Source organism: Arthrobacter sp. zg-Y1171, from assembly GCF_025244845.1.
Classification (GTDB): domain Bacteria; phylum Actinomycetota; class Actinomycetes; order Actinomycetales; family Micrococcaceae; genus Arthrobacter_B.
This window is the reverse complement of the sequence record NZ_CP104264.1, coordinates 2,389,372-2,504,714: the sequence shown is the minus strand read 5'-3', so window position 1 is coordinate 2,504,714 and position 115,343 is coordinate 2,389,372. Positions and strand designations below refer to the sequence as shown.

Here is a 115,343-nt window from a genome sequence, read left to right as displayed (position 1 = left end):
TCGTCCTGCAGTTCGCTGGCCACTTCGATCCGGCGTTTGCCGCTCATCTCATGCAGGGCGTCGGCAAAGTCGGCGGCCTTGAGGTCGTCGTTCTGGGCGACGAAGGACGTGGCGGCCTGCGGGCCGGTGGCGTCCCAGTGGGCAATGTCCTTCCAGTCAAGGATCATCTGTTCTCCGCGCCGGCGCAGGGACCGCAGCCGGGAGGCCGAGCCGCCGCGGCGGACGAAGAGGTTGGAGACGTACCAGTCGCCGGCGCGGTTCTGCTCAATGGCGATGTCTTCGATGGTGGCTTCGCCGCTGCCGTCGCGCATCTGTACCCGGCGGTCGAAGAGTTCCGCGACCACCAGCATCTCTGCTCCGCGCTGTTCGAAGCGGCGCAGGTTGACCAGGCCGGTGCAGATGATCTGCCCGGGGTCCATGGACGTGATGCGGGTGAGGGGGACGAACACCCGTTTCTTGCCGGGAACCTCCACCACGATGCCCACGGCCTGGGGCGGGAGGCCCGGCCCGCGGTCCAGCACGACCGCATCGCGCAGCCGGCCGAGACGGTCACCCAGCGGGTCGAAGACGTCAAGGCCGAGCAGGCGCGCAATAAAGACTCGGGTTGGATTTGTACTCACCTTATAAGGCTACTTTGTGCCCGCCGGTAACGCGGTATCACGGGGGGCGAGGGAGGTGAGTCCGTTCACTGCGAGCGATACGTTCACCGTCCGGGGCAGGTATGCGCGAGAATGGAGCAATGTCGAACCTATTTGGTGCCACCCCTCCGCGTGATGCGGGCCGCAGCTTGCCCAAGGGTGAAACGGTGGGCCGCTACACGGCCTACCTCGACGCCCAGAAGGCCGTGGATTACCTTGCCGACAGCAAGTTCCCGGTCCAGCTGGTCTCGATTGTCGGCAACGAGCTCAAGTCCGTTGAACGGGTGACCGGCCGGCTGACCTACCCCCGGGTGGCGCTCTCCAGTGCAGCCACCGGTGCCTGGTTCGGCCTCTTTGTCGGGCTGGCACTGATGCTGTTCGGGGGCAGCGCCGCAGCGATCTCCATCCTTCCGTCCATGGCCCTCGGTGCCGTCTTCTGGGTCCTCTTCGGGGTTCTGGCCTACGCCCTGCAGCGCGGGCGCAGGGACTTCACCTCCACCAGCCAGGTGATTGCCACCAGCTACGACGTTATTGTTGCCCCCGAGGCGGCCAATGACGCACGGCAACTGCTGCACCGGCTGCCGATGGTCGGCCAGGCAGGCCACCCGCAGGCACCCGCTGCCCGGCGCCATGAGCCGATGCGTCCGCCCGCAGGCGGACCGCAGGCACCGGAACGGCCCTCCGGCTGGGCCAACCCGTACGGCCAGCCCGCTCCGGACTCCGATCCCGCAGGGCAGGCCCCGGCCGATGCCGGCAGCCAGGCACCCGCAGGGGCAGGCCCGGCGGCTAAACCCGCGACTCCGCGGGGCCAGTTCCCGGACCTTCCGGACGGCCGCCCGCAGTACGGTGTCCGCCGTCCGGCGCAGCCTGCCGCACCCGAACAGACCGCACCGCAGCCTTCCGCTCCGGAACAGGCCGCAGTGCAGCCTTCCGCTCCGCAGCCGGCCGCACCCGGGCAGGATCCGGGTTCTCCGCAGGGTTCAGACCAGCCGGAGCAGCCCCGCCACTAGGTCCCTCGCTTCATCGCATGAGGCCCGCACCCCCAGGGTGCGGGCCTTTTTCGTACCTTCGCTTCGGATTGGGTATGGCCCATCGGTTTGTCGGGTACCCTGCGCTGCGCGGCGCAGGGAACCGGACAAACCGAAGCGGTCCGGACAAACCGCAGGGATCGCGACGAATCGCAGTCTCCGGTCCGGGGAAGCTGCCGGACAGCATCCCCCGGTACGCAAAAAGGTCCGCATCCCTTTCGGGGATGCGGACCTTTTGCCTAGAGGTGAAACCGGAGGTTACTCGGCAGCGTAGATGCCGGCCATCCAGTCCTCGACGTCGTCCGGGTTACGCGGCAGCGCGTCGCTGAGGTTCACGGGACCGTCGGCGGTGATGAGGACGTCGTCCTCAAGCCGTACGCCGATGCCGCGGTATTCCTCGGGCACCGAGAGGTCGGTGTCCTTGAAGTAGAGGCCCGGTTCGATGGTGAAGACCATGCCCTCGGTGATGGTGCCGTCCAGGTACAGCTCGGCCCGGGCCTGGGCGCAGTCGTGAACGTCCATTCCGAGGTGGTGGCTGACGCCGTGGGGCATCCACCGGCGGTGCTGCTGGCCTTCGGGGGACAGCGCTTCCTCGAGCGGCACCGGCAGCAGGCCCCAGCTGTCCAGGCGTTCGGCCAGGACCTTGACGGCTGCAGCGTGGACGTCGCGGAACTTGGCGCCCGGCTTGGCGGCCTCGAAGCCGGCGTCGGCGGCGTCGAGTACTGCCTGGTACACCCGGCGCTGGACCTCGGTGTAGGTTCCGTTGACGGGCAGGGTGCGGGTGATGTCGGCGGTGTAAAGGCTTTCGGCCTCCACGCCGCCGTCGAGCAGCAGCAGATCGCCGGCGTGGACGGCGCCGTTGTTGCGGATCCAGTGCAGGACCGTGGCGTTGTTGCCGGAGGCGGCAATGGTGTCGTAGCCAAGGTCATTGCCCTCTTCGCGTGCCCGGGCAAAGAACGCGCCTTCGACGACGCGTTCGCCGCGCGGGTGGGAGATGGCGCGGGGGAGTTCCTTGACCACTTCGGTGAAGCCGTTGACCGTGGCGGCCACAGCGGCCTTCATCTGCTCGATCTCCCATTCGTCCTTGACCAGGCGGAGTTCGGACAGGGCTTCGGTCAGTTCGCCGTCGAGGGCGTCCAATGCGCTGAGGTCGGCGTTTTCCGGGTCCAGGGCGGTGTTGTAGCGGACGGTATCCACCAGCGCATCGACCATTTCATCGACACTGCGCAGCAGCCGTACCGAGATGCCGCCGAACTGCGGGTCTCCGACGTTGTTGGTGATGGCGGTCTCTGCCTCGTTGAGGTGCCGGGTGGGCAGGCCGATCAGTGCGCTGATCTCCGCCAGGCCGAGCCGGTCACCGATCCAGAAGGAGCCGTAGCGTGCGTTGGAGTAGAACTCGTCACTGTCCGTGCCGGCGAGCGGGCGGAAATACAGTACGGCGGTGTGGTTGCCGCCGTCGTCTCCCGCACCGGGTTCGGTGGGCTCCATCACGAGCACGGCATCCGGTTCGCGGTCCACGCCGAGGCCGGTCAGGTGCGCAAAGCCGGAGTGCGGACGGAAACGGTAATCCGTGTCGTTCGAGCGGACCTTCAGCGGGCCGGCCGGGATAACCAGCCGTTCCCCGGGGAAGCGCTCGGAAAGGGCGCGGCGGCGGCGCGCGGCGAAGGGTGCCACGGCGTCGGGTTCGGGAAGTTCGCCGGATTCCGCGGCCCAGCCGGAGGACATGAACTTCTTGAAGGCTTCGGAGGAGGGCCGCTGGGACCGGTTGTTGACCCGGTCTTCGAGCGGCTGGCCTTCGGAGGGCTCGGGCAGGGATGTCGTCGAATTCGCTTCAGTAGTCACCACTCCATCGTCTCACTGCGGCCGGGAGGGGCAAAACACCCAGGGATACCCGACCTTTCCGGTGCGGGCGGACCGGCAGGGAACCTGCCGTCCGGAGGCGTAGATTGAAAGCGTGAGAATTGACCTGCACACCCATTCCTGCGTCTCCGACGGCACCGAGCAGCCGGCAGATGTTATCGCCTCCGCTGCGAAGGCCGGGCTGGATGCCATTGCGCTGACCGATCACGATACGACGGCGGGCTGGGCCGAGGCCGCCGCTGCCGCCCAGGAGCGCGGCATCACTTTTGTGCCGGGTATGGAGGTGTCCTGCCGCAGCAGCGAGGGGATCAGCGTCCATGTGCTGTCCTATCTGCATGATCCGGCCCATCCGGGACTGCTTGAGGAGATCGCCCGGTCCCGCGCAGCCCGGGTCACCCGGGCCGAACTGATGGTGCAGCGGCTGGCGGAGGATTTCCCCATTGACTGGGACTCGGTGCAGGCGCAGGTGGCGCCGGGAGCAACCATCGGACGGCCCCACATTGCCGATGCACTGGTAGCCGCGGGCGTGGTCCCGAACCGGTCGGCGGCCTTCAGCGGCATCCTGACCGCGCGGTCGCCGTACTTCGTGGCGCATTACGCGCCGGATCCGGCACGGGCAGTGGCACTGGTCCGGCAGGCCGGCGGAGTCCCCGTCTTCGCGCACCCGGTGGCGTCCTCCCGCGGCCGGGTGGTGGGAGAGGAGACCTTCGCCGAAATGATCGACGCCGGGCTGCTGGGCGTGGAGGTCAACCACCGGGACAATCCAGACCAGGGCAGGGAATGGCTGCGCAGGCTGGCGAAGGACAATGACCTGCTCGTCACCGGCTCCAGCGACTACCACGGGACCGGGAAACCGAACCTCCTGGGTGAGTTCACCACGGAGCCGGCGGTACTGGAACGGATAGCCGCGCTCGGGACCGGCACCGCCGTCGTCGGCCCGTTGCCGCGGTAGTCAGCGCAGGCACGCCGCCGTGCCGGCAAAGCGGACGACGGCGCGGCGCGGACCTTAGGGGCCGGCGGCAGGAAGCGGTGAACCCGTTTCGGCGGAGACCACGGTGGCCGCCGAACCAAGCCGCCGGGCCATGACGTCGATCGCCTGCGGATTGGCGTCTACGCACACGAACTTCCGGCCCAGCTTGGCCGCAACGGCGCCGAGCGTTCCGGACCCGGCGAAGAAATCCAGGACCCAGTCGCCCTCCCGGCTGCTGGCCGCGACGGCACGCCGAAGCAGGCCCTCGGGTTTCTGGGTGGGATAACCGGTCTTCTCGCGGCCGGTGGGGGAAACGATGGTGTGCCACCAGACATCGGTGGGCAGCTTGCCCAGTGCCACCTTTTCGGGCGTCACCAGGCCCGGGGCCATGTACGGTTCCCGGTCCACCTCGGCGTTGTCGAAGTGGTACGAATCCGGGTTCTTTACATAGACCAGGATGTTGTCATGCTTGGCCGGCCACCGGTTCTTCGCCCGGCCGCCGTAGTCGTAGGCCCAGATGATTTCGTTCAGGAAGCAGTCCCGGCCGAACAAGGCGTCCAGCATGACCTTCGCGTAGTGCACCTCTCGGTAATCGAGGTGCACGTACAGGGTGCCGTCGTCGGCCAGCAGGCGCCAGGCCTGCGCGAGCCGGGGTTCCAGGAACGCCCAGTAATCCTCGAAGGCGTCGTCGTAGCTGGAGAGCAGGCCCTTGACCGTGCTGTAGCTGCGGCCCTTGAAACCGATCCGGTCGCCGCTGCCGTCGGCGCTGCGGACCATGGTGGTCTGCTGCCGGCGCTGGGACCGCCCGGTGTTGAAGGGCGGGTCCACGTAAATCATGGTGAAGGAGCCGTCCGGCAGGGTCGGGAGGAACTCCGCGTTATCCGCGTGTACCACCAGCGACCCGCCGTCGGGCGTCCATACAGGGTTGCTCATGCAGGCCTACGTCGGCGCTATTCGGCGGCCGGGCCGGTCTTGGGAACAACCTCGCCGTTGCGGCGGCGGGTCCGGCTGCGGCGCGGGCGGTCCGAGGCTGCACCGTCCGCCGCAGGTGCCGCGGTCCGGGTTTCAGCCGGGCGGGTTTCAGCCGGGCGGGACTCCGCGGTCCGTGCCTCGCCGGAGCGGGCGCTGCTGCGCCGCGATCCGTCGCGTGACCCGTCGCGTGTTCCGCCGCGGGGGTTGCCGCCGCGGGATCCGGCATCCCGGCCGGAACCGGAACGGCTGCCTTCACGGCTCGAGGAGTTGCTGCGGCCGCCGGATTTACCGGTCTCGCCCAGGTCCTCGATCTTTTCGGCATCAATGCCCGCATGGGTGCGCTTGTTGCGCGGCAGGCGTCCCTTGGTGCCTTCGGGGATATCCAGGTCGGTGTACAGGTGCGGGGAGGAGGAATAGGTTTCCACCGGTTCCGCCTGGTCCAGGCCCAGGGCCTTGTTGATCAGGCCCCAACGGGGCACATCGTCCCAGTCCACGAACGTCACTGCGGTGCCCTTGTGCCCGGCGCGGCCGGTGCGGCCAACGCGGTGCAGGTAGGTCTTCTCGTCCTCGGGGCACTGGTAGTTGATCACGTGGGTGACGTCGTCGACGTCGATGCCGCGCGCGGCGACGTCGGTGGCCACCAGCACGTCCACCTTTTCATTGCGGAAAGCGCGCATGGCCTGCTCACGGGCGCCCTGGCCCAGGTCACCGTGCATGGCGGCGACGGCGAAGCCGCGGTCCACGAGTTCCTCGGACAGCTTGGCGGCCGTGCGCTTGGTCTTGGTGAAGATGATGGTGCGGCCGCGGCCGCGTGCCTGCAGGATGCGGGCAACCACTTCGGCTTTGTCCAGGTTGTGCGCCCGGTAGACCACCTGGCGGATGTCCTTCTTGGTCAGGCCCTCGTCGTCGGGATCCGCAGCCCGGATGTGGGTGGGCTTGGTCATGTAGCGGCGGGCCATGGACACGACGGCGCCGGGCATGGTGGCCGAGAACAACAGGGTCTGGCGCACGGCGGGCGTGGCAGCCATCAGCGTTTCGACGTCGGGCAGGAAGCCGAGGTCCAGCATCTCGTCGGCCTCGTCAAGTACCACCAGCCGCACGTTCTTCAGCGAGAGGTGCTTCTTGTTGTAGAGGTCGATCAGGCGGCCCGGGGTGCCGACCACGATTTCGACGCCGGCGGCCAGGGCCTCCGTCTGCGGCTCGTAGGCACGGCCGCCGTAGATGGTGACGATGCGGGCGCCGCGCCGGCGGGCGGCGGTGGTGAGGTCGCCCGCCACCTGGACTGCCAGTTCACGGGTGGGGACCACGATCAGGGCCTGCGGTGCGCCGGGGACGGCGAGTTCGGCGTAGCCCTTGTCTTCCGGGCCCACCACACGCTGCAGTGCCGGGATGCCGAAGCCGAGGGTCTTGCCGGTGCCGGTCTTGGCCTGGCCGATGATGTCGTGGCCGCTGAGCGCAACGGGCAGGGTCATCGACTGGATGGGGAAGGGGTGCGTGATGCCGGCGTCGGCGAGGGATTCGACGATGTCCGACCGGACACCGAAATCTGCGAACGTCAGTTCGGGGATTTCCGCGGCGTCGGCCTTGACGGCCAGGGTGTCCGCAACGGTCAGTGCTTCGGTGCTGTCATCGGCAGTGAGATGACGATCGTCATCAACCTGGGAAAGTTCAGTGTTCAATTAAATACCGTTCAGTTTAGGCAGCGCGGGGGCGCCAGGCTCGACGAGTGGCTGTTACAGCCCATTACGGAGCGGATGGCACGCACGCGGTGCGTCCAGCGGAAGCCGATCGCGGGCTAACAACTGCGGGCCGCCTGTGCTCCATTGGCCACGGCGGCGGCCGATAATTCAAGATCGCGTAGGGTTTGCGGGTCTGGTCAATACAGCAACAAAATGACACTTCTTATGCCACTTCTCATGACAATTCATACGACAGACGACCGGGCATCCAGTTTCTACCTTTCCAGTCTACCTGCCAGCCGCTGATCGCCGCGCATCCGGGGACCCGGCGCGGTTACGGCGCGGTCCCGGGCCGCGCCTGCAGGTACGCTGGCGGGTATGACTAACGGGCACCATTCGGATCATCCGGCCGCTCCCGGGGCGGCCCCGCAGCACTTCGGCGAGACGTATCAGCGGTTCCTCACGGATCTTTTCGGGGCTATCGCCTACGGCGAGCTGTCGGCGTTTGAACGGATGTCTTCCGATGCCCGGTTTTCCCCCACACTGCATGACCGTGCCACGCTCGGACGCCTGGCGGTGCATGAATACGCGCATTTCGAGTTGATCTGTGCCCGGCTCAGCGCCATGGGAGCGGACCCCGAAGAGGCCATGCGCCCCTTCCAACCCTCCGTGGACGCGTTCCACGACCGCACCCGGCCGGCGGACTGGTACGAGTCGCTGATGAAGTTCTACGTCACGGACGCCATTTCCGACGATTTCTACTCCGCGGTGGCGTCCCGGCTGGATGCCGAAACGAACAGCCTGTTCCAGGGCCTCAAGGCTACGGAGCAGCCCGGCGAAATCCTGCTCGGCAGGCTGCGGGAGGCCCTCGCGGACGACCCGCGGCTGGCCTCGAGGCTGGCACTCTGGGGCCGCCGGCTGGTCGGCGAAGCCCTGACCCAGGCCCAGCGGGTCCTGATTGAACGGGCCTTCCTGGGCGGGCTGTTCGACGACGGCGGCCAGGACGCCGTCGACGCCGAAATCAAGTCGCTCACGGCGCAGCTGACGCGAAACCACTCAAAGCGGATGAACCTCCTCGGCCTGACGGCTTAGCCCTGCGGTACGCTTCCCCCGTACGGATACGCTGGCTGCGGCCGGAAACGGGCTGCAGGGGGAACCTAGTGCGGGGGAAAGCAACACGGAAGTGGGTGCGGGGTGCCCTGGCCGTCGTCGTTTTCGCGGTCCTGTTTCTGGCCGTGGCAGCGGCTGCCCGGCCGGACCCCGGAGCCGGCGGGACGGGGCCGGCGCTTCCGTCGGGTGACGCTGCCTCTGCTGAAGCCTTGCCTAAGCCGGCGGTGAGCGGACCTGCGGAGAGCGAAACGGCTCCCACCACGGCTCCGGCTGCCGGATCATTGGTTTACATGCCCCAGACCGGCCGGATGATGTCCGTAGTTCCGGGAGTGGAGGACTCTGCCCTGGTGATCGGTGACTCGCAGGCCGGGCCGGATACCTGGGTGGGGCAGGGGCTGGAACAGGCCGGGTACCCTGCCATCATCAGGGGTTCAGGCGGAACCGGGTACGTCCAGGGGAACAGCACAGTGGCCGGATATGCCCGGGCGCTGGAGGCCCAACAGTGGCTGCTCCCGTGGGGTACGCCGCGTTTGATCGTGCTTCAGGGCGGCGGTAATGACACCGCCCATCCAGCCGCAGATATCCGTGCGGAAGCGCTCCGGCTAATCCGCGACCTGCGGCAAAGCTACCCGTCCGTCCGGATTGTCATGGTGGGGGTCATCGGTGACGGCACGGGACCACGCAGCGAGGTGGACCGGGTGCTCGCCGCCGTGGCCGCCGAACAGGGAATTGGTTTCCTTACCCCGGGGGACTGGTGGGCGCGGTATGGACTGAACGGCACACTGCGGCCGGACGGAAGGCACCTGAGCCCGGAAGGACACCGGGTGGCGGCCCGCGTGTTCGCAAGCGAACTGGCCCGGATGGTGCCGCCTGCCGTCCCGCAGGCGCGGCCCTATTATGCCGTGCCGTAATCCCCGTAATCCCCGTCGCCGTACCCGCGAACGGACCACGTGGGACACGAAGAAAGGGCGGTGCGATAGCACCGCCCTTTCTTCGTTTTGTTGCAGGTCCAGCAGATCCGTTGCCGGTTCCCGGTCCAAGGGGACCTACAGGCGCAGGATGCGCTCCGTCTCCTCTGTGTCCGCCTTGGCGCGGCTGCGTCCGATCGGTACGGCCGCCACGAGCGGCGCCAGGATCGACACCGCCACCGGGATGGCCCAGCCGATCCAGTCCGCTTCGAAAGCGGTAACTCCGGCCGCGCGCAGTACCAGCCATGTGATGAGCGCAGCACATACGGAAATGCCCGGGAGCAGCAGCGCGCCGTAGAAGGCGCGGCGGCGGTCCGCAGCCCAGACCGCGAAGCCCGCGGCAACGGCGGTCAGCGTGACCAGGACCAGGCTAAGCATGGAAGCGGCGGGTTAGAGGGCGCCGAAACCGACGCGGCGGACTTCCTCGGCACCGATCTCGACGTAGCCGATGGATGCACCGGGAACCACGATCAGCCGGCCCTTGATGTCCTTGAGCCGGAGCAGGGCGCCGTTGGCGAGGGACTGCTCCACTGCGTCGGCGACCTCATCAGCGCTCTGGCTGGATTCGAAGACAATTTCGCGGGCTACATTCTGAATGCCGATTTTTACTTCCACCGTGGTGCCTCCTGATTAACGATTTAAGAACTGATCGAAATCTACTCTAGATCTCCTTGGGGAACCGGCTGATTCCGCGCCAAGCTAAACGGTAAACCAGCTCGCTTGCCGCATCGATGTCCAGGCCGCCGTCGGTTTCCAGCCAGTATCGGGCGCTCACCTGCGCCATTCCGGCCAGGGCGCGGCCGAGCAGGGTGGCCTCGAGGTGGGAAAGCTTGGTGTCTTCGGCAATGACGCCGGCAATGCTGTTGGCGAAGCGGGCATTGAATTCCTCAATACGGGCGCTGACCTCGGCGTCATTGGTGAGGTCGGATTCGAAAACCATCCGGTGCCCCTGGCTGTCCTGCGCCACGAAACGGAAATAGGCCCGCATGGTTTCCCGCACCCGAAGCTTATTATCCGTGGTGGAGGTCAAGGCGGTGCGCAGAAACTCCGTCAGCGTGTTCAGGTGGTTGTCCAGCAGGGCCATGTACAGCTCGCGCTTGCCGGGGAAGTGCTGGTAGAGCACGGGTTTGCTGACGTGCGCCGCTTCGGCGATCTCGTCCATGGCCGCACCGTGGAAGCCGTTACTGACAAACACTTCCTGCGCTGCGCTTAGCAGCTGCCGGCGGCGTTCCTCCCGGGGGAGTCGAACCGGTTTGCCGGCTGCCTGGTTACTCACTGGTGGACCTCTCAACAGTTCCGGAGCCCTTAGCTGCACGGACAATGACCCTTAGTTTACCCGCGGGTATTCGAAGCGACAGGTCCCACCGCCATACCTGTGGCTTAGATTGGACTTCATGACCTTAGCAAGTGCATCCGCCCCTGTCGGGGAACTACCTGCTTTGGTGGCGCCCGGCGCGGACCTCACCCGCGACGAAACCGAACGCTACTCGCGCCACCTCATCATCCCCGGGTTCGGGCCCACGGCACAGCGCCGGCTGAAGAACGCGAGGGTGCTGGTGGTGGGGGCCGGCGGGCTGGGCTCCCCGGCGCTGCTCTATCTGGCTGCGGCGGGCGTGGGCACGCTCGGCATTGTCGACGACGACGTCGTGGATGTCTCCAACCTGCAGCGCCAGGTCATCCACGGCGTATCCGACGTCGGCACCCCCAAGGCGGAGTCCGCGGCCCGCTCCGTGGCGGAGCTGAATCCGCTGGTCCAGGTGGTCCTGCACCGCGAGCGGCTGGACAACTCCAATGTCCTGGCGATCTTTTCCGGTTATGACCTGATTGTGGACGGCACGGACAATTTCGCCACCCGCTACCTGATCAACGACGCCGCGGAAATCCTGGGCAAGCCGTACGTGTGGGGGTCGATCCTCCGCTACGACGGGCAGGTCAGCGTGTTCTGGGGCAAATACGGTCCCACGTACCGCGACCTGTTCCCGCAGGCGCCGCCGGCCGGTTCCGTTCCTTCCTGCGCGGAAGGGGGCGTGCTCGGGGTGCTCTGTGCGCAGATCGGCTCGGTCATGGTCAATGAGGCCATCAAGCTGATCACCGGAACGGGCCGGACCCTGCTGGGCCGGGTCCTGGTCTTCAACGCCCTGGAGATGAGCTGGCGCGAGCTGAAGGTCCGGCGGGACCCGGAGGCCCTGCCCGTGACGGCGCTCAGTGATTACCAGGCATTCTGCGGCCTTGCGCCGGCGGAGCCTGCACCCGCCGGGGCGGAAGTGGACGTGGCCGTGCTGCGGGACCTGCTGGCAGAACGCTCGGCCGGGTTCCGGGACTTCGAACTGCTGGACGTCCGGGAGCCGGGGGAACATGACATTGTCCGCATCGACGGCGCCCGGCTGGCGCCGCGGGGTGCCGTGCTGGCGGGGGAGTTCCGGCCGGAGCCGGGACGGCCGGTATACGTGCACTGCAAGTCAGGGGCGCGGTCCGCCGAGGTCGCGGCCTACCTGCGCCGCGTCGGCTATCCGGAGGTCTACAACGTCACCGGCGGCATCCTGGAGTGGGTACGCCGGGTGGAACCGGAGAAGCCGGTCTACTGAGGATCCCTACGCGGACTTCGACTCGGCGTCGTCATCCGAGCCGGCGGCGCCGTCGTCGGCAGGGGAACCGGCACGCTTGGCGGGCGCCGCGTCGTCGCTGCGCTCCACCGTGATCCCGTACAGGGCCTCAAGGCCCCGGATGTAGTCCTCCTGCTGGCCGCTTGCGGCCAGTTCCCGGGCGCGGACGGTGGGAACGTGGAGCAGCTGCTTGACCATGCGGCGCATGGCGAACTCCACTTCCTGTGCCGCTCCGGTGCACCCGTGCTGGGCGCGGACCTTCTCCAGCTCCGATTCCAGCACGTCCAGGGTGTGCCGGCGCAGGGCGACGATGGCTGAGTCCATTTCGCGGCTGAGCTGCTGCTTCGCAAAGTTCTTCGCGGCATCGGCGACGATGGTGCTCGCCTGCTTCAGCGATTCGGCCTGCTCGGCCGGTGCGGCCAGCCGGACGGACTCCAGGGTGATCAGCTCGACGCCGTCGATCTCGCGGACGGCCGGATCGAAGTCATGTGTCAGGGCAAGGTCAATGATGATCAGCGGCTTGCCGGCCGCTGCACGGACGCGGCGGACATCTTCGGCGCTGACCTGGCTGTCGCTGCCGCTGCAGCCGATGACGACGTCGGCCCGGGTCAGTGCCTCGGGCAGGGACGAACGGGTCAGGGGCTTCCCGCCGCGGGAGGCGGCGAAGGACTCTGCGCGGTTGGAGGAGGAGTAGACACTGATGTCGGTGCAGCCCCGCTCCTTGAGCAGGGCCATGGTGGCGCCGGCGTAGGCACCGGTGCCGAACACGACCACCGACTTCCGGGACCAGTCGCGGTCCTCGGACAGGTCCGTGGCCAGGCCCAGGGCAACCGAAACAATGGAAAGCCCCCGTTTACCGAGGGCTGTAAGGGCGCCGACGTCCTTGGCGGTGCGGGAAGCGGTCTGGAATAGGCGGGTGAGGCCGCCGCTGGCGGTTCCGCTCTCCTGGGCTTCAATCAGTGCCCGGCGCACCTGGCCGGCGATTTCGCGTTCGCCGACGACGGCGGAATCCAGGCCCGCGCCGACGGCAAACAGGTGCTGGGGAACGGACTCGCCGGTGTTCGTGGCAAAGGAGCGGGAGACCAGGTCTTCGCTCATGCCGGAGTGCCGGCTGATTTCTGCAACAACGGCGGAACGGGCGGCTTCAATGTCCGCTTCCGAACCGGTTTCGCAATACACCTCCAGCCGGTTGCAGGTAGCGAGGACAACGGAGCCGGAGACGGCGGTTCCGGAATCGACCAGCGAAGACGAGACCTCGGATGCGCCGGCGCTCAGCCGGGCGACAGTCTCCAGGTCTACGTCGGTGTGCGTAGCAATGAGGGAAAGTAGAACCACAGTAGGTCAATACTAGCCACGCCCGGGAGGATACCTTCAATCGCACTGCCGGAATTGGCCCCTCACGGGTGTGAGAAGCGCCACTGCGGCCGCCGGAAGGGGCCCGGTTATGGCTTGTCCCCGATTTTGGGGAGAATCAAGGTATGACTCTTAGCGCCACGCACCCGCTGCTGGACGGCCGGACGGCCGATTCCCCCCTGATCACCGCGTACCGCGGCGGAACCCCCGCCCGCCGCCCGGTGTGGTTTATGCGTCAGGCCGGCAGGTCCCTGCCCGAGTACCTGAAAGCCAGGCAGGGGATCGGCATGCTGGAATCCTGCCTCCGGCCCGAGCTGGCGGCGGAGATCACCCTGCAGCCGGTGCGCCGGCACGACGTGGATGCGGGCATCTTCTTTTCCGACATCGTTATTCCGCTGAAACTGGCCGGCGTGGACGTAGACATCGTTCCCGGCGTCGGACCGGTGCTGGGCAGTCCGGTGCGTACCGCCGCCGACGTCGCCGCCCTGCCGCGGCTGACCGAAGAGGCCCTGGAACCGATCCGGGAAGCCGTGCGGCTGACGGTTGCCGAGCTTGGTTCCAAGCCGTTGATCGGATTCGCCGGCGCGCCGTTCACCCTGGCCGCCTACATGGTCGAGGGCAAGCCGTCCCGCGACCACCTCGGCCCGCGCACCATGATGCACGCTGATCCCGATGCCTGGCAGGCGCTGACCGCCTGGGCCGCCGACGCGTCCGGAATGTTCCTGCGCGCGCAGCTGGAAGCAGGCGCCAGCGCCGGCCAGCTCTTCGACTCCTGGGCCGGTTCCCTTGGTTTGGCCGACTACGTCAAGCACGTAGCGCCTGCCTCCTCCCGTGCCTTGGACCATGTGCGCGGCCTCGGCGCCCCGCTGGTGCATTTCGGCACCGGCACGTCCGAGCTGCTGGTGGCCATGCGCGACGTCGGCGTGGACGTTGTCGGCGTGGATTACCGGCTGCCGCTGGACGAAGCCAACCGCCGCCTCGGCGGCACGACGCCGCTGCAGGGCAATATTGACCCGGCACTGCTGAGCGCCCCGTGGGACATCCTCGAAGCACACGTCCGCGAGGTCCTTGCTGCAGGCGCGGACGCTCCCGGCCACGTGGTCAACCTGGGCCACGGCGTGCCGCCGGAAACCGACGCCGGCGTCCTGACGCGGGTGGTCGAACTGATCCATTCTGTGGAGCCGTAGGCATGCCCCACCGTTTCCTCACCAAGCCGGAAAAAGCCGCAAAGGCGGAATCCGCAGGCGGCCCGGTCCCGAGCGGTCCCACGGCCGTTGTTATAGGCGGCGGCATTTCCGGCCTCATCGCAGCCCGGGACCTGCAGCGCGCAGGCGTCCAGGTGACCGTGGTGGAGGCCTCGGACCGGTTCGGCGGCTGCGTCGGCCGGCACGAGGTGGCCGGCGTGCAGCTGGACAGCGGCGCGGAATCCTTCGCCACGCGGTCACCGGCCGTTCCGGACCTGGTGGGGGAACTTGGCCTGGCAGACGCGGTGGTCCTGCCCAATCCGGCCGGGTCATGGCTGCAGCTGGCCGCCCAGGACCTGCCGTCGGGAGCACAGCAGATGCCGAGCAGCGGCCTGCTCGGTATTCCCGCAGACCCCCGCCATCCTGACATTGTCCGTGCCCTGGGCCGCGCGGGAGCCGCCCGGGCAGCCATGGACAAGGTCCTGCCGGTGGGTAACCTGAGCCGCCGCCCGTCCATGAGCCTGGGGGAAGTGGTGCGGGCCCGAATGGGTGAAGCAGTGCTTCGCAGGCTCGTCACTCCGGTGGTCGGCGGCGTCTATTCCTCCGACCCCGACGTGCTCGACGTCGACTCCGTGGCACCGGGCCTGCGCTCTGCGATCTCCCGGCACGGCTCCCTGGGGGCGGCGGTCGGCGCGATGCGCGCGGCGGCCCCTGCCGGTTCGGCCGTGGCCGGACTCGACGGCGGAATGGGCCGGCTGACCGAAGCGCTGGTCGCCGATCTGGAAACCTCCGGTGCCCGCCTGCGCTCCGGCATCCGCGCCGAATCCCTTGCCAGGGGTGCCGAAGGGTGGCGGATCCACTGCAGCGGCGGGCCGGAACTGGCAGCCGACGCCGTGGTGGTGGCGGCCGAAGGCCCGGCAGCTGTTGACCTCCTGGCCACCGCGCTGCCCGAGGTGGCGGCCTATCGTCCGCAGCCGGGACCGGGGGTTGCCCTGGTAACCCTGGTGGTGGACCTGCCGGAACTGGACGCCATGCCGCGCGGCACCGGCGTCCTGGTGTCCAGGGAAGTGGACGGCATCGATGCGAAGGCAATGACCCACGCCACCGCCAAATGGCAGTGGCTCGCCGATTCCACCGGCCCGGGCACGCATGTGCTGCGCCTTTCCTACGGGCGGGCGCTCTCGCCGGAGGACCCCGCAGCGGAACCCTCGCACGTGGCCCGCGCCGACGACGACCTCTTCCGCCAGGCCGTGGCCGACGCGTCCGGTCTGCTGCAGGTGCGCATCAAGGCCGACGACGTCGTCGGGTGGGACGTGGTCCGGTGGGTGGGCGCACTGCCCTCCGCCGCCGTAGGGCATAAGGACCGGGTGGACGCCGTCCGCGCGGCGGTGGCCGAATCGCCCGGACTGGAAGCGGTGGGAGCCTGGCTGGCCGGAACCGGACTGGCCGCGGTCACCGCCGACACCCGCACCCGAATGGCAGCGCTCGCCAACGCACTGCTGTGATCTTCCGCACTTTCTACACTTTGTAGAAGTGCGGTGTTTCGACTTACCTATACGCAAAGGGCAGACTGTTAAACATGAGTGAGACGATGGACCGCAGCGCCGCCGGAACGGCCGGCAACGACGAACAGTTCTTTACCCTCTGGACCGTTTTCAAGCGGTCCTCCATGCCGAAAGCGCCGGTCTCGAACGGTGCAGTTGATGCCTTCGAGGCCCTGACCAAGGACCTGGCAGCCAGCAACGTCACGCTCCGCGGCCTGTACGACGTCTCCGCCATGCGCGTGGATGCCGACGTGATGGTGTGGCTGCACGGCAGCGCGCCGGAAGCGCTGCAGGCGGCCCTGCGGCAGATCCGCCGGTCCGAGCTGTTTGCCGGCACCGAGATCGCCTGGTCCGCCATGGGCGTGCACCGCGACGCGGAGTTCTCCAAGAACCACTGGCCGTCCTTCGCCCGGGGCATCGATCCCGAGACCTGGATCTGCGTTTACCCGTTTGTCCGCTCCTACGAGTGGTACCAGCTGCCCGCCGAGGAACGCGGCAAGATGCTGCGCGACCACGGCATGCTCGGCCGCGAATTCCCCCAGGTCCTGGCCAACACCGTGGCCTCCTTCGCCCTGGGCGACTGGGAATGGATCCTGGGCCTTGAAGCCCCCAACCTGGTGGACCTCGTCGACATGATGCGCCACCTGCGCGCCACCGAGGCCCGCAACCACGTCCGTGAAGAAGTCCCGTTCTATACCGGCCGGCGTATTCCGGCCGCCGAAGTTGCCGAGGTACTCAAATGACATCCGCTGTTTCCAACGAGCCTGCCTTCGACCCCTTTGAGGGCGTCGACGAAAACGGCCGCATGGCCCCGAAGCATTACGACGCCATCCTGCTGGCCTCCTTCGGCGGTCCGGAAGGCCAGGAAGATGTCATTCCCTTCCTGCGCAACGTCACCGCCGGCCGCGGCATCCCCGACGAGCGGCTGGAGGAAGTGGCCACCCACTACCGCGCCAACGGCGGCATCAGCCCCATCAATGAGCAGAACCGTGCGCTGAAGGCTGCCCTGGAAGCAGAGCTGGCACGCCGCGGCGTCGAACTCCCCGTCCTCTGGGGCAACCGGAACTGGGCTCCCTACATCAAGGACGTCCTGCAGGAGGCCTACGACGCCGGCCACCGCCGCATCCTCATGGTCACCACCAGCGTCTACTCCTCGTACTCGAGCTGCCGCCAGTACCGCGAAGACCTGGGCATGAACCTGTTGAAGACCGGCCTGGACAAGAAGCTGCACGTGGACAAGGTCCGCCAGTACTTTGACCACCCGGGCTTCGTGGAACCCTTCATCGAAGGCGTCCGCGGGTCCGTGGCGAAGGTCCGCGAGCAGCTTGCGGCCCAGGGCGTGGAAAACGGGAAGATCGAGATCCTCTTCTCCACCCACTCCATCCCCACCGCCGACGCCGAAGCCTCCGGCCCGCGCGACCGGGAGTTCGAAGAAGGCAGCGCCTACGTTGCCCAGCACCTGGCCAACGCCCGCGCCATCATGGACCGGATCCCCGAAGCCGCGGGCCTGGACTGGCAGCTGGTCTACCAGTCCCGCTCCGGCGCCCCGCACATCCCCTGGCTGGAACCGGACATCAACGACGCGATTGCCGAACTGCCCGCCAAGGGCGTCAACGGCGTGGTGATTGTTCCGCTGGGCTTCGTCAGCGACCACATGGAAGTCCTCTGGGACCTCGATACCGAGGCCATGGCTACCTGCCGGGAACTGGGCCTGGCGGCTGACCGCACCCCGACCCCGGGCATCCACGAGACCTTCGTGTCCGGCCTGGTGGACCTGCTGCAGGAACGCACCCTGGAAAACAACATCGCCATCCGCCCCGCCCTGACCGAACTCGGTCCGTGGTACGACGTCTGCCGCCCCGGCTGCTGCGCGAACCTGCGCGGCGAAAAGCCGACCATTGCAGGCGCCGATTCCACAGTGGGCGTCCAGTAGTGGCGCACTCGCCCGTCCTGATCGGCACCCGCGGCAGCGCCCTGGCCGTCACCCAAACCACCACCGTGGCCGAGGCACTGTCCGGGCTCGGCGGCTTCGACGTCGAACTGGTCCGCGTGCGCACCGAGGGCGACATCAACCGTGCCGCCCTGTCGCAGATCGGCGGCACCGGCGTGTTCGTTGCCGCGCTGCGCGAGTCACTGCTGCGCGGAGACTGCGATGTTGCCGTGCACTCGCTCAAGGATCTGCCCACCTCCCCGGCGGACGGCCTTGCCCTGGGCGCCATTCCGGAACGGGTGGATGTCCGCGACGTGCTGTGTGCCCGTGACGGACTGACCCTGGCACAGCTTCCCGCCGGTGCGAAGATCGGCACCGGTTCCCCGCGCCGGGCAGCCCAGCTGCGGGCCGCCCGCCCGGACATCGAGATCGTGGACATCCGCGGCAACGTGGATACCCGCCTCGGCCGGGTTGCCGGCCTGGTCGAAGGCGCCCCCGGCGACCTCGACGCCGTGGTGCTGGCGGCCGCCGGCCTGGCCCGGCTGGGCCGCCTGAACATGGTTACCGAGTTCATTGATCCCGCCGTGATGCTTCCCGCCCCCGGGCAGGGAGCGCTGGCCGTGGAATGCCGTGCGGACGACGCCGTTGAAGGGCAGCTCGCGACGGCACTTGCCGCGTACGACCACCGCGAAAGCCGCCTTGCGGTGGCAGCCGAACGGGCCATGCTCGGCAGGCTTGAAGCAGGGTGCACGGCTCCGGTCGGTGCGCTGGCCAGTGTCGCAGCCGAAGGCATCACGCTCGAAGCCGTGGTCTGCAGCGACGACGGTACCCGGCTGATGCGCCGCACCGGCGTTGCCGGGCAGCTCACCGAAGACGCCGCCCGCGCCTTGGGCGTGCAGGTTGCCGAGGAGCTGCTTGCGGCCGGCGCCGCGCAGCTCACGGACCTGCCTGCCAGCTGATGCCCCGCTTCCGGAGCTGCTGAGATGGCGGCCAGACACAACGGTCCGGACCTCGCCGGACTGAACGTTGTCCTACCACGCACCCCGGACCGGGCTTCGGCCATGGTCCGGGAACTGCAGGACTGCGGGGCGTCGGTGACGCTGATGCCCCTGATCGATTTCCAGTTCCCCGCGGACACCGCACTGCTGGACCGCGCACTGAATTCGTTGAAGGCCGGACGGTTCGCCTGGGTGGTCTTCACCAGTGTCACCACCGTTCGGGCCGTGACCCGCCGGTGTGCAGCGCTGGGCGTCTGCCCCGAGGCCCTGGTGCCCGCCGATACCCGGATCGCGGCAGTCGGTGCCGGAACGCGGCAGGCCCTGGAAGAAGTCGGCTTCGATATCGATTTCCTGCCGGACACTGACCAGTCCGCCCGCGGCCTGGCCGCATCCTGGCCGGATCCCTCCGGGTCGGATCCGGAGGGCGGCGACCTGCGGGTGCTGCTGCCGCAGGCCGATATTGCCGACCCGTCCCTGCATGAGGCACTGACCGCCCTGGGCTGGGAGGTCCGCGCCGTCACCGCGTACTGCACGGTGGACTACCCGGCCACCGGCGTGCGCTTCACCCCGGCGGTGACCGGGGGAGGACTGCTGGACCCCGAGTCCTTCGCCGCGTCGGCACCGGCCGGACGCCGCGCCGTCGTCCTCACCTCCCCGAGCATCGCCCGACGGTTCGTCCGGCGCTGTGTGCCGGTACCGGCCGGAACGCTGCTGGTGGCCATCGGCGACAGCACGGCTGCGCGGATGCGTGAACTGGGTGCGGCGCCGGCTGCCGTGGCGAAGCAGCCAACGCCGGCGGGAATAGCCCACGCACTCTCCGTTGCTATGTCTACGGGTCCTACTCCCTAGTTCCCCATCATTACCGGAAGGCAGAACCATCCCCATGAGCTTCCCCCAGCACCGTCCCCGCCGCCTCCGCACCACCCCCGCCATGCGGCGGCTGACCGCCGAATTCCGGCTGGATCCGGCTGAACTGATCCTTCCGGTCTTCGTCCGTGAGGGCATCACCGAGCCCAACCCGCTCACCTCCATGCCCGGCGTCGTCCAGCACACCATGGACAGCCTGAAGAAGGCTGCTTCGGAAGCGGCAGGGCTGGGCATCGGCGGCATCATGCTGTTCGGCATCCCCGCCGAGCGTGACGCCGTCGGCAGCGCGGGCACCGATCCCAACGGCATCCTCAACCGCGGCATCGCGGCCGTCCGCGGGGAAGTCGGCGACGACCTCGTCATCATGAGCGATGTCTGCCTGGACGAATTCACCGATCACGGACACTGCGGCGTGCTGGACGAACACGGTGTCGTGGACAATGACGCCACGCTGGAAATCTACGGCCGGATGGCGGTGGAGCAGGCCCGCGCCGGCGCGCACGTGCTGGGCCCGTCGGGCATGATGGACGGACAGATCGCCGTCATCCGCCACGCCCTGGATACCGCCGGTTTCACCGACGTCTCCCTGTTCGCCTACGCCGCGAAGTACGCCTCCGCGTTCTACGGTCCCTTCCGCGAAGCCGTGGACTCCCAGCTGAAGGGTGACCGCCGGACCTACCAGATGGACGCCTCGAACCGCCGCGAGGCCCTCCTCGAAGTGGAGCTGGACCTCGAAGAAGGCGCCGATATGGTGATGGTCAAGCCGGCCATGAGCTATCTCGACGTGCTGGCCGACGTGGCCGCCATGTCCCCGGTGCCGGTGGGCGCTTACCAGATCTCCGGCGAGTACGCGATGATTGAAGCTGCCGCCGCCAACGGCTGGATTGACCGCCGCCGGGCCATCGAAGAGTCCGTGCTGGGCATCAAGCGGGCCGGCGCCAACATGATTCTCACCTACTGGGCCACCGATCTGGCGGCCTGGCTGAAGGAAAGCAAGTAATGTCCTCACCTGTCTCCTCGTCCGAAGAACTCTTTGACCGCGCCCGGGCCCTGATGCCCGGAGGCGTGAACTCCCCGGTCCGGGCCTTCGGCTCCGTGGGCGGCACGCCGCGCTTCATGGTCTCTGCCAAGGGCCCGTACATCACCGATTCCGAGGGCCGCGAATACGTGGACCTGGTCTGCTCCTGGGGGCCGGCGCTGGTGGGCCACTCCCACCCGGACGTCCTGGCCGCCGTCCACGCAGCCGTGGACAACGGACTGTCCTTCGGTGCGTCCACCCCGGCCGAAGCCGAGCTGGCGCAGCTGGTCATGGACCGGGTGCCCGGCGTGAAGCGCCTGCGCATGGTGTCCACCGGCACCGAAGCCACCATGACCGCCATCCGGCTGGCCCGCGGCTACACCGGCCGGAACCTGGTCATCAAGTTCGCCGGCTGCTACCACGGCCACCTCGACGGGCTGCTCGCCTCCGCCGGCTCCGGCCTGGCCACCCTGGCGCTGCCCGGATCGGCGGGCGTCACCGAAGCGACCGCCGCGGAAACCCTGGTACTGCCGTACAACGACGTGTCCGCCGTCGAAAAGGCGTTCGCCGAGCACGGCGCCAACATTGCCGCCGTGATCACCGAAGCCGCCCCGGCGAACATGGGCGTGGTCACTCCGGACGAGGGCTTCAACGCCGCCCTGTCCCGGATCACGGCCGAGCACGGCGCGCTGCTGATCCTCGACGAGGTACTCACCGGGTTCCGCACCGGACCGGCCGGCTACTGGGGCCTGACCGGCGGCGCAGCCGACGCAACGGAACCGTGGACGCCGGACCTGTTCACCTTCGGCAAGGTGATCGGCGGCGGCATGCCCGTGGCAGCCCTGGGCGGCCGGGCAGACGTGATGGATTACCTCGCCCCGCTGGGCCCGGTCTACCAGGCCGGCACCCTCTCGGGTAACCCGATTGCGATGGCGGCCGGCGTCGCCACGCTGAAGGCCGCCACCGCCGAGGTCTACGCCAACGTTGACGCCCGTTCCGCGGAGCTCTCCGCCGCAGTGTCCGCCGAACTGGACAAGGCCGGCGTGGACCACAGCATCCAGCGCGCCGGAAGCCTCTTCAGCGTCGCCTTCGGCACGTCCGCCACCGGCGTGCACAACTACGAGCAGGCGCAGGCGCAGGAGGCCTTCCGGTATCGGCCGTTCTTCCACTCGATGCTCGACGCCGGCGTGTACCTGCCGCCGTCGGTGTTCGAGGCCTGGTTCCTGTCCGGTGCCCACGACGACGCCGCGATGAACCGGATCTACGCAGCGCTGCCGGCTGCCGCCCAGGCCGCGGCTGCGGCGCAGCCGTAAGGCCGGCCCGGCTTTTAGGGCAGTAAAAAACCCCGCACCTCCCCTTGAAACGGGAAGTGCGGGGTTTTTGTCGTCCTGCCCTAGAAAGCGGCAGTCACGTCGCCGTTCGGCCAGGTCTCTTCAATGAAGGCCTTGGTTTCGGGGGAGTGGAGCAGTTCCTCGAGCTTGTCGATCCGTGCGTCCTTGTTGCCGGTCTTCCAGACCAGGAAGTTGGCGTACGGGTTGTCCTCGGCGGATTCCACCAGCAGGGCGTCGTCGGTGTTCAGCCCGGCTTCGAGGATGTAGTTGCCGTTGATGATGGCGAGGTCCACGGTGGGATCCCCCAGGTCGTTGACCAGCAGCTCAGGGTTGTTTTCCTGGAAGTCCAGGTTCTTGAAGTTCTGTTCCTCCGTGAGGGTCAGCACCGAGGAGTCGTCGGCGATGTCCTTCACGAGGTCGGCCTCCTCAAGCATCTTCAGGGCACGGGCCTGGTTGGAGGGGTCATTGGTGACCATCACCCGGGCGCCGTCCTTGATGGAGGAGACGTCGTCGTGCTTATCGGAGAACGCGGCGTACGGCTCCACATGGATGCCTGCGCCGTGCTCGAAGTCGTAGCCCTGCTTTTCCATCTGGGATTCCAGGTAGGGCAGGTGCTGGTAGAAGTTGACGTCGCTGTCGCCGTCGTTCAGGGAGATGTTCGGCGTGACGTAGTCGTCAAACTCCTGGATCTCGATTTCCAGCCCGGTGCCCTCGGCGAGGTTGTCACGGACAAACTCGAGGATCCGGGCGTGCGGGGTGGGGCTGGCGCCCACGGTCAGGGTTACCGGGTTTGCGGGGTCAAGGCTGTCCACGGCGCTGGAGGCGGAATCGGATCCACCGCAAGCCGTCAGCGCCAGGGCCGTAGCCACACCGGTGGCAACGAGGGTAAGTGCTTTACGCATCGAGTGCGTTCCTTTCACGTGACCCGGGAAGCGGAACTCCGCTGTCCGGGGAAGGTGCAGCTAGCGGCTACTGGCTGCAGATCCGGCAGCGCCGGGGCAGGGCCCCGTACTGCCGAAGACGGAGACTAGACAGAGGTCTTGTCGAATTCGCGGTCCGTGCCGGTCCGGGGAACGGCGGCGGCGTCGGTGACCGCAGTGGCCGGACGGCTGCGCCGGCCGGTGCCCGCGGCGGACCGGTGGTCCACCCGGCGGGAAACGAAATCGCCGGCAAGCTGGATGATCTGTACGAGGGCCACGATGATGATGATCGTGACCACCATGACCTGCGTGTCAAAGCGCTGGACGCCGTAGTTGTAGGCCAGCCGGCCGAGACCGCCGCCGCCGACAATGCCGGCCATGGCGGAGTAGCCCACGAGGGTCACCAGCGTGGTGGTCAGGGCAGCGACGAGGCCGGGCAGGGCCTCGCGCAGCAGCACCTTGGTGACCACCTGCATCTTGGTTGATCCCATCACCAGGGCGGCATCGATCTTGCCGCCGGTGACGTCGCGGAGCGCGTTTTCCACCAGCCGTGCGAAGAACGGGATGGTCGCGATGCTCAGCGAAACGGAGGCGGCCACGGGCCCGATTGAGGTCCCGGTGATGAGGCGTGCCAGCGGAATCAGGGTGACCATGAGGATGGCGAAGGGTACAGACCGGGTGATGTTGACGATGATGTCGCTGACAATCCGGTTGACGACCTTCATCGGGAGCAGGCCCCCGGGCGCACTGACGTGCAGGAACACGCCCAGCGGCAGGCCGATCAGCAGGGTGAAGAAGCCGGAGATGCCGACCATCTGGAGGGTTTCAAGCACGGCTTCGGGCAGTGCCTTGGTGATTCCGGGGTTGTCGAAGAGTCCGGTCAGGAAGTTCATGCTGCCACCTCCACGGTGACGCCCTGCAGGGCGAGGTATTCATGGACGGCGGCCATGTCGGTGTGCGTGTCCAACTGGATGCGCAGCCGTCCGAAGCGGGTGCCGGCCAGCAGCTCGACGCTGCCGGCAAGGACGTTTACATCGGTGTCAAACCGGCGGGTGAGCGCGGAAAGCACCGGGTCCGACGTGGTCTGGCCGGTGAAGAGCAGTTCCAGGACCGGGCCGCCGGGCGACGGCGGCGTTACGGGCAGCGGGATCAGCTGTTTGGCCAGGCGGCCGCGCAGGTCGGAGGCAACCTCGCGCAGCGGGCCGTGTTCCACCACCCGTCCTGCCTCGAGCAGGGATACCGAATCGCAGATCCGCTTCACCACATTCATCTCGTGCGTGATGATCAGGACCGTCAGGTCCAGGCGGCGGGTGAGATCGGAGATCAGGTCCAGGATGTCGTCCGTGGTGCTGGGGTCCAGGGCCGAGGTCGGCTCATCGCACAGGAGCACATCGGGATCGGAGGCCAGTGCCCGGGCGATGCCCACGCGCTGCTTCTGTCCGCCGGAAAGCTGGGCGGGGTACGCTCCGGCGCTGCCTTCGAGGCCAACGAGGGCCAGCAGTTCCTTCACCCGGGCGTCGATGACGCTCTTCTTCGTGCCCACCAGCTCCAGCGGGTGGGCGATGTTGGCGGCGGCGGTGCGGGAGTCCATGAGGTTCGCGTGCTGGAACACCATGCCGATCCGGCGGCGGGCCGCGCGGATCTCGGAGTCCTTCACAGCGGTCAGCTCACGGCCGTCGATGGTGACCGAGCCCGACGTCGGCCGGTCCAGCAGGGTCAGGCAGCGGACCAGGGTGGACTTTCCGGCACCGGAGTGGCCGATGATCCCGTGGATCGAACCCTTGGGCACGCTCAGGCTCACGCCGTCCAGTGCAGTGACCATGCGGTCGCCCTGCCGGTAGACCTTGCGAAGGTCGGTAACTGTGATCATTCGTCCTCGTCATATGCGTTCAATGGCCGGACCGGAGCATGGGGAAGGGGGCACGGTTCTGTGCCGTGCCCAAATGCCGGCTGTGCGGAGGGTGCCTGCCAATCTCGTGGCGCGAGACGGTACGCGCGCGTAGGAACGCGGGTACGCCTGGGGCGCCATCAGCGCCAAACACAGTAACCAGTATCGCATGGTGGCCGCCGCGCTCCGGCCAAAGTGACGGCCCGTGAAGGAGCCGGGACGGCGGCCGCGGAGGGGTCAGGCCGGGTCGAGGACGGACCCGGGCGCGTGGTCCGGTGCGGCACGGAACGGCCAGCTGCCGTCGATCACGGCTTCCGGCTCCCGGCGCCGCAGGTATTCCTGGAAGCTGGCAGCCTGGCCTGCCGCCCAGCCGATCTGGGACTCGTGCAAGGTGCGCGCATCGCACTGCAGCTCCGGATACTTCGCGGCCATGACTGCCGCCACGGACAGGGTGGCGGCGACGTCGGCCGCTGAGGTGTGTGCGTTCTCGAACCCCACGCCGTAGTGCTCGGCCATGGCGGTGAGGGTGCGCTTGCCGCGGCGGAACCGGTCCACCTGCTTGTCCAGGATGTACGGATCGATAACGGGAACCGGATGGGGAGCCGTGAGGCCGAAGCGCTCGCATTCGCGGGCCAGGACCGTGAAGTCGTAGCAGGCGTTGAAAGCCAGGACGGGAATGCCGGCTGCGAACATGCCGGCCAGCACCTCGGCCACCTCGGCCGTGACGGCGGCAGGGTTCCCGCCCTCCGCCCGGGCGCGTTCATTGGTGATGCCGTGGATGGCTGCCGCCTCGGCGGGGATCGGGATCTCGGGGCAGGCCAGCCACTCGTGGTGCTGCAGGGTTTCGCCCCGGCCGTTGACCAGGATGATGGATGCGGTGACGATCCGCGCGGTCTGCGGGTCCCGGCCCGTGGTCTCCAGGTCGAAGGCCGCCCGGGGAAGTTCATACCAGCTGTTCATGCCTCAAACCTATCGGGGAGCGGTGACATTCCCGGGATTGGCGGCGGCGCCGCCGGCATCGGTACCCTACTGGATATGCGCAGGGACTACGCCGACGCGGTGCTGGCTGTGGCCGATCTCATACCGCCCGGGCGCGTGCTCTCCTATGGCGACATAGCCGAACTGCTCGACGCCGGCGGCCCGCGCCAGGTAGGCGCGGTAATGTCCGCACGCGGCTCCGAGGTGTGCTGGTGGCGGGTCCTGCGGTCCTCGGGACAACCCCCGCGCTGCCATGAAGGGCGCGCCTGGGAACACTACCGGCTCGAGGGCACCCCGGTGCGCGGGACGGCGGACGACGACGGCGCGGGCTACCGGGTGCGGATCGAAGCCGCCCGCTGGCAGCCCGACGAGGCGGAATGGGACCGTTTGGACCGCCTGCGGACCGGTCTGCAGAACACCCAGCGGGCCGCCCCGGAGGTGCCGGACTCCACCGGCCGGCAACCACCGGCGGCACCGATATCAGGAATGTCGGAGGGACATGATGAAGTGGAACCATGAGCGTTGAACTCCAACTCGTCGGTCCGGCTGCAAGCGCATTGTCAGCGCCCCGGCTCAGCGCAGACCAGCAGGCCGTGGTGGACCTGCCAACGGGCAGCGGCCCCGTGCTCGTCCTCGGAGCGCCGGGAACCGGCAAGTCCACCGTCCTGGTGGAAGCCGCCGTCGCACGGATTGAACGCGACGGGCTTGATCCTTCCCATCTGCTGATGCTCGCCCCCTCACGGCTTGCCGCTGCGGGCCTGCGGGATGCGCTCTCGGCACGGCTGCAGGGAACCCTGAGCACCGCGCCCGCCCGCACCTGGGCCTCCTACGCCTTCGACCTGATCCGGCGCGCCAAGACCGAAGGCCGCCTGCCCTACATCACGCGGGCTCCGAAGCTGCTCTCCGGCGCCGAACAGGACGTCATCATCAAGGAACTGCTGGCAGGGCACGGACAGCAGGGGGTGCCGGAACTGCCCTGGCCGGACAGCCTGGACCTTGCCCTGGGGACCCGCGGTTTCCGACAGGAAATCCGCCAGCTCTTCGACCGCGTCATTGAATACGGCATCTCCGCCGAGGAGCTGCGCGAGCTGGGTGAGCGGCACGGCCGTCCGGACTGGGTGGCCGCCGCGGAACTCTACGCCGAGTACCGGGACGTCCTGGACCTGCGCATGCCGGAGTCCTTTGATCCGGCAGGCATCATCACGTCAGCCCTCAACATCCTGCACTCGGATCCGGAATTCCTGGCCGCCGAGCGGGAACGCCAGCAGCTGGTGCTGGTGGATGACCTGCAGGAAGCCAACCCGGCCATCCACAGCCTCTACGCGCTGCTCGCCGGCACCGGGGACTCCATCGCCGCCGCCTGCCCCGACACCGTGGTGCAGGGCTTCCGCGGCGCCCGCCCGGATCTGGTGGGCCAGCTGGGCAGGCATTTTGACGGCCGCCTCCAGACCCGCGTCCTGACCACCTCGCACCGGCTGACCGGTTCGCTGGCGGGAGCCTGGACCCGGACGGCCTCACGGATTTCCGTGGTCGGCCAGCTGCCGTCCTACCGCACCGCCGTGGCCGATGCCCGGTTCATCGGGAAAGCGCCGGCACATGTTCCAGCCGACGGCGGAACCCCCGACGACGCACCGGGTCCCGACGCTCCGGAAGCCGATGCCGCTCCGCTGGCGGGTACTGCCGAGGCCCATGTAGTGGACACCCCCATGCATGAGCAGCGCTACGTGGCGCAGCGGATCCTGGAAGCCCAGCTGCTGCAGGGCCGTTCGCTCGAGGACATCGCCGTCATTGTCCGGACCGGTGCCCAATTGGCTGCCCTCCAGCGCTACCTCACCGGCCAGGGGATCGAAGTCAAGGTCCCCGTCGCCGAGCGGGCGGTCCGCGATGAAGCCGCCGTCCGCCCGCTGCTGGACGCGTTCGCCGTCGTACTGGATCCGGACCTGCTGACCCCTGAGCTGGTGGTGTCCCTGCTGACTTCGCGCATCGGCGGCGCCAGCACGCTGGAACTGCGCCGGCTGCGGCAGGCACTGCGCCGGGAAGAACGCAGCGCCGGCGGCGGACGGACCAGTGACGTATTGCTGGTGGAGTCGCTGCTTGACCCGGAATCGGAATCCGGCCGGGCCCTTGCGGGCCTGAGCTGGGATGCCCGCCCGGCCGCCCAGCGCATCTCAGCCATGCTGGCCGCGGGCCGGGCAGCAGTCCAGGAGCCGGGAGCCACGGCGGAGACCGTCCTGTGGGCGTTGTGGTCCGTTTCCGGCTGGTCCAAACGCTGGGCGGAAACCGCGCTGTCCGGAGGCCCGGGTGCCTCCCGCGCGGACCGGGACCTGGACGCGATCATGGCACTGTTCCAGACCGCTGAACGCTATGTCGACCAGCTGCCAGGCTCCACCCCGGCCCAGTTCCTGGACTACCTCACCAGTTCAGAGCTGCCCATGGATACGTTGGCCGCCCGTGCCCAGCGCCGCGAAGCAGTGGAACTGCTCACCCCGGCCAGTGCTGCGGGCCGGGAATGGCCGATGGTGATAGTCGCCGGCATCCAGCAGGATGTGTGGCCCAACCTGCGCCTGCGCGGTGAACTGCTGGGTAGCGGCGAGCTGGTGGCAGCGGTCGAGCACGGCGACAATTTCCGGGCACACCGCAGCCCGTTGACACTGATGCAGTCCATCCGATTTGACGAACTGCGCAGCTTCTCCACCGCCATTTCGCGTGCCCGCGAAGTACTGATCTGCACGGCCGTCTCGTCCGAAGACGAGCAGCCCTCGTCCTTCCTTGACCTCGTGGCGCCGCTGGAACCGGGGGCGGAAAAACGGCAGCGCACCGAAGTCCTGCGCCCCCACACCCTGCGCTCGCTGGTGGCCGAACTGCGCCGTTACGCGCAGCAGCCCGCGGAAGATCCGGAAGCAGCCGCCGAAGCCGTCCATCATCTGGGGACCATGCTGAACCACCCCGTTCCGGTCCCGGGAGCCCACCCGGAGCAGTGGTGGGGGCTCGCCCCGCTGTCCAGCACTGCGCCCATCCTGCCCCCGGACGCGCGGATCCCGGTGTCACCCTCCAAGGTCGACGCCGTGCTGAAGTCACCCCTGAGCTGGTTCGTCTCCGCTGCGGGCGGCGAGCAGGCCACCGACTTCGCCCGTTCACTGGGCACGCTGGTGCATTCCATTGCCCAGGACATGCCCGACGCCGCCGGCAGCGAGTACGTGCAGGAGCTGCAGAAACGCTGGCCGTCCCTGGGCATGAAGGACAACTGGGAAGGCCAGATGGACTACCAGCGGGCCGAAACCATGGTCCGCAAGCTCGCCGAGTACGTCATCACCATGCGCCGCAGCGGCCGGGCCCTCGTCGCGGTCGAAAAGGACTTCGAGGTGGAACTGCCGGTGGAGATCGACGGCGCCGTCCGCACCGCCCTGCTGCGCGGGCAGATCGACCGGCTGGAAGCCGACGAGCACGGCCGGCTGTTCATCGTGGATTTGAAGACCGGCAAATCGGCCCCGAAGAAGGACGACCTGCAGGGCCACCCGCAGCTGGCCGCCTACCAGGAGGCGGTGCGCGAAGGCGCGCTGCCGGACGCCCCTCCGGTGCCCGGCGGAGCCGCCCTGGTGCAGCTGGGCACCACGAACAAGGGCGTTTCCGTCCAGGAACAGCCGCCGCTGGATCCCGATGACACCACGGCGCGGGACATGGTCCGCAATGCGGCGGCGCTGATGTCCGCCGCGTTCTTCGAGACCGTCCACGACCCGGGCCGCAGCGGTTTTGGCGGCAACGGCTGCCGGCTGCCCGAAATCTGTCCCATCTGTGCTGAAGGAAAGCAGGTCACCGAGTGAGCGTGCCCGTAACGGTGCCGGGGGAACTGCCGGAAGCGGCGCCCGTCCCGAAGTACTCCGCCCGGGAGCTGGCGGAACTGCTGCACACCGACCCCAACAAGCCGGTGGAGTACCCCACCGATGACCAGGCCGGGATCATCGAAGGTCCCCTCGAACCCCTGCTGGTCATTGCCGGTGCCGGGTCGGGCAAAACCAAGACCATGGCGGACCGGGTGGTCTGGCTTGTGGCTAACGAGCTGGTCCGGCCCGAAGAGATCCTCGGGGTCACCTTCACCCGCAAGGCGGCCGGGGAGCTGGCCTCACGCATCCGGGCGCGCCTGAACCTGCTCTATCACCAGCTCGACGCCGGGCCGGGCGGTGCCGCGGATCCGGACACCGCCGGCGGCGGCGAGGAACGGATGGAGCCCAGTGTTTCCACCTACCATTCCTACGCGAACGGGATCGTGAACGATTACGGCCTGCGGATCGGCGTCGAACGTGATTCAGTCATGCTCGGCGGCGCGCAGTCCTGGCAGCTGGCCAACGAAGTGGTGGAAGCCTATTCCGGTGAGTACGAACACTTCACCGCAGCCAAATCCACCCTGGTCGGGGCGGTGCTGCAGATGGCCGGCGAATGCTCCGAACACCTGCGCACCCCTGCCGAGGTCCGTGTCGAGCTCGAAGCCCACGTGGCCGCGGTCGCGGCGCTGCCCTACCAGTTCGGCAAGCCGAAGGAACCCACCCAGGCAGCCAGGAAGCTGATCAACCGCCTCCGCACGCGCATCTCCGTGACCGAACTGGTGGAAGCGTACCGGCAGGCCAAGGCGGAACGCCGGCAGCTGGACTTCGGCGACCTCGTGGAACTGGCCGCCCGGATTGCCGCCACCATCCCCGAAGCCGTGGAAATGGAGCGCGCCAAGTTCAAGGTGGTGCTGCTGGACGAGTTCCAGGACACCTCCCACGCGCAGATGGTGCTTTTCTCCAACCTGTTCGGCGACGGCCGCTCCGTCACCGCCGTAGGGGATCCGCATCAGTCCATTTACGGGTTCCGCGGGGCCTCGGCCGGCCAGCTGGGCACCTTCCGGGAGAAGTTCCCGCTGTTCACCGATAACGGCCGGGAACTGGCGCCGCTGGCGAACCTGTCCGTCGCCTGGCGGAACTCCACCTCGGTGCTGGCGGCTGCCAACACCGTCTCCACCCCGCTCAACGGGGTTGCCCCGTGGCTTAAGCACCAGCGCCTGCCGCACGTACCCGAGCTGCAGGCCAAGCCCAACGCCCCCGTAGGCGAGGTGTATCTGGGCCGCTACCTCTGCGATGTCTCGGTGGAGCCGGGCAAGGGCACGCCGGAACGGATCCTGGGGGAAGCCGAGGCCGTAGCCGAGCAGGTGGCGTTCCACCGCAGCCGCAAAGCGGAGCTCGGCGGGCACGATGACCGCGGGAAGGAACTGACGCCCACGGTGGCGGTGCTGTGCCGGGGGCGGAAGCAGTTCGAACCGATCCGCAAGGAACTGGAGCAGCGGGGGATTCCGGTGCAGATTGTCGGGCTGGGCGGACTGCTGTCCACCCCGGAAGTGGTTGACCTGCTCGCTGTCCTGCGGGTCCTGGGTGACCCGGGGCGTTCCGATTCGATGCTGCGGATCCTGGCCGGAGCCCGGTGGCGGATTGGACCGGCGGACCTCATGGCACTGGCTGACTGGTCCCGGCACCTGGTCCGCGTCCGTGAACGGGCCGTGCGGGTTGCCGACGCTGCGGATATCCACGGCCCGGACGAAGGTCCGGACCTTGTAGTGGAGGCGGACTTGGTGGAGGCCGGCAGCCTGGTGGAAGCCGTGGACTCGCTGCCGCGTCCCGGCTGGGTGTCCAACGCCGGAAGGTCCCTCTCCGAAGAGGGTCTGAATCGCCTGACCCGGCTGCGGAACGAGCTCCGGGACCTGCGCGGTTTTGTCGGCGAGGACCTGACCACGCTGATCGGGGAAGTGGAACGCCGGATCCTGCTTGACATCGAGGTCGCCGCCAAGCCCGGCGTGACCCTGCACGAGTCCCGGCGGAACCTGGACGCCTTCATCGACGCCGCAGCCACCTTCAGCTCGTCCGCCGAACGGGTGGATCTGGCCGCGTTCCTGGCGTGGCTGGAAGCGGCCAACACCGAGGAAAACGGCCTGCCCGTGACGCCGCTTGAGCCGAGCCGGGAAGCGGTCCAGCTCCTCACGGTCCATGCGTCCAAGGGCCTGGAATGGGACATCGTGGTGGTTCCGGGCCTGAACGAAACCTCGTTCCCCAATGACAAGGATTCGCGCTGGAGCAGCGGTGACGCCGCGATCCCGTGGACGCTGCGCGGTGACAGCCTGGACCTGCCGCAGTGGGACTGGGAACAGGTGGACCAGAAGTCCTGGCTGGAAAGCGAGAAGCTCTTCAGCGAAGATGCCAAGGGCCATGCCGAACGCGAGGAACGCCGGCTGGCCTACGTGGCGTTCACCCGCGCCAAGTCCGTGCTGATCTGCACCTCCTCCGCCTGGGGCGGGGGGCGGTCAAAGGCGTTGGGAGTGTCGCGCTACCTGCAGGACCTCTACGACCTGGAGCAGTCCGGAGCCCCGGGCTACCGGCTCCTGCACTGGGTCGCCACCGAAGATGAGGGGACAGAAAACCCGGCCAACGCCGAGGCGGAACGGGCGGTATGGCCGGTTGACCCGCTGGGACCGCGCCGGCAGGCGATGCAGGCCGCCGCAGAGGCCGTGCTGGAATCGGCCGGAAGCCGGGCGGCAAAGCCCCGGAACCTGAACGGGGCCGTGGGGGAGGGCCCGGGAGAAGAACGTCAGTCCGGGCAGGATTCCGGGCCTGCTGATACCGCCGCTGCGTCGCTGATCGGGCGCTGGAGCCGCGAAACGGAACTGGTGCTGGCGCGGCACCGTCCGCCGAACGAGGTGGTGCAGGTGGAACTTCCCGCCCACATTTCGGCGTCCATGCTGGTGGACCTGAAGGACAACCCGGCGGAGGTTACCCGGCAGCTCCGCCGTCCGGTGCCGAGGCAACCGGGCATGGCCGCCCGCAAGGGCACGGCCTTCCACGCCTGGGTCGAGGAATTCTTCGGTACCAGCGGCATGCTGGACATCGACGAATACCCCGGGGCTGCCGACGCCTATGTGGATGAGGCCTATCAGCTGGAGGACATGATTGCCACGTTCGAGGCCTCGGACTGGGCGCAGCGGACGCCGGCCTTCATTGAGGTGCCGGTGGAGACCAAGGTGGACACCGTCGTCGTCCGCGGCCGGATCGACGCCGTGTTCCAGGACGCGGACGGCACGTGGGACCTCATCGACTGGAAAACCGGCGCTCCGCCGTCGTCGCAGAAGCTCGATGTGCGCTCCGTACAGCTCGCCGTGTACCGGCTGGCCTGGGCACGGCTCAAGGGGGTTCCGCTGGAGCAGGTACGGGCTGCCTTCTACTATGTGGCCGCCGATAAGCTGGTGCGGCCGTACAACCTGGCGGGCGAAGACGAACTCGAGGAGATCATCCGGGAGGCAGCAAAAACCCCGTCCGCCGGATACTGATTCGGCGGACGGGGTTCGGGCGGTGGGACCGGTCGGGGAGGGTCAGGGAACGGCTCGCCGAAGCGTGGCGTAGGACGTGAGGGCAAGCAGCGCGCCGGCAGCCAGCAGCCAGCCGGCCAGGGAAAGCGGCGTCAGCTGCACTATCCAGGCGCCGACGGAGGGCCAGGCCTCCCGCCAGGTGATCAAGGCGATGACTCCCAGCAGGACGGCGCCGGCGCCCACCAGTGCTGCCGTGAGTCCAATCGTCCGCCAGCGCTTGTAGATGGTCGAACTCCAGAAGCCCAGGAGGAACAGCAGGATGGTGACCGCGAAATAGAAGAGGATCTGGGTGTACCAGGCGCCCTCGGCAATCCACGGGATGGCGAAGATGGCGCCCTTCATGCCCCAGCCGTCGGTTGCCTGCTCCACCAGGCCCAGTACCCAGTACAGGACCGCGAGAGCCAGGGCGACCAGGGAGAACAGGCCGATGGTGCCGATGTAGAAGGCTCGGCGGCTGACGCTGAGGGCCTGCGAGAAGGGGAAGAGCAGGGTCATGGCCTGGATGCCCAAGGCAAAGAAGTACCACATCACGGCCTGCCCGGAGCCCGAAATGACGTTCGATGCGTCGTCGGGGATCATCGCGAAGATGGCCAGCGAAATCAGCGTGGAGGCAACCAGGATAATCAGCGGGATCCACAGGTAGATCCATTTATTGGTCAGCTGCATTCGCGCCACGGCTACTGCACGGTTCATTGGAACGCCTCCAGGCTGTCTGTTGCCGCAGTGCCGGACGGCTTCTCTACGCCATCGGCCTGCAGGGTCTTGCGGACAATGAGTTGCTGCAGGGATACCGGGGTCAGCTGCAACCCAAGCTCTGCGGCTTCACGGCGCCCGGCGTCGTCCAGCCGATGCTCTACGGTCACCGAGGCAAGGGACCCCAGGGCTTCGCGGTGCAGCACCGGGTACCCGGTGATGAAGGCCTCGACGACGTCCGCAGTGCCGGTGATGGTTACGGCGCTGCCCCTGATGTTCTCTGCGTCGTCATTCAGGACAATCCTGCCGTTGTCGATCACGATCACGTGCTCCAGGAGCAGGGCGACCTCGTCGATCAGATGCGAGGAAAGCACGATGGTGCGGGGATGCTCTGCGAAGTCTTCAACCAACCGGTCGTAGAAAATCTGCCGGGCCACGGCGTCCAGCCCCAGGTAGGGCTCATCAAAGAAGGTGATTTCCGCCCGCGATGCCAGTCCGAGAACCACTCCGACGGCGGAAAGCTGGCCGCGGGATAGCTTTTTCAACCGGCGCTTGACCGGCAGGTGGAATTCCTCCGCGAGCGAGGCGGCGAACCCGGCATCCCAGTTCGGATACAGGAGCCCGGCGGATGCGAAGGCGTTGGCCGCGGTGAAATCGTCCGGGTACTTCTGCGATTCGCGGACGAAGCACAGCCGCCGCAGCACCCGGTCATTTTCGAAGGGGTGTTCTCCGAAGACCCGTACCTCGCCGGAAGACTCAAAGCCCTGGGCCGTGAGGATGGACATCAAGGTGGTCTTGCCCGCTCCGTTGCGTCCGAGCAGCCCGTAAATGCGGCCGCCGGAGATATCCAGGTCGACGTTGTCGAGCGCTAGCTGGTCCCGGTAACGGCGCGTAAGGTTCCGGGTTTCTATCACGTTCGTGGTGCCGGCAGTCATGGCGCCATGCTCCCTTCGGTGTCGACGGCGCTGCGCTGAATCAATCCGGCGAGCTGGGTGCCGTCAATACCCAGCTTCCGCGCTTCGATTGTCAACGGACGGACGTACTGCTCATAAAACTGTTCCCGCCGCTTTTTGAGGACGGCTTCCCTGGCTCCGGGCGCCACGAACATACCGATGCCCCTGCGCTTATAGAGGATTCCCTCATCCACAAGGAGGTTGATGCCCTTGGCCGCCGTCGCCGGGTTGATCCGGTAAAAGGCCGCGAACTCATTGGTGGAAGGCACCTGGCTCTCCTCCTTGAGGGTTTCGTCAAGGATGTCGCCTTCGACGCGTTCGGCGATCTGCTGGAAGATCGGCCTGCTGTCATCTATCAAAGCGGCTCCTGTGGTTTCGCCCCGGGGACGCACGTCCCTGGTTCGCTACTTACTTGGTTCATTACTGATGTAACTAACCTAGGGCAGGAACCGAGACATTGCAATAGCTCTTAAAAGAAAAAGGTGCCCCGCCGGAATTCGGCGGGGCACCCGAGCGTAGGCGTGCTGGGCTACTTCTCCGGGACCGGGGTCAGCGGGAGGGCCGTTGTTTCGGTCCCCGGCTGGCTCGTGTCGGACTGTCCATCGCGGGATGCGGCGTCCCCGGAAGCGTTGTCCGCCTCGGATGCAGCACCGGTTTCCGGATCGTTTCCGGAGCCGGTGTCCACACCGGAAGCTGCGGCTTCATCCGCTGCGGCTTCCCCTGGTGTTCCTTCGTCGGGGGCTACGGTTCCCCGCACACTCTCATCAGGTTCCGGGCGGTCCGTTGCCGTTGCCATTGCGGTTTCGGTGCCGTTTTCCGTGTCCGACCCTGTGCCGGTATCGACCACGCGGTTGACACTGCCGGTGTCCGGGGCGGAGTCGTTTGCGCCTGACGCCGCGGGTGCCGCGTCCGGAGCAATGGGGACAACGGTAACCTTGGCGGCAGCCGGCCGGGCGGCCGCCGCGGCAGCGGCGTCGGCTTCCGCTGCCCGGGCGTCGGCAGCGCGGGCCTGGCTGTCCCGCCGGTCCGACGCTTCCTGGGCCAGTACGTCTTCTTCGAGGGTGCCGAGCATCTCCACGGCTTCGTCGACCATGGTGGAGTTCTCTGCGGCGACGCCGCGCACCAGCCACTGCGCGAGGGCGAATTCCGCAGACAAAGCTGCCCGGCGGATCAGGTGCGGATCCTCGGGATCGTTGCTGGCTTCCAAATAGGCAGCGTGCACGGTCTCCGTGAACCGGGGATCGTTGGCCGCGATCAACCACGCAAAATCATCTGCCGGGTCGCCCACCCGGAGGTCGGTCCAGCCGGTGACCGCACTGACCCGTTCGCCGGTCAGCAGGATGTTGTCTTCATGCAGGTCGCCGTGGACCACGGTGGGCTTGAAACGCCACAGCGAGACGTCTTCCAGCGCGTGCTCCCAGCGCCGCAGCAGTACAGCGGGGATCTTGCCGGTGGTGGCCGCCTGGTCCAGCTCGTTCAGGCGCCGCTGCCGGAACTCGTTGGCGCTGTAACTCGGCAGGTCCGCGGAGGTGACCAGTTCCCGGGGAATGGCGTGGATCGCGGCCATGGCCCGGCCGATCTCCATGGCGACCGAACTCCCGGCCGTCACCAGGGCATCAATGCTCCGGAGGGCGCCCGGCAGGTGGGAATAGACAAAAGTGCATAGCTCGCCTTGGCGGACGGTGCCGGCAACATACGGCAGCGCGAACGGCAATTCGGCCCTCACCGCCGGGACAAATGTGCGCAGGACCAGCAGCTCGGTCTCCAGGCGCATACTGGCCTCGAGGTGTTTGGGGGACCGGACGCGCCACCTGCGCCCGGCGTCGTCAAGCAGCAGCGCCGCGTCAAAATCCGCAGCGTCGTCCGGGGAACCGGCAACGCCGGTAGGGGTCAGCCCTGGGACGGCAGCGCTGGCCATTGCAGCCAATTCCATGGGGGTCCGTTTCACATCTTCAACCGTAGGGGCAGATGTGGTCCGAATAACCATTGGCGGGCGGCGAGTCGCCCAAACCGTGAGGAAAACCTCAGACCGGGGACGGTGCCCGGGGCCAACTACAGTTTGGGGGGAGGGAGTCAGTACGGTAGGTGGTATGAGTATCCCGGCACCGGCAGCAGAAGCAACTCCCTTGGGTTTATTACCGCTGGCGCGCACGGCCGTGGATCGGGGCTCCGAGCGCCGCGTGGCACCGGATCTCTTCGAAACAATCCGTGCCGACGGCGGAACCCGGGTCATGTACCTGGCAACAGGCCGGACCCTCGTCCGCGACGGCGCCCTGGTGCTCTTTGAACCGCCTGCGGCGGGCTTTGGCGACGTTCCCGTCTATCTGGGCCGGACCCTCGAAGATGCGCAGGTGCCGCTGGGGACCGACGTCGTGCTGGTGACCCTGCCCGAGCCGGATGAAGCGCTCGCCGTGGAAGGCGCCGCCTGGGTGAGCCTGCGTGAAGCCGCAACCCATCTGGGTGCCCTGGACGCAGGACTGTTCGTCGAGGCAGCTTCCATCGCCAACTGGCATTCCGTGCACACCCACTGCCCGCGCTGCGGTGCGCGGACTGTTCCGGAGCAGGGAGGCTGGGTCCGCCGCTGTCCCGAGGACGGCAGCTCCCACTTCCCGCGCACAGACCCCGCGATCATCGTTGCCGTTATCGACGAGCAGGACCGCATCCTGCTTGGTTCGGCCGCTGCCTGGGCGGGGAACCGGTATTCCACCCTCGCCGGTTTCGTTGAGCCCGGGGAATCGCTGGAGGCCGCCGTCATCCGCGAGGTGGCTGAAGAGTCCAACGTGGTTGTCCACAGCCCGCAATACCTCGGTTCGCAGCCGTGGCCGTTCCCGTGTTCACTGATGCTGGGCTTCACCGCCCGCGCGGAGCACGCGGAAGCGAAGGCCGACGGCGTCGAAATGTCCGATGTCCGCTGGTTCAGCCGGACGGAACTCACCGATGCCGTGGCCAGCGGCGAAATCACCATTGCAGGCCCCATTTCCATCGCCCGGAACCTGATCGAGCGCTGGTACGGCGGCACCATTACCGAACCGGAGGCCAACACCCGCGCATGAGCAGTGAATCACCAGAAGCACGAATCCTTGCAGGGCTCGACGACGAGCAACGGGCAGTAGCCACCACCCTTACCGGTCCCCTCTGCGTCCTGGCGGGTGCCGGAACCGGTAAGACCCGTGCCATCACGCACCGGATGGCCTACGGCGTGGCCACCGGCGTCTACAAGCCGCAGCAGGTGCTGGCGGTTACCTTCACGGCGCGGGCCGCAGCGGAAATGCGCACCAGGCTCCGGGACCTCGGGGCCGGCGGCGTCCAGGCACGGACATTCCACGCTGCCGCGCTGAAGCAGCTGCAGTATTTCTGGCCGCATACCGTCGGCGGAGCGATGCCCGGCCTGCTGGATCACAAGGCCCAGATCATCGCGGAAGCCGCCCGGCGCCTGAGGTTGTCCACCGACCGGGCCGCCATCCGCGACGTTGCCGCGGAAATCGAATGGGCGAAAGTTTCCATGCTTACCCCGGACAGCTACGTGCGGGCCGCCGGGGACCGGGAACCCCCGGCAGGGTTTGACCTGACGGCCATTTCGCGGATCTTCCAGTCCTACGAGGACGTAAAAGTGGACCGCAACATCATCGACTTCGAAGACGTCCTGCTGATCATGGTGGGGATCCTCCAGGAAGACGAGCGGGTGGCGGCCATGGTGCGGGACCAGTACCGGCACTTCGTGGTGGACGAGTACCAGGACGTTTCACCGCTGCAGCAGCGGCTCCTGGACCTGTGGCTGGGCGCCCGCAACGAACTGTGCGTGGTGGGCGATTCCAGCCAGACCATCTACTCCTTCACCGGCGCCACCCCGCGGCACCTGCTGGACTTCACCAAGCGGTTCCCCGGCGCCGACGTCGTCAAGCTGGTCCGCGATTACCGTTCCACGCCGCAGGTGGTCGGCCTGGCGAACCGGATCCTCGCGGCCCGCACAGCCGAGGGGGAGCGGAACCGGACGGCACCGGCCTGGCCGACGCCGCTGGAGCTGGTGGCGCAGCGGCCGGCCGGCCCGGAGCCGACGTTTACCGAATGCGCCGACGACGAAGCGGAAGCCGCGCACGTGGCTTCCTCCATCAAGGCACTGATTGAACAGGGGGTCCAGGCCAGCGAGATCGCCGTCCTCTTCCGTACCAACGGACAGTCGCAGGCCTATGAGCAGGCGCTGGCGTCAGCCGGTATCGGCTACCAGCTGCGTGGCGGCGAGCGGTTCTTCGCCCGCCGCGAAGTCCGCGACGCGGTGCTGCAGCTCCGTGCGGCGTCCCGATCCGTGGGCAACGAGCCCGTGCCCCAGATGGTGCGGGACATTCTGGCTTCCCTGGGCTACACGTCCGAGGCGCCGACAGGCGGCGGCGCCACGCGGGAGCGGTGGGAATCCCTGGCGGCGCTCGTGGCGCTCGCCGAAGAGCTGCAGGTCACCCGGACCCGTGACCCGGACAGCATCTTCACCATGCAGGACTTCGTGGCGGAACTGGAGGAACGCGCCGCGGCACAGCACGCACCCCGGGTCCAGGGGGTAACCCTGGCGTCCCTGCACTCGGCTAAGGGCCTGGAGTGGGATGCGGTGTTCCTGGTTGGACTGAGCGAAGGCTTGATGCCCATTTCCTTTGCCGATACCCCGGAGGCCGTCGACGAGGAACGGCGGCTGCTTTACGTGGGTATTACCCGTGCGCGGGAACACCTGGCGCTGTCCTGGTCCACGGCCCGGACACCGGGCGGGCGTGCCAACCGGAAACCGTCACGTTTCCTGGATGGACTGCGTCCCCGTACGGAGCGGGACGCCGGACGGACGGCAGGACCGGCGAAGCAGACCCGGCGCAAGGTCACCGGGCCGGCGAAGTGCCGCAGCTGCGGTGCCCTGCTGAACACCGGCGCCGAACGCAAGGTCGGGCGCTGCGGGGACTGCCCGGTGACCTATGAGGAAGCTACCTTCGACGCGCTGCGGGAATGGCGCCGCGAGGCGGCCGCCGAAGCAGGTATTCCGGCCTTTGTGGTGTTCACCGACGCCACTCTGGTCGCCATCGCGGAAGACCGGCCGCCGTCACTGAACCGGCTGGCCACCCTGCCCGGCGTCGGTCCGTCGAAATTGGAGCGCTACGGCGAAGCGGTACTGAAGGTACTCGCGGAAAGCGCCGGAGCCTAGCTGCCGGACCTGGCCGCCGGACCTGGCTGCCGGACCTGGCCGCCGGACCTGGCTGCCGGACCTGGCCGCCGGGCCTTGGGCGCCGGCTACGCCACCCGGTTGCTGCGTTGCAGACGGCAGCCGCAGGCGGGGTGGTAGTCCAGTTTCCGCAGCTGCGGGTAACCGTCGGATGTCCGCAGCCTCAGGACCGCGGAGAACACAGCCGGTTGATTGATTCCATCCAGGAAGACCAGCGCCGCCATGGCCGCCGCTCCGGCGGCCAGGACCGAGCCGGCAAGTTCCTCGCCCGAGGGACCAGACGAGTCGGGCGTGCCCGCACGCTCCTGCCCGGGGGCTTTATCCTTGTCCGCAGTCAGGGCTTCCAATGCGGCGTACCACCCCGGATCGGTGTCTGCCCGGTGCCGGTCCAGGCATTCCAGGCAGGGTGTGACGCCCGGAACCACCAACGGGCCGATATCCCATCCGCCTTCCTGGGCGGTCAGTACCAGTCGGGGAACACCCTCGTCACCGTCCGGCAGATCCGACTGCCGTCCCGGCCGTCCGGGACCGGCCCCGACCGCGCGGAGAGTTACCGCCAGATCCACTGCGGGCGGGACCTGGCGGCTTCCGCCCGGCGCCATCGCCAGCACCTGAAGGGTGGGGTCGATCCGGAACAGGTGCCGTTTGACGGCGGCTGCCCGGTTCATTCCGATATCGGTCATGGCATAGGCCGGGCCGACATCTGCCGGGCACACCACCCCGGGGTCGGTGAGCAGCAGGGTGCCAATGCCTGCGGAGGCAAGCGTGCGTGCCACCAGGGCTCCCGTGCGGCCCAGTCCATCCACGGAGACGGCCGCACCGGCCCGCCGCCGGATCGATTCCTCGCCGTTGACGCGATAGGCGGACGAAAGACGCTGTGCGTCCGGGAGGAGGCGTTCCGAGCGCAGGGAGGGAATGGGATCCGCGGTTCCCTCCTGCGGTACCAGCAACGGTCCCAGGACCTGCAGGAGCGACGCTGCCCGGTCCGGCGGGAGGGACAGTCCTGCTGCGGTGGCCGCTTCAGCACCGTCCGGAACGCCTTGACGCAGTGCCGCCAGAAAAGCGACGTCGGCGTCCTGGAGGTTGCGCAGCAGCAGGGATCCTGAGCCGATCCCCAGTTGCCGGGCGCCCGGTGAAACTTCCAGCACATGAATTCCAGGATTGATCCGCATGGCCTGCTCCCGTAGTCCGGTTCTTCCTGCGTGTTGCCAGCCTTGCCCGCCCTTGCCCGCCGGGCTGCCGGCACTGTCCGAACAGCCGGGCTGCTGACCATGCTGGCACGGCGTTCGCAGCCGTTCCGGGTTATCCACAGGCTGCAGGGCCCCCGGCGACGGCGGCTAGGCTTGGAATATGCCTTCCCCGCACCGGACCGCCGACGTTTCCATCCCGGCCACCACCAGCACCGGAATACCGATCCAGGTCCGCCGGTCCGCCCGGCGGAAGCGGACGGTCAACGCCGTCTTCCGTGACGGGGTGGCGCTGATTTCCATCCCCGCGCATTTTTCCACAGCGCAGGAGGCGGAATGGGTACGGCGGATGGTGGCGCGGCTGGAAGAGCGCTCGGCCGGTGTGCCGGATCCGGAAACCAGTGAGAGCGAGCTGATGCTGCGCGCCGCGGAACTATCCCGGACCTACCTCTCCGGCCGTGCCCGCCCGCAGTCCGTCCGCTGGGTAAGCAACCAGAACTCGCGCTGGGGATCGGCCACGCCCGGCAGGGGAACCATCCGGCTTTCCGACAAGCTGCAGGGCATGCCCGAATGGGTCATCGACTACGTGCTGCTTCATGAACTCGCCCACTTGCTGGTGCCCTCGCACGGCCCGGCGTTCTGGCGCCTGCTGGAAAGCTATCCGCAGACGGAGACCGCCAAGGCCTTTCTCTCCGGAGCAGCGTTCGCCAGCGCCCGCGGCCTGAAGGGCGAGATGGGGGAGGACTAACCGGTCCTTAAACGCAGCTGCTCCAGAGGCTGTTGCCTCTGGAGCAGCTGCGGGTGCTGCCGGTCAGCTAGCTGGCGCCGGGCTTTCCGTCGTCGCCGTCAGTCTTGTCCGGGCCGCCGCCCAAACCCTCGTCGGTGTTTTCGGCGGCCGGCGTATCCGTCGCAGTTTCCCCGGAACCCTTTTCTTCAGAGCCTGATTCGTCGGCCGGCGTGTCGAAGCCGCCGTCGAGGAGGCGCTTCAGTGCGGCATCAACGTCGGAGTCGGCCGCTTCGAGAAGTTCACGCCGCCGGCTGAAGCCCTGGGGATCGTCGAGGTCCTCCGAGGTCGGCAGGAGATCCGGGTGCTGCCAGATGGCATCGCGGCCCTCAATGCCGCGTTCCTCCGTGAGATGCGCCCAGAGTGCAGCGGCATCGCGCAGCCGCCGCGGCCGCAGCTCCAGGCCCACCAGGGAAGCGAACGTGTGCTCAGCGGGACCACCGCTGGCACGGCGCCGGCGGATCATTTCCCGAAGGGCCCCCGCCGAGGGCAGGTTCGCCGTGGCAGCGGCCGTGACCTCGTCCACCCAGCCCTCCACCAGGGCCAGGGCGGTCTCCAGCCGTTCAAGGGCGGCATCCTGGGCCGGTGTGCGCTGGGGCTGGAACACTCCGCCGGACAAGGCGGCCTGGATGGACTCGGGATTGGCGGGGTCGATCTCCCGGGCGGCTTCCTCGATCTTGGACATATCGATGTGGATGCCGCGGGCGTAGCTTTCGATGGTGCCGAAGAGGTGGGACGCCAGCCACGGAGCCTGTGCGAAGAGACGGGCATGAGCTGCTTCCCGAACGGCAAGGTACAGGCGGATTTCCGCTTCAGGGATATCCAGGCCTTCGCCGAAGGCTGCAACGTTGGCGGGCAGCAGTGCCATGGTTCCGGCCGCGAGGGGCAGGCCGATGTCGGTGGAGCTCACCACTTCCTTGGACAGTGCCCCCACGGCCTGGCCGAGCTGGATGCCGAACATTGCTCCGCCCATGTTGGCGAGCATGGAGGACGCCCCGCCCATCATGGACTTCATCTCTTCGGGCATCTGCGTGGTGATGGCATTGGACAGGGCTTCCGAAATGCTCACCGCCACCGGTTCCGTCAGGCGGCGCCAGGAATCCATCGTGGCTTCAACCCACTCCGCCCGCGACCAGGCGCGGCCCAGGCTGCCGGTGGACGCGAAATCGGTGGCCGGATCCAGCCAGAGTTCAGCCAGGTGCAGCGCCTCGTCAACCTCGCGGGCCGCCGTCGGGCCCGTGGAAGGGTCGCTGCCGGTTGCCGCCACCCGCCGGGCGTTGTCCTTGGCCAGCTGCCAGTTCACCGGACCGTCCGAAGAAGCGCTGAACATGGCCTGGACCTGCTGGAAAATCATGGCCATGGCGTTGGGGTCCGAGGGCAGCCCGGCCGCCTTTGCCAGCTCGGTAGGATCCATGCCGCCCGCGCCGCCGGCGCCGAACAGGCGCGCGAGCATTTCGGACAGCGGATCCTGCGGGTTGTCCCCGCGGTCGGATGGATTGGAACTCATGGGATACCACCGGTCCTGTGAAAGAAGATAAAGCGGAAAGATACTGCGGAAGATTAATACTGCGGAAGATAGTGTGCGATGCCCGGCACCTGCCGACCATATTCCCCTTACGCTACCCGCAGGGTCCAAGCCCTGTCCCGCACAGGCCGTTTTCGTTCGCTGTAGGCAAAGCCTGCCCTGCACGCCACGGCCGGGGGCCGGGCGTAGGCTTGCAGGGTTGGCAGCCCGACCGCGGGCGCCGGATCTGTACACGAGCACAGCAAAACGAGCACAACAAAACAAGCACAGCACACGAGCGCAGGAAAAGGTTGGTCAGTTGCGCCCCTCTCATGACGACAGCAGGACTGCGGCGCAGGGCCGGCCAGGTAATCCCGTGCCCGGGGAGCCTCCGGTCCCGGCCCCGCAGCCGGACGGCAGCTACTCCGTCTATCCGTACCAGGGCCTGGGTGCGGGCCGCCCCGCGCCCGCGAAACGCTCCGCCCGTTCCCGGGCGATGATTGCTTCCGGTGCGCTTGCCGCCGTCCTCGGTGCCGCCGGACTGCTGCTGCCCGCCCAGTACGTGGTGGAGTCCCCGGGACCTACGTTCAATACGCTGGGCAGCGCCGGCGACGCGGAAATCATCGAGATCGAGGGGCGCCCGAGCTATCCCACGGAGGGCGAGCTGGACCTGACCACCGTCTACGTTTCCGGCGGTCCGAGCACGAACATCAGCATCTTCCAGGCCGTGGGCGGCTGGGCGAACAATAACGACGTCGTCTATCCCACCGAATTCCTCTACGCCCCGGGAACCACCAGCGACGAGGTGGATGAGGAAAACGCCGCCGCCATGACGTCGTCCCAGGAATCCGCCGTCGCCGCAGCCCTGAACCAGCTGGATATCGGCTATACGCAGGAACTTACCGTGGCAGCCGTGGTTGAGGGGTCACCGGCCGAAGGCGTGCTGGAGGCCGGAGACACCGTGGTTGCAGTGGGGGACACCCGAATCGACGGCATCGAGAGCCTGCGCGCCGTCCTGAACGACGGCGGCGGCTCGCCTGCGGAAATCACGGTACGCCGCGACGGGGACGAAGTAACCGAATCCGTGACCCCGCGGCAATCCGATACCGGTACCTATCAGCTCGGCATCGAACTGGCGACCTCCTTCGAGTTCCCTTTCGATGTCAACATCGGGGCAGGAATGGAACGCGTAGGCGGTCCGTCCGCGGGGATGATGTTCGCCCTGGGGATCGTGGACCGGCTCACCCCGGAACCGTTGACCGGCGGCAGGCATTTCGCCGGAACCGGGACCATCGATGCGGCTGGGAACGTGGGCCCTATCGGCGGGATCCGGCAGAAACTGATCGGTGCGTCCGACGCCGGGGCCGAGTATTTCCTGGCCCCCGCGGACAACTGCGGCGAGGTCGTCGGCCATATTCCGGCAGGCCTGGACGTGGTGCGGGTTTCCACCCTGGACGAGGCCATCCAGGCGGTCGAAAAGCTCGCCGCCGGCGGGAGTGCGGCGGATCTGCCGCAGTGCACCCCCTAGTAGTAGGCGGCCCGCCCTAGTTACGATCGGGACAAGGTTGTTTGCGGCACCGGATCTAAGTGGCAGCCACAGAGCAATCCAAGGCAGAATGATTTACGGACGGCTTCCGGGGTAACCGGTGGGGAAACAGGGCTGGAAACACGACCCGAAAGCATTCCCGCCGGTGCATCCCGGCCAGGCCGCGAGCCGACGCACCGAACGATGAGGTAACTGTGACTTCCGGACCAAACGGCCCATTTTCCCGACCCGGTACGGCCACGGCCGTCGGCAGGCGACGGCGGCGCAGCCCGCTGATCGCAACGCTGATCGTCGTTGCCATCCTGGTCATTGGCTTCGTGTACTTTTCCCAGGTCTACGCGAATGTCCTGTGGTACAACCAGCTGGGGTATCTGGAAGTCTTCGTCAAGGAGAACCTGACCCGCATCTCCATGTTCCTTGCGGCCTTCCTCGTGATGGCCGCCGGAGTGTTCACCAGTATCCGGGTGGCCTACACGTCGCGGCCGATCTATGCGCCGGACAGTGCACTCCAGGACAACCTCAACCGGTACCAGGCCCAGCTTGAGCCCATCCGCAAGCTGCTGATGATTGGTATTCCGATCGTTGTCGGCGGCTTCGCCGGCACGGCCGCCATGTCCATGTGGCAGCAGGCCCTGCTCTTCTTCAACCGGCGCGATTTCGGAAAGACAGATCCGCAGTTCAACATGGACTACAGCTTCTATCTGAACACGCTGCCCTTCATCGGGTTCCTGGTGGGCTTCCTGATCAGCGTCGTCGTTATTGCCGGTATTGCCGGCCTGATGACCCACTACCTTTACGGCGGCATCCGGCTGGAGGAAAAGGGTGTGTTCGTCAGCCGCCCGGCCCGTCTGCACCTGGCCATCATCGCGGCAGCCTTCCTCATCCTGCAGGGCATCAACTTCTGGCTCGACCGCTACGACACCCTGCTGAGCACCTCGGGAACCTGGACCGGCGCCCTCTACACCGACGTCGAGGCCGTCATCCCGACCAAGGCCATCCTGGCCGTTGCCTCGGTCATCGTTGCCGTCCTGTTCATCCTCTCCGCCGTCATCGGCCGCTGGCGCCTGCCGATTATCGGCACCGCCATGCTGATCATCACGGCCATCGTGGCCGGCGGCGTCTACCCGTGGATTGTCCAGCGCTATCAGGTGCAGCCTTCGGAGCTGAGCCTTGAGCGCGAATACATCCAGCGCAACATCGACCTCACGCGGGAGGCCTACGGCCTGAGCGACACCGAGGTCATCCCGTACGACGCCACGGTGAACGCCAACGCCGGAGCCCTTGAACAGGACGCCGGCACCACGGCCAACATCCGCCTCCTGGACCCGAATGTCGTCTCCGACGCGTTCGGCCAGCTGCAGCAGTTCCGCCAGTACTACCAGTTCCCCCAGACCCTGAACGTGGACCGCTACGAGATCGACGGCGAGGTCCAGGACACGGTCATCGCCGTCCGCGAACTGAACGTCGGCGGCGTGCCCGCAGGCTGGGTCAACGAACACATCCTCTACACCCACGGCTACGGCGTGGTGGCAGCGCGCGGTTCAACGGTCGGGGCGGACGGCAAGCCCAGCTTCATGGAGTCCGGCATTCCCTCCACCGGCGTGCTCACCGACGGCGGCGAGTACGAGCCGCGGATCTACTTCGGCGAAAACTCTCCGCAGTATTCGGTGGTCGGCGCCCCGGAGGGCACCCCGCCGGTGGAAATCGACCGCCCGCAGACGGGTAACTCGGAAGAGGAATCGCAGACCACCTTCAGCGGCGAGGGCGGCCCGAGCGTCGGGAACTTCTTCAACCAGCTGGTCTACGCGATCAAGTTCCAGTCCACCGAGCTGCTGCTCGCGGACGCCATCAACGAGGAATCCCAGATCCTGTATGACCGCGACCCCCGCGACCGGGTGGAAAAGGTTGCCCCGTACCTGACCGTGGACAGCAACGCGTACCCCGCTGTCATTGACGGCCGGGTGAAGTGGATCGTGGACGGCTACACCACGAGCAAGTACTTCCCCTACTCCACGCAGCAGGAGCTGCAGGATGCCACCACGGACTCGTTGACTCCGGGAGCTGCGGCACTGCCGCAGGAACAGGTGAACTACATCCGGAACGCGGTGAAGGCCACGGTTGATGCCTACGACGGTTCCGTCGAGTTGTACGCCTGGGACGATGAGGATCCGCTGCTGAAGTCCTGGCAGAGCGTCTTCCCCTCCACCCTGAAAAAGTACAGCGACATGTCCGCTGACCTGATGGCGCACGTGCGTTACCCGGAAGACCAGTTCAAGGTCCAGCGTGAACTGCTGGGCAAGTACCACGTCACCGATCCGGATTCGTTCTACAAGAACGACGACGCCTGGAGCGTTCCGGCCGATCCCACGGGCGGCAACGGCAGCGTCAAGCAGCCTCCGTACTACCTGTCGCTGCAGATGCCGGGACAGGATGAAGCGACCTTCTCGCTGACCACGCCGTTCATTCCGTTCGTGAGCGAAGGCGGCGACCCCCGCAACGTGCTTTACGGTTTCCTCTCCGCCGAGGCAGACGCCGGCACCGGGGAAGCGGGTGTCAGGAGCGAGGACTACGGCAAGCTTCGCCTGCTCGCCCTGCCTACGGATACGGCTGTTCCCGGGCCGGGCCAGGCGCAGAATACGTTCAACTCCGATCCGACCGTCTCCAACGCGTTGAACCTCCTGCGCCAGGGTGCTTCGGAAGTCATCAACGGCAACCTGCTGACCTTGCCGGTAGGCGACGGCATCCTGTACGTGCAGCCCGTGTACGTACAGTCCTCGGGTGAGGCCTCGTATCCGACCCTGCAGCGGGTGCTGGTGAACTTCGGCGAGAAGGTGGGCTTCGCACCCACCCTGGAAGAAGCCCTGGACCAGATCTTCGGCGGAGACTCCGGAGCGTCCACGGGAGATGCCGGCAACGTCGGGGCTACGCCTCCGACAGCGGAAGGCGGCGGCGACGTGACCGCCCAGTCCGAACTGGCTACGGCGCTTTCCGATGCCGGGCAGGCCATCCAGGACGGCCAGGCTGCCCTTGGCCGCGGCGACTTTGCCGCCTACGGCGAGTCCCAGGCCCGGCTCCAGGACGCCATTACCCGGGCTACCGCAGCCCAGGAGCGGATGGAGGGTGCTGCCGGTGACGCCACCGAGGCGCCTGCCGACGGCGCCACTGCTCCGGCGGAAGACAGCGACGGCGGCAACTAGCGACGGCGGCAACTAGCGGACGGCGGCGGGGCACCCGGGGTGCCCCGCCGCCGTCTCGCGGGCCGGGGCCCCGGCCCTGCAGCGATGGGCCGGGGTTCCGGTTTGCGTCAGTGTCCTGCGGCGGGTAGAGTTAGATATCACGCCGCGGGGTGGAGCAGTTCGGTAGCTCGCTGGGCTCATAACCCAGAGGTCGCAAGTTCAAATCTTGCCCCCGCAACAAAAGAAAGTCCCTCGAGGATCCGCAAGGAACCTCGGGGGACTTTTGTTTTGCCCGCCGATGGACCCACTAAACTTCCCACATGGGCGATACCCCGGCGGAACGGGACCCGGACCGCGGTGAGACCCCGCTGCAGAAGCAGGACCGGAACTGGACGGACCTGCTGCAGGAGCTGCGGGTGCTCCAGACCGGCATCCAGATCCTGACCGGCTTCCTGCTGACGCTGCCGTTCCAGCAGCGCTTCACCGAACTGAACCCGGTCCAGGTGGGCATCTACCTGTGCCTGGTGGTGCTTTCGGTGCTCGTCACCGCGCTCCTGCTGTCCACGGTGGTGCTGCACCGCGCCTTCTTCCAGCGGCGGATCAAGGGGAACCTGGTGGACAGTGCGGACCTGCTGCTGCGCCTTACCCTGGTACTGGTGGGCCTGATCCTGGTCGGGACCATTGGCCTGGTGTTCGACCTCGTACTCTCCGGTTCAGCCGGTGCCATAGCCGCGGCATCGGTGGCGGTTGTCGTGGCCCTGCTGTGGCTGCTCCTGCCTCTTCTCCTGAGGCGGCAGGCCCTGCGCCGGCGCACGGCCCGGCAACACCGGCCCCGGCGGGAACGCACCAGACGGACGAAGGGCGGGCGCCGGTAGCGGCACCCGCCCTTCGGCAGTACTGGAAGCAGCTGTGGCTAGTCCTCGATGGCGGACTGCGTTGTGCCGGACGACTTCAGGGCCGCCAGGCGGGCTTCGACCTCGGTCTGCTCGCCGAGATCCTCCAGCGACTCGAACTGCGAATCAAGGCTGGAGGACGCCAGCTCGTTGGCGCCGCGGACGCGGGCTTCCTCGCGGCGGATCTTTTCCTCGAAGCGGCCCACCTCGGAGGTCGAGTCCATGACATCGATGCTCTTCATGGCCTCATGCATCTGCGTCTGAGCGGAGGCGTTGCGGGCGCGGGCAATCAGTTCGTCGCGCTTGCTGGTGAGCTGGTCCAGCTTGCCCTTCATCTGGTTCAGGCCGGTCTTGAGGCGTTCAACGATCTCTTCCTGGGAAGCAATGGTCGGCTGTGCGCCCTTGGCTTCGTTTTCGGAGGCGATCTGGCGCTGAAGGGCCACCTTGGCAAGGTTGTCGAACTTCTCGGCGTCGGCGGTGTTCCCGGCCGCGCGGAACTCATCGGCCTTGCGGGAGGCAGCCAGCGCCTTGTTGCCCCAGTTCTGGGCGTTCTGGATGTCCTCGTTGTAGTCGTCCTGGAGCATCCGAAGGTTCCCGATGGTCTGCGCGACGGCGCTCTCGGCCTCAGCGATGTTGTTACTGTAATCCCGCACCATCTGGTCGAGCATCTTCTGCGGATCCTCGGCCTGGTCGAGGATGGCATTGATGTTGGCCTTGGCCAATTGAGTGATACGTCCGAAAATCGACTGCTTAACCACGGTGTCTGCCTTTCAATCTGCTGTGTTCGGAAAAAGCCCGCCTCCGCCATGGAGCGTTACGGGTACATCTTGGTGCACTTTTGCGTCTTTGGTCCGTGTGGGCTAGAAGTTTCCGCCGGATGAGCCGAACCCGCCGCCTCCGCCGAACCCGCCGCCCCCGCCGAAACCACCGCCTCCGAAACCACCGAACCCGCCGCCGCCCCATCCGCCGCCGTGCGAGCCGCCGCGCAGGATGGAATCAATGAGGATACCTCCGAGGATGGCGCCGCCCAGCCCGTTTCCGCCGCCTCCTCCGCCGCCGAATCCGCCGCCGCCGAAACCTCCGCCGAAACCGTCCACGTCCTGCTGCGCCATTTCCGCGGCCTGGGCCGCCAGCGCATTGGCTTGCTGGGCGTAGGCGAGGGCGCTCACCGGATCCGAGGACTGCATTGCCACGGCCTGCTGCAGATTGCGCTCAGCCTCGGCCAACCGGGTCCGGGCCTCGCTGCCGACGCCGCCGCGGCGTGCCCGGATGTAGTCCGAGGTGCCCGAAATCTGCGCCTGCGCGGCCATCATGGCATGCTGCAGGGAATCCCGTGCCCGGCGCTCCTGCTCCTGGCGGTCACGGATGCCTTCCAACGCCGCATCGAGCTGGTTGTTGGCCGTTTCCAGCCGGCGCAGCAGGTCCACCGGGTCAATGGGACCGGCCTGCGTGGCCTGGTTCACGGCATCGAGGGCGGCACGGACTCCGGCTGCCGGACCGGCGAGACCGGGAGTGGTACCGCCGGCGGCAATAGCGCCGGCCTGTGCCAGGTCCTGGTTGGCGTCGGCAACTGCGCGCTGGAGCTCCTGGCGTGCGGCGTCAAGTTCCTGGCTCCGCTTGTCGATCGCGTCCAGCAGCACGTCGGCCTGGTGGACGGATTCTTCGGCCGCTCGGACGGAAACCACTGCCGAAGAGGTATCCCCTTCAGCCAGCTTTTCATTCGCCGTCGCGGCGGCATTGGACACGAATGCCAGGCGTTCATGGGCCTGGTCGATGTTGTCGCTGATCTGGCTGACGGCGGAGGCGGCGTAGCGGGACCGCAGCGAATCGAGTGTCGCCGCCGAGGTGCTTAGGCGCGAGGCGGTCTGGTCCGCAGCTGCCTGTGCCGCAGCCAAGGCGGCGGGGGCGTTCTTCTCCAGTTCCCGGAGGGAATCGAACTCTTCCTTGTGTGCCTGCAGCGACTCGTTCACTGCCTCGCACCGGCGGATGATTTCCTTCAGCCAGGTACGTTGCTGCTGCTCGGTATCCGGAATGTGGTCGTCGAGCTGCTGCTGCAGCTTGAAGGACTCGCCCATGTGGGCGCGTGCTGCGGCCAGGTCCTCGGAGAAGGTCGTGACCGCGCCCTCGCCGTAGGCGGCCATGGCGAATCCAAGTTCCTGCTCGCTGGACTTGATCGCGTCGTCGGCAGCCACGAGCAGGCTGCCGGCGCGCTTGCGCAGGTCCGGCACGCTCATGGTGTCCAGCGGATCCACCGGGGCAGCGGGGCCCTGCTGCTGCACGGGCGCAGCAGCGGCGGACTTGCGGCGGCGGCTGCGGATCAGCAGGGCGGTCCCCAGTCCGCCGGCGACGACGACGCCGCCCACCAGCAGGGGCGCCACGTCGGCGCCGCCGGATTCCTCCGCGGCGGCAACCTCTCCGTCTCCGCCGCGGGCAATGTCTTCCAGTGACTCCGCAGCGTTCACTGCGCTGTTGGCCCACTGGGCGGAGGAAATGTCCTGGGAGCCCAGCAGGGGGTCGGTCGCCGCAGCAAGAATGGCGTTGCGGCGCGCCTGGTTCAGGACGCTCTGGTCCCCGGTGGAGACCTGGATCTTGCGGTCCTCGGTGGCAATGCTCAGGAGTGCTTCCTTAGCGCCCATGCCCTTGCCCCGCACCACCTGCTCCGACCAGGCGACCGGGTCCGAGGGGCTGGTAAAGGAATCCACGTAAACCACGTAAAGGGTGTACCCGCTGTTCCGCTGCACTTCCGAAATGGCTTCCTCCACCTCGGAAGCATCACTGCCCAGCACATCGGCCGGGTCCACGACGAATTCGCCCGGCGGTATCCGCACGGGGGATTCCGCCGGCACCAGGACCACCGGACCGGCAGCCGCCGGGACCGGCTCCGCGGGCCCCGCAAAAGCAGCGGCCGGGACCAGGACCGTAACTGCGCTCAGGCCTAGTACGGCCGCCAACCTGTTCCGTGACCGCATACAACGTCCTTTGGTTTTCGTCTCGCTCGGTTCCAGCTGCCGTAGGGGGCAGCGCATGCGGCCCCGGACCTTGGTACCGATTCTAGGGGCCGCCCTATGCCGCGTCCACCGCGGCCGGAGCGGGAGAGCCGGCACCGCGGCCGGGGAACGCCGTCCTGACCTGCACCTTTACCCCCTTTCTCGAGTAGCCTGCCAATAGGAAGGCGTTCGGGTTGTTCACAGCGGATGTCCAGCAATCGTCCCCGTACATCCCAGCTAGCACTGCGATAGTGGATAAAAAGAACGATGTGGCTACACCATGGGTAAACGAACTTTGAAAGGACAACCCACATGACTGAGCAACACGGCGGTCCCGAGGGCACCGAACGCCCGTTGCCGCCCCGGCCGCCGGCGCCGCCGTCGTATTCGGGAACCGCTTCGGGGGAAACTTACAGAGAAACACAGGGGGAAACGCCGGGCAACCCGCAGACCGAACCCCTGGCGAATGCCGTCCCTGCGCAGGGACAGCCGGGCCACGGAAACGGCCCGTCCGCCTACGGGTCCACCGCTTACGGGTCCACGGCCTCGGGCAGCGCCTTCCACGCACCGGCCGGAACGACGCCGGCCCCTGAATCCCGGGCAAAGAAGTTCGGGGCGGGAACACTGGTTGCGGGCATGCTGCTTGCAGGTCTGTTAGGCGGCGGCGTAGCCGTCGGGGCCAACACGCTCATGGATGACGGCAATGCCGCCGGCCAGGCCAGCCAGCCGCAGACAGTCGTGGTGAACGACGAAGACAGCGTCAACTCGGTCACGGCGGCGGCAGTGAAGGCCTCACCAAGTGTGGTCACCATTGAAGTTGCCGCCTCCGGCAGCACGGGCACCGGTTCCGGGATCATCCTGGACGAGGACGGCCACATCCTGACCAACACCCACGTAGTGACCCTCGGAGGCACTGCCGCCGATCCCGTCGTCGAAGTCCAGACGTCGGACGGACGGGTCCTGACCGCGACCATCGTAGGGACGGACCCCCTGTCCGACCTCGCGGTCATCAAGGTGGACGCCGCGGACCTGACACCCGCTGCCCTGGGCGATTCCGGGAACCTGAATGTGGGGGACACCGTGATTGCCATCGGCGCCCCGCTCGGCCTGTCCGGGACAGTGACTGACGGCATCGTCTCCACCCTCAACCGCACCATCAGCGTCCAGTCCTCGGCTGCGCCGGAAGAGTCGGAAAGCTCGGACGAGCCCGAAGACAACGGTTTCGGCTTCCGGTTCGCTCCGCCGGACGGATCGTCACAGGACCAGAGCACCGCGGAGAGCTCGATCTTCCTCAACGTGGTGCAGACCGACGCCGCCATCAACCACGGCAACTCCGGCGGCGCACTGGTGAACACCGACGGTGAAGTCATCGGCGTGAACGTCGCGATTGCCTCGGCCGCCTCCGGTGCCGCCGGCGAGGACAGCGGCAACATCGGTGTCGGGTTCGCCGTTCCCATCACCTATGCCGAGCGGGTAGCGGAAGAGATCATCGACAACGGGTCCGCGACCCACGGTTACCTGGGCGTCTCGGTGACGCCGGCAACCGCGTCCGATTCGTCGTCGACGTTCACCGTGGGTGCCGAGGTCGCCGAAGTCGTATCCGGGTCGCCGGGCGAAAAGGCCGGCCTGCGCAAGGGCGATGTGGTCACGTCCGTCAACGGCATCCCGGTCACGGATGCCCAGTCGCTGACTGCAGCCATCAGGATGCAGCCCGCCGGCGGCAAGGCCACCATCGACTTCACGCGGGACGGTAAAACGGACAGCGTCGACGTCACCCTCGGGGATTCGGCAAAGCAGTAACACCGCCATAGCCGGACCGCATAGGTCGAGCAGGCAACGAAGGGCCGCGCCGGGTGCATCCGGGCGCGGCCCTTCCGTTTGCACCCGCCCGGCATTTGCGCGGACGCGAAAGCCCGCCCAGTGTGTGATTAGCTTTAAACGCGCCGCTCCTTGGCGGCGCGCGTCGGCGGGAGGATCTCCAGGCCGCCGGGAAACGATTTTCCTACCGGAAAGGCCGGAATGCAGGAGTCAGCCACCCATCCGCTGAACATTGTTGTCTTGGTAAAGCATGTCCCCGACGCGCAGTTTGACCGGCACCTCACGGGCCCCGGGCATACCTTGAACCGTGCCGAGAGCATCCTCTCCGAACTGGACGAGTACGCCCTTGAGGCAGCACTGCAGCTGGCCGAGGCCCGCGGCGGCGAGAGCGCCGGGAACCGGGTGACTGCCCTGGCCATGGGCCCGGCGGCAGCAGTGAACGCGGTGAAGAAGTCCCTGCAGATCGGCGCCTATGCAGGCGTCCACCTGGCCGACGACGCCCTGGCCGGTTCCGATGCAGCCGGCACCTCGCTGGCCCTTGCCGCTGCGGTGCGCACCATCGCTGAGTCCCAGGGCCCGGTCGACCTGGTCATCACAGGCATGGCCTCCACGGACGGCGAAACCTCCCTGGTTCCCGCGCAGCTCGCCGAAAGGCTGCAGCTGGCACAGGTGACCTTTGCTTCCGAACTCGACGTAGTGGACGTCGACGGCGCCCCGGTTGTGAAGGCGCGCCGCGACGGCGACTCCTTCACGGAAACCGTTGAGGCACCGCTGCCGGCCCTGGTATCGGTTACGGACCAGGCCAACAGCCCCCGCTATCCGAACTTCAAGGGCATCATGGCCGCGAAGAAGAAACCCGTTACGGTGCTGACACTCGCCGAGATCGGAGTGGACCCGGCCCAGGTGGGGCACGACGGCGCCTGGACGGCAGTAGCCGCCTCCGCTCCGCGGCCGCCGCGCTCGCAGGGAACCATCATCACCGACGACGGCACCGCCGGCGTGCAGCTGGTGGACTACCTTGCCGCCCAGAAACTGATCTAAGACTTCTCCTGCTTGAAACCGGCGCTTCGCAGGCGCCGCCGCCTACGTCCTAAGGAGCGCACCATGGCGTCCGTCCTGGTTTTTCTCGATGTCCCAGCCCTGCCCCTGCCGCGGGCTGCCCGCGAACTGCTAACCCTTGCCGGCACGGTGGGCGAACCCGCGGTAGCTGCCGCCCACAGGGTGGATCCGGCCATGCTCGACGCACTTGCCTCCCACGGCGCCGTGAAGGTCTATGAGCCGGCCGGGGAACTGGACACCGTCCTAGTGGCCGCGAAGGCTGCCTTCCTGGCGGACGCCGCCAAGAGCGAGCAGCCCGCCGCGATCCTGCTGGGCAACTCCTTCGAGGACCGCGAGATTGCAGCCCGCGCCGGAATCAAGCTCGGCTCCGGAGTCATCACTGACGCCGTTGCGGTGGCGCCGGACCTCGCCGTCACCAAGTCGGTGCTCGCCGGGTCCTACACCTCGACCTGCCGGGTACGCACCGGCACGCCCATCATCACCGTGAAGGCCAACAGCGTCGAGCCCGCACCGGCCGCTCCGTCAGCCCCGGCTCCGCAGCGGGTCGAGGTTCCGCTCTCGGAAACCGGCCCTGCCGCACGGGTCACCGGCCGCTCCGGCAAGCGCGTGAGCGGACGTCCCGAACTGGCCGAGGCACGGGTGATCGTTGCGGGCGGACGCGGCATGGACGGGAACTTCGGTCCCGTGGAGGAACTCGCTGACCTCCTCGGCGGAGCGGTGGGCGCGTCCCGTGCGGCCACGGACGCAGGCTGGATTGAACATTCCGCCCAGGTGGGACAGACCGGCAAGACCGTCTCCCCGCAGTTGTACATTTCCGCCGGCATCTCCGGCGCCATCCAGCAAAAGGCCGGTATGCAGACCGCCAAGGTGATCGTCGCGGTCAACAAGGACGCCGATGCACCGGTGTTCGAGATCGCGGACTTCGGCATTGTCGGCGATGTGTTCTCAGTGCTGCCCCAGGCCGCCGAAGAGATCCGGAAGCGCAGGGCCTGATATGTTCCCGACGTCGGCTCCCGCACGGGCCCTGGCCTTCGCAGCCCATCCGGACGACATCGATTTCGGCGCCGCCGGCACGCTGGCCCGCTGGGCACGCGAGGGCACGGAAATCACCTACTGCATCATGACCTCCGGTGATGCCGGCGGCTTCGACCCAACAGACCGCTCCGGCGTCAGCGCCCTGCGGAGCGGTGAACAGCGGGAAGCGGCCCGGCAGGTGGGAGTGCAGGACATTGTGTTCCTGGGGGAGCGGGACGGCTACTTGGAAGCCAACCACTCGGTGATCGCCCGCGCGGTGGAGCAGATCCGGCGCGTGCGTCCCGACGTCGTGCTGTCCATGCACCCCGAACGGAACTGGGACCGCCTCCAGGCCAGCCATCCCGACCACCTGGCCTGCGGCGAAATAGTGACTCGCGCCGTGTACCCGGCCGCCGAGAATCCCTTCGCCTATCCGGAGCTCGCGGAGCAGGGGCTGGAAGCGTACAAGGTGCCGTGGCTGTGGTTTTACGGGGCGCCGCGGGAGCGGGAGAACACTGCCGTGGATGTCAGTTCCACGGTAGACGTCAAGCTTGCCGCCATCCGGGTCCATGCGAGCCAGCATCCGGACATCGAGGGCATGGACGCCTCGGTCCGGCGGTTCCTGCAGGACAACGCCCGCCGGCACGGCCTGGCCGAGGGCGTCAGCGCGGAAACCTTCCACGCCGTAGGCGTGAACACCCCGGAGACCATCGCCGGATTCTAGCTGCCGCAGCTATCGCCTGCTGTGCTGCCCGCCGTCCCTGCCGTTGGCCGGCTACGGGCGGACAGCCGTGGCGATCAGGGTGTCGGTATTCAGTGCGAAGTCGTCACCGAGTTCGGCCAGGAACGCGGTCCGGACCCGGTCCACGGCCGCCGGATCTTCGGGCAGCAGCATCCGGTAACCGCCGCCGAGCACCAGCGACCAGGCGAGGGACGGGCTGAGCTGGACCTGTCCCGGCGTGGGGGCCACGGTGATTTCGGTCAGGCCCAGGGACTCGAGCCAAGACGTGAGCTGCTCCGGCGTCTGGAGCCGCTGGACGTTTTCGGCTCCCGACTGGGGGAGGCCGTCAAGGTCGGGCCGTTCCTGCAGGCAGGCTTTCCACAGCAGCTCCCTGAAGGGCTCCCAGGAACCTTCGGCCCACGTGCTGAGGGCGAAGCGCCCGCCGCTGCGAAGCAGCGACACGAGGTGGGCGGCGCCGGCGTCCATTTCCGGAACGAAGAACAGGGAGTAGGCGCAGACCACCGCGTCGTAGGGTTCCTCCGCCTGCCACGAGGTGAGGTCGGCCTGTGCAAGGTGGACGTTGTTGAGCGAGAGCGTGTCTGCCTTGGCCTGGGTCAGGGCCAGCATCCCTGCACTGAGGTCCACCCCGTCGACGACGCCGTCGGGACCGGCGAACTGCGCGGCCGGGATAGTGGATGCACCGGTGCCGCAGCCTGCGTCCAGGACCCGGTTGCCGAGCGTGATGTCCGCCGCGGCCACGAGCGCATTTCCCATGGGATTCCAGAGCGACGGCGCGAGCCGCTCGAAGTCGGCGGCGCCGTCGTCGAACGCGTTGCCGATGTGGAGTTCAGGCATGGGAAGAATCCTTCGCTAGAGCTGGGCGCCGGCGAAGCCGTGCTGGCGCCAGGCTTCGTAAACGGCTATGGAGGCGGAGTTCGCCAGGTTCAGGGAGCGCAGGGTGGGCAGCATGGGCAGCCGTACCCGGGCGGTGACATGCGGGTCCTTCTTTACCTCGTCCGAAAGCCCGACCGACTCGCGGCCGAACATCAGGACGTCTCCGGCACGATACTCGATATCTGTGTAGGAAGTGTCACCGTCCGAGGTGAAGGCATATACGCGCTCGGGTTTCAGGGCGTCCCAGGCGTCCTGCAGGCTCGCATGGACATGCAGGACGGCGAGGTCGTGGTAATCCAGGCCTGCGCGCCGAAGTTTGGAATCCTCCAGGCTGAAGCCGAGGGGCTCAACCAGGTGGAGCTCGGCCCCCGTGATGGCGGCAAGGCGAATGGCATTTCCGGTGTTGCCGGGGATTTCAGGGGAATGGAAGAGGATACGGAACACGAATACATCCTATGCCCGTCACCGGGGCCCCAACGCATCAGTCAACGGGTGGTCGCGTCGATCAACGGCGCCAGCACCGGCAGCTGGACGGTGTTCGGCTGGGGGCCTTCGGCAAAGAACCTCCGCAGCTCCCGCAGCAGGCCGCCGGGATTGGCGACATGCAGGGTCGCGGGCGCTGAGCGGCTCAGCCTCGGCGGGTAATCGACGATGGGCTCGAAGGGATTCCCGTTAGGGCTGTGGAGGACAAGCCAGCCCGTGGCATTGCACTCCGGAAAGCGGGACTGGAGGGTGCGCACCGCATCGGCCAGCCGCAGGGTGGACACCTCCCGGCCGCGGTGCAGCAGATGCTGTCCGTCCCACCGGTAGTTGCCGGGCGAGGCCATCAGCGAACCCAGGACTGCCATGCGGTAGCCGCCCAGCAGCACGTGGCTGACATCGAGGTTGCCGCCGCGCGGTCCCGTGTCCGGAATATGGAGGCCGTTGATTAGGCGCGCGGCCGGGTAGTCCTCCAGCAATTCGCGTTCCAGCAGGTGGATGGTCCGGTTTTCGGCCTCGAAGCGTCCCGCGGCGTTGGAGCCGATCCGCGAGAAGAAACCCGGACGGCGCGGTGCGCCGTGGACCTGCTGTCCGGCCAGGACCAGGGGGATGAGGGGAGGATTCTTCGGGGAGAAATCCGGGACAAACACCGGCGGCCGGTCCAGGTCTGCCGTGGTCCGTTCGGGGGCGGACCCGGTTCCCGCGGCCCGGCTGGACGGGCTGCCGGAGCTGCTGCCGGCAGCGGCGCCGGTGCTGCCGGCGTCCGTGCCCTGGCCGAACCGGCGATCGTACGCGGCCTTTCGCCGCGGATCGGAGAGCACCCGGTATGCTTCCGTGACCCGGTGGAAGCTCTCGCTCGTGCCGCCCTGGTCCGGATGGGCGTTCCGGGCTGCCTTCCGGTAGGCGGTCTTGATTTCGACCGCCGATGCCGCGCGGGTCAGGCCTAAAACCTCATAGAGCGTCGGGTCTGACGGGCTCAAAGCGGTTCCTCTCGGGCGGCTGGTCCGGCTGCGTGAGGCAAGTCTACCGGTCGTCCCTGCACCGCAGCCTGGGCGGGGGAAGGGGTATCCGGGACGATGAATTTTCCGCGCCGGGGCAGAGGAGGACAGGGTGTGTCCTGCGGGATCCGTATCGTCGGCGTACATCGGGGATCTGTCCCCGACCTACGACCGGCGGAGGAACCCGTGAATGAGCAGATCCAGCCCTTCAGCATCCCGATCGACCCGGCTCTGGTAGGCCGGCTCAGCCACAGGCTCCGGGGAACACGGTTCGCGCCCGCACTGCCAGGGGAAGAATGGGCAACGGGTGTCCCGTCCGGCTACCTCGAACGCGTGGTTGCGTACTGGGCCGATGAATACGACTGGGCGTTGCATGCAGCTGCCCTGAACGGGCTGCCCCAGTTCACCACTGTCATCGACGGCCAGCAGATCCACTTCCTCCACATCCGCTCGAAGGCCGAGGGCGCGTTGCCGCTCCTCCTCACCCACGGCTGGCCCGGTTCCTTTGTCGAGTTCCTGGATCTGATCGGCCCGCTCACCGATCCGGCCGCGCACGGACGGGACACTGTGGATGCTTTCGACCTGGTGATCCCCTCACTCCCGGGGTTCGGGTTCTCTACCCCCGTGACCGAGGCAGGTTGGGACACGGCGCGCATCGGCCGCGCCTGGGCAACGCTCATGGGCCGGCTGGGCTACCGCCGGTACGGGGCACACGGGGGAGATATCGGCGCGGCGGTCTCGCCCGACGTCGGACGTGCCGCTCCACGCAACGTGGTGGGTGTCCACGTCAACGGGTCGATAGGCATGCCGCTGCAGACACCCACCAGCGATGATCTCGCCGCTTTTACCCCGCTGGAGCTTGATCGGCTAAGCCGGGTGCAGCGTTTCCTGCAGGACGAATACGGGTATATCGCGATCCAGTCGACGAGACCGCAGACGATAGCCGCAGCCCTGGTCGATTCCCCGGCCGGCCTGCTCGCCTGGATCCTGGACAAGTTCCAGAAGTGGACTTTCCCGGACAAAGCCCTCCCGGAGACGGTCATTGACCTCGAGCGCATCCTGACGAACGTCATGCTGTACTGGATCACCGGTTCCGCAGGAACGGCTGCGTTTATCGGCTACGCCCAGCAACCGGCATGGGGAGCCCGCAGGGAGCCGTCGGGTGTGCCTACCGGCGTCATCATGTTTGCCCACGACGTCGGTATCCGCCGCTATGCCGAGCAGGAGAATACGATCACGCGGTGGACCGACATCACCGACCGTGGCGGACACTTCGCCGCCCTCGAAGAGCCCGCCCTGCTTATGGACGATCTCTCCGACTTCTTCCGTCCGCTTCGGTAAAGGGCAAACCGCGGTTCCCGCTCACTCCGTGGCCGAGCGGGCGGCGCGGGCGGCTACGCGTCCGAATGCTTCGCGCAGCTCCGCAGGCTCGATGACGTCGATGTCCGCCTGCACCAGGAGGAGCCAGCGGGCGATCGCGTCGTAGCTGTCCGCTCCTGCCCGCACAATAACGGACCCCGCGCCGTCGTCTTCGACGGTTCCCCACGCCGGCGCCACCCACCGGCTCACGGCCTCCAGCGGGGCGTGGACCCGTACAGTGGCCGTGACCTGCTGCCAGCCGGTGCGGAGCTGCTGAGTCACCCATGCCTCGACACCTGTGCCGGGGAAGACGCGCTCGCGGACCGGCGCTCCGGTCACCGTCACGGTGGAGATCCGGTCGACCCGGTAGGTGCGCCATTCGTCCCGGTTCAGGTCGAAGGCCACGAAATACCAGCGGCGGACCGTGTTGACCAAGGCGAATGAATCCGCTGTGCGCATCTCCTCCTTCCCGTTGCGCTGCGTGTGCAGGAACTCCGCGCGGCGGTGCAGGACACAGGCCCGGGCTAATTCCCCGAGCACGCCGACGTCGACCGGGGCCGGCTCCGGTTCCCTGAGGCCGTCAATTTCGAGATCGACTGCTGCCTGGTCGAGGGCCGTCATGATCCACTGCACGCGTTTGGGCATCGAGGCGAGGACCTTCTGCAGCGCGCCGGCCGCCAAGTGCGGTTCAGCCGCCTCGTTCCACCGGCGCAGTGCGAGGGCGCAGGCCAACGCTTCATCCATGCTGAGGAAAATCGGCGGGAGCACCGTGCCCGGTTCCAGCGAGTAGCCGCCGTCGATACCCAGGCGCGTGTCGATCGGGTACCCCAGGTCGCGCAGCCGTGCCACGTCGCGGCGGATGGTGCGGGTTGTCACCCCGAAGTCGAAAGCCAGGGTCTCGCCCGCAACGAAACCCCTCCGCTGCAGTTTTCGAAGGACCTCGAATGAGCGCGATGCTGTATCCCACATGACGTAATAGTGGTCCCTATTGAGGACAGCCCGCGTCCTCAATAGCACCGGGTGCTGCGACGGACCGGTGCCGGTCAGGAAACTGTTGCGGAGCGGGACCGGACACGCCGCGGGAAACGTCAGGAAAGTCCCAGCCGCCCGAATCGGCAGGAGCCGCCATGACCGCTAGAATTGGTTGGTGCCCGTGTATCTAGATCACGCGGCGACCACGCCGATTTCGGCTTCGGCCCTCGCCGCACTCACCGCAGAACTCAGCCGCAGCGGCAACCCTTCGTCCCTGCACGGTTCGGGCCGACGTGCCCGGATGGTCGTAGAGGACTCCAGGGAAGTCCTGGCCGCCGCCGCAGGCTGCCATCCCTCGGAGATCATTTTCACCTCCGGCGGTACCGAAGCGGACAACCTGGCCGTCAAGGGTCTTTTCTGGGCCCGGCGCGATGCCGACCCGGTACGCAACCGCATCCTGGTCTCCGGCATCGAACACCATGCCGTGCTGGACGCCGTCGAATGGCTGGAGAAACATGAAGGCGCGGTGCCGGTGTGGATCCCGGTGGATCACGAGGGCGTCATTTCCCTCGACGCCATCCGACGCGAACTCGAAGCCAACGCAGACAGCACAGCGCTGCTCACCGCTATGTGGGCAAACAATGAGGTCGGGACCGTCCAAGACATCCGGGCCATCGCTTCCCTGGCCCACGAATACGGCGTCCCGGTCCATTCGGATGCGGTCCAGGCTTTCGGCGCGCTGCCGATCGGCTTCCGGTCCGCCGGCCTGGACACGATGGCCCTCAGCGCCCACAAGATCGGTGGCCCGGTGGGAGTGGGTGCACTGGTTGTTGGCCGTGCCGTCAAGCTCACGCCCGTCCAGCACGGCGGCGGACAGGAACGGGACATCCGCTCCGGCACCTTGGACACCGCGGGAATAGCAGCGTTCGCCGCGGCAGCGCAGGACGCCGCCGAGCACCTGACGGACGAGGCCGAACGCCTGCGCACGCTCCGCGACTACCTCATCACCGGCGTCGAGCGGGCCATTCCGGAGGCAGTCCTGCGGGGCGCGCGGGACGACGACGGCGGCGGACGCCGGCTGCCGGGCAACGCCCACTTCACCTTCCCCGGCTGCGAAGGCGATTCACTGCTTTTCCTGCTGGATCTGGCCGGAGTGGAGTCCTCGACCGGGTCTGCCTGCACAGCCGGCGTCCCGCGGCCTTCGCACGTACTCCTGGCGATGGGACTGACCGAAACCGAGGCCCGCGGTGCCCAACGGTTCAGCCTCGGGCATACAACCACCGCCGAAGACGTTGACACTTTGTTGCAGGCACTTCCCGAAGCATATGAGCGGGCCAAGAAGGCCGGCATGGCCGGACACGTAAGCAGCATCCAAACAGCAGGAACAGGTTTTACTTCATGAAGGTTTTGGCAGCAATGAGTGGCGGAGTCGATTCCGCCGTGGCCGCGGCACGGGCAGTGGAGGCCGGGCACGACGTCGTCGGCGTCCACCTTGCGCTGTCCCGGATGCCGGGCACCCTGCGCACCGGCAGCCGCGGCTGCTGCACCATCGAAGACTCCCGCGACGCCTGGCGCGCCTGCGACATCCTCGGCATTCCGTACTACGTCTGGGACTTCTCCGAGCGGTTCAAGGAAGACGTCGTGGACGACTTCGTGGCCGAATACGCCGCCGGACGCACACCCAATCCCTGCATGCGCTGCAACGAACGGATCAAGTTCGCCGCCCTGCTGGAAAAGGCGCTCGCGCTGGGCTTCGACGCCGTCTGCACAGGCCACTACGCCAAGGTGATCACGAACGCCGAAGGCAACCCGGAGCTGCACCGTGCCGCCGACTGGGCCAAGGACCAGTCCTACGTGCTGGGCGTGCTCACGGAGGAGCAGCTGCGCCACTGCATGTTCCCGCTGGCCGAAACCCCGTCCAAGGCCGAAGTGCGGGCCGAAGCCGAACGCCGCGGCCTGTCCGTGGCGAACAAGCCCGACAGCCACGACATCTGCTTCATTCCCGACGGTGATACCCGCGGCTGGCTCGAAGAGCGCATCAACATGACCGAGGGCGACATCGTGGACGAGACGGGGGAGAAGCTCGGCACCCACCCCGGCGCGAACGCGTTCACCGTGGGCCAGCGGCGCGGACTGAAGCTCGGCACGCCCGCCGCGGACGGCAAGCCCCGCTTCGTCCTGGAAATCCGGCCGAAGGAAAACAAGGTCGTGGTCGGACCCGAGCAGCTGCTGAACATTGACCAGATGCGCGGCATCAAGATTTCCTGGGCCGGACTGCCGATCCCCGAGATCGCCGCCCGGACCACCTTCGACTGCAAGGTCCAGGTCCGCGCCCACGGCGACCCCGTGGCAGCCACCGGCTGGATGGAGGACGTAGCCGACGAGGCCACCGGTGCAACACGCGAAGAGCTTGTGGTCCGGCTGGTCGAACCCATGCGCGGGGTTGCCCCCGGCCAGTCCATGGTGCTTTACCAGGGAACCCGAGTGCTGGGACAGGCGACCATCGACTCGGCACGTTCCCTTGAATGGGACCCCGCAGCGGTTTCCTAAAGCCCTGGTTTTACGGCCGTTTCCCGGTACCGGCGCAGCGCCTCGCCGAAGCCGGGCGTAATCTGCTCCGGGCCGGGAGCCGCTCCACCTAAACTGGTCCAATGAGCCAGACAGGACCAATGAGCGAATCACCGGACCATGAGTTCGATCCGCGGGCAAGTTCCCTCTCCGGGAAGGTCGCCGAGGATGTCATGGAAGAGCTGCTTGCCATGCGCAGCAGCATCGACAACATCGACGCCACTCTCGTGTACCTTCTTGCCGAACGCTTCAAGGCGACCCAGCGGGTGGGCCATCTGAAGGCGGAGCACCACTTGCCGCCGGCGGACCCGGGACGGGAAGTGGCCCAGATTGCACGCCTGCGCCGCCTGGCCGCAGACGCCCATCTGGACCCCGCCTTCGCGGAGAAATTCCTGAACTTCATCATCAGCGAAGTGATCCGCCACCATCAGGCAATCTCCCAGACCCGCAACGGCGGAACAGATGTCCCGGAGGCCTGAGGACCGGCGCGGGGAAGCAGTTCCTCCGGAGCAGCCCGCCCGACCCGAAGCACGAAACGGCATGGTTACGGCGACGGCGCTCGGCAGCTGGCCGGGGACCGATCCGGTCGAATCGAGCCGGGTAGTCCGAGGTGAGCTGGGCGACCCGCACCTGCCCTTCCTGGTTGAACTGCCGCAGCGCGGGCCGGGGGCCGACGCGCTCGGACGGAGCGCCGCCCTGCTTGTGGACCTTTTCGTGGATGTCCAGCCGCACGGCTGGCGCCTGGTGGAGCGCCCGGGCAAGGACCACCGCCGCGCGGTGTCCCTGCTGACCCAGGACCTGAACGCACTTGCCGACGTCGTCGGAGCCGAAGAACGCACAGGCGAGGCGTTGAAGATCTCCGTCCGCGGACCGCTCTCGCTTGCCGCGAATCTTTATCTGCACAACGGCGAGCGGGCGTTGTCCGACGCCGGTGCCCGCCGGGACATTCTCCAGTCCTTCACTGCCGGAGTGGGCGACTATGTGGCCCGCGCGTCGTCGTCGGCACCGGGCGCACGGATCACGGTGCAGGTCGACGAGCCTGACGCCGCCGCAGTCCTTGCCGGCGGGATCCCCACCGCCAGCGGCTACCGCACACTGCGTTCCGTACCGTCTTCGGAGGTATCCAGCGCCTGGCAGCAGGTCCGCGAGGCAATCGAAGCCGTCGGCGCGGACACTGTCTTCACCCTGCCCCGTGCGGAGGCATTCGGACCGCTGCGGCCCGGCGCCCGGTCACCGTTCGAGCTCGCCGTCGGCGCCGGAGCGCAGGGCGCGGCCCTCGCAGCCGACGGGCTGGACGCCCGCGACTGGGAAGGCATCGCCGAAGCCGTTGAAGGCGGACGCCGGATCTGGCTGGGCATCCTTCCGGTTCCCGCGGACGGAGCCGCACTGCCCCAGGTCACCGACCTGGTGGAACGGGTGCTGCGGCCCTGGCGGAAACTGGGGCTCCCGCAACAGGACCTGCCGGCGCTTCGCCTGGCACCTGCCGCCGGGCTGGCCGATATTTCACCGGAGGCGGCGCGGAAAGTCCTGGCCCGCCTCACGCAGACTGCGTCGGCATTGAACCAGGTGGTAGCCGAGGGGTAAACCTGCCGGGGACGGGTCCGCGCGGACCTAGGTCCGGCGCTCCCAGCGTGCCGGTTCGACGTCGGCAGGCAGGCCGCCGTCGAAATCGCGGCTGGCGTAGCTGAACGCGCCGTCGTACTCGAATACCGTGCCGACCTGCCGCTGGATGACCCGGGTGCGGATCCGGAACCGGTCCTGCTGTTCGTCCCACCACTGTTCCACCTGCGCGTCGGCACCGGCGAAGTCCGGCAGGGGCAGCCGCAGCGGACCGAGGAACAGCCGGCTTCCCGGGGAATTCATGTGCAGGTGGCCGTCGTCCGAGACCCGCAGCAGCAGGTTCGTGGCCAGGTTGCGGCGGCGGCCCAGATAGTCCGTCAGGACCCCGGGCCCGGTCAGCACCGTGGTGTCCTCGAAGGTCCGCTGCCGGCCCGGGAAGTCAAAGCGGCGGACCGCAGTCAGCGCCGGCCGGCCCCACGGGTCGCGATGCGGATAGTTGCGGATGGAGAAGGGGACGGAGGTCCCGTACTCCGGGAAAAAGGCGTTGGACACCGGAACCAGCGGCAGCAGCGGACGCAGCCAGGGCCGCGGGCAACCGGCGCGGAGAAAGACGCCGGTTCCTTCACCGAACCGGGCGGCGTCCGGGCCGAGGCTGAAATACGCCTGCAGCTGGGGCTGCAGGCGAAGGAACCCTGCTCCGAGGACCTGCTGGTACACCGAGTCCACGGCTACAGCCTTCCGGTGGCCTTGAGGCGGAGATACATATCAGCAAGTTTCGGAGCCAGCTCGTGCGGCGGCTCATCCACCACTTCCGCTCCCATCGACCGCAGCTGCGCGCTGACCGCAGCCCGGTCGAGGAGGGCCCGCTCGGCTGCCGCGGCACGGAAGACTGCCGGCGTTGTGCCTCCGCCGGAACGCAGCTCGTCCAGGCCGGGATCCCGCACGGAGGCAACCACCACCACATGCTTTTCCAGCAGCCGGGGCAGGACCTGCACCAGCCCCTCCTCGACAGCTCCGGAATCCAGTGCGGTGATCAGGACGACCAGGGAACGGCGGGCGGACACGGCGTGCACGGCTCCGGGCAGCAGGGAGAAGTCCGCTTCGATGAGTTCCGGTTCCAGCGGTGCCGCGGCAGTGACGAGCCGGCTCAGCAGGTTTTCCTTGCCGCCGGAGTCCACGCGCGCCCGGATCCGCCGGTCGAAGGCCAGGAAGTCCACCCGGTCGCCGCCGCTGCGGGCAAGCACGGCCAGGAGCAGGGTAGCTTCAATGCCGGTGTCCAGGCGGGGTTCGTCTTCGATCCGGGCGGCGGACGTCCGGGAGGTGTCCAGGGCAATGACCACCCGGCGGTCGCGTTCGGGCCGCCAGGTCCGCACCACGGTGTCCTGGCGCCGGGCGGTGGCACGCCAGTCGATGGAGCGGACGTCGTCGCCCCGCACATATTCGCGCAGCGAGTCGAATTCGGTCCCGGCCCCGCGCAGCTGTACCGAGGCGTTCCCGTCCAGCTCCCTCAGCCTGCGCAGTTTCGAGGGCAGGTGCCGCTTGGCATGGAAGGGAGGAAGCACCCGGATTTCTCCGGGCACAGGCAGCGTCCGCTGGCGGGCCGCGAGTCCGAAAGGCCCGAAACTGCGGACCGCCACATGTCCGCTTTTCAGGATCCCGCGGCGGGCAGGTTCCAGCACCACGTCCATGGCCCGGGCTTCACCGGCCGGAACGGCCAGGCGCTGCTGCGGGTTGCGGGCACCGGCGGAAGGCTGCCAACCGTCCCGGACCACGGCCCGCAGCCGGGCCTTGGCGTCATTGCGGACCACCAGGGTTCCCGCCGTCGTTTCGCTCAGCCGCACGCTGTCCGGCAGGCGCCGCTCCACGCGGAGCCGCCGCACGGGGGCAGCCAGCAGCAGGTCCAATCCGGCAGCGGCAGCCAGGAAAGCCAGCCAGAGCAGGATCGAGGCGGCACCGGGATAAAGCACCACGGGTACGGAGCCCAGGAGTGCCAGCAGGACAAAGCGGCCCGAAACAGCCATCGGGGCTACCGGGGAACCGGCACTGTGGCGAGGATGCTTCCCAGCACATCGTCCACATTGACCCCGTCCATCTGGGCCTCGGGCCGAAGCGCCACACGGTGCCGCAGGGCGGGAAGGGTGAGCGCCTTGACGTCGTCGGGAGTCACGAAGGCCCGCCCCGAGAGCCAGGCCCAGGCCCGGGCAGTATTCAGGAGGGCCGTGGCTCCGCGGGGGGACACCCCGAGCTGGAACGACGGCGCCGACCGCGTCGCCCGGACGAGGTCCACGATGTAGGCGAGGACCTCGGGCGCAACGGTCACCCTGGCCACTGCCTCGCGTGCCAGTTCCAGGTCCCGGGCCGAGGCGACCGGCCGGACACCGGCCGCGGCGAGGTTCCGCGGATCGAAGCCGCCGCTGTGCCGGCGGATCACTTCGATCTCGTCCTCGCGGCCGGGCAGGTCAAGGGTCATCTTGAGCAGGAACCGGTCGAGCTGGGCTTCGGGGAGCGGGTACGTTCCCTCGTACTCCACCGGATTCTGCGTTGCCGCAACAATGAACGGTTCGGGCAGGGGACGGGTGACACCGTCCACGGTTACCTGGCGTTCTTCCATGGCTTCCAGCAGGGACGCCTGGGTCTTGGGCGGCGTGCGGTTGATTTCGTCCGCGAGCAGGATGTTGGTGAACACCGGTCCCTCCCGGAAGGAGAACCCGGAGGAACGGTTGTCGTAGATCAGCGAGCCGGTGACATCGCCGGGCATGAGGTCGGGGGTGAACTGGACGCGCTTGGTGTCCAGGTCCAGTGCCGCGGAAAGGCTTCGTACCAGCAGCGTCTTGGCTACGCCGGGCACCCCCTCCAGGAGCACATGCCCCTTGGCCAGCAGGGCAATGATCAAGCCCGTCACGGCTGCGTCCTGCCCCACCACCGCCTTGGCAACCTCACGCCGGACCTGCGCCAGGGCTTCCCGCACAGGGTCCTCTCCCGGGGACGGGGGAGGCGCCGGCGCGGTGCCGTTGGCGGCTCCGGAGGCTGCGGGGGCGTAGGGCTCGTACTGCTGGCTCATGATGAAGTGGCCTCTTCCTCTAGGTTTTTCAGGTCCCGGGCCCAGCGCACGAGTTCCGCGCCGGTTCCGGGCAGTCGCTGGTTGAGCAGATGGTCGGTCTCGGAATAGCTGCGGCCGGATGCGTTCGCCGTCGCACGCGTGACCGTGTCAACGCCGGCTCCCGGTCCCACCCGCAGGTGTGCCGCCAGGCGCGTCAAGGCCGCCGCACGCAGGGTGGCGGCCGCATGGGCCACAGCCTGGCTGTCCTGGTACAGGCGGGCCCGGCCCTCAGCGGTCTCGGCCGCATGGACGATAACGGGCAGGGGTTCCTCCATCAGCGGGCCGAGCCTGCGTCCCCGCCAGAACGCAGCCGCGCAGGCGACCAGCAGGAGCCAGAACAGGAGCGGATTCACCCATGCGGGCAGTAGGGAGAAGGGATCGGCGGGCGCTTCCGAAGGGGGAACGTCGAAGGGGCCGGCCTGGTACCAGACCAGTGTGTCGTCCGCGCCGAGCGTTCGAAAGGCCAGTGCGGCGTTGCCCTCGCGTGCGACGCTTTCGTTGGCGATCAGGTCGGCGCTGCCAAGCACCACGGCGGATCCGCTCGTGGTGGCCGCGTAGGAACCCGCGGCGTCGGTGCCCTGGCTGCCGGGAGCCGGGAAACAGGTGACCGGACCGCGGTAGGTTTTCCCGCCGGCTTCAACGGCACCGGCGGCCTCCGCATCCCGGTTGCCGCAGCCGGCGTCGAGCCGGTGACGGTCGGGATCCTCGGGAAGGAGCCCGGCGGAACGGATCTCGGGGGCGAAATCCGCCAGTTGCTCAAAGGACGGTTCCACGAGCACTACCCGGCCGGCAGCATCGGCGAGGTCCTGGCGTTGTTCACCGGTGAGGAAGCCCGAGGGGTCAAGGAACAGCAAAGTCGCCCCGGGATTATCCTCAAGGGCGGCCAGCGCTTCCGCCATCGTCTGGTGGTGCTGTACGTCCACTCCCCGGTCCGCCAGGATTTCGGCGGCAGCCATGGCTCCGTCCGGGGCAGGGTTGGCGGGGGAGAGCGCAGCGGTGTCGTGGTCAGCGCGTCCCCAGACGGAAGCAACCACAACTGCGCAGAGCAGCAGCAGAAGCAGAAGCGGGACCCGGTGCCGGCGCAGCCAGGCCGTGAACCTGCCGCGGCTCCGGGGCTGCCCGGGCTCCTCATTGCCGCCGCTGGCTTCAAGGCCGCCGGCGGGCGCCGCTTCACTGGCGGCCCGGCTCACTTCGGCACCGCCAGCGACGGCGGTTCAGCCGATGCCGGAGTTGCCGGCCGGGCTGCTTCCAAAGCCGTATCAAGGGCGGCTGCGCGTCCGTAATCCGGTTCCGCGGCAACCGCCTTCCCGTAGAGCACCTCATCGAACCGCTGCTGGATCCAGGTGATCCCGGGGCGGTGGTCCGGGAAGGCGGCGGCCAGCCGGGTACCGGCTTCGGCAGCCGTTCGGGCCGGCCGGGCATCGAAGATGACCCGTTCCTCCGCCGAGCGGACCATCGCGCGGAAAGACTCGGCAAGGGCATCATTCCAGCGGTGCTCCGCGGCGGCCTGCTCCGCGCGGATACGGTGGTCGGTTGCCCGTTCCACGACGTCGTGGGCGAAGACCCCGGTCCGCTTTTTCACGGACGCATTCAACCGGGGGCGAATCACGAGAATGGCGACGGCCACCAGCACGACGGCGGCCAGGACCAGTATCAGGACTCCGGGACCCGCGCCGAGCCCGTCCGCATCCTCGAACAACTCGTTCAGCCACTTGCCGACCCGTGCCCAGAACCGGTCGAGCAGGCCGGGTTGGGCTTCTTCGTACACGCGCTTGGACAACTCTTCGCGCGCCCAGTCCCGCGCCTGGTCTGCATCGGGCTCGATCGGGGCTTCCCCGGCGGCGCCGAACCATGGGCGTGCTGTGGACGGCATGTCTACTTCATGCCCGCAGGGGGACCATGCGGCGTGTTCCGGGCCATGGGCACGGCATTCCGGCCGGGCAGGAAGTCGGAATCCTGTGCCTGCGGATTCTCCTGATCCTTCATCAAGGCAAGGTCGAAGCCTTCCCGGCGGATGCGGAGGTCGACATACAGCAGGGCTGTGACGGCACTTTGGAAGCCGCAGGCCACCGCGGTCAGGAGCAGGGAGAAGGCGAAGATCAGGACAACGCTGACGCCGATGAGGACGGTGCTGTCCGTCAGGGTGAGCATGCTCGCGGCGAAGGAGAGCGGGACCGTAAGGACCTGGGACAGGACATTGACGATCAGGCTCGTCAGGGCCATGATCCCGAAGGTGCGCCACCAGTTGCGCCCGGTGAGGCGCCAGGACCGCCGAATCGCAGGAAAGACACCGATACCTTCCAATACCAGTGCTGCCGGTGCGAGGGAGAGTTTCACCGAGACCCACACCACCGCGGCAACCACCGCGAACAGGGCCGGTATCACCACGAGCAGCCCGGCTGCACCGAGAGTATCGATGATCAGGTAAACCAGCACGGCGAGGACCGTGACGCCCACGGCGGCACCGGCCAGCATCAGTAAGGCGAGGCCGGCAAGCGGACCGAGCGATCCGCGCGCCAGCCGCCAGACCTGGCCGAAGCCGGTCCGCAGGTTAAGGATGGACCGCACCACCGGAAGGACCAGGAGGCCCTGGACAATCAGTACCCCGGCCAGGGAGAGGCCGCCGAGGGTCGAAACCGCCCCGACGACCGTCCCCAGGACCGGCCCTGTGACTTCTCCGCTCGCCGATCCGCTCTGCAGCCACCCGTCTACGGAGACGAAGAAGCCCGCACCCAATCCGACAACCAGCAGCGTTATGACGGCCTGGACTACAAACGCGTTGCCGAAGGCGGCCAACGCATTGCGGCGGCACGCCTGGAACGCGCCGTCCAGGATTTCACCCAGTCCTAGGGGACGCAGGGGAATGATGCCCGGTTTGGGCGGCGGCGTGTAGCCGGGCTGGGGGAGGGGGCCGCCCCGGTAGGGATTGGGCTGCTCCCAGGCGGATGCCGGGGGCGCGTACCCCGGTGCGGCGGGTGGCTGTGTCCACGCATTACCCTGCTGCTGCGCCCACGGGTTTACCGGCGGCTGAGGTAATCCGGGTGGCGGGGGAGCCTGCTGCGCCCATGGATTTACGGGCGGTTGCGGTATTCCGGGCACGGGCCCCCCGGCGCCGTCGTTCTGCGCCGTGGTTTGCTGTCCGCTGTCCGGGCCGCTGTTGTTCCGGTTGTTGTGTTCTTGCTCGCTCATCCTCAGCCGTTCCCCCGCAGGCACTAGCGTCTATTTACCTCGACTATAGTGACGCTCCGCCCAAACAGCACCCGGCGAGCCGTGGCGGGAAATGTGTCCCTTAGGATGATAGGGATTAACCTAGTCGGCTTTAACGCCGGGGGAGCGGCAGTCGATGCTGCTCCGGGCGCGCAGCGGCGCGTGAGTCAAGCAGCGGAAACAGGGAGCTATGAAGGCACGCATACTGGTCGTAGACGACGACGAAGCACTCGCCGAAATGATCGGTATCGTGCTGCGCAACGACGGGTTTGAACCGGTGTTCTGTGCCGACGGTTCCTCCGCACTTGAAGTATTCCGCAACAGCAAGCCGGACCTGGTGCTGCTGGACCTGATGCTTCCCGGCATCGACGGCATCGAAGTGTGCCGGCAGATCCGCAGCGAGTCCGACACCCCCATCGTGATGCTCACCGCCAAGTCCGACACGTCCGACGTCGTGCGCGGCCTCGAATCCGGCGCCGACGATTATGTGCCCAAGCCCTTCAAGCCCGCCGAACTGGTGGCGCGCGTGCGTGCCCGGCTGCGCCCGGGCGACCAGAAATCGCCGGAGACCCTGCGGATCGGCGAAGTCTCCATTGATGTTGCGGGCCATTCCGTGACCCGGGGCAGCGACAGTGTTTCCCTCACGCCGCTGGAATTCGACCTGCTCGTGGCACTGGCACGCAAGCCCTGGCAGGTTTTCACCCGCGAGATGCTGCTCGAACAGGTCTGGGGGTACCGCCACGCCGCCGACACGCGGCTGGTGAATGTGCATGTGCAGAGGCTCCGCTCAAAGATTGAACGCGACCCCGAAGCACCCGAGATTGTATTGACGGTGCGCGGTGTCGGATACAAAGCGGGTCAGAGCTAAGTTGCCGGGGCTCCTGGCCGGGATGGCCGGGAAATCCCCTAAATTGGACATGGCCCTGCAGGGCCTGGCGCACCTGCGCGATTCCTTCCGGCGTGCCACTTTCCATCGGATCGCCCGCCAGTGGCGGAGGTCCCTGCAGTTCAAGACAGTCGTTTCCACGCTCCTCCTGGTGGCGCTCGCCGGCGCGGGGATCGGTGCTTTCCTCTCCCATCAGATTGCCGATTCCCTCTATGAAGAGCGGCTGACCCAGTTCCGGACCGAAGCGACGGCCGGTCTGTCCAAGGTGAAGGACAACTTCCGGGACACCGCCGCGAGCGACCGGGAGGGTACCGACCGGCTGGTCATGGACACCCTTCCGCTGCTGGAAGGGCAGGGTGCAGACGCTCAGCGGACCTATCTGCTCACCCCGTTGCCGACCCAGGACCCCCTGTATGTCACGTCCTCGGTGAACAGCGGAACCATCACCGCCAGCGGCATTCCCGTGGCCCTCAGCGACGCCGTTATTGCCAGCGACGCCACAGCGTCCGAGACGGATTACGTGTTCTGGTCTCCGCTTGAGCTCGCCAACGGAGAGCCCGGCATTGCGTTCGGCACCAAGGTCACACTGCCCCCGGACAGCTCCGAATATGCCCTCTACCTGATCTATGACCTGCATTCGATGCAGGAGACGCTCGACGACATCCACCGGATTCTCTGGATTGCCGGATTCCTGCTGCTTGCCATCAGCGGCACGATCGCGTGGATCGTAGCCAAGGCCGGACTGGGTGCGGTCAGCGATGCGGCAGAGGTGTCGGAGAAGCTGGCAGCGGGGGAGCTGCAGGAGCGCATGGAGGTCAAGGGCGAGGATGAAGTTGCACGCCTGGCGGCGTCGTTCAACCGCATGGCCGGCACGCTCCAGGACCAGATCACCCAGCTGGCTACACTGTCGCGTATGCAGCAGGTGTTTGTTTCCGACGTGTCCCACGAGCTGCGGACTCCGCTCACCACAGTGCGCATGGCCGCGGAGGTGCTCTACGAAGCACGCGACAGCTTTGATCCGATGTACCGGCGCTCCACCGAACTGCTGTATCACCAAGTGGAACGGTTCCAGGCGCTGCTGGCGGACCTGCTGGAGATTTCCCGGTTCGACGCCGGGGCGGCCGCGCTCGATTTGGAACCTACCGATGTCTTCCATATTGTCCGTGACGTGATTGACGCCACCGAGCCGCTCGCCAACAACTGCGGCTCCGAGGTGGTTGTGGTCTCCAAGGAGGCGAGCTGCGTTGTGGACGCCGACCCGCGCCGGATCGAACGCATCCTGCGCAACCTGCTGGTGAACGCATTGGAGCACGGCGAAGGAGAACCCATCGAGATTGCGATAGCAGCTTCCGAGGATGCTGTGGGCATAGCGGTCCGCGACCATGGCATCGGGATGACCGAAGAGGACGCCGACCATGTCTTCGACCGCTTCTGGAGGGCGGATCCGGCACGTGCACGTACCACGGGCGGCAGCGGGCTGGGCTTGTCCATTGCCACCGAAGACACACGGCTTCACAACGGCTGGCTCGAGGCCTGGGGCGAACCGGGAAACGGATCCTGCTTCCGCCTGACGCTTCCCCGCCGTCACGGTGCAGGCTTTGAATCATCCCCGGTGCCGTTGTCTCCCCGCGAGGTCGTTGCCGGACCCCTGGCGCTCACTGCTGCGGCTCCGGCCCGGGAAGAGGAAATTGATGCCTACTAAGCGGAAGGTGCTGCCCCAGGCACGGCGGGGACGGGCCGGACGGATGCTGGTCCTGTGGCTCAGCATCGTCCTTGTCCTGGTCGGCTGCTCCTCGATACCCACCGTCGGACCGGTAGGCACGGCATCGGCGGAGAACAGCGGGGAAACGGGCGAGGATGCGGTTTTCTCACCCGAGGGTCCGGCCGAGGATGCCTCGCCGCAGGACATCATCCGCGGCTTTATGGACGCAGGTAAGGGCGCCGCCGACGATTACAGCGTGGCCCGGCAATTCCTGGCACCGGAAGTGGCGACTACATGGTCCCCCACGGAACGGGTGACCATTTACCGGTCCTCACGCATCGTGGCCATGCCGGAACCGGACCTGTTCCAGATCCAGCTGGAAGTGCAGGGGAGCGTGGATTCCCGGGGCATCCGGACGGACGCCCCGGAGGGCAGCACCGAAGCATTCCCCGTCCGGCTCGAAAAGGTGCAGGGACAGTGGAGGCTCAGCGCCGTCCCCGACGGGATCATCGTGTCCCTCGCCAGTTTCCCTGCGATCTTCATCGCCCATAACCTCTACTTCTATTCGAGTGACTACCAGTACTGGGTCCCGGATACGCGGTGGTTCATCCAGCGGGCCGGCATTGCCGCCAACATCGTCAAGGAACTCCTGGTAGGCCCGGCTCCGTACCTCCAGGGCGCAGTCCTCAGCGCCTTCCCTGCCGGCACCGCATTGGCACGCGATGCCGTTCCGGTGGCCTCGGGAGAGGCTGTCGTGGACTTCGCACCCGAATCGCTGCGGGACTCCAGCGACCGGAACCGCCAGCAGATGGTGAAGCAGCTTGAGCAGAACCTGCGCGGCCTCAACAACGTCACCTCCGTGAGCATGACAGTGGACCAGCGGGACGTTGACCTGGGCAAGGGCAGCGGCGAGCTGCAGTCCGCCGTGGCCGATCCGTCCGCCGGAGCCACCCAGATTGTGGTCTATCAGGACGAACTTGCCTACTACGCCGACGGTCCCGAGCCGATCGGGGATATTCCCTCAGTGGCGGAGTACGGCCCCCGGCATCCCGCCATGTCGGTGGACGGATCGGTCATCGCCTTCCTGAACAGCCAGGAAAACACGCTGCTGGTGACGGGAACCGGACAGGACGTTTCCGTGGTGGCCGAGGCCGAAAGATTTACGGCCCCCAGCGTGGATCCACGCCGATGGGTCTGGACCTCCCAACCCACGGGCACCGGATCCCAGGTTCTCGCGATACCGCCCGGGGGAAACAGCAGTTCCGCGGCCGTGCTTTCCGCGCCGTGGCTGGAGGGTCAAACCGTGACTGAACTGCGGATATCCCGCGATGGTACGCGGGCATTGGTGGCGGCGAACCGGGACGGACGCAGCGAGGTCATGATTGCCGGCGTCGTGAGGTCACCCGAAGGTGTTCCCGTCTCCCTCACGGTTCCGACAATTCTTCAGGTGCCCCCGGAAGCGGGGGCCGTGGACCGGGTCAAATGGGCCTCGGAAGACACAGTGGTTGCGGTGCAGTCCGGTGCCGAGGAAGCCGCGCCGGTAATCCTCAGCACAGCACGCGTTCCGGATCCGCTTTCCGTGAAGGAAGGAATTACGGGACTGAGCGCAGGAAACGGCGCTGAAGACATTTTCATCCAGACCTCAGAGGGCATCTTCAACAAGGTCGGCAGTAGCTGGACGCTCCGGACGGAAGGAATCCGGGACCCGGCTTTCCCGGGGTGATGCAGCGCTCCTGATTTCCTCCACAGCGGCCTGATCGAGCCAATCGCCCGGTTGGATGTCCCCGGGCGGGCGGCACCGCCGCGCGTTGGGTCCGCGCCGGCCCCATCGTGGACGGATGGATATGCCGAACCGGCAGCTGGACCGGCTGCTTTACTCCCCGGCGGGACAGGGAATCGCCGCGGCGGTGTCCGGCTTGGCCGCCGGGCTTGCGCCTGTGTCATGCGTGGCCTGCGGAGCGCCGGATCATTCTTTGTGCAGGATCTGTGCGGCGGGGATCCGGCGCGGCACGCTGCATCCGTATTCCGCGCAGGAAGGTGCCGGCGCCCTTCCAGCCGCAGAACCGGGAGCTCCGGTCCCCGGCACTGGTCCGGGTCTCTTTGTCCCGCTGCCGGTCCTGGCTGCAGGTGTGTATACAGGCGGGCTCGCGCGGACCCTCCTGGCTTTTAAGAACCGGGGGCACACCGACCTGGCCGGGTTCCTGGCCCCGGCCCTGGCCGGAGTCCTGCAGGCCGCGGTAACGGATGCACGCAGAAGGGCTGGGGATATTCCACTGCTGCTGGTTCCGGTTCCCGGCACGGGCGGCTCGCTTCGCAGACGCGGCTATTTTCCGCTGGCACTGTTGCTGGCGCGGCTCCGGCGCCGGCATTTGCTGCCGGCCGGCTGTGCCGTGGCTTCCCTTGTGTCCATACCTGCCGGGTACGGCCCTGCGGGCACACGGCTGCGGAGCCGCGGGGGAGGACCGGCCGGCGCGTCCGGCCCGCAAAAGGGACTTGGCCGCAACGCGCGGCGGCGCAACGTCCGGAACACCATGACCGCCGGTCGGCCCGGAGGACTAACCGGAGTCAACTGCCTGGTGGTTGATGACGTGCTGACCACGGGAGCCACTATTGCGGAGACGGCACGGGCACTGCGCCGGGCCGGCGCCCGGGTAGAGGGTGCCGCCGTCCTGGCAGCCACACCGGCCCCGGCACGTAACACAAGTCCCGCAGACCCTGCCGTTCCGGGGCCACGTTCCATGGACGTCGGAAACGGAAACGAGGGACGTGAATAAAGCTCCACGGTGATCTAACGTGTTGAGTATGGATAGCTTCAAGTAGCGGGGCTATCCTGCGGCAACGGTCGCGAAGGCAATCTGGCAGCGGCCGTTGTTGTGTCACCGAAATCTATTGGAGGGCACCATGGAATTCATGATCAGCGGACGTAACGTTGCAGTCTCAGACCGGTTCCGCGAGTACGCCGAAGAGAAAATCGGCAAAGTGGAGGCGCTCGGCGACAAGGTCCAGCGGGTGGAGGCCAGGGTCACGAAGCAGGGCAACGTCCGGGACGCAGACAGCGCCCTCACCGTGGAAATCACGGTCACCGGCCGCGGTCCGATTGTCCGTGCCGAAGCAACATCCGGAGACAAGTTCGCGGCGTTCGACCTCGCGTACGGAAAGCTGCTGGAACGGCTGCGTCGGGCAAGCGACAGGCGCAAGGTGCACCACGGGCGCCACGCTCCGGTGCCCGTCCGGGTTGCCACCGCTGATCTTGGTCCCGTGAGCACCTCGGAGCCGCTCTACGCGCAGGTCGCGGCGGCCGCCGAGGAACGGGCCAACGATGAGAACGCCCAGAACACAGCAGAGGAAGACGCCACCGGCGACTGCCCCGTATTGATCCGGCGCAAGGTTTTCCCGGGTGCCCCCATGAGCCTTGACGACGCCGTGGACAATATGGAGATGGTCGGCCACGACTTCTACCTGTTTGTGGATTCCGCAACCGGCGCGCCTTCGGTGGTGTACCGCCGGCGGGGCTGGACCTACGGGGTCATCACCCTGGACTCCAAGTGCGCAGACGGTGCGGAAGAGCCGCGGGAAGAGACCCGCGGCTACCGCGTAGCGGAAACCCCCGTGGACGACCGCGCCACCGCCTGACCACCCACCGACTAGACCGTCCAGCCGGACGGCTCCCCTAGGATGAGGGGATGAAAACCCGGCTCTCGCTCCGACAGGCCCGCCGTACGGCGCTGGCGGCGCAGGGACTGGCTCGGGAACGGCCCGCCGGCCTTATCACCGCAAGGCAGGTGGGCCGTACCTTTGAGCGGCTTGCCCTGCTGCAGATCGACTCCGTGAATGTGCTTGCCCGCAGCCACTACCTCCCGATCTTTTCCCGGCTCGGCCCCTACGACCAGGCAATCCTGGACCGGCTGGGGACCCGGCGGCCGCGGCGCATGGTCGAATACTGGGCCCACGAGGCAAGCTTTGTCCGACCCGAGCTCTTTGCGGACCTCCGCGCGGTCCAACGGCGGACCTGGATGACCGCCCATTCCCTGCCTTCCCCGGTTGCCGAAGACCTTCGTGAACGTATCCTCACGCTTCTGCAGACCGAGGGCAGGCCGTTGACCTCCCGCCAGGTCATGGACCTCCTCGGCCACAGCGCCGTGCGGGAGACTACCGGCTGGGGGTGGAACTGGAATGCCGCCAAGCGCGTGCTTGAGGATCTGTTCGCCGCCGGACAGATCGGATCCGCCGGGCGGACCCCGCAGTTCGAACGGTTGTATGCCCCGACTGCGCTGGTCCATCCTGCAGGCGCAGCGGCGCTGGAACAATCCGATCCCGAGCAGGCAGTGCTGCGCCTGACCGAGGTCGCAGCCCGGGCCCACGGCGTCGCGACGGTTCGGGGGCTTGCCGATTATTTCCGTCTGCAGCAGCGTGAGACGGCCATCGCTGCGGAGGTCCTTGCAAGGAAAGGCATCCTCGAGCGGGTGGAGGTGGCGGGCTGGCAACGGCCGGCCTACCTGCACGCGGAGGCGGTGGTTCCGAGGTCCGTGTCCGGCCAGGCGCTGCTGAGTCCGTTCGATTCCCTCATCTTCGAGCGGCGGCGGCTCGAGGAACTGTTCGGCTTCCACTACCGGATCGAAATCTATACGCCGCCCCAGGACCGCCGGTTCGGCTACTATGTGCTGCCGTTCCTGCTGGGCGAGGAAATGGTGGCCAGAGTGGACCTCAAAGCGGACCGCGCCGCGGGTATGCTGCTTGTTCAGGCAGCCTTTTCGGAACCGGGAGCACCGCCGCAGACGGCGCGTCAACTCGCTGCAGAGCTGCGGCTCATGGCACAGTGGCTGGGGCTCGGGCAGATAATGGTGAAACCCGTGGGAGACCTGGCTCCCGCCCTGAAGCTGGCAGTATGCAGGGAATAAAGGTCTTTAGGGAACAACGGACCTTCACGGTACGTCTCTCACGTAGACTGAGGACGCCAGATTTCGGCAACTAGATTGGGAGCAAATCAGTGGCATCACTACTCGAACGAGTTCTTCGTACCGGCGACAAGAAGACGCTGAAGACACTGCGTAACTACGCCGACGCGATCAACGTGCTCGAGGATGAGTTCAAGGGCATGACCGATGCCGAGCTCAGGGGTGAAACGGATCGCCTCAAGGAGCGCTACAACGGCGGTGAGTCCCTCGACGACCTCCTTCCCGAAGCGTTTGCCGCTGTCCGTGAGGCTGCCGGGCGTACGCTCGGCATGCGGCACTTCGACGTCCAGCTGATGGGCGGCGCCGCCCTGCACCTGGGCAACATTGCCGAAATGAAAACCGGTGAAGGCAAGACCCTGGTGGCAACGGCCCCGGCCTACCTCAATGCGCTGACCGGACGCGGCGTCCATATCGTCACGGTGAATGACTATCTCGCGGAGTACCAGTCGGACCTGATGGGGCGCGTTTTCCGCTTCCTCGGCATGACCAGCGGCTGCATCCTCTCCAACCAGGACCCCGCGACCCGGCGCGAACAGTATGCCGCCGACATCACGTACGGAACCAACAACGAGTTCGGGTTCGACTACCTGCGCGACAACATGGCCTGGAGCGCTGCCGAGCTGGTCCAGCGCGGCCACCACTTTGCCATTGTCGACGAAGTCGACTCCATCCTGATTGACGAAGCCCGTACGCCGCTGATCATCTCCGGTGCGGCCAGCGGCGACGTGAACCGGTGGTACACCGAGTTCTCCAAGGTCGTCCAGCGGCTGAAGCAGGACACCGACTATGAAGTGGACGAGAAGAAGCGCACCGTCGGCATCCTCGAACCGGGCATCGAGAAGGTCGAGGACTACCTCGGTATCTCCAACCTGTATGAAGCGGCCAACACGCCGCTGATCGGCTTCCTGAACAACGCCATCAAGGCCAAGGAACTCTTCAAGCGGGATAAGGACTACGTGGTCCTCAACGGCGAGGTCATGATCGTCGACGAGCACACCGGCCGCATCCTGGCCGGACGCCGGTACAACGAGGGCATGCACCAGGCCATCGAGGCGAAGGAAGGGGTGGTCATCAAGGCCGAGAACCAGACGCTCGCCACGGTCACCCTGCAGAACTACTTCCGCCTCTACGAAAAGCTCGCCGGCATGACCGGTACGGCCGAAACCGAAGCCGCCGAGTTCATGAGCACGTACAAGCTTGGCGTGGTGCCCATTCCCACCAACAAGCCCATGGCCCGCATTGACCAGGCGGACCTGATCTACAAGAACGAAGTGGCAAAGTTCGACGCCGTGGTGAAGGACATTGCCGAGCGACACGCCTCAGGCCAGCCCGTGCTGGTCGGCACCACCAGCGTGGAGAAGAGCGAGTACCTTTCCAAGCAGCTGGCCAAGGCCGGCATCCGCCACGAAGTGCTGAACGCAAAGAACCATGCACGTGAAGCCGCCATCGTCGCCCAGGCGGGCCGCAAGGGAGCGGTCACTGTGGCTACCAACATGGCCGGCCGCGGCACCGACATCATGCTGGGCGGCAACGCCGAGTTCAACGCCATTGCCGAACTGGAACGCCGCGGACTGGACCCGAACGAAAACCCCGAGGACTACGAGGCCGCCTGGCCGGATGCCCTGGAAAAGGCACGGACCGCCGTCGCCGCCGAGCAGCAGGAAGTAGTCGAACTCGGCGGACTTTACGTCCTCGGCACCGAACGCCACGAATCCCGCCGTATCGACAACCAGCTCCGCGGGCGGTCCGGACGCCAGGGCGATCCGGGCGAATCCCGGTTCTACCTCTCGCTCACCGACGACCTGATGCGGCTGTTCAACTCCGGTGCAGCCGAACGGATCATGAACAGCTCGTCCATGCCCGACGACGTGGCGCTGGAGTCCAAGCTGGTCTCCAAGGCGATCCAGAACGCGCAGGGACAGGTTGAGGGCCGCAACGCCGAGCAGCGCAAGAACGTCCTGAAGTACGACGACGTCCTGAACCGCCAGCGTGAAGCGATCTACGGTGACCGCCGTCGGATCCTGGAAGGCGACGACCTGCAGGAAAAGATCAGTTTCTTCCTGGAGGACGTGGTCACGGCGATGGTCAACGAGGCAACCGCGGAGGGCCACGGAGATGACTGGGACCTCGAGCAGCTGTGGACCAACCTCAAGACGCTTTACCCGATCAGCCTGACCATCGACGAAGTGGTTGAAGAAGCCGGCGGCCGGTCCCGGCTGTCCCGCGACTTCCTGCACAACGAGATCCTTTCCGACGCGAAACTGGCCTACCAGGCACGCGAGGAAGCCCTCGGCTCGGCCACCATGCGTGAACTGGAGCGCCGCGTGGTGCTCTCCGTCATCGGCCGTAAGTGGCAGGAACACCTCTACGAGATGGACTACCTCAAGGAGGGCATCGGGCTGCGGGCCATGGCACAGCGCGATCCGCTGGTGGAATACCAGCGCGAAGGATTCGTTATGTTCCAGACCATGATGGAGGCCATCCGCGAGGAAAGCGTGGGCTACCTCTTCAACGCCGACGTGCAGGTCAGCGAACCTGCCGCCCCGGCAGCGAACGGGTTGCCGGGAGTCAAGGACGCCCGCGGCGTCGTCGGTACCCCGGTCATCAAGGCGGCGGGACTCGAAGCTCCGCAGCAGCCGGCCAGCCTGCAGTTCACCGCGCCGAACAGCCAGGGCGGGGTGGAGACCAGGGTGGAACGGACGTCCCGCGACAAGCAGGACACCAAGACCGCTCCGGCGGCCGGCAGCAAGTCCGCCGCGAAGAAGGCCAAGCGCCGCAAGTAAACCCGCGTTACCGGGGGCCGGTTATCCGATCTCCAGGGCAGTAACCTTCCAGAGCCCGCGCCGCAGCTGAACCCTCAGCGCAACGGCGCGGGCTCTTTCGTGTTCCAGTGCCACTACCGTGGCCTCGTAGATTCCTTCCGACACCGGGCAGAGACGGCAGGAGCGGATGCGTATGCTGCGGTGCAGCAGCTGCGGATCGGGTGCCGTCCTGGACCGCCCCTGGGGATTGTGCTGCAGCCCGCGGACGAGGTTGGAGCGCAGCTGCAGCCGTTCGTAGTTTTCGGGGTCGAGCCAGCGGGCCATCTGCTGCAGCGGACGGACACCGCCCAGGACCTCGAGTGCGGCGAGTGCCACGGATTGGCAGATGGCTTTCACCCGGGCATCGTCCGCGGGGTTCGATGCCCAGTTGGCGGCTCCGGCGGCGGGACGCGGCAGCGGATCCGCTTCGCCGGGGACCCCGTAACGTTCGCGCGGCCTGGCGGGAACGGGAGCTGGAAGCAGCTCCTGTGAAGGGGCCAGATAGACGGCGATGGGCCCCGCATCGCCTTCGGCGCCCGGTCGGCCCGGTTGCGCCGGTCCGGCCGGGGCATCGGGAGCGGGAAGGAATATCACGCTGGTCATGGTGCGTCCTTTCCTTGCGCGGGAGCGGTGCGGTTGGTGGATTCCGCCGGCGGACTGGTGCGCTGGAACAGCGCCGGACCGTGGACAGCGGGGGAGAAGTTCAAGGAGGGGGGACGGCCAGAACCTGGCCGGGATGGATCAGGCCGGGATCCGGTCCAATGACCTCGCGGTTCAGTTCGTACCAGCGGGGCCAGAGGGCGGCAGTCTCCGCGTCCGTGGCCTGGGGGCCCAGTTGCGAAGCGGCCAGGGACCACAGGGTGTCTCCCGCTGCAACCACGACTTCGCGCTCGTCCGGCCGAGGAACCCCCGTGAGTAGGCCGCCGGCCGCAGGCTGCGGGGGCGAGGGACGCCAAAGTGGAGAAACGGCTTCCGCAGGATCAGGCTCCGGAGGAGTGGATTGCGCGGCATCCGGTCCAACCGGGATGCCCGTGGGGGCGAACGCCGGTGCAGGTGTCCCGGATACCGCTGCCGCGGTTGCGACGGCCACCGGCACCGTTCCCAACGTGCCGCCGGCGGCCAGCGAGATTCCCAGCGCGGCTGATGCCAGCCGGCGCAGCGGTGCCGGGGCCAGGGAGAGGGTCCGCGTGCCGGCCGTCCGGAACCCGAAGCGGTGCAGGAGGCACCCGGCCAGGGCGCAGGCAAACCCCAGGATCCACCAGAGCGTGAGCAGCAGGCCTGCGGCGGCGGCGCAGAACCCGGCCAGCCGGGTCAGCGAGGCCCGGGAAAGCGGAGCTTCGGAGAGCGGACCGGGGGAGGACAAGACTGAACCTGCGACGGCGACGTCCGGCAGCATTCGGGTTCCGCACCACAGGAGCAGCAGGCCAAGCGCTGCTGCGGCTGCGGTTGCCAGTGCATCCGCAGCCAGCCCGGGGCGGGAGGTGGAACCGGTCATTGCATTCTCCGATCTGGAGAGGAGAGCTGAGGTACTCGGGGAATCTAGCCGTTTAGGCCTATTTGGTTCATTTCGCTTCGATTGGTGAACTTTGATGGCGCTAGAGGTTTTTTAGTGCTGTCTGGCCTGTGTGATGCCCGTGTCTACACTTCGGTTCGACCGGTGTCCAGAGTGGTTGACACGCGTCGTGGACGCTAGCCTTGGGCGATGCGATGGGACGCCCTTTTCAGGGACATGGAGGCGCAGCTGGCCGCAGCCGCCGGGCTGGCAGCCGAAAGCGAGATTTCAGACCGTGTGCGGATGGAACTGCGCGAAGTCAGTTTGCAGGACAGGCTGCGCAGCCAATGCGGGAAGCAACTGGTCTTCGATCTCGGAACAGCAGGGATGCTGCGGGGGATCCTGAGGCATGTGGGGGAAGGCTGGGTGTCGCTCGAGCAGGAACGCGGTGCAGCTTTGGCGGTGTTGTCCCAGGTGGTTGCCGTCAGGGGCCTGGACCGATTTGCGAGTCCGACGGCCGGGAACGTGCGGCTGGGGGTGACGTCAGCACTGCGCAGCATCGCCCGGGACCGCAGCGCCGTCGTCGTCCGTTCCGCCGGGGCACCGGCTGACAGCGCCCTGCACGGGACAATCGACAGGGTGGGCAGCGACTTTCTGGAGCTGGCGGCGATACCGTCCGACCAGCCGCGGCGCAGCGCAAACGTCACGGGTGTCCATGTCCTGCCAACGGCCACGGTGGCCGCGGTGCTGTCACAACAGCACAACGGGTGGGAGTGACCGGGTCCCGGAGCGGGCGAAGCAGCCTGCGCCTGTTCAGCTCCCCGCGTTCTCCTCCACCGGGATACCCTGCCGCACGGCCGCAGCGGACTTCCGGTAGGCCCGGGAAATATAGTCTTCGAGCTGCTGCGACTCGACCCGCCACTGGCCCCTTCCGCCGATCTGAATGGCGGGAAGTTCTCCGCTGCGGACCAGGGCGTACGTCTGCGAGGAGGATATGTTCAGCACCTCGGCGACATCTGCCAGCGTCAGGAATCTCTTATCGCCCACGGCACTCACCTTTCGCACCGCACCACTGCGGCTTGCACCCGTTGTATACCAGCACCACCAGTGTGGCACCAGCAGGAAGCAGCGGATGGGTTATCCACAGATCCGACTTTCCTGACAACCACCGTTTCTTTCCCGCTGCGCTTCCTCCACAATGACCCGAATGAGGCCCCCGGCGCGGGGCGAGGGGAGCCTGGAGACAAGCCAAGGCGGAACGCAATGGGGATTGCAGTGGAAAACGGGGGAGCATGAGTCTGACTGACCACCGCACACCGGGGGCGGAACCGGCGGCCGCACGGCTGCGCAAGCCGTCATGGCGGGACCCGCGGCTCCTGCTCGGGATCCTGCTGGTGCTCGGGTCCATCGCCGGCGTCGTGACGCTGGTGGACAGCGCCGATCGGACTACGGACGTCTATGCCGTGAAGCAGGATATTCCTCCGGGGGCGCCTATCAGTGCCGAAGACCTGGTTGCGGTGCCGGTCCGGCTGGGTAACGCCGAAGAGCTTTACCTTCCCATTGCCGCGGGCCTGCCGGAGAACGCCGTAGCGGGTGCAGCGCTTCGGCAGGGGGAACTGGTGGCACGGTCCGCACTGGTCGAACGGGACGCGCTGGACCGCAAGCCCGTCGGCCTGCGGGTCGAGGACCCGCTGCCCGCCAGCACCGAGGCAGGATCACGCGTGGACATCTGGGCGGCCATGCCCAATGCCCGTAACGGATTCGACGAGCCGAAGCAGCTGATCGAAGCGGCCGAAATATCGGAGCTGGCCGTCACCGAGTCCGCCCTGGGCGCCAACCGCAGTACGGAGCTCCTGGTCCTGGTTGACGATTCGGACCTCCCGCTGCTGCTGAGCGCGTTGTCCAACCAGGCCAAGATCACCGTGGTCCATAACCCCGCATCAGGCTCGTGAACATCCCTGTCGCTACGGTGGGGGCCGCTACCGCCGGTGTCCTTGACGGGCTGGAACGCCTGCAGGGACCTGTCACGGTGGTGCGGCGGTGCACCGAGCTGACGGAGCTCGTGGCCGTGTCGCAGAGCGGGATCGTGCGTGCCGCCGTCGTCGTCGACGAGGCCGGGGACCTCACGGCGGCACTGGCGGAACGGCTGGCGGCGGCCGGGGTGGCCCTCGTGGCGCTCACCGACGATCCTGTGCTTCAACCGCGGCTGGACGCCCTGCGGATAGTCAATGCCCCCAGCGGAGTTGACCCGGGTGCGCTCGCCGAACTGATTGCCGCTGCCGTCCGGGCGTTGGACCAGGACGTGGAAGGCGGGGCTCCGGCAGGCCGCAACGCGCTCGCCGACCCTGCCGCGGCATTTGGGGCCGGCAGCACGGGACCGGGACCGGCAGGCGCCGCGGAACCGGACGGCTGCAGGGGCACCGTCACCGCTGTCTGGGGTCCGGCAGGAGCACCGGGCAGGACCACGCTGGCCGTCAACCTGGCGGCCGAAGCGGCTGCTGCCGGCGCGGAGGTGCTCCTTATCGACGCAGACACCTACGGCTCCAGCGTGGCGGTGAGCCTCGGCCTCCTCGACGAATCCGCCGGAGTGGCGCAGGCCTGCCGCCTTGCCGACCAGGGGCTGCTCGACGACGCCGCGCTGCGCAGGCTTTCGGCCAGCGTCTCCCTGCGGGGGCAGCGGCTGGCAGTGCTTACCGGTATCACCCGCTCTGACCGCTGGGTGGAACTGCGCCCCGCGGCGCTCGCGGGCGTCCTCGATGCGGCGCGCCGGGTTGCCGACCTGACCGTCGTGGACTGCGGATTCTCCCTGGAAACAGATGAGGAACTGAGCTTCGACACCATGGCCCCGCGCCGCAACGCCTCCACCCTGCTGGTACTCGACGCGGCGGACACCGTCTACGCCGTAGGTGCCGCCGACTCCGTGGGAGTTCCCCGCCTGGTCCGGGCCCTGTCGGATCTGACCGCGGCGGTTCCGGCCGTCGAGCCGCGGGTCGTGTTGAACAAGGTCCGGGCCTCCTCCGTTGGACGGCAGCCCGAAAGCCAGCTGCGCGGAGCATGGGAAAGGTTCGGGCCGGGAGGGGAAATCGCCGCTTTCCTTCCGGCCGACTACGCCGCCGCCGATGCTTCCCTGCTCTCCGGGACCGCGCTGCTGGAAACCGCGCCGGCGTCGGTCCTCCGCGCGGCCATAGCGGAGCTGGCAGGCGTGCAGGTTCCCCGGCGCCGCCGCGGCGCACGCAGGACGGGGGCAAAGTGACCTTTGGCGCATTCGCGGCTAGGCTCGATAAGAAGAGGCTGCAACGGGGCAGCCGGACGTAAGTACTATCGGAGGCGTATTACATGTCGTCAGGATCCCGCATCGCGGATCTTTTCAGTTCGGACACTTCCCTGGATGAATTCATTGGGAACTACTACGAGCATCTGGCGCGTGAAGATGCGCAGGCCTACGCGCCGTCGGTTCTGAGGGAGCGGGCGCAAAAGCACATGGAACTGGCGCTGACCCGCGCCGAAGGCACCGCCGCCGTCGACATGGTGGATCAAGGCGACACCAGCGTCATCCTTATTGTCACGGATGACATGCCCTTCCTTGTCGACTCCGTGACGGCAGAGCTGGTGCGCCGCAACGCCGCTATCCGGCTGGTGGTGCACCCCATTTTCCTGGCTACCCGGGATCCCCGGACCGGGGAGCTGCAGCAGGTGCAGCGGGTTCCCGCTGCCGCCGGTGTCTCCAGCGGCGACACCGCCGCCCTGCCGAACCTGGCCGACCTGTTGGGCGGCGGCGACGGCGGCACCACCAAGGTGGAATCCTGGATCGCCATCGATGTTGCCCGGATTACCGACGAGGAGAAGCGCTCCGAACTCGTCGAAGGCCTGCAGAAGGTGCTGGGCGACGTGCGGATCGCGGTCTCGGACTGGCCGGCCATGCGCTCGAAGGTGCACGAGATCGCGCGTTCGCTCGAAGCGGTGCCCGGGGCACGGGACATCCCCGACCTGCAGCAGGCACGCGAACTGCTGACATGGCTGGACAACGGTAACTTCACCTTCCTGGGCTACCGGGAATACGACCTCATCACCGAAGACGGCGAAGACGCCCTCCGTCCCACTGAAGGCAGCGGACTGGGGCTGCTGCGCCTGCACTCCACCCGGCGGGTCCAGCGACTGACCGGTGCAGGCCGCGCAAAGGCACGCGAAAAGCGCGCCCTGGTCATTACCAAGGCCAACTCACGTTCCACCGTGCACCGGCCTGCCTACCTCGATTACCTCGGGGTCAAGCGGTTCGACGAGCAGGGCAACGTCAACGGCGAACGCCGTTTTATCGGGCTCTTCGCCACCGGTGCCTATACCGGCTCCGTGCGCAGCATCCCGATCGTCCGGGACAAGGTCCGCGATGTGATGCGTACCTGCGGGTTCCCGGCCGATTCGCATTCCGGCAAGGACCTGCTCTCCATCCTGGAAACCTACCCCCGCGACGAACTCTTCCAGATCGACCCCTCGACGCTGCTGGATACGTCCCTGGCCATCCTTCGCCTTCAGGAGCGGCGGCGCACCCGGTTGTTCCTCCGGCCGGACATCTACGGCCGGTTCATGTCCGCCATCGTCTTCCTGCCCCGTGACCGCTACACGACGCCGGTCCGGCTGCGCATCCAGGACGAACTGCGCTCCACCTTCAACGCAGAGTCCATCGATTTCGAAGCGCGGATGACGGAATCCGCCCTCGCCCGCCTCTTCTTCCGGATCAGGCTTCCCCGCGGCCAGGAAATCACCGACGTTGATGCCGCTGAACTTCAGGCCCGGCTCGTGCAGGCGACACGCTCATGGAGCGAGGGCATCGAAGAGGTAGTCCGCACCCAGTTCTCCCGCGAGGAGGCAGAAAAGCTCTCCGCACTCTGGGCTGACGCCTTCCCGGCCGCCTACCGCGTGGCCTACGAAGTCGAAGATGCCCTGGAGGACATTGCCCGGTTCGAAGCACGGCTCGCCCGCCCGGAAACCGCGCCGGAACTGTTCGTCTACATTCCGTCCGGCACCCACGGCGAAGGCACCGACGGCGAAGGCACCGACGGCGAAGGCCCGGAGGACGCCCGGTTGAAGCTCTACCTGACCGAGCCGAAATCGCTGACCCAGATCCTGCCGTTCCTGCACAACCTCGGGTTGGAAGTGCTCGACGAACGGCCCTTCGAGATCCGGCGGGGCGACGGTACGACCTTCTACCTTTATGACCTGGGCCTCGTCTACCCCGCCGGCATCGATCCGATGGAGACCGGATCCCTGCTGGCCGAAGCCTTCCGTGCCGGTTTGTCCGGGACTGCCGAGTCCGACGCTTTTGACCGGCTGATCCTGCGGCAGGGACTGCGCTGGCGCCAGGTGGTCATCCTTCGGGCGTACGCAAAGTACATGCGCCAGGTCGGCACGGCGAACTCCTACGGTTTCGTGGCAGGCACACTGCTGGCCAACCCCGACGTCGCCCATGCACTGATCGCGCTCTTCGAAGGACGCTTTGATCCGGACCTGACCGAGGACGAGCGGCGGGCCGCCGTCGAGCAGGCCGGCGCCGCCCTGGAGACCGGCCTCGAGCAGGTGCCGACGCTCGACGCCGACCGCGTGCTGCGCACCTTTGCCACCCTGATCAACGCCACGCTGCGCACCAATTTCTACCAGGACAAGGCGTACGTCAGTTTCAAGCTGAACACCGGTGCCATCGACGGTGCTCCGTTCCCCCGCCCGAAGTACGAAATCTGGGTCTACTCGCCACGGGTGGAAGGCGTGCACCTGCGCTTCGGCGAGGTAGCCCGCGGCGGGCTGCGCTGGTCCGACCGGCGCGAAGACTTCCGCACCGAAGTCCTGGGGCTGGTCAAGGCCCAGACGGTCAAGAACGCAGTGATCGTTCCCACCGGCGCCAAGGGCGGTTTCTACGCCAAGAAGCTGCCCGATCCCGCCGTGGACCGCGGTGCCTGGATGGAAGAGGGCAAGAACAGCTACCGCACCTTCATCCGGGGCATGCTGGACCTGACTGACAACCTCGTGGTCAAGGAGTCCGGCGAGGAAGTAGTGCCGCCGGAGCGCGTGGTCCGCCACGACGGTGACGACAGCTACCTGGTGGTGGCTGCGGACAAGGGCACGGCGTCGTTCTCCGACATTGCCAACTCCATCTCCGCCGACTACAACTTCTGGCTTGGTGACGCCTTCGCCTCGGGCGGCTCCGTGGGTTACGACCACAAGGCGATGGGCATCACCGCCCGCGGCGCCTGGGAATCCGTCAAGCGGCACTTCAGCGAACTCGGGATCGACACCCAGAACCAGGACTTCACCGTGGTCGGTGTCGGCGACATGAGCGGCGACGTGTTCGGCAACGGCATGCTTTTGTCCGAACACATCAAGCTGGTGGCTGCCTTCGACCACCGGCACATCTTCCTGGATCCGAACCCCGACGCAGCCCGGTCGCATGCCGAACGGCAGCGCCTCTTCGAGCTTCCCCGCTCGTCGTGGGCGGACTATGACGAGTCCTTGATCAGCGCCGGCGGCGGCATTTTCCCGCGCCAGTCCAAGAGCATTCCGCTGTCGGCGGAGGTTCGCAAGGTTCTGGGCCTGCCCGACACGGCAACCAAGATGAGCCCGCCCGAACTGTTGAAAGCCATCCTTACGGCACCGGTGGACCTGCTCTACAACGGCGGTATCGGCACCTACGTGAAGTCCTCGGCCGAGACCTCCGCCGATGTCGGAGACAAGGCAAATGACGCCATCCGCGTGGACGGCCGTGACCTCCGGGTCAAGGTTATCGGCGAAGGCGGAAACCTGGGAATGACGCAGCGCGGACGCATCGAGGCGGCCCGCGCCGGGGTCATCCTCAATACCGACGCGATCGACAACTCCGCAGGCGTGGACTGCTCGGACCACGAAGTGAACATCAAGATCTTCGTGGACCGGATGGTCGCCGCCGGCCGGCTGGATCCGCAGGAGCGTGCGGAGTTCCTTCACTCGATGACCGACGAAGTCGGGCAGCTCGTCCTGCAGGACAACATCGACCAGAACATGCTGCTGCTCAACGACCGGCAGCGGGTCGTGGAAGCCAGCCCGAGTTTCGAGCGCCTGATGGACTGGCTCGAGGAACATGCCGACCTTGACCGTGAACTCGAGGCCCTGCCCGGCAACCAGGAACTGCACGCGCGCATTGCCGCAGGTGAGGGCGGCCTGACGTCGCCCGAACTGGCCGTGCTTGCGGCGTATGCAAAGATCGAGCTGACGAAGGCGCTGACGCGCTCGAACCTGGCCGACGATCCCTACTTTGCCGGTACCCTGCGCCGGTATTTCCCGAAGCAGATCGTCGAGCGTTTCGGGGACCAGCTGGACACCCATCCGCTGCGCCGCGAAATCATCTCCACCGTGGTAGCCAACGACATGATCAACATCGGCGGCATCACTTTCGCCTTCCGGGTGATCGAGGAAACCTCGGCCACCGAAGCGGAGACGGCCCGTGCCTTCACCGCGCTGCGGGAGATCTACGGCATTGACAAGGTCCTGGCGGAACTTGGCGGCCTACCCGCCGGCTTCCCGACGGAGACCTGGTCAATGATGCATTTGGACCTGCGGCGGCTGCTGGACCGCGCGGTGCGCTGGTTCGTCAACCACGTTGGCCGGGGAACAACGATCGCCGAGGACATCGAAGCATTCCGGCCCGTGGTCCAGCCGTTGATCTCGGACCTGACGCGTTTCCTGCGCGGTTCCGATGCCGAGCGGGTGGAAGCCATGCTGCAGAAGGCGCGCGAGCTGGACATCCCGAAGGAACTGGGGACGTACTGGGCCGAGCAGTTCGAGTCGTTCGGCCTGCTCGATGTTGCCCTGTCCAGCAAGGCAACCGGAGTTCCGGCGGATGAAGTCGCGGGCGTGTACTACGCCGTCTACGACCAGTACGGGATTGACGACCTGCTGAACCGGATCACGAAGCTGCCCCGTGAAGACAGGTGGCAGTCGCTGGCGCGTGCAGCCCTGCGTGATGACCTGTACTCGACGGTTGCCGATATGACGGTGGCTGTACTGGAGGCTACTCCTGACCGGTCCGGCACGGATCCGTCGGAGCGCCTGCAGGCATGGGAGCAGGAGAATGCCGACCACCTGCAGCGCGCCTCCAAGATGTTCAGCGAAGTAAACCGCCTGGAGGAGGACGACATGGCATCGCTTTCCGTCGCCCTTCGCCTGCTTCGTTCCATCGTCCGCCGCTAGTCCGGGGTACCAGTGGCAATCTTTACCGACCCGATCAAGGACCACGCGGATTTCGGCCCCGGCGACGCCGAATGGCTGCACCTGCTGGTGGGGGACTGGCAGCTTGTTGCCGATCTCGCATTCGCCGACCTGGCGCTGTGGTTCCCCGTGCCCGACGGCGGCTACGTGGCGCTGGCGCATGCCCGCCCGTCGACGTCGCACACGGTGTTCCACAGCGACTTTGTCGGCGAACGCATCCGCGCGGACCTGCACCCGCTGGTGGACGCTGCCTGGCGAAGCCAGCACATAGAGCGGTCCAGCGAAACCAGCTGGACAGCGGAAACAGCCATGCGGGTGGAAGCGATTCCGTTCGTCCGCAACGGCCGGACCCTGGCCGTGGTGACCTCGCACATGGACCTGTCCAGCTCGCGGATGCCCTCGCGCCTGGAACTGACCTACCGGCAATGTGCCTACGACCTGCTGCGGATGGGAACGCTGGGCCTCTGGCCCGACTTCGCCACGCCTACCGGGTCCCGCCGGGGTGCTCCCCGCGTGGGAGACGGGTTGATCAGGCTCGATGCCGAAGGGATTGTGCAGTACGCCAGTCCTAACGGCGTTTCTGCATTCCGCCGGCTGGGCGACATGGAGACTCTCGAGGGGCGTTCCCTCGCGGAGATCACCACGGCGCTGCTCAAGGACCGGCGCATGGTTGATGAAACGCTGCCGCTGGTGGTCACCGGGCGGATGCCGTGGCGGACGGAGATCGAGTCCCGCGGCGTAAGCCTTTCCCTGCGCGCCATCCCGCTGCGGGACGAAAAGGAACGTTTCGGTGCCTTGGTGCTCTGCCGCGATGTCTCCGAACTGCGCCGCCGTGAGATGGAACTGGTGTCAAAGGACGCCACCATCCGCGAAATCCACCACCGGGTGAAGAACAACCTCCAGACCGTTGCGGCGTTGCTGCGGATGCAGTCACGGCGGATGGAGAGCGATGAAGGCAAGCTGGGCCTTGCCCAGGCCATGCGCCGCGTGTCCACTATTGCACTGGTGCACGAGACCCTGTCCCAGGGCCTGACGCAGAACGTGGACTTCGACGAGCTGATCGACCGCCAGTTCCGGCTGTCCGCCGAAGTTGCCTCGCCGACGCAGGAAGTCCGGACCCGCCGCGAAGGATCCTTCGGCGAACTTCCGAGCGACCTTGCCACTCCACTGGCCCTGGTCATCAACGAACTGGTGACCAACGCGGTCGAACACGGACTGGCGGGCCGTCGCGGCACAGTCGGACTGGCTGCGCAGCGGCACGGCGAAGCCGGCCGTGAGGAACGGCTCACCGTGACGGTGAGCGACGACGGCGTGGGCCTGCCGCCCGGACCGCGGCGGGAGGGCCTGGGCCTGCAGATTGTCCGGACCCTGGTCCAGAGCGAACTGGACGGCACCATCGAGTGGTCCGCAGGCGAAAGCGGCGGCACGGAAGTCCGGATCGACATGGGCCTGGATACCGAGTACCGGCGTACCTGATCCCGCGGGAATACTCCCGGTACAACAAAGGGCCGCTGCCAATGGCAGCGGCCCTTTGTTGTACCGGCATCATTTCCGCCGGGGAAGTCCTGCTTACGAGGCGCGGCGGGCGCGCGCTGCGCGGCGCTTCAACGCGCGGCGTTCGTCTTCGCTCATGCCGCCCCATACGCCGGCGTCCTGGCCGGTTTCGATTGCCCACTGGAGGCAGGTATCGATCACCGGGCAGCGGCGACAGACGCTCTTGGCTTCTTCGATCTGAAGAAGAGCCGGGCCGGTATTGCCCACGGGAAAGAAAAGCTCCGGATCTTTATCCAGGCAAGCTGCGCGGCTCCGCCAATCCATGTTGATCACTATCTCCTCTGAAAAGTTGACTCCTACGTGTTTGTGAAAACATTCACGAGCAACTACAAACTAAAGGGGCCGGTTTCGGCCCCTGTTTTCCCTTGTTCTAGCGTGGCACGTCAGGCCAAAGCAAACAAGGGGTATCGGGCGGAAAATATGGCAGCAGGGCTGAGGGATGCATCACATTACCTGCGTGCGCCGAACCGGGAATTGCTATTAGTTCCAGTTCCGGAAGTCACACAGCCGGACATTGTTGTGTCTCACCCGCCCCTTACCCCGGTGTCTGTCGGGTGGTTCATGTGACGCCGGGACCGGGCCGAACCGGGGCCTTTGCCGGGCGCCGTGAAGAGCTGTCTGCTGGGCCCCCGAGTTCCTTCGGGGCTCCAGGGGAGACGATGTCCGGTATTCTGCCAGTGTGTCAACACCCCAGAAACCTCCCTCGGTGCAGCGTGCCCCCGCTGTGCTTGCCATCGCCGCCGTACTCGTACTCGAAGCCCTTTGCCTGCTTGGTTTCGCGGCGTGGTACGGCTACCAATTGGCGACTTCGACACCGCTGTCCATGGGCGGCGCCGTCTTCACGCTGGTCTTTGCCGTGGCCCTCGCAGTGTGGCTGCTGGCAGTGGGGCACTTCTTTTTCCGCGGATACCGCTGGACCCGCTCCGCAGCCCTGGTCTGGCAGCTCTTTGTAGTGATCCTGGCCGTTCCGACCCTGCAGGCAGGCCTGGTCCTGGCCGGCCTCGGGTTGCTGCTGCCCGCTGCGGCGGTCCTGCTGCTCCTGTTCACAAAGCCGGTCCTGGCACACACCAGCAGGCTCACGGACAGCAACAAAACCTTCTAGGCGGCATCCCGGTCCCGCCGGGCCCCGGAAAACCGAGCCGTCCGGAGCCTGTCGCTAACCGGCAGGAGCATAGGCTGCCTGCGCTTCGATGACCTCCGTCCCGTCGACGAGGTAGCACCGGCCCGGCGGACGGCGGGCGGCCGGATCAACCCGAACGCCGAACACGTCCCCGTCCGCCTGCGTCACGGGCCGCAGCAGTGCCCCGTGCGGTGCCGATCGGATGTGCAGGGCCAGCGGGACCCGCGCAGTCAACTGGTGCCCGGACACTGCCGCAACGACAATCCTGGCGCCCCGTGCCTGGACCCCGGCGAGTCTCTGATGGGCCGGTGCCGGCAGGGAATCCGAGTCATCTACCAGGATCAGGAAGCGGCGCAGATCCTCCTGCCGCCGTTCCAGGGCGGAAAACACCGGTTCCAGTTCTTCCTGTGTCGACACCAGGCAGCACTCCAGGGAGGAGTCGGCAGAGCGCTGCAGCTGGCGGAGGAACGTAGTCCGGCCCGAACCCCGCGGTCCGGCCACCAGGAAAACCGATCCGGGCGGGATCCGGACTGAAGCGGTGTCGAGTTCGTCGCCGTACACCCCCACGGGCAGATGGTCCGTGGTCGGGGCCGGCCCCAGAGCTGAGGGCCGGACGGACACAGGCAGGTTTTCGATCCGGTGCGGCCGCGGGCGGCCCGGCGGCAACGGGATCAGCTGCTCCGGATCCACCCGTGGGTCGTGGGCGAGCAGCTGGGCGGACAGGCCTTCTGCGGTTCCGCATCGTCCTTGAACCAAGGCGCGTCCCCTAACCCGGTCCATGGGCGGAAGCCGTGGCCAGATCAGCAGTGTTTCGGCGCTGGCATCCGCGGGGAAGAACATGCGGTTGGGGATGAGGGGAAAGAAACGGGCGTTGAGGACCTCCCGGTCCCCGGCCAGAACGACGCAGATGCCCGCCCGTTCCCCGTCTCGGACCAGGTCCGCCAGATCCTCTTCTCCGGACAGCCCGCGGCCGGACCGAAACGCCGTACACCAGCGGGCCCAGCCGGTAATGATCAGCGTGGTCCCTCCAGCGGCTCCGCCGTCAGCGGCCATGCCAATGCCGGAGTGCTGCGGGTCGACGCTTCCGGCGTGACTATGGCCGCCCGGTGCCCGGAACGGCGCCGTGGCCTGCAGGATCAGGGATGCCAGATAAGCCAGGACACGGGCGGCGCGGGCCGTGTCATGGGAGCCCACGTAGGCGCCGGTCTGCTCTGCCGCCGCCAGCCACGCGAGGCTGCCGTCTGCGTCCAGAATGTACAGATGCCGGCCGGGCAATTCGGCGAGGTGCTGCCCGGCGATGAGCGCCAGGGCGTCCGGAGCCCCGGACCTCGGAGCACCCAGGACCGCCAGATGGGAGTCTGCCTCCGGATGCCAGGACAGGGTGCGCTGCCGTTGTTTTCCCGGTTCATCCAGCAGTCCGAGCACTAGCCCGCCCGGCAGCTGCTCCCGGATGTCGTCGGCGCAGCGGGTGAGCTGGCCAGCGGTCAGGGAAGAGGGGAGGGGCGGCCGTACTGGGCTGAATGGAACAGGAAAGCCCCCGATAGCGGCTGCCGCCCGAACTGCGGAAACCACCCGATTCAGCGCCTTCGGGTCCCCCACGGCGTCGGCACCCGGGGAATGGTAATACTCCGCCAGTTCCTTGAGGGGACTCTCGCCCGTACCGCTGCGCAGGGACGTGGACAGGCTTTGAAACAAGTGCGGGGGCAGGCCGCCTTTGCTGACGTATGCCCGTCCCGGGATGTCCGGAGGGATGGCGGCCGCCGCGTCCGTGGTGATGACATCGCGGGACTCGACGCCGGACTGAACGCGCAGTGCGATGCTCGTGGCAATGTTCGCCCGGATATCGGTGGTGATGGCTCCCTGGGGACGCTGCGTTGCCAGGAGGAGATGCAGCCCAAGGGAACGTCCGATGGCCGCAATCCGCAGCAGCTCGGGAAGGGCAGCGGGCACCTCGTCAGCGAGCATCCGGAATTCGTCAACCACAACCAGTAACCGGGGGAGCCCCTCCGCCGGACGGTGTCCTGCGTTGTAGGCGGAAAGGTTGTCCGCCCCGACGCCGGCGAGGAGAACCTCCCGGCGGCGGACCTCGGCACGCAGGGAGACAAGCGCCCGCGCAACGGTCTCTGCGGAGAAATCCGTCAGGAGCCCCACGGAATGCGGCAACGGTGCGAGGGGGCCAAGTCCGGACCCACCCTTGAAATCGATCAGCAGGACGGTGAACAGCGTCGGGGGATGCGAAGCAGCCAGGGAGCCCACGAAAGTGCGCAGGAATTCGGATTTTCCGGACCCGGTGGTTCCCGCCACCAGGAAATGCGGGCCGTCCTTATCCAGGTCCAGGGTGACCGGCCCGGATGGTGAGACACCGACGACGGCCGCGGCGCCGTCGGCCCGGGCATCTGCCTGCCAACCGCCCAGGATCTGATCCGGGGCCGGCGGATGGAATTCGTCGAAAGCGGCTGCCGATGGGAGCCGGCCCGGTACGTCGGCGGGCCGCGGTAGCCGACGGGCCGCCAGCCGCCGGCTGAGCCGCTCGAAGGTCCCCGGCTGGATCAAGTCGGGAACAAAGTCGAACGTGGCGGCCCCCGACGCAAAGGTGCCGCGGCCTCCCAGCAGCGTTACCGTCACCGGCGCAGGCGGTCCCCCCATCCTGATGATGCCCGCGTGTGCGGAGTGGGGTTCGGGCAGGGACTGGAGCAGCTGCCCGGCGTGCTCCGCCCAGGAACGGTGGACGAACAGGACGAACGGGACGCCTCCGGAGGGGACGGGAAGATCGCTGAGAAGGGCGCGTAAGCGGGCGGAAGCGGAACCGACGGCCGCAGGCGAAGCCGCCGGCAGTGCCGCAAGGGCGACGCGGGGCAGGAACCTGGCGGATGTTTCCAGTTCTGCGGCGGTCCCGACGCAGACAATCAGCGGGCCGTCCGCGGCGGACGCCTGGAGGAGCAGTGTTCTGCCCAGGGCAGCAGTATCACGCGCGGACCCCTGCAGGCAGATCTCCCGGTCCTTGCCCAGGAAAAGGACCACCGGTGCCTCCTGCAGCTGCGGCGGTTTGAAATGCGGCTGCGGCGGAACCGCCTCCAGATTCGCCGGCTGCGTGCCCGCTCCGATCCGCACCGGACACACCGGGGTGCTGTGCACCCGGCCGTTCCGCTGCGGCACCGATTCCATGGCCAAGGCGGTCGCTCCGGGATCCGGTGCAGCCAGTTTGCGCCGTCGGCCGTCCTCTTCCGCAGCCCGGGCAATGGCAGCGGCCTGTTCGCGCCGCCGGCGGCGGGCACCCGCAGCGGTGATCAGGGCGGTAACTGCGGAGACGGCGCTGAAGGCCAGGAACATCCACATGCCGGTTGCCAATGCGAGCACGATGCCGAGGACCAACGGAAGCAGCGCCCCCACCAGGAGAAGCCCGGTTTTTGCTCCGTGCTCCGGAAACCGGACGGTCAGCGGCTGAAAGGGGTCTTCCGGAGGACCCGGTGCCTCCTGCCATGCGGCGGGAAGGAACAGCCGGCAACTGCTGTAACCGAATTTCAACAGAGATCCTGTGTCCACGACGGCCCTCCGGACACGGCGGCCGTCGACCCAGGTGCCGTTGGCGGAACCCGAATCACGAAGCAGCACTGTTTCGGCTCCCACCACGAGCTCCGCGTGCTGCCGGGACAAGGCCGGGTCGGCAATGCCGACCTTCGGCGGGGGTCCGCCGTCCGCAGGGCCCGCCCTGCCGATGGCATGCGTGCCCCGTTGCAGGGCAATGATGTTCCCGGCATCAGGTCCGGTGCACACGGCCAGCCGCAGGGGAGGGGCGGCGGCATGAGCCGCATCTGCACCGGGGACGCCGCCGTCGGGTGAGTCCGTGGAATGGAGGATCACGGCCCCGGTGATGAACGGGGCGTCGCCCGGCGTCAGCTGCTCCAGCGGGGAACCATGGATCGTATACCGTCCCGGACCGTAGCGTTGCTCAAGGAGCACGGCGACAGCGTTTCCGGAAAGCGCTGCAGTCATCTTGATCACCACCTCGCGCCGGGTCATGCCCGCCGGCGGAACCGTGCCCGGCGCCGAGGCAACGGTCATATGAAGCAGCAAATTTCCTCCAACCCGTGCGGTGGTCTCGCCGATCCTGCTGTTGAGGAATTCAGCCTAAGGGCCGCCCGGCGGCATCCGCCGCGGCGGCCCGGACCCTGGGGATGACGGGTCCGACGGCACCGCCTGTGCAGGAAAGGTGAGGTGCCGGCGTTACACTCCACATGGGGAATGTCGCTTCAGAAAGGCCAGTGTGACCCGCCAGATTTCGTCTTTACCGCAGTCAGCGGATCGGCTTTCGCCGACGCCCGCCAACCCCGGATACCGACCTGAGGTGCAGGGCCTTCGGGCGCTTGCTGTCCTCATGGTGGCCAGCTACCACATCTGGTTCGGCCGGGTGTCCGGGGGCGTGGATGTCTTCCTCCTGGTCTCTGCTTTCCTGCTCTCGCTCTCCTTCATCCGGAAAGGCGAGACCGGCCGGAGGCTGCAGCTGCGGCAGTACTGGACGCGTGTTTTCCAACGCCTGCTGCCCGCCGCGGCAGTCGTGATCCTGGGGACGCTCGTCGCTACGGCGCTGTTCGTGCCCCGGAGCCGGTGGATGGAGATCTTTGCGCAGGCCTGGACATCGCTGCTGTACGTACAGAACTGGGCCCTGGCAGCGAACTCCGTGGACTACTACGCGGAAGACCAGAGCGTGGCGAGCCCGTTCCAGCACTTCTGGTCACTGTCGGTACAGGGCCAGGTCTTCATCCTCTGGCCGTTGCTGTTTGCGCTCTGTGCCCTGATTGCCAGGGCGTGGCGGAAGCGGTTCCGCAGCGTTGTCCTCGCGGTTTTCGGGGTGGTCTTTGCAGCGTCGTTGACCTTCTCTGTCATTGAGACCTACACAAACCAGGCCCACGCCTACTTCGATACCCGTACGCGGTTGTGGGAATTTGCCTTCGGTACCTTGCTCGCCCTTGCCCTTCCCTACCTGCATCCGGGCAGGGGACTGAGGATAGCCGCCGGATGGATCGGCCTGGCCGCGATCCTCAGCGGCGGGTTCATCCTCGATGTGCAGGGGCAGTTCCCCGGGTTTGTGGCGCTTTGGCCCCTGGCGGCAGCGGCGCTGGTCATCCTGGCCGGACAGACCGGCAGCCGTTTCGGCGTGGACCGGTTCCTGTCCTGGGGCCCCCTGGTCCGGATGGGTGATATGTCCTATGCCCTTTATCTGTGGCACTGGCCCGTGCTGGTCATTTACCTTGCCTGGCGGGACCGGCAGGAAGTGGGGCTCGTCGGGGGTTCGTTCATCATTGCGCTTTCACTGGCACTGGCGTATCTGACGACCCGCTTTGTAGACAATCCCCTCCGTGCGGTGCAGGGACCGGCCCCCGGGAAGCGCGCCGTCACTGTGATCGTTGCCTGTTTGGCCGCGGTGGCGGTGCCGTTGGCGGGCTTGCAGTATTCGCTCAAGGTGCAGGATGACAAGCGGCAGGCGGAAGCCGAGATCAATTACCCCGGCGCCCGGGTCCTCCTTCCGGGATACGACGGCGCGCCGACGGGAGTGCCGGTCCGTCCGGCGTCGGCCGCCGATCCGCAGAGCTGGGGAGACCTCCCGCTGAAATGCTCGCAGATCCCGGACGGCCCGTCGGACCCGATTCTCGAAGACGGCTGTTTCAGTACCTCGAACACGGGTTCGGCGGAGCGGACGATCCTTATCATCGGCAGCTCGCATGCACAGCAGTGGATCGAAGCGATCGAACCGATGGTCGAAACGCACAACTATCGGATCGTAGCGTTGCTGCGGGGCGGCTGCCCCTACGGTGATTTTTCGGATAACGAGCCGGAGGGCTGCAGCGGGTTCAACGAGGCGGCAACTGAATACGCCCTGGAGATGAAGCCCGATGCCGTCGTCACCGTTGTCACCGCGGCGAGGGCCGACCAAGGTGACGACGCCATGATGGACGGTTTCCCGGCTGCGGCCGAACGGCTCAGTGACGCCGGAATCGAAGTCGTCGGTCTCCGCGACAATCCCCGCTTCTCCTTCGACATGCAGGTCTGTGCCGAGGTGAACGGTCCCGAGGACTGCACCGTTCCGCTCCAGCTGTCCCCGGACTTTCCGCCCGCCGAATACGCCGGCGGCACTTCATTCATCGATTTTTCGGATCTGATCTGTCCCGAAGGGCTCTGCAGGCCGGTGATCGGGAACAGCTACGTCTACCTCGACGACAACCACCTGACCGCCGGCTTTACGTCCTCCATGGCCTCGGAATTCGAGCGAAGGTTCCACCAGGCGGTCAGCTGGTAGCGGCACCCTGCAAGTGGCCGCCAGGGCCTCCGACGGCGGTCCGCAGGGTGCGCTGAAAGTGCCTGCGCGGCAATAGTCGGATACCCTTGACCCGGGTATACGCCGGTTCGGCCATACCGTACCAAACAGGAGAAACAAGTGAACGTTGACCTCGTCGTCGTTGGGTCGGGCTTTTTCGGCCTGACCGTAGCCGAGCGCGCTGCAAAGGAACTGGGCCTGAAGGTCGCCGTCCTGGACCGCCGCCATCACATTGGCGGCAACGCCTATAGCGAGAACGAAGCCCAGACGGGAATCGAGGTGCACCGGTACGGTGCCCACCTGTTCCACACCTCCAACGAGCGCGTCTGGGAATACGTCAACCGGTTCACCGAATTCACCAATTACGTGCACAAGGTCTACACCAGCCACAAGGGCGAGGTGTACTCCATGCCCATCAACCTGGGCACGATCAACCAGTTCTTCCGCGCTTCCATGGGCCCGGCCGAGGCAAAGGCCCTGATCCTGGAACAGGCCGGAGAGCTCGCCGGCACCGACCCGGCAAACCTTAACGACAAGGGGATCCAGCTCATCGGGCGCCCGCTGTACGAGGCTTTCATCAAGTACTACACGGGCAAGCAGTGGCAGACGGATCCCAAGGACCTGCCGGCTGAAATCATCAGCCGCCTTCCCGTCCGGTACAACTATGACAACCGGTACTTCAACGACAAGTACGAGGGCCTGCCTGTCGACGGTTACACGGCGTGGATCGAACGCATGGCCGATCACCCGAACATCCAGGTGCACCTGAAGACCGACTTCTTCGATGAGGGCCACGAGTTCTCCCGCAACAGCACCCTGGGCCAGGTTCCGGTCATCTACACCGGCGCCGTGGACCGATACTTCGACTACGCCGAAGGGGACCTGTCCTGGCGCACGATCGACCTCGAAGAAGAGGTGCTGCCGATGGAGGATTTCCAAGGCACGTCGGTCATGAACTACCCGGACGAGGATGTTCCCTACACCCGGATCCACGAGTTCCGGCACTTCCACCCCGAGCGGAACTACACCAAGGACGCCACCGTCATCATGCGTGAGTACTCACGCTTCGCGGAGAAGGGCGACGAGCCGTACTACCCCGTGAACACGGCCGAGGACCGCGCCAAGCTCCTGGCTTACCGCGACCTGGCCAAGGGCGAAAAGTCCGTTCTCTTCGGCGGACGCCTGGGTACCTACAAGTACCTGGACATGCACATGGCGATCGGCTCTGCCTTGTCGATGTATGACAATAAGATCAAGCCCCACTTCACCGGTGGCGCAAAGCTGGAAAGCGGAGGAGTGGACGCGTGAGCAGCGAGACAATAGACGAGACGGGCTACCTTCCCGGTATCACGACGGCGCGTCCGGGTCGCGACGACTCCGGGCTGCGGATCCTGCAGCGGGTCGTATTGCCCAATGACAAGGACCTCGACACCTTGCCGCTCTACATCGACAGCGACACGGGCAAGGGCGGCCTGGACGAAAACTCCACCCGGAAGCGCAGCGTCGCTCCTTCCGGCCGCCAGCTGCATCCCGAGGACATCCTCGGCCGTTCGTCGGTCCGCGTCCGTCCCGGAGAGCGCCTTTCCTTCGGCTCCTACTTCAACGCGTTCCCGGCCAGCTACTGGCGCCGCTGGACAACCGTGGAGAGCGTCATCCTGCGCGTATCCACAGTCGGTGAAGGCACGGTAGTCGTCTACAAGTCCAACGCCCGTGGCGCGGCCCAGCGGGTGGAATCCCGCCAGGTAACCGGCTCCGGCACGTGCGATTTCGAGCTCACGCTTGCACCGTTCGGCGACGGCGGCTGGTACTGGTTCGACCTCATCGCCGATTCCGAGGGAATGGAGCTGGAGTCCGCGGACTGGAGCGCCGTCTCCGACAAGCCCGCCGGCAGCATCACGCTTGGTGTTACCACGTTCAACCGCCCGGACTACTGCCTCAACACCATCAAGGCGATCCAGGGCGACGACGGCGTCCTGGCGATCCTGGACGAACTGATCATTGTGGACCAGGGCAACCAGAAGGTTGCAGACGAGGCCGGGTTCAGCGACGTTGCGGCTGCGATGGGCAGCCAGCTGCGCATCATCAACCAGGGCAACCTGGGCGGGTCCGGCGGGTTCGCCCGGAACATGAGCGAGACCGTGAAGGCCGGACGCTCCGACTACGTGATGCTGCTCGACGACGACATTGTCCTCGAGACCGAAGGCATCCTGCGGGCCGCCGCCTTCGCGGACATGTGCCGGAAGCCCACCATCGTGGGCGGGCACATGTTCGACATGTACAACAAGTCGGTGCTCAACGCCTACGCCGAGGTAGTCAACCAGTACCGCTTCCGGTGGGGTCCGGTGGACGGCCTGGCCAACCACGACTTCGCACTCGAAGGCCTGCGGTCCTCCTCCATCCTGCACCGCCGCTGGGATGCCGACTACAACGGCTGGTGGATGTGCCTCATTCCGACCCAGATCATCAGGGAAATCGGATTGTCGCTGCCGGTCTTCATCAAGTGGGACGACGCCGAGTACTCCCTGCGTGCACGGTCAATGGGCTACGCCACGGTTTCCCTTCCCGGTGCTGCGGTCTGGCACGTTTCCTGGGCCGACAAGGATGACTCCGTCGACTGGCAGGCGTATTTCCACGAACGCAACCGACTGATTGCAACGCTGCTGCACTCTCCGTACGCCAAGGGCGGCCGGATCCTGCGCGAAAGCATGAACACGGACGTCAAGCACCTGTTCTCGATGCAGTACTACCCGCAGAAGGCCCGTCTCATGGCCCTGCGGGACGTACTCCAAGGCCCTGAGAAGCTGCACGAATCCCTGCCTGCCATGATGCCCCAGCTTCGTGCCATGCGGTCCGAATACACGGACAGCGTTGTCAAGCAGGAGCCCTCGGCCTTCCCCGAGCCGCACATGCGCAAGCCGCCGAAGAAGCCCATCAGCACCAAGTCGCCTTCCCTGGCCGGCCTGATTCCGTGGGCAGCCAAAACGGTCCTGAAGCAGGCGGTCATTCCGCCCGCCGCCGAATCGCGGGAAAAGCCGCAGCTCGTCGTCGCCAATCAGGACAGCAAATGGTGGGTTCTCTCCAAGCTGGACAGCGCAATCGTGTCCAATGCCGACGGTACGGGTGCCTCCTGGTATCAGCGTGACCCGAAAAAGGTCCGCAGCATGCTTTCCGAGGCTGCGATGCTGAAGGCGAAGCTCTTCGCAGACTGGGAAGAGCTCAGTGCACGGTACCGCGACGCCCTCCCGGACATTACGTCCATGGAAGCGTGGCAGAAGACCTTCGATGAGAACCCCGGTGACTAGTATCCGCGCCACACAGTCAGGGGCAACCCCCATGAATGACGAGCTCACCGTACCGGGGCGGAGCGGAAGCCTCGGGGATATCCTGAGGCACCGTTTCCTGCTCAAGCTCCTGGTATCCAAGGAACTCAAGGTCAGGTACCGGGGATCGGTGCTGGGGCTTCTCTGGTCCTACGTCAAACCGGGCGTCCAGTTCGTTGTCTTCTACGTCGCCCTTGGTGTTTTCATGGGCTTGGAAGAGAGCCCCCGCAACCCCGACGGGCTCGCGAACTACGCCATCTACCTCTTCTCCGGCATCGTGCTGATCAACTTCTTCACCGAAGCCCTGGGGAATGCGTCGCGGTCCATCGTGGGGAACGGCGGATTGATCAAGAAGATCTACCTGCCGCGGCAGCTGTTCCCCGTGGCATCAGTGTGGGTCTCGGGCGTCCATTTCGTTCCGCAGATCCTGATCCTCCTCGTGGCGTGCCTTTTCAACGGCTGGAGGCCCTCCCTGCTGCAGTTGGCGGCCGCCGGTGCGGGGTTCATCATCGTGGGAATGCTCGCCACCGGACTGGGGCTGCTCTTCGGTGCGGTGAACGTCTACTTCCGCGACGCGGAGAACCTGGTGGACATGTTGCTCATGATCGCAACATGGGCCTCGCCGGTGCTGTATTCGTGGAACATGGTCCAGAGAGAGCTGGGGGAGACGTTCTTCAATGTCTACCAGCTGAACCCGATCACCGTGGCCGTGGAAACCTTCCACTTCGCCTTCTGGCTTCCCACCACCGACGGTGCGGAGGCGATTCCGCCGCACCTGTTGTCCGTGTGGATACCTATCGCCCTGGTTGTATCGGCAGCTCTACTGCTGATCGGCCAGCTCGTCTTCCGTCGCCTTGAAGGCCGTTTCGCGCAGGAGCTGTGACCGTGGCAAACGCCATCGAAGTACATAACGTAAGCAAGCAGTTTGTTTTGCGGCACACCCGCTCCATGAAGGAAGCCTTCGTCTGGCTGGTCAAGGGCCGCAAAGGCGACCTTTCCGAAAAGTTCCATGCGCTCAAGGGTGTTTCCCTCGACATCGAGCAGGGCGAGACGGTGGCATTGCTGGGCCTGAACGGCTCCGGCAAGTCCACCCTGCTGAAGCACATATCGGGTGTTATGCGCCCGGACAGCGGAACCGTGGGAACCCGCGGCCGCGTGGCCGGCCTGATCGAGGTGGGGGCAGGCTTCCACCACGACCTCAGCGGCAGGGACAACGTCTACCTGAACGGCGCGATTCTCGGGATGACCGAGGACGAGATCAATTCGAAGTTCGATTCCATCGTGGAGTTCTCGGAAATCGGCCAGTTCATCGATACCGAGGTGAAGTTCTATTCCTCCGGCATGTATCTCAGGCTGGCGTTTTCCGTCGCGGTCCACACGGATCCCGAGGTGTTCCTCGTGGACGAGATCCTCGCCGTGGGCGACGAACCGTTCCAGCGGAAATGCATCGACAAGATCAAGCAGCTGGCGGGGGAGGGCAAGACCCTCGTAGTGGTCAGCCATGACCTCGACCTGGTGTCCCGGATCTGTGAGCGCGGCGTGCTGCTTGAACACGGCGAAGTGATCATGGACGGGCCGGTACGCGACGTCGTCGACCGCCTGCGCGGTATTGACGGGTGAGGTTCGCGGCGGGCCGCCGCAGCCGGCGGCAGGCCCTGTACTACGCTGGTCTAGTCTTTTAGCAAACTGAAGGTAGGTAAGAGTGTCCTGGTGGTCCGAAGTCCCACTGTTTTTGGCGACCGCGGGATTGTTCCTCATTCCTGGGCTGCTGGTTGCGTGGCTGAGCGGCGTCCGCGGCTTTCCCCTCTTCGCGTTTGCGCCGGCGCTGACCGTCACGCTGGTCTCGGTGGGGGCGGTGCTGGCACCCCTGGCCGGACTCAACTGGATAGTGGGCGTTGGTCTCTTGACGGTGGTCACCGCAGGGATTGCGTTTGCCGTTCAACGGTGGCGTGGAGACGCTGTCGGCCGCCCGGCCCGGGACTGGGCCAATACAGCTGCCCTGGTCTTTGCCGTAGCCGTGGCATTCTTCCTGATCGGCCGCAGGCTGCTTTTCGTCTACGGGGAGCCGGACGCTTTCTCCCAGACCTTCGATAATGTCTTCCACCTCAACGCGATCCGCTACATCATGGAAACCGGCGCGGCGTCGACCTTCGATGTCGGACGGATGGCCGGGAACTCCTATTACCCAGCCGCATGGCACGACATGGTGGCGCTTTTGGTTGAGTTCACCTCTGCCGGGATCCCCGTAGCGGTCAATGCCGTCAATTTCTTCTCTGCCGCCGTTGTATGGCCGCTGGGATGCATCTATCTAGTCCGGCAGCTCTTCGGCCGCAGCATCGTACTGACGCTGCTTACCGGCGTATTGTCCGCAGCCTTCGGCAATTTCCCGCTGCTGATGCTTGACCACGGCGTCCTGAACCCCAACGTCCTGGCAATTGCGTTGCTCCCGGTGGTCTTCGGCGCAGCGATCAACGCGCTGGGCCTGTCCAGCGAAGTGCACTACAGCCCGACGATCCGGTGGCTGCTGCTGCTGGCCATGATCCCTGGCATGACCCTCTCCCATCCAAGTACCACAATGGCCTTGCTGGCGATGCTGGTCCCTGCTGCTTTTGCTTTGGCCTTCCGGCGGACGGTGACGGTACCTGCCGATGTACCTGCCGAAGGGCAGGGCAGCCGGACGCGGGCCGCCAAGCTCTGGCCCTGGGTCGGGGTGGCAGCCTACATCGGTGCCGTCGCTTACCTCTGGACCGTGGCGCGTCCACTGGAAGCCGCGTCGACCTGGGTTCCCATCCAGTCCACCGGCCAGGCCATAGGCGAGGCAGTCTCGGGCACGGCCCTGGGCCGGCCGGTTACCTGGACCGTGTTTATCCTTACCGCGGCCGGACTGGCATTCCTGTTTGCGCAGCGGGGAACCCGCTGGATTGGCGCCGTGTACGTCGTCATTGCCGGCTTTTACGTTGTGGTCTCATCCTTCCCGCAGGAGGACCTGCGGATGTACCTGACCGGTGTCTGGTACAACGATTCTCCCCGCCTCGCAGCGCTGATCCCGGTGGTGGCGGTTCCCGTGGCCGCCTACGGCGGCTGGAAGCTGCTGGCGTGGCTGGCCGGACTTCCCCTCGTTGCTGCCGGCGTGGACCGGATCCGGCATGCGACGTTCGGCAAGCCCGCTTACGGGGCCGTGGCCGTTGTTGCTGCAGTTGCCCTTGTCGGGGCCAGCACCTACCTCACGCAGAAGGACAACATCCGCGACGCAGCGGAGTCGGCTCAGCGCAGCTACCTCCTAACCCCGGAGTCCGGCCTCATTACAACGGACGAACTCGAACTCCTCAATCGGTTGGATGAAGAGGTGCCGGAAGATGCAGTCCTGACCGGCAATCCCTGGACCGGAACTTCGCTGGCTTACGCCCTTGCGGACCGCAGGACCCTCCAGCTGCACCTCCTCGCGACATATGGAGACGACGTCGACATCATCTACAACCACCTGCGCGATGCCTCGACGGATCCGGAGGTATGCCCGGCAATCGAATCCACGAGTGTGGACTACGTCCTGGACTTCGGCAGGCAGGAAGTCCACGGCTACGACCACGGCTTCGTCGGGCTCCAGAACCTGGAAGAGACCGGCACAGTTCGGCTGGTCGACCAGGCCGGAGACGCGAAGCTGTATGAAATAACGGCCTGCAAATAGAGTCCCGGGACACAGGTCCCCGCGTATACAAAACCGGAAAAGGTAACAGCATGAGTTTCGTAATCACGGGCGGCAACGGCTTTCTCGGCTGGCACACCCGCGTCTTGGCCCACAGCCTGGGCGAGTCCTGCGTCAGCATCGGCCTGGGCGACAGGTTCAATCGGGAAGAGGCCGTTTCCGCTCTTGCCGGGGCGGACACCCTGGTTCACATCGCCGGTGTAAACCGGGGTACGGACGAAGAAGTAGCCGAGGGAAATCTCCTGTTTGCTACTCAGCTCGAGGACGTCCTCGCGGCCGCCGGCCCGTCGCTGAAAACGGTTGTGTATGCCAACTCGGTGCAGCAGGGAAACGGCACTGTCTACGGGCAGGCCAAGGCCGACGCCGGCCGGACCCTCGCCGCAGCGGCGGCCCGGGCGGGGGCCGAGTTCAAGGACATCGTGCTGCCCAATCTGTTCGGCGAGCACGGGGTGCCCTTCTACAACTCAGTCGTGGCGACCTTCTGCCACCTGACCGCAGCAGGTGAAACGCCCACTGTGCAGGATGACAAAGTGCTGACGCTCCTGCACGCACAGGACGCTGCGGAGCTTCTCCTGGGCGTACGGCCGCAGGCGGAGCAGCAGCAGGTGGAAGTGCAGTGTTCCGTGAGCGGCTTGCTGGAACGTATCCAGGCCATGGCTGCGGCATACGAGACAGGGACCATCCCCCGGCTGGACTCGGATTTCGAGCGCAACCTCTTTAATACCTACCGTTCCTTCCTTACCGGCGACGGCCTGCCGCGCGTGCTGGAACTCAAGACGGACCCGCGCGGGTCCTTTGTCGAACTGATCCGCTCGGAAGGCGGAGAAGGACAGAGTTCCTTCTCCACCACCAAACCGGGGATTACCCGCGGGCAGCACTACCACCGGCACAAGATTGAGCGGTTTGTGGTCATGTCGGGCACCGGCGAGATCGCCATGCGCCGAATGTTCTCGGATGAGGTCGTTCGATATTCTGTAAACGGAGAACAGCCTGTTGCCATAGACATGCCGACAATGTGGTCGCACAACATTACGAACGTCGGACCCAACGAGCTCTACACAGCATTCTGGGTCAACGAAATCTTTGATCCCGCATCACCCGATACCTTCCCGGAGGAAGTATGAATACCCCGTCACGCAAGCTCAAGGTCCTCACCGTAGTTGGAACGCGGCCTGAGATCATCCGTCTCGCCGCAACCATCCGGCGTCTTGACCGGTCTACGGAACACGTGCTTGTGCACACCGGGCAGAACTACGACTACGAACTCAACGAGGTCTTCTTCGAGGACCTGGGCCTTCGCCGCCCGGACCACTTCCTTGCCGCTGACACGAGCTCACTCGGAGCGGTCCTCGGCAGCATCCTTGCCAAGCTTGAGACAGTGCTGCTGCAGGAAAAGCCGGACGCCATGGTGGTGCTGGGCGACACCAACAGCTGCATCTCAGCGCTTATCGCGCGCCGCCTGAAGGTTCCCGTGTACCACATGGAAGCAGGCAACCGCTGCTTCGATGAGAACGTCCCGGAGGAAGTCAACCGCCGGCTGGTGGACCACGTTGCGGACTACAACCTCGTCTACACCGAACACGCCCGCCGTAACCTGCTGGCCGAGGGTATCCACCCGTCCCGCATCCTGCTCACCGGGTCGCCGATGCGCGAGGTGCTGGAAGCCAATGCCAAGCAGATCGCCGAGAGCAATATCCTCGCAGACCAGGGACTGACTGCCGGGGAGTACTTTCTGGTCAGCCTGCACCGTGAAGAAAACGTGGACAACCCCAAGCGCCTCAAGGAGGTGCTGGGTGCCCTGCAGCATCTCGCGCAGAACTATGGACTGCCGGTGCTGGTTTCCACCCACCCGCGCACGCGTAAGCGGCTTGAGGACCAGCCGGAGGAGCTGAAGCAGGGTCTGCGGTTCCACGCACCCTTCGGCTTCAACGACTACGTCCAGCTGCAGATGTCCGCAAAGCTGGTGCTCTCCGACAGCGGAACGATCAGCGAAGAGTCCTCCATCCTCGGCTTCCCGGCCGTGACCCTGCGTGACTGGATCGAGCGTCCCGAGTCGCTGGACTCCGGCGTCATCATCACCACGGGCGTCGAGACGGACTCGATCGTTGACGCGATCGAAATCGTTCTGGACCAGGCCGGTACCGACGGGCTGGCCGATGCGCCTGCGGAGTACCAGATCACGGATACCTCGCGCCGTACGGTCAACTTCATCCGGTCCACGGCACACAGCCACCACCGCCGGGCCGGCCTGAACATGGACAAGGCCTAGGCTCCCCACTAAAAAGCTCCCCCCGCTGCCTGGCAGCGGGGGGAGCTTTTTTGCGTTGGACGCGGCGGGCCTAGTGGCCAGGCGCTTGCTGCACCCCGCCCTGCGGGGACGTATCGCTGCGCAGCAGCTGTCCGGCGTCGGAAGGGGTGCCGGAGGCCTGCTCCTCCAGGGCCAGGACCGAGGACCGGAGGATAGCGACTTCCTCTGCCAGAACGCGGATTTCCTCTTCGCTGACGGACTGTTCCCAGGACAGGTGCAGGCAGACACCGATCAGGAGCAGGAAGGACATGCCGAACAGGAAGTTTGAACCTACCTGTACCCCGATTGCGGAACTGACGATGTTCAGCAGGTTGGGCCAGCCGGCCAGGACCAGCGACGCAACGCCGACCACCAGCCAGAGGGCAGCGTATTTCTCCTTGAAGTGCTTGCGCCGGACCAGCTCAAGCACGAGCGCGACGACAACGAATGCGAATATAAACGCGGCAATATTGATCATTTTGAGGCAACCTCCGCCTGGTGCGGCTTGCTCCCGCTGCGGCTCAACGCAAAGAGGAGGGCGAATACGGAACGCAGCAGGTAGATCGCTGCCTTGGCCGGGTTGTGGCTGGGCTGTCCGCCCTGCCGGGCACGCATGGCGACCGGGACCTGAGTCACTGTGCAGCCGGACTTGATAGCCACCACCAGGGAATCGATGGTATCCCCGAGGTACTCGGCTGGATAATGCGCAATGTACTGGTTTATTGCCTTGACATTTCCCGCCCTGAAACCGGAAGTGACATCAGTCAGCTTGGTCTTGGCAAGCCGGGAAATAACGGCTGCGAGAAATACCATGGCCCATTTCCGGGGGCCGGAAACCGTATAGTTTCCCTTCTCCGCGAAACGTGCGCCAATGGAAATATCCGCATGCTGCAGTCCGGCCAGGACGGTTTCAATTTCAGCGGGATCATGCTGCCCGTCGGCGTCGACCTGGATTACCGTCTCGTAGCCAAGCCGCTGGGCGTATTTGAAACCGGCGCGCATCGCGCCGCCGACGCCCATGTTGAAGGGGAGTTTCAGGACGGTGGCCCCGGCGGCTTCGGCAACGACGCCGGTACCGTCGGTGGAACCGTCATCCACAACCAAGACGTCGTAGCCGCGGTCGGTGTCCTGGATCTCCTGAACGGTCCGGCCTACCGTTTCGGACTCATTCCAGGCAGGCATGATGACCAGCACACGAGGGGAAGTTTCAGATGACATGCCTAGAGTTTACTCGGCGAATGCGGCCAGCCATTAATCGACGGGCGCCCGGCGGGGCATTCCAGTCTTGTGGCGCGCGTCCCGTCAGGCGGATCCAAGGCATAACCGCTGATATCATCTAGGGGGTTCCGGGGTCCGGCATTGGATCAACCCGCGACATTTTCTATCCCTGAGGAGACCAGTTGTTCAGGAACAAGACTCTGCTAATCACCGGAGGTACCGGCTCGTTCGGCAATGCTGTGCTGAAGCACTTCCTCCACACAGATATCGCTGAAATCCGGATCTTCTCCCGTGATGAGAAGAAGCAGGACGACATGCGCCGGGAATTCAACAGCCCCAAGCTCAAGTTCTACATCGGGGACGTGCGGGACATCAACAGCGTGCGGGAAGCCGTACGCGGCGTGGACTACATCTTCCACGCAGCTGCACTGAAGCAGGTACCCTCGTGCGAGTTCTTCCCCATGGAAGCAGTGCGTACCAACGTCATCGGGACCGACAATGTCCTGACGGCAGCCATTGACGCCGGCGTGAAGAAGGTTGTCTGCCTGTCCACGGACAAGGCTGCCTACCCGATCAACGCCATGGGCACCTCCAAGGCGATGATGGAAAAGGTTGTCATCGCCAAGTCCCGGAACGTGGATCCCAAGGACACCCTGATTTCCTGCACCCGCTACGGAAACGTGATGGCTTCGCGCGGTTCGGTAATTCCGCTCTTTGTCGAGCAGATCAAGGCCGGCAAGGACCTGACGGTGACCGACCCGGATATGACCCGTTTCCTCATGAACCTCGACGAGGCAGTGGACCTGGTCCTCTTCGCTTTCGAACACGCGAACCAGGGCGACCTGTTCGTGCAGAAGGCTCCGGCGTCCACGGTGGGGGACCTCGCCGCAGCCATGAAGCAGATCATGCGCGCCGACGTCGAAATCCGCACCATCGGCACCCGGCACGGCGAGAAGGCGCACGAGACCCTGCTGACCCGCGAAGAGCGGGCCAAGTCCGAGGACCTCGGCGGCTACTTCCGCGTTCCGGCCGACACCCGGGACCTGAACTACGGAAAGTTCTTCGACGACGGCCAGGACATGGCGCAGGTTCCTGAGGAATACACATCGGAAAACACGGAGCGCCTCACGATTGACGAGGTCGTCTCCAAGGTGATGACCACTCAGTACATGCGTGACCTGCTTGCCGGGGAACCTGCGGTCAGCTAAGTCCGGTTGCCCGCCGGCAACGGCGTCCAGCAGTAAACATCAGGTGAGGAGCCTTGAACGTGCCCAACGAGAGAATCCTGGTTGTCTGCCAGCACTTTTGGCCTGAAGGATTCAGGCTCAACGATATTGCGGCGTATTTCGTGGAGAACGGCCTCGAGGTCGAGGTGCTGTGCGGGCTGCCGAACTACCCCAAGGGCGAACTGTTCCCGGGGTACACGTTCAAGGGTCCTTACCGGGAGAACCACAACGGGATCGACGTCCACCGGACGCTTGAGATTCCCCGGCGCGGCAACACCAGCGCCAGGATCTTCCTGAACTACGTTTCGTTCCCCTTCTTCAGCCTGTTCCACATCCCCAGGATGCTGTTCGGGAAGTATGACCGGATCTTCCTGTACCAGCTTTCCCCGGTCATGATGTCGCTGGCAGGCATCATCGTGGGCAAGATCCGCAGGATTGAAACCACGATGTACGTCCTGGACCTTTGGCCGGAGAACCTTTACTCGGTCATCAACGTGAAGAACAGGTTCCTCCGCGGGATGCTCGAGAAGGTTTCCCACTGGCACTACCGCAACGTGGATAAAATCGTGGTTCTTTCGGACCTGATGAAGGAACGGCTGTCGGGAGTGTCCGGCCTTCCCGCCGAGAAGATCACGGTCATCCCGCAGGCCTGCGAGAAACTCTACGAAGAGCAGATTGTCGACGAGGATCTTGCCCGCCGGTTCGAGGGCGGCTTCAAGGTGGTTTTCGCCGGCAACATCAGCCCTGCCCAGTCCTTCGACACCATGATCGAGGCTGCCCGGCTGATCCGTGACGAAGGCATCGACGACGTCCAATGGGTGATTGTCGGTGACGGAATGAGCAGGGCCGAGGTGGAAGCCACGGTGCAGGAGAAGGGCCTCTCCGACAGCTTCCACTTCGAAGGCCAGCGGCCGGTCGGGGACATTCCCCGCTACACGGGCATCGCTGACGCGCTGGTGGGATGCCTGGTGACCAGCGACCTTCTCGAAGCGACCATCCCCGCGAAGGTGCTTTCCTATATCGCCTCCGGCAAGCCGCTGGTCCTGGCGATGGACGGCGAGGTCCGCCGCCTCGTGATGGACGAAGCCGGCTGCGGTCTCGTGGGACCCACGGAAGACGCCCGTGCGCTGGCGGACAACGTGGTCAAGCTCTACCGGATGAGCAATGCCGAACGTGAATCCCTGGGGGAGTCAGGCCGGGCCTACCACTTCGAGAACCTGGAACGGAACATCGTGCTGGGTAAGCTGAAGGACTTCATCCTCGAGGCGTAAAGCCGCCCTGTCACTGCCTGCTTCGGCGGCGCTGCCTATGAGGCGGCGCCGCCTTTTACGTGGCGGCGCTACTTAGCGGTGCTGCCGGAGGGCAGCCGGAGCAGGGCAATGACGTGGACGGCTATCCCGGCCAGCGGTCCAACCGTCAGGCTCAGGACGCACCGCAGGTCCAGCGGGACCGGAAGCAGCAGCAGCAGGACGGACACGACGGTACCGAGAATCCACCCGATCGAGTAGACCCGGTGATGGCCCAGGGCGATGGCCGCCGTACCGGTCAGGGTGATCAGGGCGATCAGGCTCGCGGCGAATGTCAGCCCGGCCAGGACCCAGCCGGAAATACGGTAGTCAGGCCCGAAAATGCCCATCAGGGACGGTCCGACCAGGGCGGCCAACCCGGCGCCCACCAGTCCGACAAGCAGGATGGCCCCTACCGGCTTCACGAAGGCGGAGAGGCTCCCGCGTGCCTGCATAATCAGGTTCATCGCCACGCCCTGGAAGGCCTGCAGCGGAATCATGATCGGCGCGCGGGTCATGGAGACGGCCAGCAGCAGCGGCGCTGAAAGCGCGTACTCCTCCGGCGTTGCGGTCATCTTGACCAGGATGGGGAAACCGACCACCAGGGTGGCCGAGGACGCCGCTGACAGCAAGGCGTAGCCGGTTTGGCGCAGCGTGCCGCCCAGGCCTACGTCCGAGCGTGCCCACGCCGCCGAACGCGCTGCGGGGGAGAAAATGATCAGCGAAAGCCATGCCGCCAGGGAGGCGATGCAGGCCAGCTCGACGCCGATCAGCGGAGCGGCCAGGAGCGCCGCCGCGCCGATGGCGGCAAACCGGATCAACGATTCCAGGGTCACCAGGTTCGCGAAGGTTCCCCAGCGGTCGGTTCCCTGAAGGCTGCCGGCGAGGGCTGCGTGCCCGGAATACAGGACGGCGAAGACGGCAAGCGCCGTCATCACCAGTCCGGTGTTTCCGGGGAAGAGATGCCGGCCGAGCGGCCAGAGGGCCAGTATCACGGCGGCCGCACCCACTCCGATGAGCGCCCCGGAAAGGATCGGGCGGGAGAACCATCCGCCGTGTGCAGGGGCACCCAGAACCACCGCATGCGTGGATCGTGTGGACTCTGCCTGAATGCCGCCCAGCGTTCCCTGGACGAAAAACAGGGCCGCCCAGAACGCCAGGAAGTCCGCGTTCTCCTCAATGGAAAGCGTCCTGCTGGTCACGAGGAGGATGAGGACGCCGGCGAGGGCGGAGATGATGGACGAAATCCCTACCCTGGAGGCGCTTTTCCCGGTGAAGCCACCGCCGCCCGGTCCTGAGACTGCCTTGGTGGGGTTGGTTTCACGTCGCGTCAAAATCAGTGCCTCTTGTCCTGTCGG

At 66.7% G+C, this 115,343-nt stretch carries 91 protein-coding genes, 1 tRNA gene and 1 pseudogene (1 of these 93 running past the window's edge); 55 read left to right on the top strand and 38 right to left on the bottom strand.

Translation table 11 applies throughout. The features are described 5' to 3' along the window. Window positions 1-620: the 5' portion of a magnesium transporter gene (locus N2L00_RS11715; protein WP_255764784.1), read on the bottom strand. The gene continues 667 nt to the left of window position 1, outside the view; the window shows 620 of its 1,287 coding nt (coding positions 1-620); the start codon lies at window positions 618-620; the stop codon falls past the left edge of the window. Between the two features lie 119 nt (window positions 621-739). Between N2L00_RS11715 and N2L00_RS11710 the strand changes: the two genes are divergently transcribed. Then, a complete protein-coding gene (locus tag N2L00_RS11710; RefSeq protein WP_255862690.1) occupies window positions 740-1,648 on the top strand; it encodes a general stress protein in 909 nt (302 codons plus the stop codon). Between the two features lie 276 nt (window positions 1,649-1,924). Here the strand turns inward: N2L00_RS11710 and N2L00_RS11705 are convergent, their stop codons facing one another. Next, window positions 1,925-3,508, bottom strand: a complete 1,584-nt coding sequence (locus N2L00_RS11705) for an aminopeptidase P family protein (protein WP_227933096.1) — start codon at window positions 3,506-3,508, stop codon at window positions 1,925-1,927. Window positions 3,509-3,620: 112 nt separating this feature from the next. On the opposite strand from N2L00_RS11705, the gene N2L00_RS11700 reads away from it, so the two are divergent. Next, entirely contained in the window at window positions 3,621-4,478 is an 858-nt protein-coding gene (locus tag N2L00_RS11700) for a PHP domain-containing protein (protein WP_255764782.1), read from the top strand. 54 nt (window positions 4,479-4,532) lie between these two features. On the opposite strand, the gene N2L00_RS11695 is transcribed toward N2L00_RS11700, so the two are convergent. Together N2L00_RS11695 and N2L00_RS11690 are read right to left on the bottom strand one after the other, a co-directional pair. Continuing rightward, window positions 4,533-5,429, bottom strand: a complete 897-nt coding sequence (locus N2L00_RS11695; protein ID WP_255764781.1) for a site-specific DNA-methyltransferase — start codon at window positions 5,427-5,429, stop codon at window positions 4,533-4,535. Window positions 5,430-5,446: 17 nt separating this feature from the next. Continuing rightward, the gene (locus N2L00_RS11690; RefSeq protein ID WP_255862821.1) at window positions 5,447-7,081 is read right to left on the bottom strand and encodes a DEAD/DEAH box helicase; all 1,635 of its coding nucleotides are present in this window, start codon (window positions 7,079-7,081) and stop codon (window positions 5,447-5,449) included. A 444-nt stretch (window positions 7,082-7,525) separates the two neighbouring features. Between N2L00_RS11690 and N2L00_RS11685 the strand changes: the two genes are divergently transcribed. Next, window positions 7,526-8,239, top strand: a complete 714-nt coding sequence (locus N2L00_RS11685; RefSeq protein WP_255764780.1) for a ferritin-like fold-containing protein — start codon at window positions 7,526-7,528, stop codon at window positions 8,237-8,239. A gap of 68 nt (window positions 8,240-8,307) precedes the next feature. Continuing rightward, window positions 8,308-9,168, top strand: coding sequence for an SGNH/GDSL hydrolase family protein (locus tag N2L00_RS11680; RefSeq protein WP_255862691.1), 861 nt, complete (start codon window positions 8,308-8,310; stop codon window positions 9,166-9,168). Window positions 9,169-9,303: 135 nt separating this feature from the next. Here the strand turns inward: N2L00_RS11680 and N2L00_RS11675 are convergent, their stop codons facing one another. The 3 genes from N2L00_RS11675 to N2L00_RS11665 are packed head-to-tail and all read right to left on the bottom strand — an operon-like array spanning window position 9,304 to window position 10,501. Then, complete coding sequence (locus N2L00_RS11675) at window positions 9,304-9,603, bottom strand: hypothetical protein (protein ID WP_255862692.1); 300 nt, start codon at window positions 9,601-9,603, stop codon at window positions 9,304-9,306. Window positions 9,604-9,615: 12 nt separating this feature from the next. Further along, window positions 9,616-9,840 carry a DUF3107 domain-containing protein gene (locus N2L00_RS11670; protein WP_227918419.1) on the bottom strand — a complete coding sequence of 75 codons (225 nt, stop codon included), beginning with the start codon at window positions 9,838-9,840 and terminating at the stop codon, window positions 9,616-9,618. Between the two features lie 46 nt (window positions 9,841-9,886). Continuing rightward, window positions 9,887-10,501, bottom strand: a complete 615-nt coding sequence (locus tag N2L00_RS11665; RefSeq protein WP_255862693.1) for a TetR/AcrR family transcriptional regulator — start codon at window positions 10,499-10,501, stop codon at window positions 9,887-9,889. Window positions 10,502-10,619: 118 nt separating this feature from the next. Here N2L00_RS11665 and moeB point away from each other — a divergent pair, with 118 nt between their 5' ends. Next, a complete protein-coding gene (gene moeB, locus N2L00_RS11660) occupies window positions 10,620-11,810 on the top strand; it encodes a molybdopterin-synthase adenylyltransferase MoeB (RefSeq protein ID WP_255862694.1) in 1,191 nt (396 codons plus the stop codon). A gap of 6 nt (window positions 11,811-11,816) precedes the next feature. On the opposite strand, the gene N2L00_RS11655 is transcribed toward moeB, so the two are convergent. After that, window positions 11,817-13,163, bottom strand: coding sequence for a glutamyl-tRNA reductase (locus N2L00_RS11655; RefSeq protein WP_255764775.1), 1,347 nt, complete (start codon window positions 13,161-13,163; stop codon window positions 11,817-11,819). Window positions 13,164-13,306: 143 nt separating this feature from the next. On the opposite strand from N2L00_RS11655, the gene hemE reads away from it, so the two are divergent. The 8 genes from hemE to hemL all read left to right on the top strand — a co-directional run bounded on the left by hemE (window position 13,307) and on the right by hemL (window position 22,035). Then, on the top strand, window positions 13,307-14,368 hold the full coding sequence (hemE, locus tag N2L00_RS11650) for a uroporphyrinogen decarboxylase (protein ID WP_255764774.1): 1,062 nt from the start codon (window positions 13,307-13,309) through the stop codon (window positions 14,366-14,368). Window positions 14,369-14,370: 2 nt separating this feature from the next. Then, window positions 14,371-15,870 carry a protoporphyrinogen oxidase gene (gene hemG, locus N2L00_RS11645; protein WP_255862695.1) on the top strand — a complete coding sequence of 500 codons (1,500 nt, stop codon included), beginning with the start codon at window positions 14,371-14,373 and terminating at the stop codon, window positions 15,868-15,870. Between the two features lie 74 nt (window positions 15,871-15,944). After that, the gene (gene hemQ / locus N2L00_RS11640) at window positions 15,945-16,652 is read left to right on the top strand and encodes a hydrogen peroxide-dependent heme synthase (protein WP_255764772.1); all 708 of its coding nucleotides are present in this window, start codon (window positions 15,945-15,947) and stop codon (window positions 16,650-16,652) included. Beyond that, on the top strand, window positions 16,649-17,842 hold the full coding sequence (locus N2L00_RS11635) for a ferrochelatase (RefSeq protein ID WP_255764771.1): 1,194 nt from the start codon (window positions 16,649-16,651) through the stop codon (window positions 17,840-17,842). The genes hemQ and N2L00_RS11635 overlap by 4 nt, the downstream gene beginning before the upstream one ends. Further along, entirely contained in the window at window positions 17,842-18,798 is a 957-nt protein-coding gene (gene hemC, locus N2L00_RS11630; protein WP_255764770.1) for a hydroxymethylbilane synthase, read from the top strand. Before N2L00_RS11635 ends, hemC begins: the two co-directional genes overlap by 1 nt. A gap of 24 nt (window positions 18,799-18,822) precedes the next feature. Beyond that, window positions 18,823-19,686 (top strand): uroporphyrinogen-III synthase, encoded by an 864-nt coding sequence (locus N2L00_RS11625; protein ID WP_255862697.1) that lies wholly within the window; start codon window positions 18,823-18,825, stop codon window positions 19,684-19,686. A 34-nt stretch (window positions 19,687-19,720) separates the two neighbouring features. Beyond that, window positions 19,721-20,704 carry a porphobilinogen synthase gene (gene hemB / locus N2L00_RS11620; protein WP_255862698.1) on the top strand — a complete coding sequence of 328 codons (984 nt, stop codon included), beginning with the start codon at window positions 19,721-19,723 and terminating at the stop codon, window positions 20,702-20,704. Then, window positions 20,704-22,035 (top strand): glutamate-1-semialdehyde 2,1-aminomutase, encoded by a 1,332-nt coding sequence (gene hemL, locus N2L00_RS11615; RefSeq protein ID WP_255764767.1) that lies wholly within the window; start codon window positions 20,704-20,706, stop codon window positions 22,033-22,035. Before hemB ends, hemL begins: the two co-directional genes overlap by 1 nt. Before the next feature lie 80 nt (window positions 22,036-22,115). Here the strand turns inward: hemL and N2L00_RS11610 are convergent, their stop codons facing one another. The 4 genes from N2L00_RS11610 to N2L00_RS11595 form a co-directional block, all read right to left on the bottom strand. Next, window positions 22,116-22,955, bottom strand: a complete 840-nt coding sequence (locus N2L00_RS11610) for a MetQ/NlpA family ABC transporter substrate-binding protein (protein WP_255862699.1) — start codon at window positions 22,953-22,955, stop codon at window positions 22,116-22,118. Window positions 22,956-23,080: 125 nt separating this feature from the next. After that, window positions 23,081-23,866 carry a methionine ABC transporter permease gene (locus N2L00_RS11605; protein WP_255862700.1) on the bottom strand — a complete coding sequence of 262 codons (786 nt, stop codon included), beginning with the start codon at window positions 23,864-23,866 and terminating at the stop codon, window positions 23,081-23,083. Continuing rightward, entirely contained in the window at window positions 23,863-24,843 is a 981-nt protein-coding gene (locus N2L00_RS11600) for a methionine ABC transporter ATP-binding protein (protein ID WP_227918405.1), read from the bottom strand. The genes N2L00_RS11605 and N2L00_RS11600 overlap by 4 nt, the downstream gene beginning before the upstream one ends. A 255-nt stretch (window positions 24,844-25,098) precedes the next feature. Continuing rightward, window positions 25,099-25,821, bottom strand: coding sequence for a 3'-5' exonuclease (locus tag N2L00_RS11595; RefSeq protein ID WP_255862701.1), 723 nt, complete (start codon window positions 25,819-25,821; stop codon window positions 25,099-25,101). Between the two features lie 75 nt (window positions 25,822-25,896). Between N2L00_RS11595 and N2L00_RS11590 the strand changes: the two genes are divergently transcribed. From N2L00_RS11590 to N2L00_RS11580, 3 genes are read left to right on the top strand one after another with little or no spacing between them, the layout of a single operon-like run. Then, on the top strand, window positions 25,897-26,358 hold the full coding sequence (locus N2L00_RS11590) for an MGMT family protein (RefSeq protein ID WP_255862702.1): 462 nt from the start codon (window positions 25,897-25,899) through the stop codon (window positions 26,356-26,358). Next, window positions 26,355-29,660, top strand: a complete 3,306-nt coding sequence (locus N2L00_RS11585; protein ID WP_255862703.1) for an ATP-dependent DNA helicase — start codon at window positions 26,355-26,357, stop codon at window positions 29,658-29,660. The genes N2L00_RS11590 and N2L00_RS11585 overlap by 4 nt, the downstream gene beginning before the upstream one ends. Window positions 29,661-29,662: 2 nt before the next feature. Continuing rightward, complete coding sequence (locus N2L00_RS11580; RefSeq protein WP_374676605.1) at window positions 29,663-33,187, top strand: ATP-dependent helicase; 3,525 nt, start codon at window positions 29,663-29,665, stop codon at window positions 33,185-33,187. Between the two features lie 42 nt (window positions 33,188-33,229). Here N2L00_RS11580 and N2L00_RS11575 read toward each other — a convergent pair whose 3' ends face one another. The 4 genes from N2L00_RS11575 to N2L00_RS11560 form a co-directional block, all read right to left on the bottom strand. Next, on the bottom strand, window positions 33,230-33,919 hold the full coding sequence (locus tag N2L00_RS11575) for a hypothetical protein (RefSeq protein WP_255764760.1): 690 nt from the start codon (window positions 33,917-33,919) through the stop codon (window positions 33,230-33,232). Continuing rightward, on the bottom strand, window positions 33,916-34,854 hold the full coding sequence (locus tag N2L00_RS11570; RefSeq protein ID WP_255764759.1) for an ABC transporter ATP-binding protein: 939 nt from the start codon (window positions 34,852-34,854) through the stop codon (window positions 33,916-33,918). Before N2L00_RS11570 ends, N2L00_RS11575 begins: the two co-directional genes overlap by 4 nt. Then, window positions 34,851-35,231 (bottom strand): GntR family transcriptional regulator, encoded by a 381-nt coding sequence (locus N2L00_RS11565; RefSeq protein WP_227918398.1) that lies wholly within the window; start codon window positions 35,229-35,231, stop codon window positions 34,851-34,853. The genes N2L00_RS11570 and N2L00_RS11565 overlap by 4 nt, the downstream gene beginning before the upstream one ends. Window positions 35,232-35,401: 170 nt before the next feature. Then, the gene (locus tag N2L00_RS11560; protein WP_255764758.1) at window positions 35,402-36,820 is read right to left on the bottom strand and encodes a phosphotransferase; all 1,419 of its coding nucleotides are present in this window, start codon (window positions 36,818-36,820) and stop codon (window positions 35,402-35,404) included. Between the two features lie 142 nt (window positions 36,821-36,962). On the opposite strand from N2L00_RS11560, the gene nudC reads away from it, so the two are divergent. Both nudC and N2L00_RS11550 read left to right on the top strand, forming a co-directional pair. Continuing rightward, window positions 36,963-37,925, top strand: coding sequence for an NAD(+) diphosphatase (nudC, locus tag N2L00_RS11555; protein WP_255764757.1), 963 nt, complete (start codon window positions 36,963-36,965; stop codon window positions 37,923-37,925). Further along, window positions 37,922-40,048: an ATP-dependent DNA helicase UvrD2 gene (locus N2L00_RS11550; RefSeq protein WP_255764756.1), complete on the top strand. Its 2,127-nt coding sequence runs from the start codon at window positions 37,922-37,924 to the stop codon at window positions 40,046-40,048. The genes nudC and N2L00_RS11550 overlap by 4 nt, the downstream gene beginning before the upstream one ends. Before the next feature lie 86 nt (window positions 40,049-40,134). Here the strand turns inward: N2L00_RS11550 and N2L00_RS11545 are convergent, their stop codons facing one another. After that, window positions 40,135-41,238 (bottom strand): ThiF family adenylyltransferase, encoded by a 1,104-nt coding sequence (locus N2L00_RS11545; protein ID WP_255862705.1) that lies wholly within the window; start codon window positions 41,236-41,238, stop codon window positions 40,135-40,137. 178 nt (window positions 41,239-41,416) lie between these two features. On the opposite strand from N2L00_RS11545, the gene N2L00_RS11540 reads away from it, so the two are divergent. Beyond that, the gene (locus N2L00_RS11540; RefSeq protein ID WP_227933109.1) at window positions 41,417-42,001 is read left to right on the top strand and encodes a M48 family metallopeptidase; all 585 of its coding nucleotides are present in this window, start codon (window positions 41,417-41,419) and stop codon (window positions 41,999-42,001) included. Window positions 42,002-42,068: 67 nt separating this feature from the next. On the opposite strand, the gene N2L00_RS11535 is transcribed toward N2L00_RS11540, so the two are convergent. Further along, a complete protein-coding gene (locus tag N2L00_RS11535) occupies window positions 42,069-43,544 on the bottom strand; it encodes a zinc-dependent metalloprotease (RefSeq protein WP_255862706.1) in 1,476 nt (491 codons plus the stop codon). 373 nt (window positions 43,545-43,917) lie between these two features. On the opposite strand from N2L00_RS11535, the gene N2L00_RS11530 reads away from it, so the two are divergent. The 4 genes from N2L00_RS11530 (at window position 43,918) to N2L00_RS11515 (ending at window position 49,138) form a co-directional block, all read left to right on the top strand. After that, window positions 43,918-45,069 carry a PDZ domain-containing protein gene (locus N2L00_RS11530; protein ID WP_255764752.1) on the top strand — a complete coding sequence of 384 codons (1,152 nt, stop codon included), beginning with the start codon at window positions 43,918-43,920 and terminating at the stop codon, window positions 45,067-45,069. A 212-nt stretch (window positions 45,070-45,281) separates the two neighbouring features. Continuing rightward, window positions 45,282-48,284, top strand: coding sequence for a UPF0182 family protein (locus tag N2L00_RS11525; protein ID WP_370646909.1), 3,003 nt, complete (start codon window positions 45,282-45,284; stop codon window positions 48,282-48,284). Between the two features lie 143 nt (window positions 48,285-48,427). Next, window positions 48,428-48,501 (top strand) — tRNA-Met (locus N2L00_RS11520). Window positions 48,502-48,583: 82 nt separating this feature from the next. Further along, entirely contained in the window at window positions 48,584-49,138 is a 555-nt protein-coding gene (locus N2L00_RS11515) for a DUF6328 family protein (protein WP_255764751.1), read from the top strand. 38 nt (window positions 49,139-49,176) lie between these two features. On the opposite strand, the gene N2L00_RS11510 is transcribed toward N2L00_RS11515, so the two are convergent. Further along, on the bottom strand, window positions 49,177-49,914 hold the full coding sequence (locus N2L00_RS11510) for a PspA/IM30 family protein (RefSeq protein ID WP_227918389.1): 738 nt from the start codon (window positions 49,912-49,914) through the stop codon (window positions 49,177-49,179). A 102-nt stretch (window positions 49,915-50,016) separates the two neighbouring features. Further along, complete coding sequence (locus N2L00_RS11505; protein ID WP_255764750.1) at window positions 50,017-52,125, bottom strand: YgcG family protein; 2,109 nt, start codon at window positions 52,123-52,125, stop codon at window positions 50,017-50,019. 330 nt (window positions 52,126-52,455) lie between these two features. Here N2L00_RS11505 and N2L00_RS11500 point away from each other — a divergent pair, with 330 nt between their 5' ends. From N2L00_RS11500 to N2L00_RS11485, 4 genes are all read left to right on the top strand, one after another. Continuing rightward, a complete protein-coding gene (locus N2L00_RS11500; protein WP_255764749.1) occupies window positions 52,456-53,943 on the top strand; it encodes a S1C family serine protease in 1,488 nt (495 codons plus the stop codon). Between the two features lie 219 nt (window positions 53,944-54,162). Continuing rightward, on the top strand, window positions 54,163-55,002 hold the full coding sequence (locus tag N2L00_RS11495) for an electron transfer flavoprotein subunit beta/FixA family protein (protein ID WP_227918386.1): 840 nt from the start codon (window positions 54,163-54,165) through the stop codon (window positions 55,000-55,002). Between the two features lie 63 nt (window positions 55,003-55,065). Further along, complete coding sequence (locus tag N2L00_RS11490; protein WP_255764747.1) at window positions 55,066-56,013, top strand: electron transfer flavoprotein subunit alpha/FixB family protein; 948 nt, start codon at window positions 55,066-55,068, stop codon at window positions 56,011-56,013. A gap of 1 nt (window position 56,014) precedes the next feature. Next, complete coding sequence (locus N2L00_RS11485; RefSeq protein WP_255764746.1) at window positions 56,015-56,758, top strand: PIG-L deacetylase family protein; 744 nt, start codon at window positions 56,015-56,017, stop codon at window positions 56,756-56,758. A 51-nt stretch (window positions 56,759-56,809) separates the two neighbouring features. Here the strand turns inward: N2L00_RS11485 and N2L00_RS11480 are convergent, their stop codons facing one another. The 3 genes from N2L00_RS11480 to N2L00_RS11470 are packed head-to-tail and all read right to left on the bottom strand — an operon-like array spanning window position 56,810 to window position 59,109. Then, window positions 56,810-57,610, bottom strand: a complete 801-nt coding sequence (locus N2L00_RS11480) for a class I SAM-dependent methyltransferase (protein ID WP_255862707.1) — start codon at window positions 57,608-57,610, stop codon at window positions 56,810-56,812. Between the two features lie 15 nt (window positions 57,611-57,625). Next, the gene (locus tag N2L00_RS11475) at window positions 57,626-58,093 is read right to left on the bottom strand and encodes a tRNA (cytidine(34)-2'-O)-methyltransferase (protein ID WP_255764744.1); all 468 of its coding nucleotides are present in this window, start codon (window positions 58,091-58,093) and stop codon (window positions 57,626-57,628) included. A 41-nt stretch (window positions 58,094-58,134) separates the two neighbouring features. Further along, window positions 58,135-59,109 carry a J domain-containing protein gene (locus tag N2L00_RS11470; RefSeq protein WP_255764743.1) on the bottom strand — a complete coding sequence of 325 codons (975 nt, stop codon included), beginning with the start codon at window positions 59,107-59,109 and terminating at the stop codon, window positions 58,135-58,137. A 204-nt stretch (window positions 59,110-59,313) separates the two neighbouring features. Between N2L00_RS11470 and N2L00_RS11465 the strand changes: the two genes are divergently transcribed. Then, a complete protein-coding gene (locus tag N2L00_RS11465; RefSeq protein WP_255764742.1) occupies window positions 59,314-60,468 on the top strand; it encodes an epoxide hydrolase family protein in 1,155 nt (384 codons plus the stop codon). 21 nt (window positions 60,469-60,489) lie between these two features. On the opposite strand, the gene N2L00_RS11460 is transcribed toward N2L00_RS11465, so the two are convergent. Then, window positions 60,490-61,455, bottom strand: a complete 966-nt coding sequence (locus N2L00_RS11460; protein WP_255764741.1) for a YafY family protein — start codon at window positions 61,453-61,455, stop codon at window positions 60,490-60,492. Window positions 61,456-61,633: 178 nt separating this feature from the next. Between N2L00_RS11460 and N2L00_RS11455 the strand changes: the two genes are divergently transcribed. The 4 genes from N2L00_RS11455 (at window position 61,634) to N2L00_RS11440 (ending at window position 65,610) form a co-directional block, all read left to right on the top strand. Then, window positions 61,634-62,860 (top strand): cysteine desulfurase family protein, encoded by a 1,227-nt coding sequence (locus N2L00_RS11455; RefSeq protein WP_255764740.1) that lies wholly within the window; start codon window positions 61,634-61,636, stop codon window positions 62,858-62,860. Next, window positions 62,857-64,008, top strand: a complete 1,152-nt coding sequence (mnmA, locus tag N2L00_RS11450; protein WP_255764739.1) for a tRNA 2-thiouridine(34) synthase MnmA — start codon at window positions 62,857-62,859, stop codon at window positions 64,006-64,008. The genes N2L00_RS11455 and mnmA overlap by 4 nt, the downstream gene beginning before the upstream one ends. Window positions 64,009-64,127: 119 nt before the next feature. After that, complete coding sequence (locus N2L00_RS11445; RefSeq protein WP_255764738.1) at window positions 64,128-64,505, top strand: chorismate mutase; 378 nt, start codon at window positions 64,128-64,130, stop codon at window positions 64,503-64,505. Between the two features lie 61 nt (window positions 64,506-64,566). Further along, complete coding sequence (locus tag N2L00_RS11440) at window positions 64,567-65,610, top strand: hypothetical protein (protein ID WP_255764737.1); 1,044 nt, start codon at window positions 64,567-64,569, stop codon at window positions 65,608-65,610. Between the two features lie 27 nt (window positions 65,611-65,637). On the opposite strand, the gene N2L00_RS11435 is transcribed toward N2L00_RS11440, so the two are convergent. From N2L00_RS11435 to N2L00_RS11410, 6 genes are read right to left on the bottom strand one after another with little or no spacing between them, the layout of a single operon-like run. After that, a complete protein-coding gene (locus N2L00_RS11435) occupies window positions 65,638-66,312 on the bottom strand; it encodes a DUF4166 domain-containing protein (protein ID WP_255764736.1) in 675 nt (224 codons plus the stop codon). A 2-nt stretch (window positions 66,313-66,314) separates the two neighbouring features. Then, window positions 66,315-67,607, bottom strand: coding sequence for a DUF58 domain-containing protein (locus N2L00_RS11430; protein WP_255764735.1), 1,293 nt, complete (start codon window positions 67,605-67,607; stop codon window positions 66,315-66,317). Between the two features lie 5 nt (window positions 67,608-67,612). After that, window positions 67,613-68,647 (bottom strand): MoxR family ATPase, encoded by a 1,035-nt coding sequence (locus tag N2L00_RS11425; protein WP_255764734.1) that lies wholly within the window; start codon window positions 68,645-68,647, stop codon window positions 67,613-67,615. After that, complete coding sequence (locus N2L00_RS11420) at window positions 68,644-69,876, bottom strand: DUF4350 domain-containing protein (RefSeq protein WP_255764733.1); 1,233 nt, start codon at window positions 69,874-69,876, stop codon at window positions 68,644-68,646. The genes N2L00_RS11425 and N2L00_RS11420 overlap by 4 nt, the downstream gene beginning before the upstream one ends. Beyond that, window positions 69,873-70,559, bottom strand: a complete 687-nt coding sequence (locus tag N2L00_RS11415) for a DUF4129 domain-containing protein (protein WP_255764732.1) — start codon at window positions 70,557-70,559, stop codon at window positions 69,873-69,875. Before N2L00_RS11415 ends, N2L00_RS11420 begins: the two co-directional genes overlap by 4 nt. 2 nt (window positions 70,560-70,561) lie before the next feature. Then, window positions 70,562-71,875, bottom strand: coding sequence for a hypothetical protein (locus N2L00_RS11410; protein WP_255862708.1), 1,314 nt, complete (start codon window positions 71,873-71,875; stop codon window positions 70,562-70,564). 208 nt (window positions 71,876-72,083) lie between these two features. Between N2L00_RS11410 and mtrA the strand changes: the two genes are divergently transcribed. From mtrA to secA, 7 genes are all read left to right on the top strand, one after another. After that, window positions 72,084-72,761 (top strand): MtrAB system response regulator MtrA, encoded by a 678-nt coding sequence (gene mtrA, locus N2L00_RS11405; protein WP_227918371.1) that lies wholly within the window; start codon window positions 72,084-72,086, stop codon window positions 72,759-72,761. A 49-nt stretch (window positions 72,762-72,810) separates the two neighbouring features. Further along, the gene (gene mtrB / locus N2L00_RS11400) at window positions 72,811-74,481 is read left to right on the top strand and encodes an MtrAB system histidine kinase MtrB (protein ID WP_255764730.1); all 1,671 of its coding nucleotides are present in this window, start codon (window positions 72,811-72,813) and stop codon (window positions 74,479-74,481) included. Further along, window positions 74,471-76,204: an LpqB family beta-propeller domain-containing protein gene (locus N2L00_RS11395; RefSeq protein ID WP_255862709.1), complete on the top strand. Its 1,734-nt coding sequence runs from the start codon at window positions 74,471-74,473 to the stop codon at window positions 76,202-76,204. Before mtrB ends, N2L00_RS11395 begins: the two co-directional genes overlap by 11 nt. A 55-nt stretch (window positions 76,205-76,259) precedes the next feature. Beyond that, a complete protein-coding gene (locus N2L00_RS16170) occupies window positions 76,260-77,255 on the top strand; it encodes a phosphoribosyltransferase family protein (RefSeq protein ID WP_312847297.1) in 996 nt (331 codons plus the stop codon). Window positions 77,256-77,382: 127 nt separating this feature from the next. After that, window positions 77,383-78,114, top strand: coding sequence for a ribosome hibernation-promoting factor, HPF/YfiA family (gene hpf / locus N2L00_RS11385; RefSeq protein WP_255764726.1), 732 nt, complete (start codon window positions 77,383-77,385; stop codon window positions 78,112-78,114). Between the two features lie 50 nt (window positions 78,115-78,164). Further along, entirely contained in the window at window positions 78,165-79,379 is a 1,215-nt protein-coding gene (locus tag N2L00_RS11380; RefSeq protein WP_255862711.1) for a winged helix-turn-helix domain-containing protein, read from the top strand. Window positions 79,380-79,468: 89 nt separating this feature from the next. Beyond that, complete coding sequence (gene secA / locus N2L00_RS11375) at window positions 79,469-82,219, top strand: preprotein translocase subunit SecA (RefSeq protein WP_255862712.1); 2,751 nt, start codon at window positions 79,469-79,471, stop codon at window positions 82,217-82,219. A gap of 21 nt (window positions 82,220-82,240) precedes the next feature. Here the strand turns inward: secA and N2L00_RS11370 are convergent, their stop codons facing one another. Together N2L00_RS11370 and N2L00_RS11365 are read right to left on the bottom strand one after the other, a co-directional pair. Continuing rightward, window positions 82,241-82,840, bottom strand: coding sequence for an Rv3235 family protein (locus N2L00_RS11370; protein ID WP_255764721.1), 600 nt, complete (start codon window positions 82,838-82,840; stop codon window positions 82,241-82,243). A 100-nt stretch (window positions 82,841-82,940) separates the two neighbouring features. Then, on the bottom strand, window positions 82,941-83,732 hold the full coding sequence (locus tag N2L00_RS11365; RefSeq protein ID WP_255862713.1) for a LysM peptidoglycan-binding domain-containing protein: 792 nt from the start codon (window positions 83,730-83,732) through the stop codon (window positions 82,941-82,943). Between the two features lie 207 nt (window positions 83,733-83,939). On the opposite strand from N2L00_RS11365, the gene N2L00_RS11360 reads away from it, so the two are divergent. Then, window positions 83,940-84,506, top strand: coding sequence for a hypothetical protein (locus tag N2L00_RS11360; RefSeq protein WP_255862714.1), 567 nt, complete (start codon window positions 83,940-83,942; stop codon window positions 84,504-84,506). Between the two features lie 36 nt (window positions 84,507-84,542). Here N2L00_RS11360 and N2L00_RS11355 read toward each other — a convergent pair whose 3' ends face one another. Beyond that, a complete protein-coding gene (locus N2L00_RS11355; protein WP_227918361.1) occupies window positions 84,543-84,776 on the bottom strand; it encodes a helix-turn-helix domain-containing protein in 234 nt (77 codons plus the stop codon). A 245-nt stretch (window positions 84,777-85,021) separates the two neighbouring features. Here N2L00_RS11355 and N2L00_RS11350 point away from each other — a divergent pair, with 245 nt between their 5' ends. From N2L00_RS11350 to N2L00_RS11335, 4 genes are all read left to right on the top strand, one after another. Further along, window positions 85,022-85,681 (top strand): SAF domain-containing protein, encoded by a 660-nt coding sequence (locus N2L00_RS11350; protein ID WP_255862715.1) that lies wholly within the window; start codon window positions 85,022-85,024, stop codon window positions 85,679-85,681. Next, window positions 85,678-86,982 (top strand): chromosome partitioning protein, encoded by a 1,305-nt coding sequence (locus N2L00_RS11345; RefSeq protein WP_255862716.1) that lies wholly within the window; start codon window positions 85,678-85,680, stop codon window positions 86,980-86,982. Before N2L00_RS11350 ends, N2L00_RS11345 begins: the two co-directional genes overlap by 4 nt. An 83-nt stretch (window positions 86,983-87,065) precedes the next feature. After that, a complete protein-coding gene (locus tag N2L00_RS11340) occupies window positions 87,066-91,940 on the top strand; it encodes an NAD-glutamate dehydrogenase (RefSeq protein ID WP_255862717.1) in 4,875 nt (1,624 codons plus the stop codon). A 12-nt stretch (window positions 91,941-91,952) separates the two neighbouring features. Beyond that, window positions 91,953-93,434 (top strand): sensor histidine kinase, encoded by a 1,482-nt coding sequence (locus tag N2L00_RS11335; RefSeq protein ID WP_227918357.1) that lies wholly within the window; start codon window positions 91,953-91,955, stop codon window positions 93,432-93,434. Window positions 93,435-93,527: 93 nt separating this feature from the next. On the opposite strand, the gene N2L00_RS11330 is transcribed toward N2L00_RS11335, so the two are convergent. After that, window positions 93,528-93,776: a WhiB family transcriptional regulator gene (locus N2L00_RS11330; RefSeq protein WP_055239553.1), complete on the bottom strand. Its 249-nt coding sequence runs from the start codon at window positions 93,774-93,776 to the stop codon at window positions 93,528-93,530. A gap of 415 nt (window positions 93,777-94,191) precedes the next feature. Between N2L00_RS11330 and N2L00_RS11325 the strand changes: the two genes are divergently transcribed. After that, on the top strand, window positions 94,192-94,614 hold the full coding sequence (locus N2L00_RS11325) for a hypothetical protein (RefSeq protein WP_255764713.1): 423 nt from the start codon (window positions 94,192-94,194) through the stop codon (window positions 94,612-94,614). Between the two features lie 54 nt (window positions 94,615-94,668). Here N2L00_RS11325 and N2L00_RS11320 read toward each other — a convergent pair whose 3' ends face one another. Then, a complete protein-coding gene (locus tag N2L00_RS11320) occupies window positions 94,669-98,694 on the bottom strand; it encodes an FtsK/SpoIIIE domain-containing protein (RefSeq protein WP_255862718.1) in 4,026 nt (1,341 codons plus the stop codon). A gap of 283 nt (window positions 98,695-98,977) precedes the next feature. On the opposite strand from N2L00_RS11320, the gene N2L00_RS11315 reads away from it, so the two are divergent. The 8 genes and pseudogenes from N2L00_RS11315 (at window position 98,978) to wecB (ending at window position 110,237) form a co-directional block, all read left to right on the top strand. Beyond that, window positions 98,978-100,927: an acyltransferase family protein gene (locus N2L00_RS11315; RefSeq protein WP_255764711.1), complete on the top strand. Its 1,950-nt coding sequence runs from the start codon at window positions 98,978-98,980 to the stop codon at window positions 100,925-100,927. A gap of 123 nt (window positions 100,928-101,050) precedes the next feature. After that, window positions 101,051-102,253 (top strand): annotated as a pseudogene (glf, locus tag N2L00_RS11310) (UDP-galactopyranose mutase); the annotation flags it as partial. Beyond that, on the top strand, window positions 102,250-104,247 hold the full coding sequence (locus N2L00_RS11305; RefSeq protein WP_370646907.1) for a glycosyltransferase: 1,998 nt from the start codon (window positions 102,250-102,252) through the stop codon (window positions 104,245-104,247). The pseudogene glf and the gene N2L00_RS11305, both read left to right, overlap by 4 nt. Window positions 104,248-104,278: 31 nt before the next feature. Beyond that, complete coding sequence (locus tag N2L00_RS11300) at window positions 104,279-105,148, top strand: ABC transporter permease (RefSeq protein ID WP_255764709.1); 870 nt, start codon at window positions 104,279-104,281, stop codon at window positions 105,146-105,148. A 2-nt stretch (window positions 105,149-105,150) separates the two neighbouring features. Beyond that, window positions 105,151-105,885 carry an ABC transporter ATP-binding protein gene (locus tag N2L00_RS11295; RefSeq protein WP_255764707.1) on the top strand — a complete coding sequence of 245 codons (735 nt, stop codon included), beginning with the start codon at window positions 105,151-105,153 and terminating at the stop codon, window positions 105,883-105,885. An 82-nt stretch (window positions 105,886-105,967) separates the two neighbouring features. Further along, entirely contained in the window at window positions 105,968-107,950 is a 1,983-nt protein-coding gene (locus tag N2L00_RS11290; protein ID WP_255862719.1) for a DUF6541 family protein, read from the top strand. Between the two features lie 50 nt (window positions 107,951-108,000). Then, a complete protein-coding gene (locus N2L00_RS11285) occupies window positions 108,001-109,092 on the top strand; it encodes an NAD-dependent epimerase/dehydratase family protein (RefSeq protein WP_255764705.1) in 1,092 nt (363 codons plus the stop codon). After that, on the top strand, window positions 109,089-110,237 hold the full coding sequence (gene wecB / locus N2L00_RS11280) for a non-hydrolyzing UDP-N-acetylglucosamine 2-epimerase (protein ID WP_255764704.1): 1,149 nt from the start codon (window positions 109,089-109,091) through the stop codon (window positions 110,235-110,237). The genes N2L00_RS11285 and wecB overlap by 4 nt, the downstream gene beginning before the upstream one ends. A gap of 70 nt (window positions 110,238-110,307) precedes the next feature. Here wecB and N2L00_RS11275 read toward each other — a convergent pair whose 3' ends face one another. Together N2L00_RS11275 and N2L00_RS11270 are read right to left on the bottom strand one after the other, a co-directional pair. Continuing rightward, window positions 110,308-110,733: a DUF2304 domain-containing protein gene (locus N2L00_RS11275; protein WP_255764703.1), complete on the bottom strand. Its 426-nt coding sequence runs from the start codon at window positions 110,731-110,733 to the stop codon at window positions 110,308-110,310. Beyond that, the gene (locus tag N2L00_RS11270) at window positions 110,730-111,473 is read right to left on the bottom strand and encodes a glycosyltransferase family 2 protein (RefSeq protein WP_255764702.1); all 744 of its coding nucleotides are present in this window, start codon (window positions 111,471-111,473) and stop codon (window positions 110,730-110,732) included. Before N2L00_RS11270 ends, N2L00_RS11275 begins: the two co-directional genes overlap by 4 nt. 182 nt (window positions 111,474-111,655) lie before the next feature. Between N2L00_RS11270 and N2L00_RS11265 the strand changes: the two genes are divergently transcribed. After that, on the top strand, window positions 111,656-112,681 hold the full coding sequence (locus N2L00_RS11265; protein WP_255764701.1) for a polysaccharide biosynthesis protein: 1,026 nt from the start codon (window positions 111,656-111,658) through the stop codon (window positions 112,679-112,681). Between the two features lie 59 nt (window positions 112,682-112,740). Further along, window positions 112,741-113,970 (top strand): glycosyltransferase family 4 protein, encoded by a 1,230-nt coding sequence (locus tag N2L00_RS11260; RefSeq protein WP_255764700.1) that lies wholly within the window; start codon window positions 112,741-112,743, stop codon window positions 113,968-113,970. 68 nt (window positions 113,971-114,038) lie between these two features. Here N2L00_RS11260 and N2L00_RS11255 read toward each other — a convergent pair whose 3' ends face one another. Continuing rightward, window positions 114,039-115,319, bottom strand: a complete 1,281-nt coding sequence (locus tag N2L00_RS11255; RefSeq protein WP_255764699.1) for a hypothetical protein — start codon at window positions 115,317-115,319, stop codon at window positions 114,039-114,041. Between the last annotated feature and the right edge of the window lie 24 nt (window positions 115,320-115,343).

What these genes read in the sequence shown, in the direction of transcription:
- N2L00_RS11710 (WP_255862690.1), top strand. Translation starts at nt 740, where the DNA reads ATGTCGAACCTATTTGGTGCCACCCCTCCGCGTGATGCGGGCCGCAGC.
- N2L00_RS11695 (WP_255764781.1), bottom strand. Translation starts at nt 5,429, where the DNA reads ATGAGCAACCCTGTATGGACGCCCGACGGCGGGTCGCTGGTGGTACAC.
- N2L00_RS11685 (WP_255764780.1), top strand. Translation starts at nt 7,526, where the DNA reads ATGACTAACGGGCACCATTCGGATCATCCGGCCGCTCCCGGGGCGGCC.
- N2L00_RS11675 (WP_255862692.1), bottom strand. Translation starts at nt 9,603, where the DNA reads ATGCTTAGCCTGGTCCTGGTCACGCTGACCGCCGTTGCCGCGGGCTTC.
- moeB (WP_255862694.1), top strand. Translation starts at nt 10,620, where the DNA reads ATGACCTTAGCAAGTGCATCCGCCCCTGTCGGGGAACTACCTGCTTTG.
- hemE (WP_255764774.1), top strand. Translation starts at nt 13,307, where the DNA reads ATGACTCTTAGCGCCACGCACCCGCTGCTGGACGGCCGGACGGCCGAT.
- hemG (WP_255862695.1), top strand. Translation starts at nt 14,371, where the DNA reads ATGCCCCACCGTTTCCTCACCAAGCCGGAAAAAGCCGCAAAGGCGGAA.
- hemQ (WP_255764772.1), top strand. Translation starts at nt 15,945, where the DNA reads ATGAGTGAGACGATGGACCGCAGCGCCGCCGGAACGGCCGGCAACGAC.
- N2L00_RS11635 (WP_255764771.1), top strand. Translation starts at nt 16,649, where the DNA reads ATGACATCCGCTGTTTCCAACGAGCCTGCCTTCGACCCCTTTGAGGGC.
- N2L00_RS11625 (WP_255862697.1), top strand. Translation starts at nt 18,823, where the DNA reads ATGGCGGCCAGACACAACGGTCCGGACCTCGCCGGACTGAACGTTGTC.
- hemB (WP_255862698.1), top strand. Translation starts at nt 19,721, where the DNA reads ATGAGCTTCCCCCAGCACCGTCCCCGCCGCCTCCGCACCACCCCCGCC.
- hemL (WP_255764767.1), top strand. Translation starts at nt 20,704, where the DNA reads ATGTCCTCACCTGTCTCCTCGTCCGAAGAACTCTTTGACCGCGCCCGG.
- N2L00_RS11610 (WP_255862699.1), bottom strand. Translation starts at nt 22,955, where the DNA reads ATGCGTAAAGCACTTACCCTCGTTGCCACCGGTGTGGCTACGGCCCTG.
- N2L00_RS11605 (WP_255862700.1), bottom strand. Translation starts at nt 23,866, where the DNA reads ATGAACTTCCTGACCGGACTCTTCGACAACCCCGGAATCACCAAGGCA.
- N2L00_RS11600 (WP_227918405.1), bottom strand. Translation starts at nt 24,843, where the DNA reads ATGATCACAGTTACCGACCTTCGCAAGGTCTACCGGCAGGGCGACCGC.
- N2L00_RS11595 (WP_255862701.1), bottom strand. Translation starts at nt 25,821, where the DNA reads ATGAACAGCTGGTATGAACTTCCCCGGGCGGCCTTCGACCTGGAGACC.
- N2L00_RS11590 (WP_255862702.1), top strand. Translation starts at nt 25,897, where the DNA reads ATGCGCAGGGACTACGCCGACGCGGTGCTGGCTGTGGCCGATCTCATA.
- N2L00_RS11585 (WP_255862703.1), top strand. Translation starts at nt 26,355, where the DNA reads ATGAGCGTTGAACTCCAACTCGTCGGTCCGGCTGCAAGCGCATTGTCA.
- N2L00_RS11575 (WP_255764760.1), bottom strand. Translation starts at nt 33,919, where the DNA reads ATGAACCGTGCAGTAGCCGTGGCGCGAATGCAGCTGACCAATAAATGG.
- N2L00_RS11570 (WP_255764759.1), bottom strand. Translation starts at nt 34,854, where the DNA reads ATGACTGCCGGCACCACGAACGTGATAGAAACCCGGAACCTTACGCGC.
- nudC (WP_255764757.1), top strand. Translation starts at nt 36,963, where the DNA reads ATGAGTATCCCGGCACCGGCAGCAGAAGCAACTCCCTTGGGTTTATTA.
- N2L00_RS11550 (WP_255764756.1), top strand. Translation starts at nt 37,922, where the DNA reads ATGAGCAGTGAATCACCAGAAGCACGAATCCTTGCAGGGCTCGACGAC.
- N2L00_RS11545 (WP_255862705.1), bottom strand. Translation starts at nt 41,238, where the DNA reads ATGCGGATCAATCCTGGAATTCATGTGCTGGAAGTTTCACCGGGCGCC.
- N2L00_RS11540 (WP_227933109.1), top strand. Translation starts at nt 41,417, where the DNA reads ATGCCTTCCCCGCACCGGACCGCCGACGTTTCCATCCCGGCCACCACC.
- N2L00_RS11535 (WP_255862706.1), bottom strand. Translation starts at nt 43,544, where the DNA reads ATGAGTTCCAATCCATCCGACCGCGGGGACAACCCGCAGGATCCGCTG.
- N2L00_RS11515 (WP_255764751.1), top strand. Translation starts at nt 48,584, where the DNA reads ATGGGCGATACCCCGGCGGAACGGGACCCGGACCGCGGTGAGACCCCG.
- N2L00_RS11505 (WP_255764750.1), bottom strand. Translation starts at nt 52,125, where the DNA reads ATGCGGTCACGGAACAGGTTGGCGGCCGTACTAGGCCTGAGCGCAGTT.
- N2L00_RS11500 (WP_255764749.1), top strand. Translation starts at nt 52,456, where the DNA reads ATGACTGAGCAACACGGCGGTCCCGAGGGCACCGAACGCCCGTTGCCG.
- N2L00_RS11495 (WP_227918386.1), top strand. Translation starts at nt 54,163, where the DNA reads ATGCAGGAGTCAGCCACCCATCCGCTGAACATTGTTGTCTTGGTAAAG.
- N2L00_RS11490 (WP_255764747.1), top strand. Translation starts at nt 55,066, where the DNA reads ATGGCGTCCGTCCTGGTTTTTCTCGATGTCCCAGCCCTGCCCCTGCCG.
- N2L00_RS11485 (WP_255764746.1), top strand. Translation starts at nt 56,015, where the DNA reads ATGTTCCCGACGTCGGCTCCCGCACGGGCCCTGGCCTTCGCAGCCCAT.
- N2L00_RS11480 (WP_255862707.1), bottom strand. Translation starts at nt 57,610, where the DNA reads ATGCCTGAACTCCACATCGGCAACGCGTTCGACGACGGCGCCGCCGAC.
- N2L00_RS11460 (WP_255764741.1), bottom strand. Translation starts at nt 61,455, where the DNA reads ATGTGGGATACAGCATCGCGCTCATTCGAGGTCCTTCGAAAACTGCAG.
- mnmA (WP_255764739.1), top strand. Translation starts at nt 62,857, where the DNA reads ATGAAGGTTTTGGCAGCAATGAGTGGCGGAGTCGATTCCGCCGTGGCC.
- N2L00_RS11445 (WP_255764738.1), top strand. Translation starts at nt 64,128, where the DNA reads ATGAGCGAATCACCGGACCATGAGTTCGATCCGCGGGCAAGTTCCCTC.
- N2L00_RS11440 (WP_255764737.1), top strand. Translation starts at nt 64,567, where the DNA reads ATGGTTACGGCGACGGCGCTCGGCAGCTGGCCGGGGACCGATCCGGTC.
- N2L00_RS11430 (WP_255764735.1), bottom strand. Translation starts at nt 67,607, where the DNA reads ATGGCTGTTTCGGGCCGCTTTGTCCTGCTGGCACTCCTGGGCTCCGTA.
- N2L00_RS11425 (WP_255764734.1), bottom strand. Translation starts at nt 68,647, where the DNA reads ATGAGCCAGCAGTACGAGCCCTACGCCCCCGCAGCCTCCGGAGCCGCC.
- N2L00_RS11415 (WP_255764732.1), bottom strand. Translation starts at nt 70,559, where the DNA reads ATGCCGTCCACAGCACGCCCATGGTTCGGCGCCGCCGGGGAAGCCCCG.
- N2L00_RS11410 (WP_255862708.1), bottom strand. Translation starts at nt 71,875, where the DNA reads ATGAGCGAGCAAGAACACAACAACCGGAACAACAGCGGCCCGGACAGC.
- mtrA (WP_227918371.1), top strand. Translation starts at nt 72,084, where the DNA reads ATGAAGGCACGCATACTGGTCGTAGACGACGACGAAGCACTCGCCGAA.
- mtrB (WP_255764730.1), top strand. Translation starts at nt 72,811, where the DNA reads ATGGCCCTGCAGGGCCTGGCGCACCTGCGCGATTCCTTCCGGCGTGCC.
- N2L00_RS11395 (WP_255862709.1), top strand. Translation starts at nt 74,471, where the DNA reads ATGCCTACTAAGCGGAAGGTGCTGCCCCAGGCACGGCGGGGACGGGCC.
- N2L00_RS16170 (WP_312847297.1), top strand. Translation starts at nt 76,260, where the DNA reads ATGTCCCCGGGCGGGCGGCACCGCCGCGCGTTGGGTCCGCGCCGGCCC.
- hpf (WP_255764726.1), top strand. Translation starts at nt 77,383, where the DNA reads ATGGAATTCATGATCAGCGGACGTAACGTTGCAGTCTCAGACCGGTTC.
- N2L00_RS11380 (WP_255862711.1), top strand. Translation starts at nt 78,165, where the DNA reads ATGAAAACCCGGCTCTCGCTCCGACAGGCCCGCCGTACGGCGCTGGCG.
- N2L00_RS11370 (WP_255764721.1), bottom strand. Translation starts at nt 82,840, where the DNA reads ATGACCAGCGTGATATTCCTTCCCGCTCCCGATGCCCCGGCCGGACCG.
- N2L00_RS11365 (WP_255862713.1), bottom strand. Translation starts at nt 83,732, where the DNA reads ATGACCGGTTCCACCTCCCGCCCCGGGCTGGCTGCGGATGCACTGGCA.
- N2L00_RS11360 (WP_255862714.1), top strand. Translation starts at nt 83,940, where the DNA reads ATGCGATGGGACGCCCTTTTCAGGGACATGGAGGCGCAGCTGGCCGCA.
- N2L00_RS11350 (WP_255862715.1), top strand. Translation starts at nt 85,022, where the DNA reads ATGAGTCTGACTGACCACCGCACACCGGGGGCGGAACCGGCGGCCGCA.
- N2L00_RS11340 (WP_255862717.1), top strand. Translation starts at nt 87,066, where the DNA reads ATGTCGTCAGGATCCCGCATCGCGGATCTTTTCAGTTCGGACACTTCC.
- N2L00_RS11330 (WP_055239553.1), bottom strand. Translation starts at nt 93,776, where the DNA reads ATGGATTGGCGGAGCCGCGCAGCTTGCCTGGATAAAGATCCGGAGCTT.
- N2L00_RS11320 (WP_255862718.1), bottom strand. Translation starts at nt 98,694, where the DNA reads ATGACCGTTGCCTCGGCGCCGGGCACGGTTCCGCCGGCGGGCATGACC.
- N2L00_RS11300 (WP_255764709.1), top strand. Translation starts at nt 104,279, where the DNA reads ATGAATGACGAGCTCACCGTACCGGGGCGGAGCGGAAGCCTCGGGGAT.
- N2L00_RS11285 (WP_255764705.1), top strand. Translation starts at nt 108,001, where the DNA reads ATGAGTTTCGTAATCACGGGCGGCAACGGCTTTCTCGGCTGGCACACC.
- wecB (WP_255764704.1), top strand. Translation starts at nt 109,089, where the DNA reads ATGAATACCCCGTCACGCAAGCTCAAGGTCCTCACCGTAGTTGGAACG.
- N2L00_RS11275 (WP_255764703.1), bottom strand. Translation starts at nt 110,733, where the DNA reads ATGATCAATATTGCCGCGTTTATATTCGCATTCGTTGTCGTCGCGCTC.
- N2L00_RS11270 (WP_255764702.1), bottom strand. Translation starts at nt 111,473, where the DNA reads ATGTCATCTGAAACTTCCCCTCGTGTGCTGGTCATCATGCCTGCCTGG.